The following is a 114,960-nucleotide window of genomic DNA, read 5'->3' on the forward strand; positions in this document are numbered from 1 at the left end:
GCCGTTCACTCCTTGTCGCGGTCACGTCCCGCCGCCGGTGTCACCATTCCGTTCGTGATCGACTGGGATGCCTTGGAGGCCAAGCAGTGGGAGCACCTCAACAAGCAGGTGGAACCGTTCAGCACCCGGTATCCGGACGTAAAGGTCACGCTGGTGTGCGGACCGGTCAAGGTGAGTCACGCGCTACTGCAGCACGCAGAGGATGCACAGATGGTGGTCGTGGGAAGCCGACGCCGCAATGCGCTGGCCCGCGGGTTGTTCGGCTCGACCAGCCTGAACCTTCTGCATCACGCCAAGGTACCGGTTATATTGTGCCCCTTCACTTCTGATGACTGAGCTGGCTGGTACCGCTCACGATGAGAGCCGCTGATCTCGGGTTCCTGATGCCTTCTTGTGTGTGCGCGTTATCGTGACGAGACGCTTGATCCCGTCCTCGATCCCACGGGCTATCTCATCGGCGGTCACCGAGCCGTCGAAGTCACCTAGGACGCCAAAAGAGAGCTCGTCGGCGTAGCTGGTGATTGCTATCCCCAGCCGCAGGTGGATGGCGATGGGAGGGAGCGGCAGCACGGAAAGCACGGCGCGGCCCATGACTTTGATCTGATGACTGGGCCCGGGCACATTCGTCGCAACCGTCACAACGCCGCGTTGCGGTAGGCGGGTGAGAATCCGGACCGCCCATGCCGTCAAGGGAAACGGAATACGATTCGACATTGCCACCGCGAGACTTGCCGCTGAGGACTGTCCGCCCGACTTTGACCTCGTCAGTCGACGATGCACCGTGCGTAGTCGCTCCAGCGGGTCTGCTTGTTCGACCGGGAGAAGTGGGAGCATCACCGACACTTGGTTGTCTGGGGTGTGAACGTCAGTCGACTTGCGTACCGAAACAGGAACCAGGGTGCGCAGCGAGTTCGACCGGATCGGTTGTCCATTGCGCAACATCGCTTCCCGGAAGCTGTCCGTGATCGCCGCCAGAGCAACGTCGTTGACAGTGACGTCGAAGCGCTTACAGATTGCCTTGACGTCGGGCAGTGCTACCCGCGCGGCGCTGAACCGGCGCAGGTCGCTCAACGGCCCCGTTATATCCTGCGGCGCCGGAGTCAAGATGCCCGCGGCGATCTCGGTGGCGCCTGCGACTATGCGCATAGCTGTCTGCGCTGTTTCGAGTGATGTCTGCCACGCAGTGGAAGCCAGTGATATCGGGTTGAGGTTGGGCAGTCGAAACCGATTGACCGCTGTGGCGGGTTCGTCGCGGACTGGCGAGTCGCTGTGCGCGGCGACATGGTCGTCGTCGCACAGTCCAGCGAGCATCGCACTCGCCGAGATCCCGTCGGCGAGGCTGTGGTGCACCTTGATCACCAGTGCCCAGCGGCCATCGTCGAGTCCGTCGATCAGCCAGCATTCCCATAGCGGCCGGCCTCGGTCGAGCCGACGCTCGATCAGGTCGGCGATGACTCGGAACAGGGCGCTCTCGTCACCGGGCTGCGGCACGGCAGTGCGCCGCACGTGCCTGCGGATGTCGAACCCTTCGTCATGAACCCATTCGGGCGCGGTGAGATCCAACGGGTGGCAGCGCAGCACCTGGGTGTATCGCGGAATTCGTTGCACGCGTTCGCTGATCGTTGAGATGAACTCGTCCGTGTCGGGCGCCGGCCCCTCGATTACGGCCACGCCGCCGATGGCAAGACTCGCGTGCTGGTCGGAATCCTCAGCTTCCAGGAACCCCGCGTCGAGAGCAGATAGGCGTTCAGATTTCATCGTCATAGGTGGCTGCCTCGTGGTGCGCGGGACTGCGGCGAAGGCCGCTGAGGTGACCCTAGGACGGGTCCGTGCGAAAACGCAGCACGTATTGGTCACTGATGTACAGGTACAAAGTCACTCGCCGGCCGAGGTGGATCGCCAGTCGTGAATTAGCAGCCGACTGCCCTTGATGAAGTGACTTCGTGCCCTCGTCGGAACTGCCTGCGGTCGCGCATTCTCAATGGATACGTCGAGTGAAGAGAAGGTGAATATCGGATGAGCGCGCACTTCCCGGGCACCGCAACATTGCGAACGGCGTTGGCCCTTGCTGCCAGGGCACCGTCGGTGCACAACATCCAGCCGTGGCAGTGGCGTGTCGGCACCACGAGTCTGCACCTGTATGCGGATCCGTCGCGGCAACTTGTCCACACCGACCCCGACGGCCGGGACACGATGATCAGCTGCGGTGCAGCGCTGCACCACAGCGTCGTTGCGCTTGCCGCGCTGGGCTGGCAGAGCAAAATTCATCGCTTTCCCAACCCTGCCGAGCCCCTGCATCTGGCTTCGCTCGAACTGCACCCGCACCCGGCCGCCGAAGTCGATGTCGCCCTCGCCGCAGCCATTCCACGGCGTCGGACCGACCGGCGCTTCTTCAGCAGTTGGCCGGTGGCGCACAGTGACATCTCGTTGATGGGTGTCCGGGCTGCGCGGATGGGGATCGTCATGCGGCGCGTCGAACCATCGACTGACCTTCGTGCGGCACTGGCGCAGGCGGTGTGGCAGCACGCCACCGACCCTGAGTACCTCGATGAGCTGACGGTCTGGACCGGGCGATACGCCTCCAACGCCGGGGTGCCTGCGCGTAACGCGCCGGAATCCGACCCCACGTCGCCGGTACCCGGGCGGTTCTTCGCCGGCACGGCGCTGGCCCAACCATCGGAAACGTCTCCCACCGACGATTCCGGCGTGTTGTTGGCGCTGGGCACCGCCGAAGACGACGCACTGGCCCGGTTGCGCGCGGGCGAGGCCACCAGCCTGGTGTTGCTGACCGCCACTGCGCAGGGCTTGGCAAGCTGCCCGGTCACCGAACCATTGGAGATTGCCGAGACTCGTGCGGCCATTCGGTCGGACGCGTTCGACGACGAGAGCTATCCGCAGATGCTGCTGCGGGTGGGCTGGGCGCCCATCAACGCCGATCCGTTGCCCGCGACCCCGCGGCGGCCACTGGACGAACTGGCGATCCATCTCAATGGCTCACGATTCGCCTGAGGTTCGAATGATCAACGCAGAAAGGCCATGACATGTCAGCCACGTCAACACAGCCGCGGATGGTGGTGGCAGTGGATGGCTCAGCGTCGTCGACGGCTGCTGTCCGGTGGGCAGCCAACGATGCCGCCCTGCGGGGACTGACTATCTGTCTCCTGCATGCGCATCCATCGTCGATCGCACGACTGCTGCCGACGCAGTCCCGACAAGACGCCGACGAGATCTTCCAATCGGCCGCCACGATCGTCGCCGAGGTCACCGGTGGGAATGCCGTGGCGGTTGAGTGGGAAGTGCTGACCGGGCATCCGGTCGACATCGTGGTCGAACGCTCGAAGAGCGCCGACACCGTGGTGGTGGGATTCCGAGGCCACGGCCTGTTGGGCCAACATCTGCTGGGACCGGTGAGTGAGGGGGTGCTGCATCACGCACACTGCCCGGTGGCAGTGATACGCGCGCATGAGGCCAAGGCTCCCACGGCGGCCGACGCTCCGGTACTGGTGGGAATCGATGGTACGGCTACCTCAGAGCGCGCAATTGCGTTGGCGTTTGAGGAAGCGCGGCTACGCGCCGTCCCACTTGTCGCCGCGTACGCATGCGACGACGAACTCAGCAGCCGTTCCGACGCTTCGGCGATATTGCAGGACGTGCTTTCCCCTTGGCGGAGAAGCTATCCCGGTGTCGAGGTGGAGTCAGTCGTGACATCTGAACCTCCGGCGACCGAGCTGATCAACCGGTCGGGGTCGGCGCAACTGGTTATTGTCGGAAGCCACGGGCGAGGCGGGTTCGCCGGCATGCTGCTCGGTTCGGTGAGCTCAGCGGTGGTGCGTAGCGTGGATATCCCGGTCATCGTCGCGCGGTCCTCGTGATCGATCACAACACCATTGCCACTCAATGTGAACGAGACGAACTGCAGTCGATGGTCTCTATGCTCTGCGCGCGCTCTCGCGACAGCAGCCCAGCTGATATCGAGCGATTGGTCAACGATGTCTACCGCCGCCTCTCGGACAACGCACGAATCCGTTCCCATCTGATCCCGTTGACGCTCAACCGGTGCAGGCAGCTCCTTTCCGAGGAAGCCGGCCAACCCGTCGGCCCCGCAGCCGCCGGATGACTGTTAGAGGTTCACGGCAGAGGCGCTGACCAGAGCAGCACCGTTCCGCCCTGTTGGCCTTTTCGGACGTCGAATGTCCCGCCGCTTTCCTCCGCGCGACGGCGGAGGTTGCGCAAGCCACTGGGGGTGATGTTTTCGGCGATCCCGGTTCCGTTATCGGTCACCTCGACGCTCACATCATCGTCAACCCTGACCTGTACCAGGATCTCGGTTGCGCCACCGTGGCGGACGGCATTGCTGACTGCTTCGCGAACGACAGCTTCGGCATGGTCGGCCAGACTGGGCTCGATCACCGATAGCGGCCCGCTGAACTGTGAGTTGATCCTCACACCCACCCCGGCGAACTGAGCGATTGCCTCGTCGAGTCGTTGCCTCAGCCGGGTCGGTCCCGCGGCGTTGCCGTGCAGGTCGAAGATCGCGGTTCTGATCTCCTGGATGACACCTTGGAGATCGTCGACGGTTGCGGACAACCGATGTTGGATTTCGGGGGAGCGAATCCGGGCGATCGTGCCCTGCATCCCCAGCCCGATCGCAAAAAGCCGTTGGATGACGTGGTCATGAAGGTCTCTGGCGATGCGGTCGCGGTCGGACAGAATATCCATTTCGCGCATCTGGCGCTGCGTGGTGGCCAGCTGCCAGGCCAGCGCCGTCTGATCGGCGAAAGTGGCCATCAGATCAAGTTGTTCGTCGGTGAACGGCGGTGCACCAAGCCGCTTGGCGGTGATCACCACTCCGGCGACGGTCTCGGTTGTGCGTAGCGGAATGATCGACACTGGGCCGGTGTGGCCGAGTACCTGGTCGAGAATCTTCACGTGCGGGCCTCGATACGGCGTCCGATTCCAGAAGGCGTCGCCAATAGCATTGCCGTCGAGTGGAATTGGTTCAACATCTTCGACAGGTGTGGCAGGGCCGGCCATTTCGACGACGACCAGTTCGCGCACCGCATCAGGCGGGGCGTCGGGGTCGGCTGGAACAGCAACCAGTGTGACTTCGGCTCCGATCAGTTTGTGGGCTTCGTCGGCGATGAGGGGAAACACCTCTGCTGGATCGATACCCGAGAGCAAGGCGGTGCCGATATCGCGAGTGGCCTGCATCCACGCTTGTCGGACGCGGGCCTGCTCGTACAATCGCGCATTGTCGATGGCGATGCCGGCCGCCGCGGCCAACGCCTGTACCAGTACCTCGTCATCGTCGTTGAAGGGTTGTCCGTCGGCCTTCTCGGTGAGGTAGAGGTTGCCGAACACCTCGTCGCGGATCCGCACCGGAACACCGAGGAACGTCCGCATCGGTGGGTGATTCGGGGGAAACCCCACAGATGCCGGATGATCATGAATGTTGTGCAACCTGATCGGGGTGGGCTCGTCGATGAGCACGCCGAGCACGCCCCGTCCCTCGGGCAGGTGGCCGATCTGCTCCCGGGTGGCGTCGTCGATGCCTTCGTAGATGAACTCGGTCAGTTCGTGATCGTGACCGCGAACCCCGAGCGCGCCGTAGCGGGCGTCCATCAGTTCGATGGCGGTGTGCACGATCGTCCGCAACGTGGTGTCCAGATCGAGTCCGGCGGTCACCGCAAGCATCGCGTCGACGAGTCCGTCGACGCGGTCGCGTTCCTCGATGATCTGCTCGACGCGGACTTGCACCTCGCTGAGCAGTTCACGCAATCGCAGCTCGGAGAGATCCCGCAACGGCCGGGCCCCACCTTCGGTGGGGCTACCCGACTCAGCGGTCATCGGGTGATTGTTGCATCGGCGGCGCAGTCCAGGCTTGGGTTATGGCCGTCGGGATCAGGATTCGCTGTGGCGTGGCCGGTCGAGCTTCGTCGCGAACACGGCGGCCTGCGTGCGCCGTTGCATCCCGAGTTTGGCCAAGAGCCGTGACACATAGTTCTTGACGGTCTTTTCGGCCAGGAACATCCGGTCGGCGATCTGTTTGTTGGTCAATCCCTCGCCGAGCAGATCCAGCAGGACGCGTTCCTGGTCGGTCAGGCCGGAGAGTGGATCGGAGCGTTCCGCGGCGCCGCGCAATTTGGCCATCAACGCTGCAGCGGCGCGGTTGTCGAGCAGAGAGCGACCTGCGCCGACCTCTTTGATGGCCTTGGCGAGTTCCATTCCCTTGATGTCCTTGATGACGTACCCGCTGGCACCGGCCAGGATGGCGTCGAGCATCGCCTCGTCGGAGGTGAACGACGTCAACATCAGGCACCGCAGGTCGGGGAGTCGGGAGAGCAGGTCTCGGCACAGCTCGATCCCGTTGCCGTCGGGAAGGCGCACATCCAGCACGGCCACATCGGGTCGTAACGCCGGGATCTGTGCCAGCGCCTGCGCCACCGATCCGGCTTCGCCGATCACATCGAGTTCGGGATCGACGCTGAGCAGATCGATGAGGCCGCGTCGGACGACCTCGTGGTCGTCGACGAGATACACGGTCACCATGGTCTGCACCTTAGGTTGGCTGCGGCGAACACGCCGGATTTCCTTCTGCGGAAACGATAGGCGATGTGTCCTGGACGGCGGACCATCACAGTGGATTGAGTGGATTGGCTACGAGCACCGAACAATCGGTGTCCCGTAATGCGACATTGCAGGGGGGTCCGACCATTTCGGCGACGCCATGTGCTCGCCGGCGGCCCACGACGACGAGCTGGATCGCTCGCGCGTGACGGGAGAGGTAGTCGAGCAGGCTGCCGTGGACGGCGGTCGGCGTCACGTTGAGCTCGGGGTGCCGGCGCGTGAGATGCTCCAGACGACGGGTGAGATCGGCCTCGACCAGGCGGTTGCGCTCAGCAACGACCTGCGTGTCGTGCGTATCGCTGAGTTCGGACTGCCATGCCGACAGGACGACCAGCGGTGCGTTGCGAAGCAGTGCCTCCTTTACTCCAAGGTTGAGCACGGCATCACTATCGGGCGACGAATCCACCTCTACGACGATGTAGCCGGGTTTCGCGGCCGCGTCGTAGCCGCGCACGATGGCAATGGGGCAATGCGCTCGGGTCGCCAGCGCGGCGGCGGTTGAACCCATACGCCGCGCCGCCGCATTCTTGATACCGATAGGTCCGACGCAGATCATTTCGGCTCCGCGACCGGCTTCCAGCAGCATGTCCGTCGGTCGCCCTTGAAGAATTTCCGCTTCGATCTTGACCTGGGTATTGGTCGATTCGACTGCGGTGAAAGCCATCCGGACTGCAGTCTCAGCTGCGGCTAGATCGCGTGCTGATTTTTCTGCAGACGTCGCCGCGTTCTGTGGTTCGATCGCATAGACCAGGCGCAGTGGGATGTCACGGGAGACTGCTTCACCAACCGCCCACAACGCGGCGGTCAAGCCATTGCGCGAACCGTCGATGCCGACCACCACCGAACGTGACGACGGATGTGTGTCTGGCATGGCGCACCCCAGGTCTCGGTTGATTTCAACCCCGACGCTAGTCAGGGTGTGTACGCCGGATCAGGGTCGAAGGTCCCTGGTCTGCCGTCATTGGTCCCCGGTGCCGCTGAGCGAAGGTGGAGTCTTCGGCCGTCCGGGAACGGCGGTTAACGGCCGCAAAGGGGAGGGGTAGGACACGGGATTGCCCGAATATGTTGGTGCGGTGTTGATTTGGTCGGATTGCTCTGAAGCCACGCTGTGCAGGTGCCTCGGTCGGGCGGCCGACGCGGGCTGTTGTCCGCCGGCGTTGGGAGAATGGATTCGGCGTCGCGAGTTCTGCAGCCGGCGCTGAGCGTTCTCGCGTTCGACGGATCCCACCATGGCAGAGACGAAACCGCCGATGACGACCAGGGCGCCGACGATGGCGATCTCGCCACCGCGGTGGTACCCGGGTGGCCAGAGGCAGTGAGTCATGATTCCGAGCCAGCAGACGGTGAAGATAGCCACCGTGTGACGTAGCTTCATCGAACCCCTCAATAGCCGGCCGTAATCCCTGGCCCGACCATAGTGAGAATCGGGATGCGTTCGCAGCCGGTCGAGAAGAACCGGCCCCTGCCGACCACGTCGAGGTCGAACAGTGAACTGGACATGGCGCCGGCATAACAGTTCAGCGCACCCTCCGGCGATTCGTCGCACCAGGGTGGTCGCCGCACGTTAGAAATCAACGATGAGCACCCACCACGTGAATCTGACCCCGCAGGAACACGAACTGATCGCTGAGAGTCATCCCGACGTTTTGGCGCGCATGGACGAGAAATCGCTGAAGGATCTGCAGAGCCGGCTTCGGCAGGCCCGCGACAAGAACTTCAGCCTGCTGCGGCGACAGGGCGCCGCCAGAGTGGAAGCCGAAGGTGGCCGCGGTGCCGCGCAACCCGCCAGCGAAAAGCGCGGCGAGAAGGTAGAAACCCTCGACGAGGCGCTGATTCGGGTAGATGCGCGCCTCGCGGCCGTCCGCGACGCCGAGTAGCTACCGACTCACCCCAGTTCGGGCAGGCCCGCCTCGATTGCCTTGACCTGGGCTTGGCCGACGGCTTCAGCGAAGTCCTGCGGGACGGGGTTGAGATCCCCTGGCGCGCTACCGAACACGATGATCGCGACGGTGTTCTCGACGGTGAACAGCAGCGCCGCCATCGCGCTCTTGCCGTCCGGTGATGTCCCGATGGTCAGCGACGCGTCCGGGGTGACCGACGGCACCGGCACCGGTGTCCCGGTCACCTGGGAGGGAACGCTGCTGGCCGACCCGGTGAGCGCCGTAGCGGCCATCGCGACGTCATCGGTAACCAGGATCGTTGCGTTGATCGCATTGGTTCCCGAGGTGTAGGTCTGGGAGATGTCCGGCGGCGGGGGTGTTTCGGTGACCTTCGGCGGATCGGCAACCCACGGTCCCGACTGGATCTGCGGAAGATCCGCTGCCTTCACCAGCAGCGCCTCGTAATTCGGTGCTGCCTCTGCCTCAGAGGTGGGCGCGGCGCTGCTAGCGCTGCTGGTCGCCGACGCCGAAGAGGTCGCCGACGCCGATGATGACGACGAAGCCGCCGACGACGAATCGTCCTTACTGCAACCGGTGACAACCAGCCCGAGCGCCATAGCGGCCGCACTGAGTCGGATGATCGCTCGCGTACCTACCGGGTCCATCACTGTGTGCTCCCCTCTGGCTGCACACGGCTGTACAGGCCAGGGTGCAGAATAAGTCAGCACACCCCCGATTTCGGGCTGTTCACAGATTCGTCGTCAAAAACACTGTGGCAATCAGGTGATCGCGGCGCCGACGAGGTGCCCGATCGCGTAGGTGACGACAAGCGCCAGGCCGCCACCCACGACATTGCGGATCACGGCACGATCCTTGCGAGCCCCACCCAACGCCGCCGACACCGCCCCGGTGATGACCAGGGCGAGGAGCACAACTACCACGGTGACAGGGACTCTCAGCGCCGCCGGAGGCAGGAGAATCGCAATCAACGGCAGTGCGGCACCGACCGTGAACGCCAGCGCCGAGGAAAGCGCCGCCTGCCATGGGTTGGTGAGCTCCTCGGGGTCAATTCCGAGTTCGATGTCGACATGGGCAGCGAAAGCGTCGTGGTCGGTGAGTTCCTCCGCCACCGTCCGTGCCGTCGCCACCGACAGGCCCTTGGCTTCATACAGGGCGGCGAGCTCCTCGAGCTCGGCGGCCGGGTCGTCGCGCAACTCGGCGCGCTCCTTTGTCAGCAGGGCCCGCTCGGTGTCGCGTTGGGTGCTGACCGACACATATTCTCCCAAGGCCATCGACACAGCTCCAGCGACCAAACCGGCGATGCCTGCGGTGAGGATCGGCTCGCGTGCTGCGGTCGCCGCCGCCACGCCGACGACGATGCCTGCGGTGGAAACGATTCCGTCGTTGGCGCCCAGTACTCCTGCACGCAACCAATTAAGCTTCGATGAAACCGAACCCACGTGAGGTTCGGCTGGATGGGTCGGATTGGACACGCAGGCAACGATATAGATGAAGGAGCGAAGCGGCTAGCCAACATAGCCTTGCCAAAGCACCGGCGAGAAGCCTTGTGTGTCGGCATGATGTCTCAGGGACTCTCCGCCGATACGTCTCCCCACGTTGCCTTGGCCCCGGAATCACCGATGCGGTATACCTGGGCAGCAGTGGCCAGGCTGACGATGATGATCACGGCGGCAATCGCCCACTGCGCAAAGGGTTTCAGCGACTGTTCGCGTCGCTCCCGAAGATGAACGAAGGCAAGCAACACCGCCGCCGCGACCAACGCGACGGAGAAGTAGAGCATGGTGTCCCCGAGCTCGGTGTGGACCTGCAGGGCAGCGGATCCGCCCTCCCGCGTCTCCAACCACTCGCCTGCTTCGGTGGTCAGCGGTGTGAGGATCGCCGTGATGACGGCCAACGCAAGTACCAGCCAGGTCAGGCGCCGGCGTGCGGCGGGCCACAGGGCGCAGAGCACAGCGAGAATTGCGGTCAGGGGAGCGAGCACCACGATGAAATGCACGAACAGGACGTGAGCCGGTAGCCCGTTGATCATCGACATAAATTGTTCCTCAATACCTTTCGTTGATTCCAATACGGCTGATTAGCTGGGGTCTTTATCGGCGATGAGCGACAGGGCCAGGCGCGGGCACCGGGTGACCGCGCGACGGGCGTCGGGCAGGCACTGTCGTGGCACCGTCGGTTCGCGGGCGCCGTCGAAGGCCATCGGGTATCCCCAGTCGTCGCGGGTGAGAATGCGCGGAAGTAGCTCCGTGCACAGTCCGCGACCATCGCAACGCGTCCAGTCGATATGCAACCGCGTGACGGCTGCGGTGGATGGCTTCACCCTGAAGTCCGTAGCGCGCGGCCAGTGGGGATCAGGGCTTCGCAGTACCCGAGTCGATGGTGGGCGATATCACTGGCGAAGACCGAGAGTGCGGTGCGGACAAACCGTGCCGTGCCATCGGGATGGCGACAGGAGCCCCGACCGTCCACCATGCCGAGCATCCGGTGGACATCGTCGATGAGTATGTCATCGACGTGGCCGAAGGCGAGTTCATCAAGCAATTGGGACAGGCGTGGAAGACCATTCAGGCACGGCCCGCACTGCCTAGCGCTCTGCTCGGCCAGGTAAGCGGCGATCTCCGCGGTGCGCCCGAGCCCGCACTCGTCGCGTCCGAGGCAGTGCAGGACCCCAGCACCCGGCGTGGCCGCAAACATCGCCAGCCCGTCGCGTGAAAGATGTGCCTGGCCCAGCGCCTCTGCCGAGATCCAGCTGCCGTGGTAGCCGCCGAGCAGGACCGCACGCAAGCCGTGGGCGTTGCCGGGCCTACCGCCGGAGATGATGTCGCGCAACCGAACACCGGTGGGTGTCTCAATGACCGAACGACGCCGATGCGCTCCCGACAACGTGACGAGCATGGTGCCTGGTTGGGTCGGATCACCCACGGACCGGAACCAGGTCGGTCCATAGCGGGCGATGAGCGCGAGATGGGCAAGTGTCTCAACGTTATTGACCAACGTGGGTCGGCCGCGTACCCCGGACGTCGTAGTGAGTTCGGTCCTGTCGCGGGGGAGCGCAGGGCCACCCTCGATCCGCCTGACGACCGACGACTCTTCTCCTGCGACAAAGGTGTCGGGTGCTTCGAGCACAGTGACTCGGTGGTGATCCATCGTTGCCGCCGCCCTCTCCAGCAGGGCCGTCTGGACTGCCGGGATCGCGCTGCTGGGGAGGTAGATGAACACGCTGTCGGCCGCAACGGCGGTCGAGACGATGCTGAGTCCGTCCAGGACGAGATGCGGTGCGCGGGTGACCAAGGTGGCATCTTTGGAGCTCAGCGGTTCGCCCTCCGCACCGTTGCCGATCACGACCGGTTTTCGGCCAGTGATCGAGGCGAGCTTGCGACCGGTCGGGAAGCCCGCACCGCCACGGCCTGTCAGTCCGGACTCGTTGAGCGAAGTGATGAGAGTGTCTCGGTCCGGTGCGGGGAGTTCGCCGAATCGTTGCCGGTGTTCTGCCAGGCCTGGCCCCTGGGTCTGGAGTAATCGAGGTGTCGTCATGGGCGGGCCGGGGTGCGCTCGCGGGCGTACTCGGTGTAGTTCGCACCCAGGCGCCAGATCAGGGCGCCTGCCACGGTCAGTGCGCAGACACCGGCGAATGACAGGAACCAGACCTGTCCATTGTCAGTTCCGTTGCCCAGGGCGTGCCCAAAAGCCAACGGCCACAACGCATAGGCCAGCCAGTGCACAGCGCGGAAGGCCCGCAGTCCAATTCGCCTGCGCAGCAGGCTCGTGATGACGACAACAGCCATCAGGTCGCAGGCGAGTGTGCCCAGTCCGAGCCACAGTGGGCGGTATGCCCCGAGGAACGGCACCACGAAGTCGATGAGCCGCAGTTGTGCGTAGGGATCGGCGAACAGCAGCATCAGGTGCAGCGCGATCAGAAGGGTTCCGGCCAGTGCTGCGAATCGATGGACATCGGAGACGGCGAACCGGGGCAGGATCAGTAACGGGCGACCGGACCGGGTGGCGATACCCAAGGCCAGGGAAATGGTGAGGAAGCCTAGAGCCGTGATGCCTGTGCCGCGGCCGAGCGCCCAGAGCGCTTCGCTGGTCATCGCGGACTACCGATTTTCTCGGGCGGCCATCCGCCCAGTGTGTGAACCATGCCGGCGTCATCCACCAGTCGTGCGGGCATGCCTTGTGCGCGAATCCAATTCACGGCTCGCCAGCCGCGGATGATAGCGGCGGTGCTCACCGTATTGGCGACCAAACAGCTGTCCGCGGCAACGCTGACCGTTCGCCAGACCGGATCTGCCGACCAACCGGTTCGCGGGTCCAGAATGTGGTGCAGCTGGTGCTGACCGCGTTTCCAGCGGCGATGAAGGGTGCTCGATGTCGCCAGCGCCGTCCCGGGTGCCAGCGCGATCATCGCCGCCGGTTGGTCCTCGTTGTCTTGGACGAGCACCTGCCAACCGCCCTCGGGTTCCGTTCCGGCGGTGGCGATATCGCCACCGAGGTTCACGAGCACACCGCAGCTGGTGCTGCGGTGTACCCGTGCGGCGCAGCGATCCGCGGCGATGGCCTTGGCTGTCGCGCCGAGGTCCAGCACCACCCCGCGGGGGACTGTGACCGACCGGCCGCGGACGCCGACCATGGTCCAGTTCGCCCCCACAGTAATCGAGTTCACTTGTGGTACAGCCGGATTGATCGCGCTAGTGCGGTCGTCGAGTGCCATCAGGGCGGCGCCGATTGTCGGGTCGACGTCGCCGTCGGTCTGCCGCGCTGCTGAGAGCGCCGCGGTGAGCAGCTCGGCGAGCAATGCACTGACTTCGACTGGCTGACCGCAGGACCCGGCAACCCTATTGATCTCGGAGTCGGGACGAAAACGGGAGGCAGCTGCCTCGACGGCGTCCAGCTCGGCCTCGACTTGCCTGCGCGCCTCGGCAAGGCAACGGCGGTCGGTGACGATGATCTGCATGTCCGTGGTCCAGCGCTGCCAACGGGTTTCTGCGGTCTCGACGATGCGTTGCCGGGGATGGTGTTGCGTGATAGTCATGAGCCCCGCGAGACGGTCACATGCGGTGAGTAATTCGGAGATTGCACTGTCGACGGAGTGCTCACGCGGCGTTTGGTCGTCGGGGCAGTGGTGACTTTGGTGGGGGCCTGAGTGGGGGCCTGGGTGGCATGGGTGACCGGGGCAGGAGCCGGCTCGTAGGTCTGCTCGGGGGTGTATTCGGGGATCGGCGCTTCAGTGCTCACCGGTGTTGGCACTGCTACCGGCGCAGGCGGTGGGTCAGTGGTGGCGGGCGTGGAAACCGGAGGTGGGGCGTCGGTGGGTGTCGCGCTATCGGAGACCGGAGGCGGTTCCACGATGGGCAGACCGATGTCCTCGGGTGCGGGAGCGCTCGCTTCCTCAGGGGGAACCGCGGCGGGGGGCTTGACGGTGTCGGCGTAGGCCAGCGCCGAGGCGCCCACAACGCCGGCGACACCGATACCGGCCAATGCCCACGATGCGACGGCGGCGCGTCGCAGGCCCGAACGAGGTGAATCCATACGCCGAATGTTGGCACCGCTTTCTTTGAGACTTCCCAGAACTGACATGGCACGCTCTCTGCATGACCGTTCGACGATCAGCGCCGATGCTGCTGGTCGTCGAGGACGACTCGAAGTTATGCGCACTGCTCACCGAGTTGTTCACCGAAGAGGGTTACCTCGTCGAGGTCGCCCGAGACGGCCAGCAGGGTCTGCACCGCGGTCTCACCGGCAGCTATGACGCGATGATCGTGGACCGTGGCCTGCCGGTCATGGACGGATCAGACCTGGTCGCCGTTCTGCGCTCACGCGGAATCAGCACTCCGGTGCTGTTACTTACGGCGCGGGGTGCGGTCGCCGATCGGGTCGAAGGCCTCGACAGTGGTGCCCAGGACTATCTGGTCAAGCCTTTCGAGATACCAGAGTTGCTTGCGCGGGTGCGCGCTCTGCTGAGACGTCCCGACGGCGGCGCGACGCTGCGGGCCAGGGGCGTGTCCCTGAATCGGTTGACCCGCACAGTCAGCGGTGTCACCACCGGCGACGACGTCGAACTCTCCGAACGAGAGGCAGCACTGCTGGTGACGTTGATGAGCGCACCGGACCGCATCTTCACCCGTCGCCAGTTACTGGAGTCTGCATTCGACAATGTGGACACCGAGGGCGTCGTCGACACCTATGTGCACTATCTGCGTCGCAAACTCGGCAGGGGGGTGGTCCGGACTGTGCACGGAACCGGGTATCGGTTCGGAGGCACATGACGACACCGGCTAGCGACCTCGGGATCATTCATCGCGCCGGCCGTCGCGCTGCGCTTCAGGCATCGCTCGCACTGGCGCTGGTCCTTCTCGTGGTGGGCGCCGCCGTGTTCTTTGTCGACGGCCAGATCCAGAGCAGGCAGATCGAGTCGCAATTGACCATGGTGGCCTCCACTGCTGACGATGTCGTTGATCCGCCGCCAGGAACGGAGTTGGTGCTGCGAGACCGCGACGGAAAGGTGCACACCAGCGACGATGGCCTGCCGGTTGCGGAACTGCTGTTGCGTCCAACCGGGTCCTTCACCACAGAGATCGGCAGTACGCACTACCGCGGGTTGGTCGCCGACAGGCCCGATGGCAGGGTGGTCGTGCTTCTTGACCTCAGTGACTACGACCTCGGTCGCAGCCGTCTGCTGCTCTCGCTGGTCATCGCCGAGTTGGCAGGTATTGCCGCATCGGTGGCCGTGGTGATACTGCTGACGAGGCGATCAATCCGCCCGCTGACCGAAGCCTTGGCGCTGCAGCGGAGATTTGTCGCCGACGCTTCCCACGAGCTTCGGGCTCCTCTGACGGTGCTGCACACTCGGGTCCAGATGCTCGGTCGGCGTTTCGGCGACGGAGACGCGCATGCCGCCAAAGATCAGATCGACGCGCTGGCAGCCGATACCCGGGCGCTCGGCGCGGTGATCGAGGACCTCCTGGCCTCCGCGTCCATGACAGTGAAGGGTGCCCCACGTGAGCGGGTAGACCTGGCCGAGGTGGCTGCCGATGTCCAAGCGAGTATGTCGCAGCACGCCGAGTCCGCAGGGGTGCGGCTAGAGGTGGAACGGATCGGCGATCCGACGGGGGACAGCTGCGTCGTACTTGGGTCGACATCCGCATTGCGTCGCGCCATCGCATCGTTGGTCGATAACGCGCTCGCCCACCAGCACCCCGGCGGCACGGTCACCATCGCAGTGGAGCATCAGCGCGGCCGCGTCATCACCGCCGTGAAAGACGACGGTATCGGCCTCGATCCCGATGCGATGGGAACACTGTTCGACAGATTTTCCCACGGCCACACCCACACCGTGGCAAGCGGGCACCGCCGGTATGGGATCGGCCTTGCGCTGGTTCGCGAGATCGCACATGCACATCACGGCGATATCAGCGCCGCGCAAACACCAGGTGGCGGCGCAACTTTCACGTTGACATTGCCTGCCGCGAGCTGAAGCGATGAGGCCGGCCGTCACGCCGACCGGGCGACGATCACCGGAACCTCGGCCGACTGCGCCACGGCCGAGCTCACCGACCCCAGTAACAGCCCCGCGAACCCGCCGCGGCCGTGACTGCCGAGCACGACAAGTTGCGCGGTCTTCGACAGTTCCAACAGCTGATGCGAGGGCCAGTCGCGGCTGACCACCCGACTCACCTGGACGTCGGGATACTGCTCCTGCCATCCCGCCAGCCGCTCCGCGAGGGACTCCTGCGCCTGTTCGACGACCATCGTCCAGTTTGCGTACGCAAAGCCTTCGTCGGCAACAGCATCGGTATAGGTGTGCAGTGCGGTCAACCCGACACCGCGCCGCGATGCTTCGTCGAAAGCTATTGCCACTGCAGCCTCCGAGGCATTCGATCCGTCGATCCCGACCACGACGGGCCCGCCGTGGTGGCGCTCCTCGTGCACCACGGCGACCGGACAGTGCGCATGATGTAGCAAACCGGAACTGACCGAACCAAGCAGCGTTCGCGAGATTGCGCCCAATCCGCGGCACCCAATCACGATCATGTCGGCGTCCTTGGACAGATCTACCAGCGCAGACACCGCGTTGCCCTCGACGGTGTGGGTCGAGACGGCGATCTTGTCACCCGTGGCGTCCCGTGCGATGCGCATGCCTTCGGCTGTGATCTCGTCACCCCTGACGTTTCGTGCCTCTAAGAACTCGCCAGGGACGGGGATGTCCAGCCATAACCCCGCGTCATAGGGCGGCAGGACGTAAACCACCGTCAGCGGGATGCCGCGCAGAAGCGCATCGTTGGCTGCCCACTCGATCGCAACCGTAGAGTACGGCGACCCATCGGTCCCGACGATGATCCCGTGATGTGTTGATGGGCTGGTCATTTCGGCCTCCTGCGGCAGTGCGCTCCACGATGTCATGGCTCGCCTGGACTCACGCTAGCCCGCACGGCTGTGGCGGTCTGGAGGCCTCTGTCATGGATACCTGGGTCCAAAGACCCTCAGGTGAAACGGTTCACTGCGTCACCTTGCGCTTGCGGGTATCGGTGCCCTACGGCCGCAGGGAAGTGACGAACGACCCCAGACGCACCGTGAGGCACGTCGTAGCGTCGGATGCCGAGGCGGGTAATCGACCTGGACGTATCAGCAGGAGTGGGAATGGCCACCACCGCAACACATCGCGGAATCGTTGTCGGCGTCGATGGATCCCCGGCATCACTAGTCGCGGTCGCCTGGGCGGCCAGGGCGGCCGCGCTACATCAGGTGCCCTTGACGTTGATTCATGTCCTGGCCTCACCGGTGTTGATGGCATGGCCGGAGATGCCGTTACCGCCCGAATTTCTGCAGTGGCCGGAAGCCGATGGCCGCAACCTCATTCGTGAGGCGATGCTGATCGCTGAGGCTGCAACGCGGACGGCGCCGATTGAGATCGCCAGCGAAATGGTGAGTGGGCAGCCGGTCGCGTCGCTGGTCGACGCGTCGAAGGATGCCCAGTTGGTTGCGGTGGGTGCGCACGGACGTGGCCGCCTGCGACGGATGTTGGGCTCGATCAGCTCGGGACTGGTCCAGCACGCGCTGTGTCCGGTCGCTGTCGTCCATGACGACAATCTCACCAGTTCAGATCTCGCCGGCGCCCTCGCCAGGCCCGACCTCGCGGGTTGCCCGGTGGTGGTGGGCATCGACGGTTCTCGCGCCTCGGAATCGGCGACGGCCATCGCGTTCGAGGAGGCTGCTCGTCGCGGGGTGAGCCTGGTGGCGGTTCACGCGTGCGCAGACTGGGGTGGCGGTGACTACCCCGGTCTCGAGTGGTCCGCCCTGGAGCAGCAGGGGCAAGAGGTACTGCAGGAGCGGCTCGCGGGCTGGAATGAGCGATACCCCGATGTCCGGGTGGACCGCGTAGTGGTGCCCAGTCATGCTGCGGAACACCTCGTGGAATGGTCGAAGAATGCGCAACTCGTGGTGGTCGGCAGCCACGGTCGCGGCGGGTTCGCCGGCATGCTGCTCGGCTCGGTCAGTTCTGCGGTGGTGCAGTCCGCGCGCGTCCCGGTGATCGTGGCCCGCACTTGGTGATGGTGCGTCGGGTCGAACCGGCGTTATGAGCAGTCGCGGATCCGTCACCCGCTCAGCGAGGTGACCGCCAATGCGACGACGCATAACACCACCACGGCAGTGGTGATGCTGTAAGCGGCGGTGCTGCACCAGCCAATCGTGTAGCGGCCCATCAGGTCACGGTCGCGGGCAATCCCGATCATCGCGCACAGAAGCGGCACCAGGAGCACGGCGTTGAGTACCTGAGTAGCCACCAGAATGGTGACCAACGGTACCGTCGGGGTCAGCACCGCGGTCGCGCTGGCGACGGTGACCAACCCGAAAGTCACATAAAACGTCTTCGCCTCGGCGAACGAATCATTGACTGCTGCTTCAATTCCGGCGTACTCGCAGACCGAGTACGCCGTCGACAACGGGAGGATGGACGCTGCCAGCAGTGCCGCGCCGATCAACCCGACGGCAAACAGCGTCGAGGCCGCGCCGCCGGCAAGCGGTTCCAGGGCGACCGCAGCATCTGACGCATCCTGGATCGAGCGACCGCTGCGGTGCAGAGTTGCTGCGCAAGCCACGACGACAAAGAAGCCGATGATGCCGGTAAGCGCTGCGCCTGTGACCACATCGACTCGTTCCAGGCCCAAATCCTCAGTGCGCAGTTTCTTGTCGACCGCGTAGGACTGAATGAACGACAGGCCCCACGGGGCCAACGTGGTGCCGACAGTCGCAGTCACGATGGTGATCGCCGCACTGTTGCTGGGCAGAGTCGGCACCAACAAGCCGTGAAACGCCGCCCCCCAATCCGGATGGGCCAGCACCCCGGAGACGACGTAGGCCAGAAACACCGTCGACAGAGCCAAGAGGAAGTGCTCGACACGATGGAAGCTGCTCCGCAGGACCAGCGCCGTGACGACCAGTGCCGCCAGTGGCACGCTGATGTAGCGGCTGATGCCGAAAAGCTCAGAGCCGGCAGCAATTCCGGCGAACTCGGCGCAGGTGGTGCCGACGTTGGCGATAACGAGCGCGGTCAGCGTGGCACCCCCGATACGCACCCCGTAGCGCTGTCGCACCAGACCGATAAGCCCTTGCCCTGTGACGACTCCCATTCGCGCGGCAAGGCCATGGAACAGGATCAGTGCGACGGTGGACAGCAGCAACACCCATAACAACTGATATCCGTGATCTGCACCCAGGACTGAGTACGTCGTGATGCCGGCCGGGTCATCATCGGACAATCCGGCGAGCAACCCAGGCCCGACCACTGCGAGCAGCGCCCCGATGGTGAGTCGCCTCGACCGGGTACCGCTCATGACCGATATCCAGACCTCGTGCGGTGGTGTCGGGGCCACACCCGTGAGCGCAGGAAGTGACGTCCCAGATACGCCGGTGTACGCGCCAGCCGCGCGTGCCACCGGGTGGCGTGGCCAGCGGGCATCGCGGCGAGGATCTCACTGGTATCCGCCCCGGACGATGCGCGCAAAACCCGCTCCCCGACGGCGGGGTCCGCGATGTCGATCGCGCCGGCCGCCAGGTCGGGCGCTGCCACGGCGAGAACCTCGGCAGCTGTGTCGACGTCGAGCCGGTCGACCAATGCGGCGAGTTGCACCGCATCGAGATGATGCACAGCGGATCGAGGTGTGGCCAGCTGTATCGTGTGTCCCCGCTCGGAGGTCAGGTGCAGGTCGGTCCATGCGACCACATCTCTGCGGACGCGGGCCGCAAGGTAGGGCAGCTTCAGTCTGCGCAGTATCGCGTCGAAGCCAACCTCGACACCGATTACCTCGAGCGTGCCATTCGACGCTTTCGACAACGCGATATCTGCGACTCTGGCCAGCCGCAGGCCCGCGACATCGACGATCTGGGTGTCCAGAACGTCCCGCGCCAGCAGGATTTCGTTGCGCCCGAGCTCCTCGGCGGCCGGGCCCAGCGCGGAGCTGGTCTCGACGTCACCCGCCAGCACGATGCCCGACTGCGCGAATTCTGCGACTACCGCCCATGGCAGGAGCAGATCAGGTGCGCGTCGGCGCTTGACCAGGAGTCGCTCAACGAGCGGCGGCCCCACTTGTCTGTCGAGGTCAACGGAAAGATCTGCAAGGTAACCGATGACCATGCCACCTGCGTCGAACACGCCCCGTCCGGTCTCCTGGCACAGTGACAGCAGCCCTGGGTATTGCTCGCTGGTGTGGCCGCGACGCTCACTCACCGCGCGGACGTCAGCGGCATCTGCGCGTTCACCACTGCACTCGAACCCTTGTGCCCGCGCAACCCTCGACGATGCTGGCAATGTCGGTCAGCGAGCCGATGACGGCCTCATTACCGGTGTTCCCCGCAAAGCCGCATGCCGCTTGGACTTTCGGGCCCATCGATCCGGCGGGCAGGTCCAGTCCTGCCAGCGCATCGGTCGTGACCCGGCCCAGCTTGCGCTGGCTCGCCGTTGCCCAATCGGTGTAGACACCGTCGACATCGGTGGCGATGACGAGCAGGTCGGCGTCGAGTTGCTCGGCGAGCAGGGCCGAGGCAAGGTCCTTGTCGATGACGGCTTCGACGCCGTGCAACTTGCCGTCCTCGTCGTAGGCGGTCGGAATGCCGCCTCCGCCTGCGCAGATCACGATCACGCCCTGTTCGAGCAGGCTGCGGATCGGTCGAATCTCGAAGATACGCTTCGGTTTCGGGCTGGCCACGACACGACGGAAGGTGTCACCATCGGGTGCGATGGACCAGCCGCCTGCGGCCGCGAGACGCTCCGCGGTCTGCCGGTCGTACACCGGGCCGATCGGCTTGGTGGGATGGTCGAACGCCGGGTCGTCGCGGTCCACCTCGATCATGGTCAACAGTGTGGCCAGCGGTTGCTCGCTGGGCAACAGGTTGCCGAGCTCCTGCTCGATCACGTAGCCGATCATTGCTTCTGTCTGGGCACCGAGCACGTCGAGTGGATACGGCGCCACCCCGTGTCCCAGATCGTGATAGGCGGCGGACTGCAGCGCCAACAACCCCACCTGCGGTCCGTTTCCATGCGCGACGACGATCTCGTTGCCGGGGCTCACCGAGGCGATGCGCTCGGCCGCCACGCGGATGTTGGCGCGTTGGTTCTCGGCTGTCATTGGCTGCCCGCGCTGCAGCAGCGCGTTGCCGCCCAGCGCGATGACGATCCTCATGTCGGTGTGCCGTTCAGCTGAGCGCGGCCACGAGGACCGCCTTGATGGTGTGCATCCGGTTCTCCGCCTGTTCGAAGGCGATGTTCGCGGGGCTTTCGAAGACGTCGTCGGTAACCTCGACGCCGTTGGCGAGGAACGGGTACTGCGCGGCGATCTGGGCACCGATCTTGGTCTCGGAGTTGTGAAACGCGGGCAGACAGTGCATGAACTTGACCCGCGGATTGTCCGCCGCGGCCATCAGCGCAGCGTTGACTTGGAAGGGCAGCAGCATGTCGACCCGTTCCCCCCACGCCTCCATCGGCTCGCCCATCGAGACCCACACGTCGGTGTGGATGAAGTCGACGCCGACCACCGCCTCCTTCGGGTCATCGGTGATGGTGATCCGTGCCCCGGACGCGGCCGCGAACTCCCGGCACATCGCCACGTGCTCATCGGCCGGCCATAGCGCCCGGGGGGCGCCGATGCGGACGTCCATCCCGAGCTTGGCTCCCACCAGTAGCAATGAGTTGGCCATGTTGTTGCGGCCGTCGCCGAGGAATGCATAGGCAATATCGTGCAACGGCTTTGGGCTGTGTTCTGTCATGGTGAGAACATCGGCCAGCATCTGGGTCGGGTGAAACTCATCGGTGAGTCCGTTGAAGACCGGCACCCCGGCGTACTCTGCGAGTTCCTCGACGATCTCCTGACCCGCACCTCGATACTCGATCGCGTCGTACATTCGGCCGAGAACCCGGGCGGTGTCCTTCATCGACTCCTTGTGCCCGATCTGCGACGACGTGGGATCGATATAGGTCACGTGGGCGCCCTCGTCGTGCGCGGCGACCTCGAAGGCACACCGGGTCCGGGTTGAGGTCTTCTCGAAGATCAGCGCGATGTTCTTACCCGCGAGACTGTTTCTGGTGATGCCGGAGTACTTGGCCCGCTTGAGGTCTCGGGACAGATCGAGTAGGTAATGCAGATCGCGGTCGGTGTGGTGGACCAGACTGAGCAGGCTGCGGTTGCGGTTGTTGAACGCCATGAGCGGTTCGTCCTCTATCTAGGTGTAGAGCGGATCGCGCAGAATCGGACAGGTCATACAACGACCACCACCGCGGCCCCTGCCGAGTTCGCTGGCGTCGATGGTCACCACCTCCACGCCGGCCTTGCGCAGGGCGGTGTTGGTCAGCGTGTTCCGGTCGTAGCCGATGACCACGCCCGGCTCGAGCGCGACCACGTTGTTGCCGTCGTCCCACTGCTCGCGCTGGATGCCGTAGACGTCGCCGGCTGTGGTGACCACGCGGAAGTTGACACCCACTGCGTCGCCGATGGTTTCGATCAGTCCCTTGGGCTCGCGGCGGATGTCAAGGCCGGATGGCGAGCTGTGGTCTGGCCGCAGGCTGATCGGCACGATGCCATCGACGACGGGAGCGAAGGCTGTGACGAGGTCGCGGTCACAGAAGGTGAACACCGTGTCCAGGTGCATCGCCGAACGGGTCTTCGGCAGGCTGGCGATGATCACCCGGTCCGCCGCCCCAGCCGCGAACAGGTTGCGTGCCACCTGAGTGATGGCCTGATGTGAGGACCGTTCGCCCATGCCGATGACGACCAAACCCTTGCCAATCGGCATCACATCGCCGCCCTCGAGGCTGGCCATGCCGTGATCGGTGGGATTACCTTCGGGATCGCCCAGCCAAATGTCGTACTTCTCCTCGGCGAAGGCCGGGTGAAACTTGTACACAGCGGTGGTGAGCAGGGTTTCCTGCCGCCGTGCTGGCCAGTACATCGGGTTCAGCGTCACCCCGCCGAAGATCCACGCCGAATTGTCGCGCATGAACTGCGTATTGGGCAGCGGACGGATGACGAAACCCGCTGGGTCCAACTCGTTGAACAACGACAGGAACCCGCTGTCCACCTCGTCCACCACGTCCTGATAGGCGAGACCGCCAATCAGATACTCCGCCAATCGGTCTGGAGCCAGCTCCGTCAACCACGCCCGAATCTCATGGGTGAGTCCCGGTCCCACCAGATCATCGGTGACCTTGCGGTCCAACACCCAGTCCCGGGCATCCGGCTTGGCCACCACGTCGGCGAGCAGGTCCTGGAGTTCGAGGACCTCGACGCCGCGGTCGACCATCTTGGCGACGAAGTCGAAGTGGTCGCGGCGGGCCTGCTGCAGCCAGATCACGTCGTCGAAGAGCAGTTCGTGACAGTTGTCGGGGGTCAGTCGCTGATGGGCCAGACCGGGCGCGCACACCATCACCCGCCGCAGCCGACCCGCCTCGGACCAGACACCCAACGTGGATTCGGTCGCGTTCACAGGACGGACAGGTTTCCGGTGACCATCAACACGACGGCCAGGACAGATGTCAGCGCCACCACGGCGAGGACTCCCCATTCGGGCTTCGTGAAGAACGGCAGGTGACTCTCGCGGCGCGCCCAGAGGTACAGCGCGGTGCCGACGAGGTAAAACACCGCCGCGACCAACAGGTACTGCCAGCCTCCGGCGTACACCAGCCACACCGCATAACCCAGCGCCACCACGCCGATGACAAGGTCGCGGGTGCGACCACCGCCAGAGTCGTACGTCTCGCCGCGCACGGCCAGCAGCACCTGGTACGCCGCCGACCACAGATATGGCAGCAGGATCAGTGATGTCGCCAGGTACACCAGATTCGTGTAGGTGCTCGAGTTGGCCAGCGTCCACAGCAGCAGGGCCTGGACGCACAGATTGGTCAGCCATAGCGCGTTGGCTGGTGCGCCGTGGGCGTTCTCTTTGGCCAGCGCCTTGGGCATCACGTGTTCCAGGGCGGGCAGTCGCAGGATCTCGACGCATAGCATGATCCACGCGATCAGGGCGCCAAGCAGCGAGATGACCAGGCCGATCGAGATGAAGGCCGAACCCCAGCTGCCGACAACGCTTTCCAGGACCCCCGCCATTGACGGGTCGGGAACGCCGGCAAGCTCGGCCTGGGCCATCAGGCCATACGACAAGAGGTTGACCAACAACAGCAGCGCCAGCACCCCGGCGAAGCCGAGCACCGTGGCCCGGCCGACATCCTTGCGGCTTTCGGCGCGCTTGGAGTAAACGGCTGCGCCTTCGATGCCGATGAACACCCAGACGGTCACCAGCATCATGTTCTTGACCTGCGACACAGTGTCGCCAAGGGGCGCGCCGTCGACCTGTACCGCCTTGCCCCAGAAGTCAGCCGAGAACAATCCGGCTTTGAAACCGACCGCGGCGATCGCAATGAACACCAGGATCGGAACGACCTTTGCGATGGTCACCACGACATTGACCAACGCGGCCGTCTGTACACCTCGAAGGGTCATGGCGTGCACGATCCACAACACAACCGATGCCCCGATGATGGCGGGAACCGTTGCACCGCATTCGAACTGGGGGAAGAAGTAACCCAAAGTCGAGAACAACAGAACCAGATAGGCCACATTGCCGACCCACGCCGAGACCCAGTATCCGAAGGCCGATGTGAACCCGATGTAGTTACCGAAACCTGCTCTGGCGTAACCGTAGACGCCGCCGTCGACATCGGGCTTGCGGGTGGCAAGTGTCTGGAAGACGAAGGCCAGCATCAGCATCCCGACCCCGGTGATGGCCCAACCGATGAGCAGGGGACCGGGCGCAGCGCTGGCGGCCATCTGTGAGGGCAGGGCAAAAATTCCGCTGCCGATCATCGAGCCGACGACGATGGCGGTCAGCGCCGCGAGACTCAGGCCGGCCTTGGGCCTGGTCGGTCGGGAGTTCGAGGGTGGGGAAATGAGTGTGTCGGACATCGTCGTCCTTCGGTTCATTGGTCGTGCGGGGCTCGCACATGGCTGACGGTAGGTCCTCGATCCGCCTCATCAGAGGAGGCTTTGGTCCTCTAACGGGCGCCGCAAGTCCTCACACAGCTGGCATGGCGGGGCTCTGTGCCACGGGGTTTACCGGACGACAAGCACCGACCTCGAAGGCCGGGACTCGTCTTTGTCCCGGTGGGGGCCGACGATCTTGGCCACGTGCTTTGCCTCGGCAGCTCCGATGACCACGAGCTGGACGCAGAGGTCGCGGTGCTCAGCGAGGAATCCGATGGTATCGGTGGGTGTGGTAACCGGATAGATACGCACATTCGGATGGTCCGCCCGCCAGGACGTGACCAGACGATTGAGCTCATCGTCGCCGATGCCGCTGTGGTCGCTCGGCGAAACACCAAGAGCGAGAACAGGTGCGCCTCTCAAAGATGCTTCCCCGAGTGCGTAGTCGACAAGCTTGTTGTCCACGGCGGTGTGGTCGACGACGACGACGATCCAGGGCGGTTCCGAGGCTGACTTGGAGTGGCTGGTCCGAATGACGGCAACGGGGCAATGGGCTTGCTCGGCCACGGCCACGGCGGTCGAACCGAGGGTCATCTCGCACAGCGGTGAGATGCCAACCGAACCGACGCATACCATCGTCGCCGCGTCCGATTCCTTGATCAACACCGAATCGGCGTCGCCCCAGCAGATCTCGGTGTCGATCTGGATGGGCTTGCCAGTGGCCGAGACAACCCCCGATGCGGCCCGCAGAGCGCTTCGGCCGTACTCGGTCTCCGGCCAGTCTCTGGTCACTTCCGCGAGGTCTTCGTCGAAATCGCTATCCTCGTCCTCAACTGCGACAACGTGCACCAATCGCAGCGGCACGTTGCGGAGCACGGCTTGGTCTGCGCCCCAGAGCGCCGCATCGATTGCGGCTTGTGAGCCGTCGATCCCGACCACGATCGGTGCTGCTGAATCGGGGAACTTCACGGTTGACTTCCCTTCGGCGATCGGACGCGCGTGGCCATATCAGGACGTTAAGCCGAACGCAGAGTCCCCGACGGTGCCGTTGGTCCTGGGTTCGCGCCCAAAAGTCACCACTAGTCGCCGGTACGCGAGTGGTGACCTCCGCCCGTGTCGCTTGATGCCTTTCGGCCCTCGGATTCTGCCTCGCCAACAAGGAAACTCTGGGCATGGGCCTTGCCACGTGTGGCTGAGCCGCTTCTGGAGGAGAAGTCATGGAGATGTTCACCGTCGACTGGGGCCGCAGCTGGCTTGTCCGGCTGCTCGGGCGGAACCCGCTGGTCCGCAGCACCGATCGGTGGGAAACCTTCGCCGCCACGCTTGCCGTGATTGCCGTCATCACCGCGGTGCCGATCGCCGCAGCCTTCGGGACGGCTATGAAGGATTCTCGTTCGGCGGTGTATGCGCAACAGGCGCTGAACCGCCATGAGACGCCTGCGACCGCTCTGGAGAACGCCACCTTGAATGCCCAGGTGTACACCCAGACGTTCCATGTGCGGGCGCGTTGGGCGGCTGCGGGCACTGTTCATGTCGGCACCGTCTCGGCCCCGGCGATGGTCCACCCCGGCGACCGGATCGACATCTGGACCGATGAGAGCGGCTCCCTGAGCCGGCCTCCGATCCCAGTGGGCAGCGCCGGAACCGAGGCAGTTGGCTGGGCCGTGCTGTCCTGGATGGTCGTCGCCGGTGTGGTGGCCACCGGACTCTATGGCCTGCACCGCACCTTCAACAGGGCCCGCTACGCCGGTTGGGATCACGATCTCGATTCTCTGGCCGGCAATGACGGCGGGCGCGCTGCTCACTGATCTCCCGACGTCTCAGTAAACCTAGAGCTAGGAGCGAGCAATGATTTCTTCGACAGGCCTTGACGGCATCGTGGTGGCGGTCGACGGGTCAGCACCGAGCAAAGTGGCAACCGATTGGGCCGCGCGTGAGGCGGCCATGCATCACGTCCCATTGACCGTTGTTCATGTGATACCGCCGCCCGCAATCGCCATGTGGCCTGAGGCGGCCGTGCTTGAAGGCTTCTCTGACTGGCGCCAGAAGCACGCCGCGAAGGTTCTCGACGAGGCAAAGAGCGTTGCGCACCAGGCCATCGGCGATGACCATCCGCTCGATATCCACGTGAGATCCCTGGTAGGGCCGACCATCTCAACTTTGGTCGATGTGACCAAGGATGCGGCCTTGGTGGTGGTGGGAAGCCGCGGATTGAGCGCAGTGCGCCGTCGGCTCCTGGGATCGGTCAGTTCGGGGCTGGTCCATCACGCTCATTGTCCCGTCGCGGTGATCCACGATGAGGATCCATTGATGGATAGGCCCGCCCAGGCGCCGGTGCTACTTGGCATCGACGGGTCCCCGGCGTCAGAGCTGGCCACCGCCATTGCTTTTGACGAGGCGTCTCGTCGCGGGGTGCCTCTGACCGCGATGCATTCCTGGGCCGACGACGAACTCTACGGCTGGCGAGGCGGGCTGGACTGGGACGCACAACGCGGCGAAGGCGAGCGGGCGTTGGCGGAGCGTCTCGCGGGCTGGCAGGAGCGCTATCCGGATGTGGTGGTGGAGCGCCAGTTGATCTTTGGTGATCCGGCAGAGCATTTGCTCGCGGCATCGGAGGCGGCGCAGTTGACGGTCGTGGGCAGCCATGGCCGAGGCGGGTTCGCCGGAATGTTACTGGGATCGGTGAGTGCGGCGGTGGTGGAGGCCGCTCGGATGCCGGTGATCGTCGCTCGGTCGTCATAGTTGTCCCGCTGGTCATTGATCGGGGACCAATGGCCCTGGTGTTCGCCGGACGGTTCGCGCACAGTCGATAGTGCCCCCGCATGAGGTATTACGAGGTATGAGGAGCAACATGAGCCGACACGATCGCGACAAGTCCAAGTATCGCGTGAAGATCACGGTCGACGAACATGACGACCATACCGAGGCTGTCGCCCATTTACGTTGGCGCCATACCGATTTGGTCGGCATTGGCGAGGCCGACCTCGACCCGGACGACCGATACCCCAAGCGCGTTGGCAAGGAGTTGGCGGTCGCGAGGGCGCTGACACATCTGACCAGACAGCTCTTCGTCACGACAGCCGGCGACATCGAGTCGGTCACCGGAGAAGAAGCGTCCGTGCGCTGACATGGCCGGCGTCAGCGAGAAAGCTATGCCCATCGTGGTGGGTATCGACGGTTCCGCGGCGGCCATCAATGCTGCGGTGTGGGCAGCCGCCGAGGCCGTTGCCCGCAGTGTCCCATTGCGACTTGTCCACGTCAGACCAGTCGACGGTGGACTGATGGGAACGGATGGCTCGATATTGGAGGACCGCAGGCAGGCCACGGAAGCACTGCGCGCGGCCTCCGTTTCTGTCGCGGCGGCCGCGCCGGCGGTCAAGATCGAGACCGAAGCGTGTTGTGGAGCTCCCGGCGCGACGTTGGTGGCGGAGTCACATGAGGCCGCGATGGTGTGCATCGGCTCCACCGGAATAGGTGCCGTCAGTGCCACAGTGCTGGGCTCAACCGCCGCTGACGTTGTTGCGCAGGCGTTGTGCCCGGCCGCGGTGATCCGCTCACCTCATCAGAAACCGCTGGCAAACCACGAATGGATTGTGGCAGCCATCGACGGTTCCGCACTCGACGAGACGGTGATCGAATGGGCGATCGCGGAGGCGGAGTTGCGTCAGGCTCCGATCTTGGCCGTCGGGGTGTGGTCGGAAGATTTCGGCGCTACTCCCTATGACGAACTCGACCGCAGGGTGCAAGTGTGGCGGGACGGCCATCCAGGGCTGCGCATCTCGGCGGTGACTACCCGCAACAGCATTGCCGGGTTCCTCGCGGAAAACGTAGAAGTATCGGTTGAGCTCGCCGTGATCAGTAGTCGAGACGCTCACCAGGTGGGGCACATCATCGGGCCGCATCGCCATCCCATCGTGTCCCATGGCTACTGCTCGGTCCTTGTCGCGCGCTAGCGATCTTCGGTCGGTGGCTCGCTGTCGTGCGTGGGCCGGATTTGACCTTCGCGAATCAACATATTGACTGCGGCTTCCCAGCGCCTGAGTTGGGTTGTGGTGGCGAAAGATTCGGGTAGATGCCGATCGATGTGGGAACGCAGGGTGATCGCGCCGAGTGCAAGGATCACGGGATTGAGGGCGGCCCACGTCTGATCGAGGTCGGGGCGGGTCAGCTGCTGCTCGGCGCGCTGCTTCCAGCGGGCGCTACCCATGGCTATCAGGCCGTCGAAGATGACCGCGCCAATCTGATTACCGTCGATCAACACACGCGCGACGTAGTCGACGACATCAGGGTGCTGGATGATCAGGCTCACCACCTTGTCGCCGACCTCGCCCACAGGATCTGTGGGCGTCGAAGCGAGATCCACGGCCAGCCCGGCACCCAGCACCGCAAGGACGTGGTCGTCGACAGCTTGGATCAGCCGGGCCTTGGTGCCGAAGTGGTGTTGTACCAATCCGATGGACACCCCAGCTGAGCTGGCAATTTGCCGTAGCGAGGTACTCGCGGTGCCGTGCCGGGCGAAACTCCGCAACGCCGCATCGCGGATCCGTTCCACATTCGACCGGACGTCCTTGGTGGACTCGTCGGGTGAAGGCGGCCACGGGATCACATGGCAACGCTAGCCAGCAGTGGACAATATCGGTGTATCGCGTAACAATACGTGCGTATTGGCGTCGTCCGTATCTGCGTGTCGAGCCGAGGGGTCTTGGCAGTCGGATCGGAGGGGCCAACGATGGCAACACCGGGGCTAAATGCTGATCAAATCGCGTCGCTGAACGGGCGGGCCCGGGTGGTGGGGAACCGACTCGGCTGGGAGCTGCGATTCGAGGTCGCCGAGGACCCGGCGTTTGCGGGTTTGACCGCCGGGGTGAATCACGTGTTCGTGGTGGGGCCGTGGCCGCTGGCCGACCTCACGGTCGACGACGTGGTGTCCGTATTGGAAGCCCTGCAGCTTGGCACCCGTCGCATTCTCGACGAGCACGTTCCACGCATGGTCTGACACCCCAAGCTCACCGCGCCTCGCCGTGGTCGGCTGGGGCACCTGCGGGCGTCCAGGTTCGCATCGCCGCATCCAGGCCCTCCTCGTCCAGCGCGCGTACCTCCAGTCGCGTTTGGTCATCGCGGGAGCGCATGCCGTCCAGCAGTATCGCCACGTAGCGGCGCCACAAACTCGGGTCGACGTGGCCGGCGAATTCGCTGACCGTGCCCGCCAGCAGGCTGATGATGGGCATATCGGTGAATGACACGTCCTGACGCAGGCTGCCGTCATTCTGCGCTCGCTCAACGACTTTGGTGAGGATCGGGCCGAGCCGTTCCTGGGCGGCGTCCACGCGGGCGCCTGCATACGATTTGCTGAACGCTATCTCGCGCAATCCTCGGTCGGTGGCGGTCAGCTCACACATCGTGTTCACGAACCAGGCAAAGCCGTGCCAGGGATCGTCGTGCTGTAGTGCTGTCTGCGCCAAGGCGGCGATCTGGTCGAGACCATCCTCGAAGATCGCCTCGATGAGTTCTTCCTTCGTTGCGAACCGGCGATAGACGGTCCCCACTCCGACGCCTGCGTGATGGGCGATGTCGTTCAGATTCGGTTCCACGCCTCGTTGCGCGAACAAGTCCCGGGCTGCGGCGAGGATGCGTTGCCGGTTTCGCTCGGCGTCTTTGCGCAGCGGCCGCCCTGGCGCCGGAGTACTCATCTGGCCAAGTGTAACGAAGACGACAAATAAGTGGATTGACTTCATCCGTTTTTATCGTTAGCTTGACTACTCAGTACCCCGCCGACCGCCGACTGCGGCCGCCAAGAACCGTGAAGGGCCAATCCATTGACCAAAGTCCTTGCACGCGTGTGGCTTCCCTTATTGATTGTGGTAGCGGTGGTGGCCGGGGCGGCAGTGGTCAGCAACGTCCGCTCGATCTTCGGTGCCAATCCGGTTGTCGTCACGCCCAAAGGGTCGGAGAGTGCCGCCGACTTCGATCCCAAGGTGGTGACCTATGAGGTGCTCGGACCGGCCTCGACGGCGGTGATCAACTACACAGACCTCGACGGCAAGCCACAGCGCGTCGAGAGCGCGGTGTTGCCGTGGACGTTGACGTTGACAACCACCTCGCCTTCGGCGAGCGCCAACATCCTGGCCCAAAGCGACGGGCACGCCATCACCTGCCGGGTCACCGTCGATAACGACGTCAAGGCCGAGAGGACTAGCACGGGCATGAATGCCGAAACCTTCTGCTATGTGAAGTCCGCATGAGCGCACCAGTGGACGACGCCACGACCGACGCCATTCCCGTCGCCCGGCACAGGGCCCAGGCACGCATCCCGAAGTTCATCCGCACCTTCGCCATCCCGATCATCCTGGCCTGGATCGCGATCATCGCCGTGCTCAATACCGTTGTGCCGCAACTAGAAGACGTCGGCAAGTTGCGTTCGGTGTCGATGAGCCCCAATGACGCGCCGTCGATGATCGCGACGAAGCGAGTCGGGGAGGTGTTCAAGGAGTACACCACCAGTAGCTCGGTGATGATTGTGCTCGAAGGTCAGCAGCCGTTGGGTGCCGACGCTCACGCGTTCTACGACCGGATCGTTCGAGACTTACGTGCCGACACCAAACACGTGCAGCACGTTCAGGACTTCTGGGGGGATTCCTTCACGGCGGCTGCCGCCCAAAGCGCCGATGGCAAGGCCGCCTACGTGCAGGTGTACATAGCCGGTGACCAAGGCGAGACCCTGGCCAATGAGTCGGTGCAAGCCGTTCGGAACATCGCCAGCGACAAGGATGCTCCACCAGGGGTGAAGGCCTACGTCACCGGGCCTGCCGCCACGACCGCTGATCAAAGCGTCGTGGGCGATGAGAGCATGAAGACGATCGAACTGCTCACGTTCGCCGTCATCATCGTCATGCTGTTGCTGGTCTACCGGTCTGTGGTGACGACCCTCGTGGTGCTGGTGATGGTTGTCCTCGGGCTGACCGGCGCCCGCGGCATCGTGGCCTTTCTCGGTTATCACGACGTCTTCGGGCTGACGACATTCGCCACCAACTTGGTGGTGACCTTGGCCATCGCGGCAGCCACCGACTACGCCATCTTCCTCATCGGGCGCTATCAGGAGGCGCGCCGAACCGGTGAGGACCGAGAGTCTGCGTATTACACGATGTTTCACGGTACGGCCCACGTTGTCCTGGCGTCGGGCCTCACCATTGCCGGTGCGACTCTGTGTCTTCACTTCACCCGGCTGCCCTACTTTCAGACGATGGGCATCCCCTTGGCGGTCGGCATGGCGGTGGTGGTCGCCATTGCCCTGACCTTGGGTCCCGCGTTGATCTCGGTGGTCAGCAGATTCGGCAACGTGTTGGAGCCCAAGCGCGTGTCACAGTCTCGCCTGTGGCATCGGGTCGGCACCGCGACGGTGCGCTGGCCGGGCGCGATCCTGGTATGCGCTGTCGCGACATCGTTGGTCGGACTGCTCGCGCTGCCCGGGTACCACACCATCTACAACGACCGCGTGTACCTTCCCGACGCGGTCGCGGCCAACGTCGGATACGCGGCCGCCGACCGGCATTTCTCCCAGGCCAAGATGAATCCTGACCTGATGATGATCGAGTCCGATCACGATCTGCGTAATCCGGCTGACTTTCTCGTCATCGACAAGATTGCCAAAGCCCTTGTGCGCGTTCATGGTATCGACCAGGTCCAGACCATCACCCGGCCTGAGGGAAAGCCGATCGAGCACAGCACGATTCCGTACTCGATCAGCCAAAACGGCACCGGTCAGGTGATGAACAATGACTATCAGCAGACCATCATTGCGAACACCCTCAAACAGGCCGACGCCATGCAGGTCACTATCGACCAGATGACGACAATGCAGGGCATCACCCAGCAGATGGCCGAAGTGACCGCCAGCATGGCCAAGAAGATGAATACGACGGTGACCGATGTCAAGCAACTGCGCGACAGCATGGCGAATTTCGACGACTTCCTCCGGCCGATCCGCAACTACCTGTACTGGGAGCCACACTGTTTCGATATTCCGGTTTGCTGGTCGATGCGTTCGGTTTTCGACGCCCTCGATGGCATCGCCACGATGTCCGACGACCTCCAAGACCTCGTACCCGACATTGACAAACTCGCTCAACTGATGCCGCAAATGGTCGCCGTCATGCCAGCGATGATCCAGTCGATGAAGGATCAAAAGCAGATGATGCTCAACCAGTACCAAGCGCAGAAGGCTCAGCAGGACCAGACCATGGCGATGCAGGGCAACTCCACCGCCATGGGCCAGGCATTCGATGCAGCCAGAAATGACGACTCGTTTTATCTGCCGCCGGAAGCGTTCGACAATGCCGACTTCAAGCGGGGTATCAAGCTTTTCCTCTCGCCTGACGGACATGCCGTGCGGTTCACCATCATTCATCAGGGTGACCCCTTGACCCAAGATGGCACCGCCCGCATCGAGCCGCTGAAGATCGCGGCGGCAGATGCGATCAAGGGAACGCCGCTCGAAGGTTCGTCGATCTATCTCGGTGGCAGCGCCGCGATGTATGCCGACATGCAAGAGGGTGCGAACTACGACCTGATCATCGCCGCTGTGGCAGCGCTCATCTTGATCTTCATCATCATGACAGTCCTGACCAGGGCAGTGGTCGCCGCGGCGGTCATCGTCGGCACCGTGGTTCTCAGCCTCGCCGCGTCGTTCGGCTTGTCGGTGCTGCTCTGGCAACACATCATCGGCATTCCGTTGCACTGGATGGTGCTGCCCATGTCGGTGATCGTCCTGTTGGCCGTCGGCGCGGACTACAACCTGTTGCTCGTATCGAGAATGAAAGAGGAGATCGGTGCCGGGTTGCGCACCGGTGTCATCCGCGCCATGGTCGGCACCGGTGCGGTGGTGACGTCCGCAGGGTTGGTCTTCGCGTTCACCATGGGCTCCATGGCGATCAGCCAGTTGATCATCATCGGCCAGGTCGGCACCACCATTGGTCTCGGTCTGCTCTTTGACACCCTGGTGGTTCGGTCCCTGATGACGCCGTCGCTGGCGACGTTGCTCGGGCGCTGGTTCTGGTGGCCGATGCGCGTGCGTCAACGGCCCCTTCCTCAACCCTGGCCCCAGCAGGCGCCGTCGATGAATGAGGTAACGCAATGACACGCTCCGTGAGCATTGACCGCTCCATCGCGATGCCCGCGCGAATGTTCCTCGATATGGAAACGCGCCGGGGGATGAACGTCGCAGTGTCCTACGTCTTCATCCTCGACGGAACGTTGAGCGCCGATGACGTCCGGGCGGCTGTCGAGGAGCTCAAAGCCGTCACACCGCGGTTGAGGCAACGAATCGCCCTGGACGCATCGGGTCGCGAAATGTGGTGCCCTACCGATGCCGAAGGCCAACTGGACTTTGTTGACCTGCCTCCTGGCTCAGATCCTACGGTCGTCTTCGACCAGTGCAGCAGGCTGCAGGAGCGGGTCTTTCCGTTGGATCGCCCACTGTGGCAGGTGGTTTCCTACTCCGGTATCCGCGGCGGCCGTAGCGCGCTGCTGGTGCGACTGCACCACGCGGTCGGCAACGGCGCCGAGGTGCTGGCCATGCTGGCAAGCGCGTTCGGGGTGGATGCCAAGGGCACGGTGTGGGTCGATGCGCCGCAGCAGGCTTCGGCATCGGTTGGCGGAGAAGCAGAACCGGGCGGAATTTCGTTCAACAGTCGCCGACAGCACGTGTCGGTGCTGCACCTGGGTACGCGCCGTGTCTGGGACACCGTGACGGCTCGTTACGGTGTGTCGTCAGATGTGTTGTCGGTCAGCTTGCTTGCCGACGCAATGTTGCGATACTGGCAGCGCACGGGAACGACCCGCGACGCGGTGGTCGCCACGATGCCGACGACATCGGAGAAGCTGCACGAGTTGAGCAATGGGGCGATGGGGCTACACGTGCCCAACGTCGCGGTGAGTGCAGACCTGGTAGGAGTTGACCGGCTGGATGCGTTGTCGACACTCCTGGCGGCGGAGCTCGCCGCAAGCGAGCAGAAATCGATGGAGACGATGTACGCCAGCGGGATGTCTGCACCGGCAGGGGATCCGGCCGGACCGCCCGGTGTCGCCATGACGGACCTCCTGGTGACGTCCTTCGTCACCATGCCGGTGATGGCGGTGCGGGGATGCCGGGTGGTCGACTTCAGTGGGTTCGCCCCGGTGACAGGGACTCACGTGGTGGCCTCACCGATCGACTACGACGGCCAGGTAGGGCTGTGTGTCAACGTCGACACTTCGCTCGTGTCACCGGAGGTGTTCGGTGACTGTGCTCGCGAGGTGGTGGCGACCATCCTCGGTGGACACCCGACCGCCACTACTGGCTGAGCGCTTTCGCCTTCAGCGCGTGAAATTCCTGCTCGGTGATGGCGCCCTCCGAGAGAAGCGCTTTGGCGTCGATGATGTCCTGTGCGGGAGAACGGCCCGCGGCGGCCTTGATGTAGGCGTCGGTTTCCTGTTTGGCCCGGGCTGCCGAATCCTGAGCGCGCTCCGCCATGCCTTTGCCGCGTGCTATCAGATAGACCAGGGCGGTGAGGTAGGGCAGCACGATGAGAAAGAAGACCCAGATCGCCTTGGCCCAGCCCGAGCTCTTGTGATCACGCCAGAACAGATCCGCCAGGACATTGAACAAGATGATCAGGTAGGCGATGAACGCGAAGATCACCACGGTCGACCTCAGGAAATGCCAGAACGTGTCCCACACAGAACGTACTCCTTCGCACATAATCGTCGAGGCCTTTGTGCCCCAAACACTTTGATGACGCCCTACAGCGTAGACAGGATGGGTGGACGGACCGCGGTCGCAAGCTGGCGTCGGCAAAGAATGTCCCCCGAACAGGGGTCAAATCGGTCCTCCCGGCGCATTCCTACTTCGTGATGAAACCGTCTTCGACTCCGGCTGCGTACAACTCGGACTTGGTGCGCGCCGGGTGACCCACTTGGGCGTACTTGTCGCGCACCCGGTCGATGTATTGCTTGGCTGTGCTGGGCGCGATCCCCATCCGCCGGGCAACGCTGTCCAGCTTCAGCCCGCATGCGTAAAGCCTCAGCGCTTCCAGTTCGTTGTCAGACAGTTTTGGCCGGTCGGCGTCGTGGTCGATGACCAGTGCCTTCGCGAGGACGGGACTCATCCACTTCTGCCCATTGAGTGCGGCGTCCACCGCGGCGCAGAGCTCTTTGACACTATCGCTTTTGGCGACCACGCCCGATACACCCGCGGCCAACATCCGCCGGACGTGGCGCGGGCTGCCCAGTGCCGACACGATGAGCACCGCAACGCCGCGCTCTGTCAGCGTGGCCACGATCTGCTCGTCGGCCAAGCCTCCGTTGTCAAGGTCGAGATCGAGCAGTAGTAGGTCCAGATCATGATGCAGGACAGCCTCTATGGTGCTGGCAGTGGTCACCTGATGGCCAAGGTCGCGCACCACACCGGCAAGTGCTTCTCGGACCAGCACGTGGTCATCGACCACCGCGATGTGCGTCACGGTCACCACCTGATCTCGACGAGGCCATCGGATTTTGCCAACGTAACATCTGCTTCTGCGGCCAACGGTGATGCTGCGATGACAGCACCTCCGGCCTCGATCGCACGCGGGGGTGCCACCAGAATCAGTTCGCTATGGCCACTGGAGCGGAATAGCCCCACGGACACCACGTCATCGGGATCGCATGCCGCGATGATGCCGACGATTGTCGCTGAGACCGATCGCGCGCGCGCCGCGTCGAGGGCGCCCTCCTCGAGGTTGACCTCGACGATGACTTTTGCGCGCTTCGCTGCATCCACGATCTCGACGAACGCCTCGGTGATTTCGCCAGACTCGTAGGGCAATCCGATAAGTGCACGCAAGTAAGACTCCTCCAGCGCCGCCGCTGCGCGGACGTCCTGATCGCCGACAAGTTGTGGCTGTCTGCAGACCCTGAGCAGCAAAGCGCGTGCCTCATCGATCAGATTGTCGAAACCGCCACTGCGGATGGCGATTTCGGCCGCCAGCCGCTCCTGGGCAGCACGTCGGCGCACTTCGTCGTCGAGCTGGGTCGCGACCGCATCGGACAGCCTCAATACCTGTCGGCGTAGCACCGCGAAGGCGGCGACCACCAAGGCGTCGGCGATCAGAAGAGCCACGGTTGACCCGCCGCAACGCCCGGCGTCGTGGTGGAGCACGATGAACGATCCGAGCGCGATGACCGCGAGGGCGGGCAGCACGACCCGTACTCGACCATCGAGCAGGACAAGGACGGCGCAGATGGTCGCTGCGGCATCTCCACCCCAGCCAAGATTGGGGTGAACGCCGCACGCTGACTGCGCGGGGTGCGAAAGCCCGAAAATCACCATCCCGCCCATGAGCGCAAGGTAGGCGGCCACTCGTGCGCCGATCGGCAGGCCGGCTGTGCCACCGGCATTGCGCAACACCAGCGCCAAGGCCGCAGCGACAATGAGCCAGACAGTCAGTGGTGGGGTGATCGCTCCAACTGACCAACCGGTTCGCAGTGTTGTCGTGACCAGCATGACCACTGCAAATTCGGTGAGCATCACCGCGGCGATCCCCGCTGCCATCCGAAAGGAGGCTCTCTGGAACACATCTGATCGTGTGACGGGTCGCGGTATCGGAATCTCGATAGTGGTGACCGTCCCCTGGCCGGGAGTGCTCACGACGGTGGTACGCGTGCCGGCATCCTCAGCCCGAACCGACATTGCCGACTGCAGCGGGATGATGTCGGGCATACCGGCTCCGGCATCACTGACAATGACTTGTCTTTTCGCCGAACAATATTCGGCTGCTGCCACCGCTACTTGTGTGTGCTTGGCGATGTTTGTGACCATCTCCCGAATCGTCGAGAGAATCTCTCGACGCTGCCACGCAGGCAGGTCGGCAATGCAGCGGCGGAATTCGTCGACGTTGCTCATGGTGAGCTCGACGCCCATCGCGCGCGCGTGGACGAGAACGTCATCCACCGACGCCGTGGTCCTGTTCTGGCGCATCCGCGAATCATCCACTGCCCGGACGTCGTCGGCGCATCGCTGTGCGACTACCGAGTCAGCGCTGACAATCCGGCCGGTAGCGATAGCACCCAAGGTGTTGACGATGGTGTCGTGCAGTAATCGTGCCCGCCGCCGTCCCGCCTCTGCCTCAAGCTCCCGGCGAGCCAAAGTTCGGTCGGCCGTCAACCTGGCGTGCGCCTGGTGGTCGGCTTCGGCTGCGACGGAGTGCAACTCACGGACAGCCACCACCGCCGCGAATGCGGCCCCGAGTGAGTTCACCGGCAGTAGAACCAGGTAGCTCCAGGTATACGAGGTCACATCATTCACCGTGATAAACAGCGACGTTGCGATAGCCAAGCTGATCGTCAGGCTGCTGATGACCGCCGCGCGCGGCCGCAACAGCAGGCCGGCCAAGATTGATACCGAGATGCCGACGGTCAGCGCCGCTCGCAATATCTCGGTGACAGATCCGCTCGCCTGAGCGGCGATCGCCACACCGATGAGCGCCCACGTGGCAAGCAGCGCAGGAGGGGACACCCGCCTGAATGCAGCGAGCACCCAGACGACGGCGTGGATGGCGAAGGCCACCGCCACCACCAGTGGCCGGTTCAGGTCGTGTGAATTGCCGGTGACCAGGACAAACTGTATGGACGGCGACACCGCTGCCCAGAACAGCCCCGCGTTCGTCAGCGCCCGATCGACGCCTATTCGATGGCGCTCCTCCATCTGGCTGCTCATCGTCGCACCCACATTCGGGTGAGGGTAACGGACCTGACCTGGGCGAGCGCTCAGGACGAGCGAGTGAAACCGATATCGTCGCCGATCACCGTCGCCGGCCCGATGGGCAGTTTTTCCGCGTCCCCTCCGGCGACTTTGACGAATTCGAGCTTGTCCTTCCATACCTTGCGGATCAGATCCTCGAACGCCATGGTGGTGAGCTGCTCGCCAGGGCAGCGGCGGTAGCCGAAGCCGAATGGCGCGAAGCCTGCGTAGTCGCACACGGGCATCGGACGATCGTCGACGACTCCGAACACCGTGCCGAATGCGCTGTTATGCAACGATGCCTTGCGTCCGTCCTTGACGTCGAACGTCGCTTTCGGGTCGAATGGACATTGCGCCAGGCCCATTTGGCGGATGCGTGCTTCGTCGACCTGTTGGCTGGTGGGTGCTGTGACATAGCGAGACGGGTCGAAGTCGGTTGGGTTCACCCACTGCACCGGATCGAGGCTGGTGGACGTGTGTGGACTGACGATGTACCCATGCCGCTCGAATGCCGGCGGCCGGGTTTCTTCGAGCGCGGAGATGCTTCCACCATTGGGCGAGATGACGCGGAACAGCTCCATGACGAGGCGCTCCAGCGGAGGGAAGGCGCTGCCGTCCGGGCTGTCGAACGGCCCGGACATCGTCTTCTGGAACTCGGCCTTGGCCTGCTCGTCGCCACCTTCTTGGCCGAGCTTCGCCATGACGTTGTAGAGACTGTTACCCCACTGACTGAAGGCCACGAAATTATGGAAGCACTCGAAGACCACGTCCTTGTGGTTGAAGTACTCGCTCTCTTCGCCGTTTTTGAGCCAGTACCACGCAAATGTCTTCGCGGGTTCCGGCGTCTTACCCGACTGAATGTCCTTGAGCCGGTCGTCGATCCACGTTTTCAGGAAGGCGAGGTTCTTCCGCACAATCATGTAATTGTCGTAGACGACCTTCTGGGTAGGGTCACGGTAGGCGAGCACCGTATTGAAGCTCGCACCGATCTGGCGCACCTCGGCGGGGAGATCCTTACCTTTGACGCCCAAATGCAGGTCCCAGTACAGATCCCAGAACGTATCGAGATAGATCCGCATCAACGGCTTCCCTGAATTGCCTGCGGCGAACAGTCCGTCAAAGAACTCCACAATCTTCTTCTGATACATGCCCCGATAGAGGTCAGGCGTCACCGCGGACATATAGATCCGCTTGCGCCGGTTGTCGGGTCCGCGTTTCTCCAGGCCCTGGAGGAACACTGTGACACCTTCTTCCGGGGCTGGCTCCCACGTCTCGCTCAGCAGACCCCACAGGTCATAGGGCAGGGCATTTTCCTTGGTCAGGGCGACGTCGATCATCGGTAGCACGGGGCGCTCACCGTCGGAGACGGTGTTGAGATACCACGGCAGGATCGCGTGTTGGACGTAATCGGCATCGAATTGAGCAAGGTACTGGGTGCGAAGCTTCGCTATTGCGGAAGCCATCTGGTCGTCGGAGGCGGGGGTTGAAGGAGGGGTGTCCGTCGGCGCAGAGTTCGCACACCCTGCCAGGGCGGTCAATCCTGCGACTGCACCGGCTCCACTTGCGATGAAAGCACGTCGTCTCACCTGTCTACCCCTTTGGCTAAATGAAACACAGCCCGCATGCCCTGATCAATGGAAGTCATTGTGGCCGTGCAGCTGTCGACACAGTCACCCTAGCCACGGCTTCCTGCCGATAACTGCCCGCAACAAGACTCGCGGTGTGTTTGTCCCCCGAAAAGGGGACATTACTCGTAGAGGTCGTTTGCAGACATCGGGTTTGAAACATCTGGATGTGATAGACCGAATCGTGCAACGTGCAGCGAAGGTACCGACACCGGTGCGAGAGATCCGCTAGTGCGGGTCGCGGTCCGAGGTGCGATGTGGTTTGGCCTCTACGTGGCAGTGGCGGTCTGCCCGCTGGTATTCGCGGCGATCGGTGTTGCCGAGGAACGCCGTGGCTTCTGGCGTGAGTTCGCCGTCGCTCTCGGCTTTGTCGGACTGTCGATGATGGGTTTGCAGTTGGTCCTGGTGGCAAGGATCAAAACGGTCGCTGCACCATTCGGCGAAGACGCACTGGTCGCCTTCCATCGCTACATGGGATACGCCGGAACTGCGTTCGTCTTCGCCCATCCAGTTTTGTTGATGGTGCTCGTCGACCCCAGCTATATCGAGCGGGTGATCCCGTGGACAGCACCGTGGGCGGGGCGTTTTGGCAGCTTGGCCATCCTGTGTCTGATTGTGGTGATCGTGACATCAGTGTGGAGGGCACGCCTGCGCATTTCCTATGAGGTGTGGCAGGCGATCCACCTCATCGCATCGGCAGTGGCACTCATCGCCGCGCTGGTGCATGTGGAGCTGATCAACTACTACGTTGACCGGCCGTGGAAGCGTGGGCTCTGGATCCTGATGACGGCAGCTGTCTTGGGAGTTTTCCTCTGGGTGCGGATCATCAGGCCGGCCATCCGGATGCGGCACCCGTGGACGGTCAGGTCGGTGGTCGAGGAGCGTGGCGGGATCAGCACCATCACCTTCCAGCCGCTGAATCATCAGGGCTTCACCTTTGCGCCAGGTCAATTCGGCTGGCTGTCGGTCCATCGGTCACCGTTCTCGCTGACACAGCATCCGTTTTCGTTCTCCTCCAACGGCGATGACTCGTCCGCTGTGCAGATGGGCATCAAGGCGCTTGGAGATTTCACCGAAACCGTTAGTCGACTTCAGCCCGGCACCCGCGCCTACATCGATGGCCCGCACGGCGTCTTTTCCCCGGACCGTTACCAGGGCCCCGGATTTGTCTTTATCGCAGGGGGCGTGGGCATCTCGCCGATCATGAGTATGCTTCGGACCCTCGCTGCCCGTGGAGATCGGCGGCCCTGTTACTTGTTCTACGGAGTCAACGATATCAATCAGGCGGCCTTTCGCGAGGAGATCGACCGCTTCAGTGTCAACTCGGAACTGATTGTCTCCTATGTGATTTCAGACCCGCAGAGTGATTGGACCGGCGAGCGAGGATATATCGGCGCCGAAACTCTCCGTCGCGGGCTTCCCGCTAACCGACGTTCCTTGCAGTACTTCATCTGCGGTCCCGGTGCCCTGCAGGATGCGATGGAAGATGCCCTTCGCGATATGCAGGTGCCGGGGGAGCACGTCCACACTGAGCACTTCAACTTCGTCTAGAAAGAGACAGCGATGCGACACCACCAGATCAAGTGGGCGGCAATGGCGGTCACGGTGGGAATTGTCATCGCGTGCGTGGTATTCGCGCTTGTTCGGATGTGATCTAGATCACTAAATGACCAACCGACTGAAACGGTCATTAAGGTCGTTGTGGTGAACGACGTTGAACAGCGTACGGAGCAGGAGGGGGCGCAGGTTGAGCTTCCCGAGGTCCGGTCACCAAGGGCGGCCCGCATCCTCGCAGCTGCCGACGCCCTCCTGCTCGCGCACGGCAGTCGGGGCTTCAGCGTGGCCGATGTGGCACAGAAGGCCCACGTCGGTAAAGGCACGGTGTACCTGTACTGGGCCACGAAGGAAGACCTGCTGCTCGGCTTGATCGGGCGCGATTTCCTTGCCGTGGCCGACAGCGTCAGCGACGCGCTCAGTGCTGACTCTCAGTTGGCTCGCCCGTCGCGATTTTGTCCCTATCTGTTGCGAAGCACGGGGGAACGCACCCTGGTCAAAGCGCTACAAGACAACGACGAGGGGCTACTCGGCATGCTCGCCGCTCACCCACGGACCATGATGCTCCGTGATGCGCTTGGGCCTGGCGCCCTGATGAGTACCGTCCTGCCGTCGTGGCGACGCAATGATCTGGCCAGGACAGATTGGGACGTCGGTGCTCAGATGGTGGCCCTTAATGCTGTGATCGCTGGATTTCAGCTAGCTGTACGAGAGTCCATTGCGTTGGCTGCCGGCGGTGACCCCTACTCGGTGATGGCGGCTACCGTAACCGCGGTGCTGGGGCCAGAGCGGGCGACATCGGCGCAGGCCAGGGCGGCGGCGACCGACATCGCACAATTTCTCCAACATGGCCGGAAGGATGTCCTCAATCTCATCGGACAGCCAGTTAACTCCCATGCGGACAAACCTTCACGTGGCATCGAGCGATAGTCGCTCGGGTCCAACCGCGCCCTTTTTCGTGCAATCAGACCACCGTCGCAGTAGCTTCACGAATGGAGATGATGATGCCGAACAGCCCTGTGCGTGAGGCTGATACACGCAGTGTCAAGATCTGGCGCCAGATCCTCGGAGACACAGCCGACCGGCTGGACCCGGTGGTCGACCTGTGCCGCCCATATGTCGACGGATTAGAACACCTGCCGGCTGATGGTCGATTTATGTTGGTGGGCAACCACACTGCGTTCTCGGCTGCTGAGATCCTGATGGTCCCTTTCTTCGTCCGCAGAGCGATCGGCACCCGCGTGCGTGCGCTCGCGGATCGTCAGTTCGAGAGGATCCGCGGACCACAGGCTGACCTGATGACCGCTTATGGTGCCGTGATAGGTCGACCCGAAGCCGCCGCCGACTTGATGCGGGACAACGAGACGATCCTGGTGTTTCCCGGCGGCGGCCGCGAGATCGCCAAGTTCAAGGGCGAGGAGTACAAACTGCGCTGGGACAACCGCTACGGTTTCGCCCGGTTGGCCGTCGAGCACCGCTATCCCATCGTCACCGTCGGGTTGATCGGCGGTGACGACGTCTATACGGCCATCTCCCGTCGCGATGGCCGCTGGGGCCGGTTGAGCAGTCAACTCACCACCCGTCTCACCGGTCGGTCGGATATGGCCATTCCTCTCACCAGAGGCATTGGGCCGACACTGATTCCGCGACCGCAGCGGATGTATCTGAGGTTCGGCGAGCCGATCGACACCTGGGCACGGGGACGTGCATCAGTCGACAAGTACGTGTCGAGCATCAAAGACCGAGTGCAGGCGGATTTGGAAACGACATTGGCCGACCTGCAACGTATCCGCGCCGTCGACCCCTATCGACAACTCAATCCACTGGCCTGGCGGGCCGCTGTCATGCCGGGCCCGGGCGACACCGACCGGCTCTAAGATTGGACGGGTGCCACCGGATGCGTCGAAGACCAGAGCTGCGTTGCTTGACACCGCGGCTCGGGCTTTCGCACGCGACGGCGTTTTCAACGCGTCCCTGATTGACATCACCCGCCAGGCCGGCCAGCGTAATCGCGCAGCACTGCGCTACCACTTCGGATCGCGCGACGGCATCCTCTGCGCCATCATCGACCGCCACGCGTCGTTCCTGGCCCGCCGAGAAGGTGAACTCCTCGGGATCGCGTTGCGCGACTCCGTCGATGACCTCGAACCTGTTATCGAAGCGCTCGTCCGCCCCGCCGCCGAGCTGGCCGAGAATGACTGGCGAGGGCGTTGTTGCCTTCTGGTGATCGCTGAACTGACCCGGGAAGACAGCGAGCAGTACAGCCCGGAACTGCAGCAGGTGCTGGCGCGGACCGGAGGAAACGACGTCTTCGCGACTCTCATCGACCGCACCCCATTTCTCACCGATGCCCTTCGTACCGAACGATTCTCACTGATGGTGATGTTCATCTTGCGGGCCATCGCCGACCGGGCCAGGGTGCTGGAACGCCGAGGTCGTCCCGGCCGCGCGCAATTCGAGCACGAGCCGTTCGTGACCAATCTTGTGACGATGGCGGCGGCCGCCATGGGAGCCCCGACACACCGTTGACATAAGCACCCCTGCTTATTACTGTCGACCTGCGCGCATCGGTGCGCGCATCGGCAGGAGGTCGGTCTTGAAGGCTGTTCGAGTCACGCGGCACAGCGATCCAGCGGAAGCGCTTGAAATTCAAGATATTCCGACTCCCGAGGCGGGCCCCGGCGAGGTGCGGATCGCCGTCTCTGCGGCGTCGCTCAACTTCGGCGACATCGCCCGATGTCGCGGCACGGTGGCCAGTGTGATGGGCCAGATCCCCTTCACCCTGGGCATGGATGTCTGCGGTGTCATCGACCAGGTCGGCGAAGGGGCGCACGAGTGGCTCGGGCGTCGGGTCGTGGCGATGACAAAGCAATCGTTGGGCGGGCTGGCCGAGCGCGCGATCGCACCGCTGACGGGTACCTTCGAGGCGCCACCTACCCTCGATGACGCTGCCGCTGCGGCCTTTCTGCTGCCGTTTCACATCGGATACCTCGCACTTCACCGACGTGCGAAACTCATCCCTGGTGAGACCCTGCTGGTCGTGGGCGGAGCCAGCGCCGTCGGAACGGCGGTCATTCAACTCGGCGTCGCAGCGGGCGCCAAGGTCATCGCCTTGGCCGGAGGTGCCGAAAAAGTCCGTCTCTGTGAGGAACTGGGGGCGACCGCGATCGACTACACCGGTGCGGACATCTTCGACGAGGTGAACGCGCACACCGACGGACGAGGCGCCGATGTCGCCGTAGACCTCGTCGGTGGTGAGCAGACCGAGACGATCTGGACGTGCATGGCACGCGAAGGACGCTATCTGCCAGTCGGTTTCAACGACGATCCCCAGTCAGGTCTGACGGGCCGACCACTGCGCAAGGTCTCGATGGGAAATTTCTCGGTTCTCGGCGTGATCCTGGGCTACGGCGAACTTCCCGTCGAATTCCGCAGATTCGGCCTCAACATGTTTCCCGCGGAGGTCGGTCCCGAGGTCCACACCGCGCTGGTTGACCTAGTGGCCGCCGACAAGATCCGCCCGGTGATCGGCCGGCGTATCACGATGGACGAGGTCGCCGGCGCGCTGGAGGACCACGAGCAGCGTCGAACGCAGGGGCGAACCGTCGTGACCGTGGGGGCGGGTCGATGACCGGGCTGGCTGTCGACGAGGTGATGTCCGCTGCGGTCCAACAGGCAGGAAGCGACGACTTCGGCCCCGACGATTTCCTCGAAGGCCTCACTGTCCTGTGCGCATCGGCCAACGACGAGGCACAGCTCAGTGAGCTCGGTCAGTTCGCGTTGCAACAGAACATGATCGGTGGCCTGGTGAATCGTCTGCGGGTCCACGATTGGATTCGCCAGCATCCCGCTGTCGTGGCGGAGCGCATCGAGGCTCCGATCGTCGTCATCGGCATGTTCCGGGCAGGTACGACGTTCCTGAGTCAACTGCTCGACCAGGACCTCGGTAACCGTGCACTGTTGCGGTGGGAAGCGGGGGACAGTGTTCCACCGCCGTCATCGCAGACTTACCGCAGCGGCCCACGCGTCGATGCTGCGACCGTGGCCATCGATATGCTCGAATCGCTCAACCCGCGGATGAAGATCGTCCACCACGAGGACGCGAATGGCCCCACCGAGTGCATCACCTTGCTTGGCCAGGATTTCAAGAGCCTCACCTGGGAGGCGATGGCTAACGTGCCGTCCTACAGCGACTGGCTGACCAAAGCCGACTACCGCTCGGCGTACGCCTATCACCGCACGGTGCTCCAGGTTCTCCAGAGTGGTGGCCGCCGTGGCGAATGGACGTTGAAAAGTCCCAATCATGCGTTGGCGTTGGACGCCTTGACCGCCGAGTATCCGGATGCGCACCTGATTTTGCTGCATCGCGACCCGACGGTGCTGTGCGCGTCAGCGTGCAGCCTGATCTCCACGCTGACGGGTACCTTCAGCGACGCTGATCATGGCGCCTACATCGCCGGACGCTGGACCCAGATGCTGGCCGAATCCGTCGACCGGGTTGAAGCGTTCCGGCGCGCTCACCCCGACCACAACATCATTGATGTGCGCTACGCCGACCTGGTCAGCAACCCGTTGCGCACCGTGGAGACCATCTACTGCGCCTGCGATCGCGAACTCGACGATGAGGCACGCGATGCCGTCGCGGCATGCATCGAGGCTAATCCCAAGGGTCAATTCGGGACTCACGGATACCGACTGGAGGATTTCGGGCTGCGGGCCGGCGATCTGCGTGAGCGATTCTCGGCTTACGTCGAACGATATGACATTCCGGTCGAAGAAAGCACCGCGTGATCTATCGGCCACGGTCGTCGTAGCGGATGGCCCACGACGCTGACAAGGTGTCGCCGGGCGCCAGCCAGTGCAGGCCGACGCCACTGTTGAGTGCGTCGGCTGGTGCGGTCATCGGTTCGAGTGCGACGGCGGTCACGACGCTGTCGTTGCGCGGGAAGATGCGCGTGATGAAGACGTGGATGTAGCTGAAAGTGTGATCGGCCCATAGTGATACGGTCCGACCGTCGGGAGCACGTAGGGTGTGGATGCTGCCGCCGTCTGCGGTGCGGGTCAGCCCGGACCACGCTTCGTCGAGCTCAAGATCGGCGATCACACGTCCAGAGCGTAGATCCCATGGTGTTCCGTCCACCGCGGTGACACCGCTGGGTATGAGCCGGTCGTCGACGTCGATATGGTGGCGGCCATTGACCGTCAGCGTCAGGGTTTCGGTGGGCACGTCACCGATCGACAGGAACGGGTGTGCTCCGATAGCCACTGGGGCGCAGTCCGATCCGATATTGCGCACCGTGTGCGTCGTCACCAGCCCGTCGGCCACCAGCCGGTAGGTGACGGCGGTGTCGAGATCGAAGGGATAGCCGCGCTGGTGGGAGATCGGTGCGCGCAGGGTGATCGAGGAGGCCGAGTGCTCAACACGCGCATACGGCGTATCCCGCAGCAGTCCGTGTAGTGCGCTGTGATGACTGTGGTCGGTGATATCGAGGTCGAGGGTGCGTCCGTGGTGAACCCACCGGCCATCGCGCACCCGGTTGGGCCACGGCACCAGTACGGTGCCGCAGCTGAATGGCGGCGGGTAGCGATCGTCGAAACCGGTGGTGAGCTCGACATCCCCGATGGAAAGCTGTCGCAGTGCGGCACCCACCTGGGTGATCACCCCGCGCACCCAGCGCCCGTCGGCGCGCAGGGCAAGCTCATATTGCGCCCCAAGAACACCACTCACGCGGTTAACCGCCAGCGCCGTGGCCGGCACGGGTGTGGGTGATGGTTGGCTCGCGGTAACCTGCGATTGCCACCGACGCGCGGACGGCTTCGGCGAACGCGGCTACCCGGACGGTAGGCACCAGGGCGATCACACACCCGCCGAAACCGCCGCCAGTCATCCGCGCCCCCAATGCACCCGCCCGCACCGCGGTATCGGCGATCAGATCAATGTGGGTGGTGGTGATCTCGAAGTCGTCGCGCATCGAGGCCTGTGAGGCATTCAGGAGTCGGCCGACTTCGGCGAAATCCGACGCAGTCAGCGCCTCGACAGTATCGAGAACACGTTGGTTCTCGGTGATGATGTGTCGGGCGCGGCGAGCGTCATCAGGTTGGTGGACAGCCCCTAACACCTGCGGTCCCTGACCCTGTACCTCGCGCAGCGAAGACACGCCGAGTGCGGCGGCGGCCCGCTCACATGACGCACGCCGGGCGGCGTACTCGCCGCCGGCATGCTGGTGTGCTGCATGTGAATTGATCAGCAGGAGTGCGAAGCCACCGGCGTCGGGGTCGAACGGTACCGAACGGACGGTGAGATCACGGAAGTCGATCAACTGCGCCCGCGCACGTTCGGCGAACAGAATCGACAGTTGATCCAGCAGGCCGGTTGGCGCACCGACGTACTCGTTCTCCGCACTCTGCGCGATCCGCGCCTGCTCGACCCGGTCCATCGTCTGATCGGTGGCGGTAAGTATGGCGCCCAGCGTCGCGCACTCCAACGCTGCCGACGATGCCAGGCCCGAGCCTGTCTCGACACCGCCGCTGATGGCCATGGTGCCTCCGGGAACGCGGTAACCCGCGCGCTGCAGCGCCCAGACCACACCGGCGACGTACGCCGCCCAGCCGGTGACCTCGCCACGAACCGTGTCCAGCGGCAGGCGAACCGGTGTCGACTCCCGGTCGCTGCGCACCACGAGCGAGGCACTGTCGGTGATCTGGTAGGACACCTCGGTGTTCTCGGGTAGCGCGATGGGCAATGCGTAGCCGAGGTTGTAGTCGGTGTGTTCGCCGATGAGGTTGATCCGACCCGGGGCGCGGTATGCGACGGTCTGACCGGTGGCGGCCATCATGCCAGTCCCCGTAACTGGGTGGCGACGGCCTCAGGTGTGGTGTCGTTGATGAACGCCCCCATCGCGGATTCCGAACTGGCCAGATACTTCAGCTTGGTGGCGCTGCGCCGTATCGAGATCAGTTCGACGTGAAAGTACCCCTCGCGTTGCCTGTCATCGTCGGTGTATTGATGCAGCGCCGACATGTACGGCAGCGGCGTCGCGTACATCTTGTCGAACCTACGCACGATATCGAGATAGATCTGCGCGAAGTCGTCGAGTTCGGTGTCGTCGAGCTCGGTCAGGTTGTGCACGAACCTGTTCGGATAGATGTGCACCTCTACCGGCCACCTCGAGGCGAAGGGCACAAAGGCGGTAAAGGCGTCGTTCTGCGCGACGATCCGGGCACCGTGATCGACCTCGTCAGCGAGGATGCTGGCAAAAAGATTGGTGCCGTAGCGCATTCGATGTGCGTGCGCTTCCCGCAGCATCGCCGTCGTGCGCGGGGTCAGGTACGGGTAGCCGTAGATCTGCCCGTGCGGGTGGGTCAGGGTCACACCGATCTCCTCACCCCGGTTCTCAAAGCAAAACACCTGCTCGATATCTTCTCGGGCCATCAGCTCGGCAGTGCGGTGCCCCCACGCGTCCACCACCAGGCGTGCGTGCGCCTCGTCGAGGTCGGCGAAGCAGCCGGTGTGGTCGCTGGAGAACGCAATGACCTCACAACGGCCCTGCCCGGGGGCGGACACGAAACCGTCGCTCGGGTCGGAATACGCTGAGCTTTCGCCGTTGTCGACCAGGCTGGGGAAGCGGTTCTCGAACACCACCACGTCGTATTCGGGTGCCGGTACCTCGCTGGACAACCCGGCTGGGTCCGGGCACAACGGACATTGTGCGGACGTCGGCTTGTAGGTGCGGTCCTGGCGCAGCGCGGCGATGATCACCCACTCGCCGGTCTGGCGGTCAAAGCGCAGCTGTGTTTGATCATCAGCACGGGCTGGCAACGGTCGACGGTCCACGCTCGGCGCAGGAACATGTCCCGGCAATGAGAAGAAGAGCAGTTCACGTGCGTCGGCCAACGACCACCGTAATGGTGTGGGCCCCATCATCGTCCCGTCATCGGCGGATCCGGGCGTCAGCGGCGGCTGGCCGCTGGCTGGGGGTCTGCACCCGCAGCCAGGGTTGTCGAAATTCTTGATCGCGACGGGCGTTTTCTTCTCTGATGATGAGGTCGACCCGATCAGCAAGCTGGCTCAGCGTCAGACCGAACTCCGCGAGAACCTCGTCGCTTGGCGGGCCCCCGTAGGGCGTCCAGCTGCGGACGTACTCGAGGATCTCGCGGTCGAACCGATCCATCGCGTCAGGACCCCCCCTTCTTCTTGTTGTAGACGTCGAAGCCGACCGCGGCCAGCAGCACCAGCCCCTTGATCACCTGCTGGACGTCGCTGCCGATGCCGATCAGCGACATCCCGTTGTTCAGCACACCCAGAACGAAGCCACCGATGATGGCGCCGAACACCGTTCCGACGCCGCCGTTGGCGGAGGCTCCACCGATGAACGCGGCGGCGATCGCCTCCAACTCCATTCCGATACCCGCTTGTGGGGTCGCCGAATTGAGTCGCGCCGCGAACAGCAGGCCGGCCAACGCCGAGAGCAGGCCCATGTTGACGAACACCAAGAAGGTGACGCGCTTGGTTTTCACTCCGGAGAGCCGCGCGGCGGCCACGTTGCCTCCTACCGCGTACACCTGCCGGCCGAAGACCGTGCTGCGCATGACAAACGCGTAGAGAACGAAGGCGACGGCAAGAATGATCCCGACCACGGGGACGCCCCGGTAGCTGGCGAGCAGAAGAGTGAAAGCGGCTAATGCCGCGACGATCGCCGCGCATTTGAGGATGAACCAGCCGGCCGGCAAGACGTCAAAATCGTACCGCTTCTGCGTGTTTCGCTGACGCACCTGCTGCCAAACCGCAGCGGCCATCACGATCAACCCGAGGATGACCGTTGGCCAGTGGTAAAGACTGTTACCGCCTACCTCGGGCAGGAATCCGCTGCTGACCTGGCTGAAGCTACGGGGAAAGGGGGCGATGGACTGCCCTTCCAGCAGATACTGTGTCGCGCCGCGGAAGACCAACATGCCGGCGAGGGTCACGATGAAGGACGGAATGCCGACATAGGCGATCCAGAATCCCTGCCATGCGCCGATCAACGCACCCAGCAACAGGCACAGTGCCACCGCGACCGGCCACGGCATATCGTGGCGGATCATCAAGACGGCTGACATGGCGCCGACGAACCCGGCAATGGAGCCCACTGACAGATCGATATGCCCGGAGATGATCACGATCACCATCCCGATCGCCAAGATCAGGATGTAACCGTTCTGTTGAACGATATTGGTGACGTTGAGGGGTTTGAGCAGAATCCCACTCGTCCAGATCTGGAACAGGATGACGATTAGCGCCAGGGCCACCACCATGCCGTACTGCCGAAAGTTGCCTCGCAGCAGGGTCTTCAGCCGGTCGACTGCGCCCTCTGGTGGTGGGGGAGCGGGCGCGGGCGAAGCCGCGTCCACCGCTGGACTGATGGTCATGTGGCCGGTCCCTTCATCATGTAGTGCATCAACGTCTCCTGGGCGGCGTCCGCACGGGCCACCTCACCGGTGAGTCGGCCCTCGTTGAGGGTGTAGATGCGGTCGCATAGACCGATCAGCTCGGGAAGCTCCGACGATATGACGATCACAGACTTCCCCGCAGCGGCAAGCGAATTGATAATTGTGTAAATCTCATACTTGGCGCCCACGTCAATACCGCGGGTCGGCTCGTCGAGGATCAGCACATCGGGATCGGCAAAGATCCACTTGCTGAGCACCACCTTCTGCTGGTTGCCCCCCGACAGATTGCCCGTCGTGGCCTTCACCGACGGTGCCTTGATCTGCATATCCTTGCGGAACCGCTCGGCGACGATGGTCTCTTCATGCTCGTTGATGATCGTTGCCTTGCTGACCTTCGGCAGCGACGCCAGCGTCACGCTTCGCGCGATATCGTCCATCAGGTTGAGCCCGTAGTGTTTGCGGTCCTCGGTGGCGTAGGCGATACCGTGCCCGATTGCCTCAGACACGGTCCGGGTCCGAATCTCTTTGCCGTCTTTGAAGACCGCGCCGCCACCCTTCTTGCCGTAGCTGCGTCCGAAGACGCTCATCGCGAGTTCGGTGCGGCCGGCGCCCATCAGCCCTGCGAGCCCCACGACCTCACCGCGTCGCACGCTGATGGACACCCCGTCGACGACCTTGCGCTGCTGATCGAGCGGATGGAACACGGTCCAGTCCTCGATCGCGAAGGTGACCTCGCCGATGGGATGGTCCGATCGTGGGGGAAAGCGGTCGACCATATCGCGCCCCACCATGCCGCGGATGATGTGTTCCTCGGTCAGTCCTGGCTCGATCACCTTGGTTTCGATGGTCTGCCCGTCGCGCAGGATCGTGATGGTGTCGGCGACCCGCATCACCTCATTGAGCTTGTGGGAGATGATGATACAAGTCAGACCCTGGCCGGCGAGTTCGACGATGAGGTCGAGAAGGTGCCTGCTGTCCTCGTCGTTCAGCGCCGCTGTCGGCTCATCGAGAATCAGCAGTTTCACCTTCTTCGACAGCGCCTTGGCGATCTCGACGAGCTGCTGCTTGCCGACTCCGATATCGGAGATCCGGGTCTGGGGACTCTCACGCAGGCCGACCCGGTCGAGCAATTGCTGCGCGTGGGTCGTGGTTTCGTGCCAGCTGATGATCCCTGCCGACGCGTGCTCATTGCCGAGAAAGATGTTCTCGGCAATGGACAACACGGGCACCAGTGCGAGTTCCTGATGGATGATGCCGATACCGCGGCGCTCGCTGGAGCGGATGTCCTTGAATTCGACAGCCTCCCCGTCGAACACGATGTCGCCTTGGTAACTGCCGTGCGGATAGATACCGCTGAGCACCTTCATCAGCGTCGACTTACCGGCGCCGTTCTCACCGCAGATGGCATGGATCTCGCCACGGCGCACCGTGAGGTTGACGTCCTTGAGTGCCGTGACGTTGCCGAATCGCTTCGTGATGTCGCGCATCTCGAGCAACGAGCCGGCCGCCGTTTCGGTCACGCGAGCTGTGCCGCGGTGTAGTACCCGGAGTCGACCAGAACCTTCTGGTAGTTGGTCTTGTCGACGCTGACGGGATTGAGGAGGAATGCCGGAACCACCTTCACCCCGTTGTCGTACGTGGTGGTGTCGTTGACCTCGGGCTTACCGCCGGTGAGAAGTGAATCGGCCATCTGCACAGCAGCTTTGGCCAGTTCGCGGGTGTCCTTGAACACGGTCTGGGTCTGCTCGCCCGCGATGATCGACTTCACCGATGCCAGTTCCGCATCTTGGCCGGTAACGATCGGGAGCGGGTTGGCCGGTGTTCCGTAGCCGGCGCTCTTCAATGCCGAGATGATCCCCAGGGACATACCGTCGTAGGGGGAGAGCACCGCGTCCACCCGACCGCTGGTGTAGGCCTTGCTCAGCAGGTTGTCCATCCGCGACTGCGCGAGTCCGCCGTCCCAGCGCAGCGTCGCCACCTGATCGAACGAGGTCTGACCGCTCTTGACGACGAGTTTGCCGCTGTCGATATAGGGCTGCAGGACGCTCATGGCGCCGTTGAAGAAGAACGTTGCGTTGTTGTCGTCGGGCGATCCGGCGAAGAGCTCGATATTGAAGGGGCCCTTGCCTTCTGCGAGACCGAGGTGGTCGGTGATGTACGTCGCCTGCAACACACCGACTTTGAAGTTGTCGAAGGTTGCGTAGTAGTCGACATTGGCGGTGCCGCGGATCAGTCGGTCGTAGCTGACGACGGGGATCTTCGCGTCCGCCGCGCGCTGCAGAATATCGGTCAGCGATGAGCTGTCGATCGGGGCGATCACCAACGCTTTGACGCCCTTGGTGATCATGTTCTCGATCTGAGACACCTGGTTCTGAACGACGTCGTCGCCGTACTGCAGGTCGGTCTGGTACCCGAGCTTTTGGAACTGCTCGGCCATGTTGTTTCCGTCGGCGACCCAGCGTTCGGACGACTTGGTGGGCATCGCGATACCGACTGTGCCGGTGCGTTCACCGCCACCACCACCGCCGCTGGTGGCCTCCGTGGTTGTCGATCGGCCACAACCAGCGCTGGCCAGTGCGGCCACCACGGCAAGGGAGCCGACGACACGAGCAAAGCTCTTACGCATGAAATCCTCCGGACGAAGTTCTGCCATGAACGCGGACGCAAGCGAGGCGATCCACGGGGATATGTGAGCGCTAACATTCTCGAGTTTGTGACGCGGCTCACGGCTTTGTCAAGTGCCAACGTCAAGCAATGTGAACGCTAACAACGCGTTGACAACCGCAGAATGTGAGCGTTAACATCCGAGCTGTGTAATGCCGGTCACATTCAACGACCATCCTTGGGCGACCAGCCGATATTCCCGTGATCGGGGGGCTGACCTCGGCAAACAGCGACACTGGAGGAGTTATCGTGAAGAAAATTCGTGCAGCGGCTGCGGCCTTGGCGTCGGTGGCCCTGTTGGCCGGCTGCGGGAGTGGACCGGCACCGGGCGGCGGCTCGGACTCGGGCGGCAAGGATGGCCAGATCACCATGGGCTTCTCGCAGGTCGGCGCCGAGAGTGGATGGCGGACGGCGAACACGAAATCCATTCAGGAAGCGGCCAAGGCGGCGGGTATCGACCTGAAGTTCTCCGACGCCAACGGCGAGCAGGAGAATCAGATCTCAGCGATCCGTTCGTTCGTGCAACAGCGCGTTGACGTGATCGCATTCAGTCCGGTCGTGCGGACCGGCTGGGACGCGGTGCTCCTTGAGGCGAAGAACGCCGGCATCCCGGTCATTCTCACCGACCGCGCGGTGGACACCCAGGAGACCGACGTCTACAAGACCTTCCTCGGTGCGGACTTCGTCCAAGAGGGCCAGCGCGCAGGCGACTGGGTGGCCCAGCAGTACGCATCAGCTACCGGGCCGGTCAATATCGTCCAGCTGGAGGGCACGACCGGTGCCGACCCGGCTATCGATCGCAGTTCTGGCTTCGCCAAGGCGATCTCCGTGAATCCGAACCTGAAGGTCATCGCTTCGCAGAGCGGCGACTTCACCCGCTCCGGCGGCAAACAGGTGATGGAGGCCTTCCTGAAGGCAAACCCGAAGATCGACTTGGTGTTCTCGCAGAATGACGATATGGGCCTGGGTGCCATGGAAGCCATTGAAGCTGCTGGCCTGAAACCGGGACAGGACATCAAGATCGTCGCCGTCGATGCGACTCACGACGGTATGCAGGCGCTGGCCGACGGCAAGTTCAACTACATCGTCGAGTGCAACCCGCTGCTCGGGCCGCAACTGATGGACCTGGCCAAGAAGGTCGTCGCCGGTGATCCGGTCCCGGCCCGCGTGGTCACGCCGGACGAGGCTTTCGACCAGCAGCAGGCTGCCGCCGCGTTGCCGGACCGCAAGTACTGATGACAGCGTCGATCGTGGAACCGCCGCGGGAACCCACCGCGAAAACTGTTGCGGCACCGGTAGTTCAGTTGCAGGATGTCAGCGTCGAGTTTCCGGGTGTGAAGGCGCTCGACGGCGTCGACTTCCGGCTGCTGCCGGGCGAGATCCACGCACTGATGGGCGAGAACGGTGCCGGGAAGTCGACGTTGATCAAGGCGCTCACCGGTGTCTACGACATTGCGTCGGGCAGTATCACGATCGACGGCACTGATCGGCGGTTCACCAGCCCGCGTCAGGCACAGGACGCGGGCATCAGCACGGTCTACCAAGAGGTCAACCTCTGCCCGAATCTGACGGTGGCAGAGAACATTCTGCTCGGCCGTGAGCCGCGTCGGTTCGGGCGGATCGACTACCGTGCGATGAACCGCCGCGCCCAGGAGCTACTCGGCGAGCTCGATCTGACTATCGATCCCAGCTCGACGTTGGGTGCCCACCCGATCGCCCTGCAGCAGTTGGTCGCCATCGCCCGGGCGACAGCGGTCTCGGCACGCGTGCTGATACTCGATGAGCCGACATCGAGTCTGGACGCGGACGAGGTTGCCGAACTGTTCCGGGTGATGCGCCGACTACGCGACGGTGGCGTGGCCATTCTGTTCGTTTCGCACTTTCTTGACCAGGTCTATGACATCTCCGACCGAATGACAGTGCTGCGCAACGGACGGCTGGTCGGGGAGTATCCGACAGCTGAACTGGACAAGGTGGCGTTGGTCGCAGCAATGCTCGGACATGAGCTCGACCTCTTGGAGGACATCGGGGAAACCGTCGCGGCCAGTGGCAGCTCCGATACCGAAGAGGTCGTGCTCAGTGCCCAGCAGATTGGTCGCGCACCGGGTGTGTTTCCGCTGGACCTCGATATCCGCCGCGGGAACGTGATCGGCCTGGCCGGGCTGTTGGGCTCGGGCCGAACGGAGTTGGCCCGGCTACTCTTTGGGGCCGACCGTGCGACCAGCGGCCGGATGTTGATCAACGGCAAGGCTGTCACGCTCCGTTCGCCGCGCGCCGCGATCGCCAAGGGTTTCGCCTTCTCCTCGGAGGACCGCAAGGGCGAAGGCATCATCGGCGAGCTCTCGGTCCGCGACAACCTGGTGTTGGCGCTGCAGGCTCGCCGCGGGTTCGCCCGCCCGCTGGCCAAGAAGACCAAGGACGATCTGGTGACCCGCTATCTTGAGGCCCTCGACATCCGGCCCCGGGATCCCGGCGCGCTGGTCAAAAATCTCAGCGGCGGCAATCAGCAGAAGGTCCTGCTGGCGCGATGGCTGATCACATCGCCGCAGCTGTTCATCCTCGACGAGCCCACCAGGGGTATCGACGTGGGGGCAAAAGCGCAGATTCAGAAACTCGTCACCGACCTGGCGGCGGACGGGATGGCGGTGGTGTTCATCTCCGCAGAGCTTGAGGAGGTCGCGCGGATCAGTGACCACATCGTGGTGCTGCGGGACGGGAAGTGCATCGAACAGGTCGGTACGGGGTGCACCGTACCGGCACTGACTGCGCTGATCGCCGGGGGGAGCGCGCCATGAGGAACAAACTGCTGGCCTCCCCGCTGCTGTGGCCCGCGCTGGCGCTGATCGCCCTATTGCTCGTCAATCTTGTTCTGACACCGAGCTTTCTGAGCATCAGGATGCAGGATGGCCACCTCTTCGGCAGCCTGATCGATATCCTGCGCAACGGCGCGCCCACCATGCTGATCGCCCTCGGCATGACGTTGGTGATTGCCTCCCGCGGTATCGATCTGTCGGTGGGATCAGTGGTCGCCATCAGCGGCGCCCTGGCCTGTGCCCACATCGCAGCATCTGCCGATCCAGCAGGCACCGGCACCGTCCTGACAGCCATGGGGATCGCCCTTGGCGTCGCCGTTGCGCTGGGGCTGTGGAACGGAATGCTGGTCTCGGTGTTCGGCGTGCAGCCGATCATCGCGACGCTGGTGCTGATGACAGCCGGTCGCGGTATCGCACTGCTGATCACCGACGGCCAAATCGTGACGGTGACCAGCGCACCATTTAAGATCCTCGGCGCCGGCTACGCGTTCGGGTTACCGGTGGCGATCCTGGTCAGCCTCACGGTTTTCGCCCTGGTGGGCCTGCTGACCCGGCGCACCGCGCTGGGCATGCTGCTCGAATCGGTCGGTATCAACCCGGAGGCGAGCAGGTTGGCCGGCGTCCGTCACCGCTCCATAGTGTTTGCGGTGTATGTCTTCTGCGCACTGTGCGCCGGTGTTGCCGGCCTGATGATCGCCTCGAATATCTCCGCGGCCGACGCCAACAACGCCGGGCTGTGGATCGAGATGGATGCGATCCTGGCTGTGGTGATCGGTGGCACCTCGCTTCTGGGTGGGCGGTTCAGCCTGACCGGAACCATCCTCGGCGCTTTGATCATCCAAACCCTGACCACCACCGTCTACACCGCCGGTATCACCCCGGAGACGACCCTGGTGTTCAAGGCGCTGGTGGTGATCGCGGTCTGCCTGTTGCAGGCACCCAAGTTCCGGGCACTGGTGTCTCGGCGCCGGTCGCGGCGTACTCCAACGGGCACGGGCGCGGCACCGGCGATGCTGAATTCTGCTGGCCTACCGTCGGTTCCGATCACCGAGTCCTTAGCGACGAAAGTGAGCAGCCTGTGAGCATCCAAGCCGCAACCCGACCGCGCACCGTCAGCACTGAGCTGCTTCGGCGCGCCCGCGGTCGCTATCTGTCACCGCTGGCCTCGCTGGTGTTGTTCATCGTGATGTTCGTCGGCGTCGTCGCTCGCTACGATTTCGCCAGCCCCACCCAGGTCTTTCTCAATCTGCTGGTCGACAACGCCTACCTGATCGTGCTGGCGGTCGGCATGACCTTCGTCATCATCACCGGCGGTATCGATCTCAGTGTTGGTGCGGTGGTCGCACTGTCCACGGTGATCCTGGCCACCACCCTGCGGGCAGGTTGGCCGATGCCGGTGGCCGTCGGCGTCGTGCTGGCGATCGGACCATTGCTAGGGCTGCTGATGGGTTTGGTCATCGAGTACTTCGACGTCCAGCCGTTCATCGTCACCCTCGCTGGAATGTTCCTGGCCCGTGGGATGTGCTACGTGCTCAGTGTCGACTCCTTGCCCATCAAGGATCCCACTCTGCGCGCATTCGGGCTCAACTATGTCTATCTCTACGAGGACAAGTTCATTCGCTGGACCGTGGTGGTCGCGATCGTTGTCGCGGTGGTTGCCGCATATGTTCTGCACCTGACCCGATTTGGCCGGACCGTGTACGCCGTCGGAGGTAACCGGCAGTCAGCACAGTTGATGGGGCTGGGCGCCGCACGGGCGCGGGTATCGGTGTATGCGATCAGCGGGCTCTGCGCAGCACTGGCCGGTCTCCTGCTCGCCGTGCAGAAACTGTCCGGTTACAGCCTCAACGGCATCGGGCTGGAACTCGATGCCATCGCGGCTGCAGTCATCGGCGGCGTACTGCTCTCTGGCGGTGTGGGTTTCGTGCTCGGATCGGTGATCGGCGTGTTGGTGCTCGGTACCATCCAGACATTTGTCACAGCCGCCAACCTCGACTCGTACTGGACCCGCATCATGACCGGCGTTCTGCTACTGGTCTTCGTTCTCGTTCAGCGTGTAGTGGTGAGGAAGCCAGGATGACCGTTCAGCCCAGCCAATCCGGTACCCCGAAGCCGGTGATGGCCGATGTCGCGCGTCTGGCAGGAGTGAGCCACCAGACGGTGTCACGAGTGATCAACGGCTCCTCCAGCATTCGCCCCGCCACCAAGGCGCGGGTCGAGGAGGCGATCGCCGAACTCGGATACCGACCGAACACTGCGGCACGTGCCTTGGTGACCCGACGGTCCGGAATCATCGGGATCGTCGGCACCAACAGCGCGCTGTACGGGCCGTCGAGCATTCAGCGTTCCGTGGAAGAAGCAGCCCGCACCGCTGGTTACTTTTCCAGCATGGTGCCGCTGGCCGACGTGACCCGGGCGGCGCTCAGCGACGCCCTCGATCATCTCGGCAGACAATCGGTGGAAGCCGTCGTGATGATCGCAGCGCAGGAAGAGGCGCTGGCGGTGGCGCATTCGGCTGATGCCGGGCTGCCGCTCATCGTCGTCGAAGGTGACCTGACCGGACGTGGACTCAGTGTCGGCGTCGACCAGATTGCCGGTGCGCGCCAAGCCACCCAGCACCTGATCGATCTCGGCCACCGGGTCATCGACCATATTGCGGGGCCGCTGACGTGGACCGAGGCCAAAGGCCGGCGGATCGGCTACGAGGACGCGATGCGCGCTGCCGGCCTGGAGCCCCGGGAGTCGCTGGTGGGGGATTGGACACCGGCCTGCGGCTACGCGATCGGGTGCGAGTTGGCGCGGCGCGGCGAGGCGACGGCGGTGTTCGTGGCCAATGACCAGATGGCGATCGGCGTGCTGCATGCGCTCGCGCAGAACGGGATACGGGTTCCCGACGATGTGAGCGTCGTCGGATTCGACGATATCCCCGAAGCCGGCTATCTCAATCCCGCCCTGACGACGATCCGTCAGGACTTCAAGGCCGTCGGCCAACGCGCGATCGAACTGGTGATCGCGACGTTGGACGGCTTGCCGATCAGCGTTCCGCTGCTATCCCCAGAACTGATCATCCGCCAGAGCACGGCAACCTGCGAGGAGACCCGATGAGTGCCGAAAAGTACACGGTTGGTGTCGATTTCGGCACTCTGTCCGGACGGGCGCTGGTGGTGCGGGTCAGCGACGGACATCAGCTCGCCAGCGCCGAACATGCCTACGAGCACGGCGTCGTCACCGATACGTTGCCGGGCAGCTCCATTCGGCTGCCCTCGCAGTGGGCTCTGCAGATTCCCGAGGACTATCTGAACGTGCTGCGCACCGCGGTTCCCGAGGCGGTCGCGAAGTCCGGAGTCGACGCGGGTGACATCATCGGAATCGGTACCGACTTCACCGCCTGCACCATGGTGCCGGTGCGCAGCGATGGAACCCCGCTCGCCCAACTCGACGGTTTCGGTGATCGCCCGCACGCGTATTGCAAGCTGTGGCGCCACCATTCCCCTCAACCGCAGGCCGATCGCATCAATGCGGTTGCCGCCCAGCGGGATGAACCATGGTTGCCGCGCTACGGGGGGCTGATCTCGAGCGAGTGGGAATTCGCGAAGGGTTTGGAGATATTCGACGAGGATCCGCAGGTCTATCAGGCGATGGATCTGTTTGTCGAGGCGGCGGACTGGATCGTGTGGCAACTGTGCGGTACCTATGTCCGCAACGCGTGCAGTGCGGGGTACAAGGGTATCCGGCAGGACGGCGGCTACCCGTCGAAGGACTTCCTCGACGAGGTGCGTCAGGGATTCGCCGGCTTCGTCACCGATAAGTTGGCCGGCCCGATCGGACAGCTCGGCGACCGGGCCGGTTCGCTGAGCGCGCAGGCGGCCCAATGGACCGGCCTACCGGAAGGGATCGCCGTCGCAGTCGGCAATGTCGACGCGCATGTGACGGTGGCCGCGGCGGATGCGCTGGAGCCGGGACATCTGGTGGCGATCATGGGTACCTCGACCTGTCACGTGATGAACTCCGATGTGCTGCGGGAGGTTCCGGGCATGTGCGGCGTGGTCGACGGTGGAATCTCAGCGGGCAGCTGGGGCTACGAGGCTGGGCAATCCGGTGTCGGTGACATCTTCGGTTGGTTCGTCGAGAACTGCGTGCCTGAGAATTATCACGTCGAAGCCCGCCGGCGCGGTATTTCACTGCATGCGTACCTCACCGAACTGGCAAGCACCCAAGAGGTCGGCCAGCATGGCCTGGTGGCGTTGGACTGGCACAGCGGAAACCGATCCGTGCTGGTCGACCACGAACTCTCCGGCGTGATGATCGGACAGACACTGCAGACCACCTGTGTGGACATGTATCGAGCACTGTTGGAGGCCACGGCGTTCGGTACCCGGATGATCGTGGAGACATTCATCAACAGCGGTGTCGCAGTGGAGGAGTTGGTGGTGGCCGGGGGGCTGCTGAAAAACGAACTGCTGATGCAGATCTACGCCGACGCGGTGGGGTTGCCACTGTCCACCGTGCCGTCGACCCAGGCCCCCGCATTGGGTTCGGCGATTCACGCGGCTGTCGCCGCCGGGGCCTTCAGCGATGTCCGCGCTGCCGCCGAACACATGGGCGTCCGAACCCACCACGCGTATCTGCCCATCGCCCATAACGTCGCCGCGTATGACCGGCTGTACCGCGAGTACGTCGCGGCCTACGACTGGTTCGGCCGCGGCAACGACATGATGCGCCGGCTGCGGCGTATCGGAGCACCCGAACCAGTTGGAGCCATGCAATGACGATCACATCCGATATCGACCACGTTGTTGCGCAACTGCGCCAACAGGTATGCGATCTGCACGCTGTGCTCACCCAGTATGAGCTGGTGATCTGGACGGCGGGCAACGTCTCGGCCCGGGTTCCCGACCGCGACCTGATGGTGATCAAGCCTTCGGGAGCCGAATACGCGTCGTTGACCGCCCAAGACATGGTGGTCTGCGATCTGCACGGCAACTTGGTGGATGGGGCGCTGGCTCCGTCATCGGATACCGCCGCGCACGCCTACGTGTACCGGCACATGCCTGAGGTGGGTGGGGTGGTGCATACCCATTCCACCTACGCCACGGCATGGGCCGCCCGTGGCGAGCCGATCCCGTGCGTGCTGACGATGATCGCCGACGAGTTCGGGGGTGACGTCCCGGTGGGGCCGTTCGCGCTCATCGGTGACGACTCCATCGGTCGTGGCATCGTCGAGGTGTTGCGGGACAGTCGATCTCCAGCGGTGCTGATGCGCAACCACGGTCCGTTCACCATCGGCAAGACCGCCCGTGACGCCGTCAAGGCCGCAGTCATGGTCGAGGATGTGGCCCGGACTGTGCACATCAGCCGGCAGCTCGGCTCCCCGCCGTCTATCGACGCGGCCGACGTGACCGCCTTATTCGACCGCTACCAGAACGTGTATGGCCAGACGGGCCAGCACCCCGACATTCTTCAGGAGACTCAGCGATGATCGCGTCCCGACTCGTCACCAGCCAGGTGTGGTTGATCACCGGCAGCCAATCGATGTATGGGCCCGACATTCTGGATCAGGTCGCCGATCAGTCCCGTCAGATCGCCGAAAGACTCGACGGCAGCAGCGAAATCCCGGTCGAGGTGCGTTGGATGCCCGTGGTCACCGATGCCGACCAGATCGCTCGGGTGCTCAGTGAGGCGAACACATCCGAGGAGTGCATCGGTGTCATCGCGTGGATGCATACGTTCTCACCGGCGAAGATGTGGATTCGCGGACTCAAAACCTTACGCAAGCCCCTGCTGCATCTGCACACCCAGTTCGGTGTCGAATTGCCTTGGCACAGTATCGACATGGACTTCATGAACCTCAACCAAGCAGCGCATGGCGACCGCGAATTCGGCTATATCCAGACGCGGCTGTCCACGTCACGTAAGACGATCGCCGGGCACGTCAGCGACCCGCACACCCGCACGCGGATCGGGTCCTGGGTGCGCGCGGCGTTGGGCACCGCAGAGTTGTCGACACTCAAGGTCGCGCGGTTTGGCGACAATATGCGCGGTGTGGCGGTCACCGAGGGTGACAAGGTCGAGGCAGAGGCACATTTCGGTGCATCGATCGATGCCTACGGCGTCAATGATCTGGTCGAGGTCGTCGAACGGGTGCGCCCGGCCGATATCGACAAGTTGGTCAGGGAGTACGAGCACACCTACCGCGTCGATCCGCAACTGCTTCCTGGCGGTGACCGCCATTCGTCTTTGCGGCACGGTGCCCAGATCGAACTCGGTCTGCGGAAGTTCCTGACCGACGGTGGATTTCACGCTTTCACCACCAACTTCGAAGACCTCGGCGGCCTGCGCCAATTACCGGGCCTGGCCGTGCAGAGGCTGATGGCCGACGGGTATGGGTTTGGCGGCGAAGGCGACTGGAAGACCGCCCTGATGTTGCGCACCGTGAAGGTGATGGCCGAGGGGCTTCCCGGCGGCACCTCGTTCATGGAGGACTACACCTACGACTTGACGCCCGGTCACGAGCGGATTCTCGGTGCGCACATGCTCGAGGTCTGCCCGAGCATCGCTGCCGACACCCCGACCCTGGAGGTGCATCCACTGTCCATCGGCGACCGCGACGATCCCGTGCGGTTGCGCTTCACCGCCGCGCCCGCCGACGCCGTCATACTCGGCATCTGCGATATGGGCAGTCGATTCCGGTTGGTGGCCAACGAGGTTCGTGTGGTGGAACCGGCAGCGGAACTGCCGAATCTGCCCGTCGCATGTGCGGTGTGGGAACCGCTGCCGTCGTGGTCGACCTCGGCAGAAGCGTGGCTGATGGCCGGTGCCCCGCACCATACGGTCATGACCACGGCCGTGGGTACCGAGGTGATCGACGACTTTGCCGCCATGACCGATACCGAACTGCTCATCATCGACGAGACCACCACGGTGCGCGGTTTTCAGCACGAACTGAAATGGAACGACGTGTACCACCATGTCGCCGCCGGACTCTGATCGAGAGACGACCTGATGATCGCCGCACGACTGCACGCAGTAGGAGACCTGCGGGTTGCCGATGAACCCGATCCTGGCGCAGCACCCCCTGGCTGGTCACTGCTCGCCATCACCTCGGTGGGCATCTGCGGATCGGACCTGCACTGGTTCACCGACGGTGGGATCGGCGAGAACCGCATCGAGCACCCCGTCGTACCGGGACACGAATTCGCCGCACTGGCCGTCACCGGTCCGCACGCCGGCCGGCGGGTGGCCGTTGACCCTGCCATACCGTGCGGTACGTGCGAAATGTGTCGGCTCGGTCACCACAATCTCTGCCCAACCGTGCAATTCGCCGGGCACGGGACGTTGGACGGGGCGCTTGCCCAGTACCTGGTGTGGCCGGATCACCTCTTGCACCCATTACCTGACGAACTCAGCGACGACGCCGGCGCGATGTTGGAACCTCTGGGCGTCGCCATTCACGCGGTCGGAGTCAGTCATCTACAGCCGGGTGCCGACGTGCTGGTGGTCGGTGCGGGGCCGATCGGGCTGCTCGCGGTTCAAGTGGCCATCCGCAGCGGGGCATCGCGGGTGTTCGTGACCGAGCCACTCGCACATCGGCGGGCCAGTGCGCTCCGCAGTGGCGCAAATGCGGTGTGGTCACCTGAGCAGGGCGCTGACGAGGTGATCGAGGTAACCAACGGACGGGGCGTCGATGTTGTCATCGAGCTGGCCGGAACCGACGCCGGAATCGCTACCGCCGTGGCGGCCATCAAGCCCGGGGGACGGGTGGCCCTGGCCGGCATCCCCTCGGAGGACACCTCGGCGTTCCCGGCCGCCGCAGCTCGGCGCAAGGGCCTGACATTTGCGATGGTGCGCCGCATGAAGGACACCTACCCGCGGGCGATCGAGTTGGCCACCGGCGGTATCGATCTCGATCTGCTGGTGACCGAGCGGTATCCACTTGTCGAGGTGGCCAAGGCTTTCAGTGCCGCGGCACAGCGTCAGGGGGATAAAGTCGTCGTGGCCGTGTCGGGCAGTTGAGCGCCTTTAGTTGATGGTCACTGAGCCGGTGCGGCCGTCCACGGTGACTTCGGCTCGGTCTTCGATCGTCGTGGTGGCACCGGTGATCCCGCCGATGGCGGGGATGCCGTATTCGCGGGACAGGATCGCGCCGTGGCTCAGCTTGCCGCCGGTCTCTACGACGAGCCCGGACAGCAGCGGGAAGACGCTGGTCCACCCTGGGTCGATGTTGGGGGCGACCAAGATATCACCGGCTTCGACCTTCCCGAGGTCTGACAATGTGTGCACGACCCGGGCTGGGCCACGGGCATGCCCATGGCAGAACGTCGTTCCGACGATCGTGCCCTCGGGCAGATCGGTGTGATTGTCTGAGGATCCGGTGTCCGCCTCGGTTTCGACGTCGTCGAAAAGATACGTCGCCGGTAGCCGGCCGGCGTTGCGGGCGAACTCGTCGCGTCTGGCGGCGAGGGTGCCTGCCAGACTTGCGCTGCCGGAACCGCCGGCAATCAGTGCGAAGAACTCCTCACCGCGCAACAGGAAAACATCGTCGGGGTCGGTCAGCACGCCGCGTCGGGTGAGACGCTCCGCCTGTTCGAGGACCAGCGATCGCAGATGGGTGAGTAGATAGTCCAGGTGGTAACGCTGGTTTTCCCGATACCGGGTGTAGTCCTGAACCAGGGCCATCAGGCGGGTCAGGATCGGTTTACGCACCCACTTCGCCGGGCGTCTGCCAAGATTGGCCAGCGCGGCGATCTCGGCTGCTTGACGGCGGTGACGCGACGAATTCGGCTGCGGGCCAGTAGCTGTGGCGTCTGTAACGCGGAGTTGCGCGCGAACGAGTTCGAGGATCAGGTGCGGTTGCTCTCGCCAGCGGGGGCGCCCGATATCGCGGCTGTCGGATCGGTGCCCGTGGCGAGCCAGGAACTCGTCGTAGCGCACCCAGAATGCTGAGCCTGTGGTGTGGGCGCGGACATCCGGGTAGGGCGCGCCATCCCGCATCATGGCGGTGAACGCGGGATCCGTGAGCGCTACGTGGGCCAGGTCGGTGATCTCGGTGTTGATGGTGGCGGTCTTGGTGTCGTCCAGTCCGCTGATGACGTTGTGATAGAGCTCGCCGGATTCATCACCGCACCAACTGATCAGTAGCCGCTCCAGCAGCGCATGCAGGAAGCTGTTGTAGATGGTCATTCCCCAGCGGACGATCCGGAAGTGTTCTTCACCAAAAGCGTTGACCTGATCAAGCTGTCGGCGCCATTCGTCGTCGCTGAGCGCGCAGTAGTCTTGGGTCAGTTTCGGCGTGATGTTCTCTTCGATGGCAGTGCAATGGTTTTGCAGCGCGATGAGATTGCGCTTGAGGCCACTACGTCCGCGATCGCGCCAGGGAGCGAGCGCGAATCCGAGGAGCAGACGGGGGTCCCAGTGTGCGTCTCGAACCCGGGACAGGACCAGCGGCGGGAACCACTGGTCGGCGCCATTGGACCGCATTGACGGCGGCAGCATCCGTAAACCTTCGGCGAAATATGCGCCGCTGAAGTAGGCGTAACCCTGGTGCAGGCGGACCGGGGCCATTCCAGCCATATCGCGACGTCCCTGCAGGGCCGCCATCTCCTTCATGCTCATCTCGATAATCCAGGGCACCATCAGATCTTCGGGCAGCGGCAACGTGCAATCGGAGAGGTACTCGTCACCGAACCGCCGCGACCACACGTCGCCGGGGTCCTCGCTGGGAAGGTTGGTGATCGGTCGATCCTGAAGCGCGAACAGCGCTCCGTCCGCGAAGGCCCATTCGAGGTCACGGCGCGCACCGATCCGATCGGCCACGGTCACCGACATTGCGTGTAGAGCGCGCAATTGCGTTGCAGTCAAACAGAACGCATTGCGCCTTTCGGCGCCGACATCGCGGTGATGGACTTCAGCGTCCCAAACGGCTTCTACTGCTTTGGCGCCCAGGCGCTGACTGCGGACGCTACCGTCGCAGCGGTCGAGCACGAAGTTGTCCGGATCGACGTGGCCCGATACCACGGTTTCACCGAGTCCCCACGCCGCGTCGATGACGAGCTCAGGAGCGAACGGGCGCAACGGGTTTGCCGTCAGTAGCACTCCTGCGACGTCGGGGGTGATCATGCGTTGCAGGATCAGTGCTATGCCCACGGATGTCGATTTTCCGTGAGCTTCCCGATAGGTCTTGGCGCGTTGATCGTCGTAGGACGCCCAGCACTCACGGACCGCGTCACGCAGGCCAGCCAATGAATCCACACCAAGGACGGTTTCGTATACACCGGCGAACGACGCGTCGGCGAGATCTTCGGCGACGGCCGAGCTGCGTACCGCCCACGGCACGCTGGGGAGCAGCTCGTCGACCTCCTTCCACCAGTTCGACAACCCCTGGTCGAGGCAGGCCTCGCGGGCCGACGGCTCCAACGAGGTGTGGGCTGGGATGCACCATGCCTGCGGCACCTGCAGTCCCGCGGCGAGCAGCCGAACCAGGCCTTGGCCCTTCCCGCCGATCGTCTCGATGGGGGCGTCGGTATCGGGAGCCAATGCAATGATCACCGGAACCTCGAAACCACAGCGTCTTTGACCACGGGAAGCAGAGTTGGTAGGCGTTTTATCAGATCGCGTGACCCGGCGTGCCAGGTGTGCTCGATGACGCCGGCACCGGACAGGCGTGAACCGTCCTGGAGGGTCGCGACGAATCGGGCGTGCGTCTCGTGCAGCATCAGACCGCTTTTGAACAGTGGAACCTGACTGGTCCCTCGCGCACTGACGTAGGTCATCACGCCCTCGTCGTCGACGATGGACAGCTCGGCATCGCGGGCGCTGTGCTCTCCGCTGGAGACGTACCGCAGATCGAAACCGGTGACCGCGCGCGAGTGCCCGCGGCGGCTGATGAAACCCGACTGGACGAGTTGGCCGTCGGTGGTCGTTTGCGTCACGGTGAAGGCCAAGTCGTTCCCGAACTGCGCCGAGATCCAATCCCAGCCGCAGATATTGGCCCAATCCCTGGGCCCCCACGATTTGTCGCGGGTACCGAAGCCGGCAATCGGTCGTTCCCTGCCGCGGATCCGGGAACGACCGGACACCGCACCTGGATGTTCGAAGTGTCGATGGGCGATCACCTCGGTGCCGTTATGGCCGAAGTCGTAGGCCGGGGCAAGGGCCGTCCAGGTCAGGTCGATATCGTCGCGTCCCGACAAGGTGATTCGCCACCGCCGCAACGGTTCGTCGCAGCGAAAGGTCAGTCGGCCGATCGTCAGTCCATCGGCGCAACGCAACGCGAGCGGGTCACCGTCGATCGGCTGGTTGACCGCACCGTAGACGAGCTCCCGCCGACCGCCGCGCATGGTGACGACCACCGCGTCAGCCCGCTGCTGGGCGAACCGGTAGCCCAAGCGGGCGAAGCCCAACGCATCGGTGTCGACGTCGACCCAGTTGAAGTAGTAACTCTCCTGCCAGTGCGCCGCGGCACCGGGTGCGTGCAGCTCTTCGTCGGCCGCTGCGATGAGGTAGACCATGCCATCAGTAGAACGTGAGTGATAGCTCGCTTTCAATTCGTGTTCTGTGCCACACTGCGATGATGTCCGTCGTCCGTCCCGGCCCGCGCAAACTGCCGCGGCAGGAGCGCTCGCGGGCGACGGTGGAACGCATCTTGGAGGCTGGTGCTCGCGTACTGATCGCGTACGGATACGACGGTGCCTCCACCAATCGGATCGCCCGGGCGGCCGGGGTCAGCCCCGGTTCGCTCTACCAATACTTCACCGACAAGGACGCCATCATCACGGCCGTCGTGGACCGCTTCGTCGCAGATGTCAGCACGAAAATCTCTACCGTCTTCCGCAGCATGGCCGGGCGCTCACCCGAAGACGGCACGCAGGCCGCGCTCACCACCCTGGTGAATGCCCTGGCCACTCAAGCGGATCTGCTGCGGATCGCCGTGGAAGAGGTCCCTCGCTTCGGTGACACGGATATGTTGGCTGCGCTGCTGGCGCGCGGACGGGACCTCGTCTATCACCAACTGCTCGCCAACCGCAGCCGGCTTCGACACGAAGACCTCGACACCACCTCGTGGTTCGTCGTGCACACCACCACACAGCTGACCATCCGCTACACCGTCGATCGACCACCGATTCCTATCGACCAATTCGTCGACGAACTGAGTCAGCTTCTGCTGCGCTACGTCTACTGCGACTGATCCCGCTCGACTTGTCAGCTCTTCGTTTGACACGAGCCTCGCGTGGCCGCCCCTCTTCCGTCCCCAGGTGCGCTAGCTTCGCGCAGTAAGCGCTAGAAGCTCAGCGCTCCAGGCGATGTCGGTCCGCTTTCCGGGCAACTTCAGCGCCGTGGATACGGTGATCACCAGACCGGTCGCGAAGAAGGTTCGCACCTGGCGCTCATCGGCCCCTGTGAGATCAGAGACCGTACGTTGCAGTTGCAGGTAGCGGCGGGATACGGCGTCCCTGACGATATCGTCCCCGGCCGCCGCGTAGCTCTGCAGCATTACCAGGGCGACGGTGCGGTCGCGTTGCAATAATCGTCGGTAGGCGTCTCCCAGTGTCACCAGCCTGGGACCGTTGCCGTGCGCAGACGTCAGCGTCTCGCTGAAGACTCTGGCGACCCGATCGAAAACTGCATCGACAACCTCGATGAACAGTGCGCGTTTAGAGCCGAACATCTGCACTATGCGCGGATGCGACACCTCGCAGCGGGCTGCGATCGCCTCCAATCGTGCTCCGGCCAGACCCCCTTCGGCGAATTCGATGCTCGCTGCCGCCAGTATTTCCGCGCGCCGTACCGACGCCGGCTTTCGGGTGCCGCGTGTGACGCCGTTGGTCACGTCGCGTCGCCACGCAGCACGCGTCGCACCAGCTTGTGGTCGTAGAGACAGCGGTAGGCACGGATGAGTCCGTCTTCGCCGAACTCCAACCGATCGTCTCCATGCATGAGCAGTGTGCGAGAGGTGTCGGCGAGGGTGCCAGTCATGGTCCACGCCACCACGAGCGCGGGCCGACGAACCTCGATGTAGAGGCCCACCCGGGTGAAGCGGTAGTCCGGAAAGGCTGTGGCCATACCGGTGACGAAATCGCGGATCGAATCACGGCCGTAAACCGTGTCACCAAGTGCGGGCTCGTCATAGATCAAGTCTTCCGCGCACAACGCTGCGACGGCATCGCCGTCGTGGTCGTTCCAGGCGGTCGTCCAACGTGCCAGGAACGCTTCGGCAGCAGTCGGATCGGTGATGGTGGCAGCACTGGTTTGAGTCATCGAACTAACTTACCAGTTTGTAAGGAGGAGCGGTGCCCGTGTCATGTGCGACGCCGCCCGCCCGCCCGGCTGAAGGCCACGCCGATGGTTCCAGGCTGTCCGCGGCGGACGGGTCGGAGGTCGACCTGCAGTGTGGGATCGGCGGCGTGTGCCAAGGCGCGGAAGGCAGCAGGACTGTATGCCCGTAACCCGCTGATGGTCGAGTCGTGCCACACCGCGAGGGTGGCGGCCCACGGGTGAACCATCACCGACATGACTGCCAACCCCACCAACGGGCTCAGGATCAACCTCAGTGGTGACATCCGCTTGAGGTCGACAACTAAGAAGGTGCGCCCGACGCGGGTGGCCTCGGCGATCGCCCTGGCCGCCGTCTCCGGCGGCAGATGGTGAAATGCATTGGCAAGCAACACAACGTCGAAGGAGTTGTCGGGCTCGTCGATGGCGGTAGCGTCGAGGACCTTGGTGGTAACTCTGGCTATCCGACCTAGCGGCTTGCCGGCCACGTTGGCGACAGATTTCGGGTCGAGGTCGCTGATGGTCACCCGCGCCTTCGGGTGCAAGTCCAAAATATGCTCACTCAGGCGGCCGTGGCCCGCGCCCAGCTCCAAGACTCGGGGCTCGTCGATTCCGGCGACACAATCCAGTGCCATCTGCGCAATTGTTCGATGTGCGCCTGTCCTGGTTCCCAATCGGTCCAGCGCAGTGATGACGTACTGCTTGGTCTCGTCCGAAACGTCGTAGCGGTCGGTGTACTCCGGCCGGTTGGTGCTCAGGTGGCGATCGATCCACGAGGCGTCTGGGCCGCCGCGGGGCATAGTCGCAACGTCTGTGGTGGCGAGTGTGCTGGTGTGCACCATGGCTGACCTGCCTTTTGTGTTGATTGCTTAGCACTGCTTTGTTCTTTCGCCATAGTAGGCCGCGATTTGAAGAAACGCAACGTATCTTAAGTTGGTGGGTCAGAATGTCATGGTGAACCGTAGGCGTGGGCCAGTCCTAGAAGATGCAATTCGGGTGGCTGTCATCGAGCAGCTGGACGCGCATGGATACACCGGCCTGACATTCGAAGGTGTCGCTGCGGCGGCAAGTACCGGCAAGACGGTGTTGTACCGGAGGTGGCCGACCAAAGCGCAGATGGTCGTCAGCGCGATCAGTGGAGAATTAGCCTCTGTTGTTGCCGACGTACCCGACACGGGTTCACTCGCGGGCGATCTCACCTCCCTGTTGTCCCAGATGAGGGACGACCTCAGTGATCACAAGCGCAACGCCATCCTGGGCTTGCTCGCCGATCTGGACGACGAGGCGGCTCAGCAGATGCAGAGCCAACTATTCGCCTCCGCGACGCAGATGTTGGCACCGCTTCTGGACGGCGCACGAAGACGCCACGAACTCGGCGGCGCAGAGCTACCTGCGCGGGCTCTGCAATTACCGTTCGACCTCTTAATGCATGACGTGCTGATTCGAGGACGGCTCAGCGACAACGACATTCGCGATATTGTCAGTCAGTGCATCGTGCCGCTGTATTCATCGCTGACTCGCCACCACGCCGACGCCTTGGCAGGCCGATGACGCAAGGTCAGATCGTTGCGGACTGCAGAGCGCGCAGAGTGTCGAACAGGGGGTCCTGGGGGCCGACGTCCATCGTGCATTCGGTGGGCCGCGGATCCGGCACGTAGTTCCACAGCATGACCCCCGCCGACCCCGCTTCACGCTGAGCTTGCACCTTCTGCGCCACGAAGTTCGCCCGGTCGGTCAGCGATCCGCATGAGCCGGCCGGCTGTCCCAGTTCGCCGACCACCAATGGCTTTCCGACCGACTTGGCCTGTTCCAGGCGGCGCTGCACGCCGTTGTGCTCGTCGCCGGACAGCAGAACACCCGTCGGGCCGTAATCGTGGAAGTCGAGAACATTGATCGACGGTGAGTCGGCAACCAGCGTGTAGTCATCGCCCGCCGTTCCACATTGACCGCCACCGGCGAGGCCCGCCCAGATCGGGGTGTGCGAATCCAGTGCGCGGAGCCGGCCACCGGCAGCGTCGAAGAACGAGCGAAGGGTAGCGGCCGCGTCGTCGGGACAGGAGCGCTGCTGCCACTGGCATGCGCTGTCGGAGCAGAAGCTGGTCTCGGGCTCGCCGACGAGTTCCCAGCCCGCCAGGGCGGGCGAGTTCTTCCATCGGGTGACCGCGGTGTCGAGCCAGCGTGCATACGACGCCCCGGTGCTGGCTCGCCACCCGCCGGTGAACCAGTCGTGGTCTTTGAAGACCCCGTCCTCGCAGGCGCCTTCGCCGGAGGCGAGCACCGCGATGAGGAGCTGGCCGTGGCGGCTCGCGGCGGCGAACACTGCGTCGAGCGCCTGAAAATCCTGCATACCGGTGCGCTTGTTGGTGGCCTGTGATTTGAAAGCGTTGAAGCGGGTGACCGAACGGGGCGGCAGTGATCCGAAGTAGTCATCCAGATCGACCTGGGCTCCGCAGCCCTGGTTGACATCCCAATTGGTGCCGAGTTCGTAGGCGTTGAAGCCGGCCGGCCACCACGGGCTGCCATCCAGGGTGAGTGCTCCGTTAGCCGTGCCGACCCGCGCATGCCCCGGCGGTGCCAGCGCCGATGGGGCTGAGCCCGTGTCGTGCACAGGTACTGCTGCAGTAGGGATGGGGCCGGAGTCCGCAGCGTTTGCGTCGGCAAGGATCGAGCCCGAGCCATAGGCATACGCCACAGTCGCGACCAGTACCGCGACCAGAGCGGCGATACTTCCCCGAGCCTTCATAGCCCCCACCCAATTGGAAAGAGTTCGACAAGACCGTGCACTGCAACGTCGCGTCTATACCCACAGCCGGCCTGCAAAAAACCTGGAGACCGGTATCCAATTTTGCTGCGCCCCCGATGGCGAAAATCTATGTCAGCAAAAGCAGGTTTTTTCTACCACGCCTCGGAAGGAACTCGCGACTTTTCGATGGTGATTGCTACAGGTCGAGGCCATATATTGCCCGTTGTCATCGGCCGGACGTCCAATCGTCACGGCGATGACTTATAACTCCGCTTCTCGGCGATGGCGGCACGCGCCGCTAGGCGCCGAGACCGCTCGTATCTGGCGCCGCGATTGCACTGACCCGTGTGCGTTTGACCGGACAAGGTTCTGCGGATAGAAACAGCACGCACACCGTGTGGCAGGAGGATCCTTGACGGTCGCGAAGCAGCTCGCGCCGCTGACGATGAACGGCTCCATACTGCCGGTATCGGCGGGCCTGATCGGTCGATTGCCGCTGAGCATGATGAGCCTTGTCCAGGTTTTTCTGCTCCGCGACAGCGGCTTCGACTATCTCGCGGTGGGTGCCGTCATCGCGGTGAACTCGGCAGGGTCGGCGATATTCGGCCCGCTGATGGGTCGCGTCATCGACCGAGTCGGCCAGACACGAGTCCTGCTACCGCTCGCCGCGTGCTGGCCGCTGTCAGTACTGGCGATGGTGCATTTCGCCACCCAGCATCAGCTCACCGCAACCGTGATATGTGCAGGGTTGGCCGGCATGCTCCTGCCGCCGATGCCCGCCTGCGTGCGTACGGCGTGGCCGGCGCTGCTGCCCACCGCGGAGCTCAGAGAACGCGCCCTGACCCTCGATGCTGTGCTGCAAGAGGTCGTCTTCTTCGCTGGCCCAATTTTGGTCGTATACGCCAATTCGTTTGGCTCACCGACGATATCGGCCTACCTTGCGGCCGGAGCAGGGGCTGTTGGCACCGCGGTATTCGCGAGCTCACAGGCATCGCGCCGACAACGCGGGTCGGGCCGGGACGTGTACGCGACGGCGGAGAAGAAACGTCCACTGCGGGTGCCTGGGGTGCGGACTCTGACCGCGACATTCTTGTTCATCGGTGCCGGCTGGAGCGGTCTGACGTTGGTGATCACGGCGATCACGGCCCACTATGACTACGCGCCCGCCTTCTCGGGCTGGGCGCTGGCACTGTTGTCGGTCGGCTCGGTGATCGGCGGGGTCTGGGCGTCATCAGTCCCGACCAAGGGACGGACGCGACGACGACTTGGCGGGGCACTGATCCTGCACACCGCTCTGCTGGCGCTCATCTTGGTCATTCACGGCGAAGTGCCACTGGCAATACTCATGCTGATCGCGGGGGTGCCGGTCGCGCCCGCTCTCGGCAGTGCGTACACGCTGGTCGGCGACCTCAGCCCGAAAGGCGCTGCCACCGAGGCGTTCACCTGGTTGAGTTCGGCGCTGCTGATCGGTGGGGCGATCGGTGCGGCGACCGTCGGATACGTCGTGGACAGGTCTGGTGTCCCGGCCGGAGTAGCAGTGACCGTGGTATTCACCGGCCTGTCGGCGGTGGTGGTCGCCTGTGGCTGGCGTGGGCTGGTCGCGCAACCGGTGCCCGATGTCATCGACGAAGCTCTCGTCTAACGCTGTCGTGTAGAACTTGTCCCATGTCCGACAACGGCCCAGAACCGACCCGGCTCGACGAATACCAGGCGCTGTACCAGTCGTATCTTCAGCTGTGCAATGCGCACGATTTCGACGGAATGGCGTCGTTCTATACCCCGACGATCACGGTCAACGACGCCCCCATGGACCCGACCGCAGTGAAGGCGCAGTTCGCGCCTTTGATCTCCGCCTTTCCCGACTGGCATTGGGAAATACGGCACATCGTTGTCGACGACGACAACATCGTGGTGCACTTCGCGGTCACCGGCACCCATCGGGGCACATTCCAGGGCATCGAGGCGACGGGCCGTCGGGTGAGCGTTTCGGAGTTCACCCACTATCACCTCGAGAACGGCAAATTCGCAGCGGTATGGGACCTGCTTGATCTGCACGCGTTGGTGAAACAGATCAGCTAGTCAGTTTCTTCATCGTTAGTTTTTCATCGACCCGAGATAGTAGGTCTCGCGCCCGGTCGGATACCCGCCTCCATCGGTGGCGATGTGGACATGGTCGAAATGGTTGGCGGTTTCGTTGCCGTAGTCAGCCGTCCAGCTCGGCGCGCCGATGCCGGGGTAGAAGCCCTGTCGCCAGATCACGTGCAGCACACCCCACCGTTTGGCATTCGCCAGCGCCAACCCGGCGATCTGGTTGCCGAGGTCGATGCCCTCCTGTGAGCTGTGGTTCGGGATCATCACATCGATCGCCAACCCGTTCGGATGCCACTTCAACGGGTCTTGGCGGTACCCGCCGATGGTGGTGATCTCGGGGAACATCACGCTCATGGCGCGGGCCACCCAGATGGTTTTGACCTGTAACCCGCCCTCGGGTGCTACGCCGGCAGGCAGCGAAAACTGGAAATCTTGAGCAGCCACAGGTGCGCTCGCCGCCAACAGTTCGGCTTCGCCAGGCGTAGGCGCATTCGTGGCAGCTTCCGGTGCGGGTGCCAGGGCCGGCGGGCCGGCGGCCACCGTCTTGGCGTCGCTTCTGACCAGCGGATGCGACTCCGTGCTCTGGACGTAGATCATGCCGCTGGCCAGCACCAGCGATGAGGCGAGCGCCAACCAGCGGCCACGGCCGCCAGCTAACACGCCTCTTCTCACGAAGAGCACCCTAATGTCACGGTTGACCTAGCGTGGTGAACTTCGCAAACCCTGTGTGTCGGTCAATCCGCGTCGGCGGTGAACACCTCGATGGGCCGCACCACCTTGAGCATCACCACCGGGATATGCCGAGTCGTGGACAGCTGGTAGGTCAGGTAGGGCGGGTACAGATGGGTCATGTAGGACCACACCTGATGCCGTTCTTCGTACTCGGGTTCGCGCCACGTCGCTTCGAAGGCCTGGGTGGCGATCTGGACGCCGATCTTCTCGCTGTCGCGGATGTTGAGGTACCACGACGGATGCTCGTCGGCGCCACCCTTGGACGCGACGATGACGATCTCGCCGCCGACGTTGCCGTAGATCAGCGGTTTGACGTGCACCTTGCCGGACTTGCGGCCCACGCACTTGATCAGGCAGTGGGTGGTCACCGCGTGACCGCCAACCGAGCTGAGGTCCAGGATGTGGCCCTGGGTACCACCGGAGCTGAGATATGTCTGCAGGTGTTCGTCTGCCCAATCGCCACGGGCGGCCCGAATTGCTGCGGCGTCTGCGTCTGCCATGGGTATTTACTACCAGGTCACTGTGCGAGGGCTGCGAGGGTTTCCGCGCATTGCGGGCACGCCTTCGCAATCTCGGGGTCAAATGGCTCGGGCAATATCAACTGCACGTACTGACCGCATACCGCGCGGAACTCGCGACGGCCGAAGAGGAAGACCGGCTCAGTGGCCCCGGCGATGGTCGCCTGCACCCCGGTCCACGGTTGCGGTCCGAGCACACCGGCGTGCAGGGCATCGATGACTCGCGGCACAGCTGGATCGACGCGACGGTCGACCTCGTCGGCGATCAGCTCGTAGTGCTTGATGGCCGCATACGTACCGACGATCTTCGCCATATCGCCAACCGTACGGGCCCTCGTTCAGAATTATTCGGGTACCCCAACATTTTTTGGATAGGTCCCAAAAAGGCTGCGCCCATGGGCATTTCGATCCGGTCGAGTTGCGCGTCGAGGACCCCTACGCGTAAAGTAGCGACAAGCGAAGGGGAGTAGCCCCCAATCGGATAATCGACATACTGGCCGCGTTGACGAAATCATGTGGCCCGGTTGTCCGAACCGGCGAATGTGCCGGTGGGCGAGACCTTCGGTCGTACAGCCATTTTGGTTGCCGGCCGGAGGCGTCTGAAGACCTCTCCCAAGGCAGCCACCCGAACAGGGAGTGTGTGGGTGCTTTCCGCCTTACTGCTGAGCTTCGCCGTCATCTTCGTCGCCGAGATGGGCGATAAGACCCAGCTCGTCGCAATGATGTTTGCGCTGCGTTACCGCTGGTGGGTGGTGCTCGGCGCCATCACCGCGGCCACCACCGCGGTACACGTGCTTTCGGTTGCGATCGGCCACTATCTCGGCGCGGCGCTACCGACACACCTTCTCGGCATCATCGCCGGTGCCATGTTCGTGTTCTTCGGACTGTGGACCCTGCGCGGCGACAAGCTCAGCGATGAAGAGGCCAGCAAGGCTCAAAAGGCCACTGCGCCCGCCTTTTTCGTGGTGATGTCCGCATTCGTCCTTGCAGAGCTCGGCGATAAGACGATGCTCGCCACCATTACCCTTGCCGCTGAACATGATTGGGTGGGAGTCTGGATCGGTTCCACCATCGGCATGGTCGTCGCCGACGGGCTGGCCATCCTGGTTGGCGCCGTCGCGGGCAAGCACCTGCCGGAGAAGTTGATCCAGGTGGTCGCGGCCGCGCTGTTCTTGATCTTCGGCGCCTACATGCTCATCGAGGGATTCTTCCCGGCCATGTCCGCAGTGACCGCGGGCATCTGCGTTGCCGCCGTGCTCATCATCTGCGGCGGGGTCCTGTTCGCTCTGCCGGAGCGGTTGCGGCCGGCCGCTCTGCGCCCCGACCCTGTACCAGCACCGGAACCAGCCGCCGTCAGCGCCGAAGCCGCGAAACCGACCGACTAGGACCGATCACTGCGGGGGGTCGGAGGTCGACACCTTGTGGAGCTCATGAAGCATTTCCCGGAAACGGTCGAGTTGGGCATCCAGATTGTTCAGCTCGCTACCGCCGAGGGTCACGGCGCGAAACACCAGACCGTCGAGCGCGGAGAAGATGACGTCGACGGTGTGGATGTCATAGGGCAGACCCATCCGTTGCAGCGAGTCACGCGTAGCCGCCCGGTAGTTCTCGTAGTAGCGGTCGATATGTGGACGCAGCTCGGGACGCCGCCGAGATTCCAGCACCAGCTCGAACTGGAAGACCTGCTCGTCGAGCGTCGCCCGGACCGACTCGCCGAGGGTCGCGACGTAGTCGTCGATCAGACCACTCTGGGGCGGCTGGGATGAGCCGTCGAGGCTGACGTGGACGCAATGCTCCAGCGCCGCTTCGAGGAGTTCATCGAGGTTGGCGAAGTGGTGCTGCACGGTGCCGTGGGTGACCCCAGCCTCGGTGGCCACCGCGCGGTAGGTCAGCCCGCGCACGCCCTGGGCCGCCACGACACGAATGGTCGCGGCAACCAGAGCATCGCGGCCTCGACCGTAACCGGGGCGTTCAGCGTCGACGTGCACGTACCTCCCCCTCCCAGATTGCGTTAACTTCCCCTGAACATAGGCGATGCCTCCCGAAACATTACAAACGTAAGGCTGAAACATTACAGACGTAATGTTGCCCTCGTTCGTCGTGTATCGCCTCCTGAGAAAGATACTTCGTTGCCAGACACCGCTATTGACTTCCTCTACCTGTCCGAGCCAGACATGATCGCCGCGGGCGTCACCGATATGGGGGCGTGCGTCGACGCGATGCAGGAAACCTTCGCGCTACTGCACAGCGGCGACTATCGGATGGCAGGGCCCAACAACGACTCCCACGGCGCGTTGCTCAACTTTCCCGACGAGTCACCGTTTCCGGCGATGCCGAAGAACACCTCCGATCGTCGTTTCATGGCGATGCCGGCCTACCTGGGCGGAGATTTCGGCACGACCGGAGTGAAGTGGTACGGCTCCAATCTGGCCAACCAGGACAAGGGTCTGCCCCGTTCGATTCTGATGTTCATGCTCAACGACACCGATACCGGCGCGCCGCTGGCGCTGATGTCGGCGAATCTGCTGTCGGCTTACCGCACCGGTGCCGTCCCCGGTGTGGGCGCACGCTATCTGGCCCAACCGGATTCGCGCGTGGTCGGCATCGTCGGGCCGGGGGTGATCGGCCGCAGCTCATTGGCGGCATTCCTGGCCGAATGTCCGAAGATCGACACGGTGAAATTCAAGGGCCGCGAACGTGCGAGCATCGAGACGTTCACCGCCTGGGTTGCCGAAGAGTGCCCGCAGATCACCACCGTCACCGAGGTCGACACCATCGAAGAAGCGGTGCGCGACAGCGATATCGTGACGTTCTGCACGACAGGCAAGGGCGGTGATCCCGCGACATATCCGACACTCGAGCGGGACTGGGTCAAACCCGGCGCGTATGTGAGCATGCCGTCGATCTGCAATATCGACGAGGGGCTGCAAACACCTGACGTGCGCAAGGTGGCCGATAACACCCGGATGTACGAGGCGTGGGCGGCGGAGCTGGGATACCCGGCGCACAACAAGGTTTCGCTGCTGGGCGCGAAGTTCCTCGACATGATCCGCGACGGTGTCATGGACAAGTCGGACCTGGTCGATCTCGGGGCCATCGTCGCCGGTGACGCGATCGGCCGCCGCAGCGATGACGAGATCATCCTGCTGTCGATCGGCGGGATGCCCGTCGAGGATGTGGCATGGGGAACCACGCTGTACCGCAACGCCATCGCCAAGGGCATCGGTACCACCCTCAATCTCTGGGAAAGGCCGGAACTGGCATGAGCGTCACCCGTAGAGATGTCATCGTTGTCGGCTTGGGCTCGATGGGGTCAATGGCGTTGTGGCAGTTGGCAAAACGCGGAGTTGATGTCTTGGGCATCGAGCAGTTCGGTCGCGTACACACCAACGGCGCCTACGCCGGCGAGTCCCGATTGTTCCGGGTCGCAGCCAAAGAAGGCCAGGTATTCACCCCGGCACTGCTGCGCTCGCGCGAACTGTGGCAGGAACTCGGCGCCGCCTACGGCCAGGACATCCTGCTACCGGTCGGCGCCCTGCACCTGGCCCCGGAGGACCACCCGGATCTCCAGTCGACGCTGCGCTCGATCAACCAATTCGACCTGCCACACGAGATTCTCGACCCCGCTGCGATGCGCCAGCGCTACCCGCAGTTCTACGTCGAGGACGGCGATATCGGCGTCATGGATACCCTCGGTGGGGCGATGCGCTCCGAGTTGGGGGTCATCGCGGCCACCGATCAGGCGATCGCGCACGGTGCCGAAGTACGTTACGAGACAACGGTATTAGCGATCGAACCCGATGGCGACGGCGCCCGGGTGGTGACCGCCGACGGCGACGTGCTGGCCAGACGGGTGGTGGTCGGTGCGGGCCCGTTCACCACCCGCCTGCTGCCCGAGTTGGCCGATCTGGTGAAGGTGGTCACCTACAACCTCACCTGGTTCATGCCCCGTCATATCGAGATGTTCACCCCGGACCGGTTCCCCGGCTTCATGCGCGATCTGCACGACGTGCACGCCTTCGGCGTCCCCAGTTTGGATGGCTACAGCGTCAAGGTGGTGCCCAATATGGACCACCCGATGGTCGACGATTGGGACGATAAGGCCACCAGCATCACCCGCGAGCAGTTGGTCTGGGCCGGTGAGCAGGTGCAGAAAATGGTGCCGGATCTGATCCCGCACGCGTCGCGCTGGTCGGTGCACGGCGAATCGTTCACCGAAAACAAGATGCCGATCATCGATACGCTCGCCGACGGCGCGATCGTGGTGGCCACCGCGCTCAGCGGGAACGGGTTCAAGTTCGCGCCGGTGTGGGGGGAGATGCTGGCCGATCTCGCGACTACGGGCCAAGCCAAATTCGCCGAGCACGCCTTCACGGTGGAGGGCCATCGGTAGCCGGATCAGCCGAGATACAGTTCCTGGCCCGTCGGGTAGCCGCCACCCTCGGTGGCGATATGCACGTGGGTGTAGTGATTGGAGTTGGCGTCACCCAGGTCGGACATCAGGTGCGGCGAGCCGCCACGGGGGTAATAGACCTGGCGCCAGATGACGTGGTTCAACTTGAACCGGTCGGCGTTGGCCAGGGCGTAGCGCACGATCAGATCACCGAGTGCCTTGCCTGAGGCCGAGCTGTAGTCGGGGATCATCACGTCGATCGCCAGCCCGTTGGGATGCCACTTCAGGTAGTCCGGGCGTACCCCGCCGATATCGTGGATCTCCGGGAACACCGCACTGACCGCTCGGGCTGCCAAAATGGTGTCGATCTGCAGACCTCGCTCGGGTGCCACGCCTGCGGGCAGTGCCCTGCGCTGAGCGCGACTGGCGGATTCAGTGCCGGCCACCGACGACGCGAGGACGTACTGTGATCCCGTCGCCGCCGGGCCCAGCGGGGCCGTCGCGATCACGATCTCGGGGCAGCATGGGCCGTCGATAGCTTCTGCCACGGGGATCGGCGCCGCGCCGGCGGTCAGGAAGGCGGTCGCGGGGACCACAACGGCAGCCAGGGCGGCCGCCATGCGGTGCCGAGGCTTGGGTTTGGCTAACTCATGCCGTCCCACCCCGAGCATGTTACCGGTTCGTTACCAAACGTATGGCAACCTTTGTTGTTCAGGATCGCGGCCGGCTGCGACACACCATCGGGCCCACATCGGGTCTGCGCCGCCTTGTCGGCGGTCTTGGGTAGGGTTCCTCGCGTGACTCCGAGCCCCACCGTTCAAACCGTAAATGCCCGTCTCGCTGCGGAACTCGCTGTTGACGAAGCTCGAGTGGCCGCCGCTGTGCGACTGCTCGACGAGGGGTCGACGGTGCCGTTCATCGCGCGTTACCGCAAGGAAGTCACCGGCAGTCTCGACGACGGTCAACTGCGCACATTGGAGGAGCGGCTGGCGTATTTGCGTGAACTCGACGCGCGCCGCACCGCCGTGCTGGCTTCCATCGAGGAGCAGGGCAAACTCACCGACGAATTATGCAATGCCCTGCTGGCCGCCGACACCAAGTCTCGTGTCGAGGACATCTACCTGCCCTACAAACCCAAACGGCGGACCAAGGCGCAGATCGCCAGGGAGGCGGGCCTGGAGCCGCTGGCCGACCGGCTGCTGGCTGATCCGACGCTGGTCCCCGAGGAGGTGGCCGCCGGATTCCTGGGGGAGGACGTCGCCGACGCCGCCGCCGCGCTCGACGGTGCACGCCACATCATCATCGAACGCGCAGGTGAGGACGCCGAACTGGTCGGCGCCGTGCGCAGCAAGTTCTGGGCTGAAGGCGCCGTCCGCACCGCGCCCTGGTCAGAGGACGTGGCCAAGTCGCAGGCCGCGCAGAAGTTCCGTGATTACTTCGATTTCTCCGAACCGTTGGAGACCATGCCGTCGCATCGCGTCCTTGCCGTCATGCGAGGCGAGAAAGAGCAGGTCCTGGCTCTGACCATGGATGGTGGCGAGGACGAGCCGTACCAGGCGATGGTCGCTGCGACGCTCGGCATCAACCTGACCGCCAAGGCCCCGGCCACTGCCTGGCTGGCCACCACCGTGCGCTTGGCATGGCGGGTTCGGCTGATGAGCACGGCGGCTGTCGACGCCCGGATCCGGCTGCGGCAACGCGCCGAGGCCGACGCTGTGGAGGTATTCGCCAGGAACCTCAAGGACCTTCTGCTCGCCGCCCCGGCCGGCACCAGGACCACGCTCGGACTCGACCCCGGGTTCCGGACCGGGGTGAAGGTGGCCGTCGTCGACGACACCGGCAAGGTCGTCGACTTCTGCGCCATCTTCCCGCATCAGCCCCAGCAGAAATGGAACGAGGCCAAGGCGATCCTCGGCGCTCTGGTCGCCCGCCACGGCATCCAGCTGATCGCCATCGGCAACGGCACGGCGTCCCGGGAGACCGACGCGTTGGCCGCCGAACTGATCAGCGATATCAAGGCCTCGGGTGCCCAGGCCCCGGTCAAGGCCATGGTCAGCGAGGCCGGTGCTTCGGTGTACTCGGCCTCGGAGTACGCCGCCCACGAGCTGCCTGATCTCGATGTGACGATCCGCGGGGCGGTATCGATTGCGCGACGGCTGCAGGACCCGCTGGCCGAGCTGGTCAAGATCGAACCCAAATCGATCGGTGTCGGCCAGTACCAGCACGATGTCACGCCCGGAACGCTGGCCCGCAGCCTCAATGCCGTGGTCGAAGACGCCGTGAACGCGGTGGGTGTCGACCTCAACACCGCGTCGGTCCCGCTGCTCGCCCGGGTCTCCGGGGTCACCGATTCGCTGGCCGAGGCGATCGTGGCCCACCGCGAATCGACCGGGCCGTACCGCAACCGCAAGGCGCTGCTGAAGGTGCCCCGGCTGGGGCCGAAGGCGTTCGAACAGTGCGCCGGCTTCCTGCGCATCAACGGTGGCGAAGATCCGCTGGACTCCTCCGGTGTGCACCCCGAGGCGTACCCGGTGGTGCGGCGCATCTTGGATCGTGCCGGGGTCACGCTGGCCGAGCTCATCGGCGACGAGCGGTCGCTGCGGTCCCTGCGGCCAGGCGACTTCGCCGACGACCGATTCGGCATCCCGACAGTCACCGATATCCTCGCCGAACTGGAGAAACCCGGACGCGATCCCCGGCCCGCATTCTCGACGGCGACGTTCGCTGCCGGGGTGGAAAAAGTGGGCGATCTGAAGCCCGGGATGGTGCTCGAAGGGGTGGTGACCAACGTCGCCGCGTTCGGCGCCTTCGTCGATGTCGGCGTGCATCAGGACGGGCTGGTCCACGTTTCGGCGATGGCCGATCACTTCGTCTCCGACCCGCACACCGTGGTGAAGTCCGGGCAGGTGGTCAAGGTCAAGGTCCTCGAGGTCGATGTGGACCGTCAGCGGATCGGGCTGAGTCTGCGACTGAAGGACGAAGCCAAGAGCGGACAGGGCAAGCGCCCCGCCAATACCGGTAGCCAGGGGCCGAAGCAGGGGCAGCCGAAACGGTCCGCCAAGCCCGCGAAGCAGCCCAGCGCGCCCAGCGGATCGATGGCCGAGGCGCTGCGCAACGCCGGCTTCGGTAAGTAAAACCGCCATGTAGGTCGGGTAGTCCTACTCATCCGCCTGGCGCAGAAGCTCGGCAGGCTGCAGTCATGCCGCTTACCAAGCCCCTGCCCGCAACCAGCGCCCACCCCACGGCGCCAACCCGAGACCGCGCCATCGACGTCGCCCGCCTCGGCGCGCTGGTGATGGTGATGTTCGGGCACTGTGCACTACTGCTGGCCACCATCGACGCTTCCGGTGTCCGGATCGGCAACCTGCTCGGTGAGATCCCCGCGATCCAGCCGCTGACGTGGGTCGTGCAGGTCATGCCGTTGTTCTTCCTGGCCGGGGGTGCTGCGGGCGCCTACGGTTGGCACGCCGGAACACCCTGGGGAACATGGCTATTCACCCGGGCGCAACGCCTGTGCCGACCGGTGTTCTGGTATCTGGCGGCCTGGTCGGTCGGGCTACTGGTGGTGCGAATGACTCTCGGCGCGGAATCTGCGGACCGGCTCGGCGGCGAATGCGTTGCGCTGCTGTGGTTCCTGGGCGTGTACCTGGTGGTGCTCGCCTTCGTGCCGGGGTTGACGCGGCTGCGGTCTGGACGTGCCGTTGCCGTCCTGCTGGCGGTGCTGCTGGCGGCCGCAGCCGTCGTCGACCACGTCCGGTTCGCGGTCGGTGCACCGGAGGCGGGTGGCCTGAACTTCATCATTGTCTGGCTGATCCCTGTGCTGATCGGCGTGGCGTACGCCCGCAAGCTGATCAGCCCGCGGGCGGCGCTGGCCGTCGCTGCGGTCGCGTTCACGGCGGCAGTCGCACTGGTGCTGGTCGGTACCTACGAGGTCTCCCTGGTGGTCACCGGGGTGGAACGGATCTCGAATACGGCGCCGCCGACGCTGCTTCTGGCGCTGCACTGCACGTGGATGTCGGGCCTGTTCGTGGCCGCCGCGGGCCCGATCGGGCGCTGGGCGCAACGGCCGGGTGTCTGGCGCGTCGTCGCGGTCGGCAACGGGGGAGCGATGACGCTCTACCTCTGGCATATCCCGGCCATCGCAATTGCCGCGTTCTTGTTGCACGCCATCGGTTTTGACGCCTACGACGTGCACGCGCCCGGCTTTTGGGGCGTACTGGCTGTGCGCGCAGTGGTATTCGCGGTGGTGATGGCCGCCGCGTTCCGGCTGCTGTCCCCGCTGGAGCATCGTCGGTTGCCGTGGTGGGATGCACCGGTGCGGGGCACCGGAGCCCGCTCCACTCTGGCCGGGGCCGCAGTAGGTGTTGGCGGGGTGGCGCTACTGCTGTTGGCCAAGAATGGTCTCGGCGATATCGCGGGGTGGTGGTCGCTGTCCGCCTTCATCGTCACTGCGGCCGGTGCACGTAAACTCCTATCGCACTGAAGGATTCACAGATAGTCGAACGACGTGGAACCGGTGCCGGCGAAGTCGATATAGATAGGCCCCTGCTGGAACGGGTAGTAGCCGGTATTGAGCTGGCTACCGTCGGAGACGATCGACGGCGTGTACGGGGACGTCGTCGTGTAGGAGTACAGCAGCGTGGCACCGTCGGCGGTGTAGACCGCGATCTTCGTGCCGACCGGAACAAAACCCGATAGTTGACCGGCGATCGAGGCGGGCACCGTCCCGTACACGCCGCCCGAATCGATAATCGCCCCAACAGATGTCAGCGGGCCGTTGCCGATCTTCACCATCAGCTCGGTGTTCGGTGCATCGGGAACCGACACCCGTACCGGCAGCGGGTTGGGTCCGAGAACCAGGTACCCCATGGACTTGTTCAGCAGCAGACCGGTGCCGAGCAGACCTGGCAGGGACACCGTCACGATGCTCGGACCGGGCCCGATGGCATTCGGTCCGATACCGAGCACACCGACCACCCCGGCGCTGTCGAAGTAGTCCGCGAAATCCTGGGCGTCGGCGGCGCTGACGATATTGACATTCGTGGGTGAGGTGACCACGCCGTAGCCGAAATCGACTGTTGTCGTGTAGGTGCTGTAGTCATACATCAAGCCGCCGCTGTAACCGCTCGACCCCGTCGCCGTCGCGGCGCCGAGGGACTGTTGCGTCCCCACGTACCGAGGATCGATGACCAGACCTTGGGATCCGCTGTCGATCAGCACCGGCACGCTCGGGCCACCGTTGACCGAGATGTACACCACCGGTTCGGTCGTGGCGATCGTCTTGACCGGGATGATGGCGTACACCCGCCCGTTTTGAGCGGCCTGTGAGACCAAGGTCAAGGCCGCGGTAGCGGCGTCCGTCGCGCCGAGCACGCCGACCAGCGGGATGAGCAATGACGCGCCGGTCATCTGTGCCTGCGCAATTGAGGGTTGCAGTTCGTTGGCGGCCAACCCGAGCAGCGCCAGTTCGTGGATGATCGGTGTGCCCACCGTCTGGGCCACCAGCACCTGGGCTGCGGCGTTGCCGTCCTGCCAGGATGTCAGCGATGTCTTGGCATCGCCGATGGCGCCCTGCGCGAAGACGGCCGCCACCGCCGCCAGCGGGTTGGCGCTGGTTCCGCCGGCCAGCGCGGTTTGCGCGGCCGAGAGCTGCTGTACGGCAAGCGAGACCGACGTGCTCGTCGTCGTGGTCGTCACGGCGGAGGTGACGGTGGTCGCGGCTGCGGCGCGCGCTGTCACGATGGCGCGGGTGGTGAGTTTCTGCGTGTTCGACGTCTTGTGCGCCGGCGCAGCCTGTGCCGACTTCGCTGTCCGCGCACCGGAGGAGTGGGATGCAGGCTTTCCGGTGTCTGCCTGGGCCGTCGCGGCGCTGCACAGACACATCCCGGCGGCAACCGCTGACCCCGCGAAAACCGTCCCGACCCACACTCGCATTCCCGACACGCCAGAAGATTAGGACATCGCCGGAGTAAATTGCCCGCATGAACCGCGTCCGTGCGCGTCTGGCGTCGCGTGTTGTTGCCGTGCTCGCTGTCGTGGGCACCTGCGTCGTGGGGCCGTCATCAACTGTTGACGCCGCGCCGAACGCTTCCGGGGACTTCGCCGGATTGGTCGATATCGGCGGCCGATCGCTGTATCTGGAATGCCACGGCGAGGGCGGCCCGACGGTGATCCTGGAATCCGGCCTGGACGGTCGGGGCGACGTGTGGAGCCGCGATAACGAGCGGCCCGCCGGCGAACGCACCATGGTGCAACCGGGCGTCGCCGCCTTCACCCGGGTGTGTGCCTATGACCGGCCTGGCACCCTCGGCGAGGTCAACCCCGAGCTGGAGCCGGATGGGCCGCTGTTCTATCCCAGCCGTAGTGACCCGGTCCCTCAGCCGCGCACCTCCCGCGAGGTGATGCTCGACCTGCGCGCGCTGCTCGACGCCGCCGAGATCCCGGGGCCGTACGTCTTGGCCGCACATTCGGCGGGCGGCCTGGTTGCCCGACTTTTCGCCAGCACTTACCCCGACGACGTGGCCGGGATGGTGCTGGTGGATTCGACCGGCGAAAACATCTGGCGCGACTTCAAGGCGAACCTGACCCCGGCGCAGTACGCCTCGTTCGAGGCATCCAATCTCGACCACGCCGAGCTGGAAGCGGCCTATCCAGAAGCCGAGGAATTGTTCACCGCACCCCTGGCGGACACGCCGAGTGTCACCCAGGTCCGCGAGGCGCGTGCGCAGGCGCCGTTGCATCCGATGCCGTTAGTCGTTCTGGCCCATGGCATTCCGTTCGCAGCACCGTTTCCGGGTTGGCCGGCGGAGGCGATGGAGAACATCATGCTCGACTCCCAACGCGATCTTGCCACCCTGGTTCCCGACGCCCGGCTGGTGATCGCCACCAACAGTGGGCACAACATTCACCAGGATCAGCCGGAGTTGGTGATCGATGCCATTGCTCAGGTGGTGACGGCGGTTCGCGACCCAGGGACGTGGGGGCCCTGACCCTCCCGAACACGATGCCGTCACGACAATGCGGGCCGGTTCGGTAAAGACACGATCTGATAACCGTCTGCCGACACGGGATGAGGGTCCGCCGATCTGGGGTTGCAGGGCGGACAGTCTTGTTATGCCTGTAGAGGAAACTGATTGGGACGTCCGCGTGTCGCGTGAGGTCGAACTGCGTCACGGTGACTGCCTGCGAGCCACTTTCGAAGAAATCCTGGCCAAGAAGTTGCCCGCCGACAAGCGGTTACGCCGTGTCGTTGGCTGGTCCGCGAACGGCGGCACCCTGTATCGGGCGGCGCGGCTTGGGCCCCGGCAGTTCGCGGTGTCCTACGAAGTAGAGATGGCCGTTTAGCGCAGCTGACCAATGGCTGGGCGGGTACCTGATACCACCTACGACGCTATGGCCGAGTTGATCACCATGGCTGTTGATGGTTGTGGATCTGACGAATACCGCAGCCATGAGCGACCATGGTGGTGAACTCGGTCATAGCACCGGCCAAAGGTTAGTGGCAGTCGCCGTGCCTGCCGAGTGTCTCTACGGCCGTCGCGCCGGGGCGACTCCATTGCGCCACAGGACGACTGGTCTCGCCCCAGGTGGGGTTGCCGTCGGCATCTGAGCGCCAATACCAGCACGCGTGGCGCCCTTCTGGCCAGCCCTCGGGTTTGTCCTCCCAGGTTTCGCCGCGGCCGTACGGCGTGAGGTCGAGGATGGCCATCGCGCTGTTCACCCACTCGTTGCCCCGGCCCGTCGTGGAGTACGTCAGGAACACGCGGTCGCCGTCGCGCAGGTAGCTGGTCAGATAGCCCATCTCACCGCCGGCCGGCCCGTCGATATCGCGCACCGAGTACCAGGGCTGGGTGTACCCCATGAACTCGACGAAGGGGGCGACCTCGTCCCACGCGCCGGCGGTCAGGATGGCCAACGAGACGCCACGGGCGTTGAGGTAGACGGCATCGTTGAGGTACCACGCGGTGGTGGTGCAGCCCTCGCACTGGCCCTGGTGCGGTGCGCCGTCCCACCACATGTGTTTGTAGGCCACGAGTTCGTTGCGGCCTTGGAACAGGTCGATGAACGGGACGGGGCCGTCGGGGCCGACCACCTCGACGGTTCCGTCGAACTCCACCATCGGCAGCCGCCGTCGCGCCGCGGCAATCGCGTCACCCTCGCGGGTGTGGGCCTTCTCGCGGACCAGCAGCTCGTCGCGGGCGGTCTGCCACGTTGCGTGATCCACGATGGGCGGGCGGCCTGGCAGGTTCGTTGTCATGGTGTGTACCGACTTCCGATATGAATGGAACTCATCGCGGGGCCCTACTGAGCTCCTTCACGTGTGCGCTGTCCTGCGCAGTCAGCGGTCCAGCAGGCTGGGCCAAATCGCCGGTCGGGCACCTGACCGTGGTAGGCGAGGACGCTTTCGACGCGCAGGGTGATGGGCTTGCCGCAAACGTCGCAACTCTGGCCGGTCGGCTCGAAAGATTCAGACATACCGTCAAGGGTAGAGCTGTTCACCGATCCTTCGAGCCGAACGCCCGTAGCACGGCACGGGTGGATTCCGCCCCGCCGACGGTAATCCGCATCGCGCCGTCGGGGTAGCAGCGGACACGGGGTAGGACACCGCGGAGGGTCTCCGGCCAGTGCGCCGCACCGTCGGGCAGGTACACGAAGTTGGCATGCCCGTCGGTGGTGTAGAGGCCCATCGATCGCAGTCGGCGGGTCAGAATGCGACGCTGGTCGACGACCATTCGGACACGTTGGCGCAGCTGAGGTTCCGCACCGTAGGAAGCGGCGACCGCGACTGAGCTGGTAATGCTGATGCCGAACGGCAACTGCATCGACCACAGCGCTTCGATGAGATCCGGTGACCCGAAGCCGTAACCGATCCGCAGCCCGGCCAACCCGTAAGCCTTCGAGAACGTCCGCAAAACAACGACATTGGGGAAGCGCCGGACCAGGGCCACCGCGTCGAGACGATGCTCGGGCGCAACGAACTCGATATAGGCCTCATCCAGCAGTACAACGGTTTCCGGTGGCACGCACAGCAGAAATCGCTCGATATCGTCGGCGGATTCGATGGTCCCCGTGGGGTTGTGCGGCCGGCACAGCACCACGACTTTTGCGTCGGCCGCAGCATCGGCGATCGCCCGCAGGTCTTGGTGTCCGTGCTCGTCCAACGGTACCGTCACCTGCTGCAGTCGCGCCATCTGCGCCATGATGGGGAAACCATCGAAGGTGGGCTGAGTCAGCACGATTCGGTCACCGGGGTGGGTCACCGCGTGCAGGATCTGCAGCACCACACCGGTTGACCCTGCGCCGAGAATGACCTGGTTATCTCCGACCCCGATGTGGCCGGCGATCAGGTTGCGTAGCCGCTCGGGCAAGAACTCCGGATACCGGTTGGCGGCGCTGACAGATTCGACAAGTGCGGAGCGCACCGCAGGCAGCGGCGGCAGGGGGCTCTCGTTGAGCGAGAGCGCCAACGGGTCGACGCCGCTGGGCAGGGAGGCGATGAACCCGGCGGCGTCGGGCGCGGGGCGCAGGAGATTCCTCATCAGTTGCGACCGCCCCACCGAATTGCGGCGGCTCCGGCGAAGTCGCCGGCATGCGCGAAGGCGGCCATCAGCACCAGATCCCCGGCCTGGAGTTGGCCATCCGATATGGCGCGGTCGAGGTTGACCGGTATTCCGGCGGCGAACAGGTTGCCGCACTCGTCGAACGTGTCGCGGTGACGTTCCTTGGGTAATTCGAGTGCCTCGCGCCAGTTGCGCAGAAAGACCCGGTTTGGCTGGTTGGTGACGAGAAGGTCGATATCGCTGGGCGACAGCCCAATTCGCTCACACACCGTAAACGCCATCTCGGGCACCTGACGGTTGCCTCGAGCCAACACCTTGGTGATCTTGGATTCGGTGAATCCAATGTAGGCCTCGCCGGGACCCGGCTGCCACCACTTGCGGTGCGGTTCGATGGACAGCGTCATGTCCCCGGCGAATTCGGGATACGTCCGGCACTGCACGTCGAGGATCGGCGACGAGTCCGACAGGGTGACCAGCCCGACGGCCGCGCCGTCACCGGGCACCGCAGCCTGGGCCTTGCGTCGCACACCGTCCTGATCGAAGACCTGACCGGCCGCGTTCTGCGCGATGGCGATCAGTGCGGAGCGGCCCTCACCTGCCAGTAACTGCTGACGCGCGAGTTTCAAGCCCAACAGGAATGCGGCGCAACCGCCGTTGTGCAGATCGATCACGGTGCCCGGCCGCATATCCAGGCGGCGGGCCATCTCGCCACCACCCCCGTAGAAGGGCATGTCCGGCATCTGGGTATGGGTGATCAACACGTCGACACCGGCGATCGCGTCATGGCCGTGTCGCTCGACCAGTCCAGCAGCGGCCCGTTCGATCATGTCGACGGCAGTCTCATCTGGTGCCACATGGTGCCGGAACCGTGGTGCGCGGAACATCAGGTTGTCGCGGAGTGCGTCGGAATCGGCGAACGCTGCGTAATAGTCGGCGCTGATCGGTTTGCCTGGGAGATAGGTCGATACGTCGACGAGGCTGACAGCCGGAGTGCTTGGCATATTCATCGCGTTCTCATCCCATCCAGCTCGGCGTCACCGGCAACCCGTGACGATGTCGGTGTTCGGCGATTGCCTTGAGATTCTTGAGCTCCAGCAGATGCCCGGCGCCGAACATGTCCCAGAAATCACCGACCCACACCGGACGCTGCGGCGGAGCGGTGTCCGGGTAGGGGTTGTGGTCATAGAACGGGTGATGGCAGTTGGTCCACAACACCACTGAGCCGGGTTTGTCGAGGACGAGTTGGGCGTCGACCACCCGCATCAGGTACACCATCCATAGGTGCTTGCCTTGGTCCCAGGCGCAGTGATAGTCGATCGTGCGGGCATGCCGGTTCGACTCGGTGCGGGTATAGATCTCTGTCTGGTCGCCAAGTCGGTCGTGCGCCACCCATAACCCTGGCTCTTCGGTCGTCGTGAATCCCCGCAAACTGTAGGTCCACTCTTCGAGACTTCGCGTGTCAGAGAGGTATTCGAAGAGTTCGTCGGGCGGACAATCGATGTAGTCGTTGACCGTGATGTATTCGCCGAAGACCTGATCGTGCGGGTAGACCGACCGCATCATGTCCATGATGATGGGGGTGGCGACCTCCCGGGGCGAGGTCTCGATCCGGATCACCCCGTCGATATCTTCAAGCGCAGGCAGTGACATCGGCACACATCTCCTCAGAATTTGGCGTTAAAAAGGGTGCAAAGGGTGGGATTTCGTCAGCGGAGCATTCGATGCTGACCACCGAAGGCCCATCGACGGCCAGGGCGTGCCGCAGCGCGTTCGGCAGTTCGGCGATGGCGTCGACGTCGACCGAAGGCAGGCCAGGGAACATCGCCGCGAGACCGGCTCCGAGAGAGCTGGCCGAGAACCGGTTGTAGCTGTATAGCGCTTCGTAGAAGAGCTTTTCGCGGGTAACGCACATGGCGTGGGCATTGTTGTTGAAGAGCACGAAAGTGACGGGTAGCCGGTACTGGACCGCGGTGTGGATTTCCATACCGTGCATGAAGAATGCACCGTCTCCGGCGATCACCACCGTGCGCCGTCCGCGAGCGAGGGCCATCCCAATTCCGGCGCCAAAGCTGTAGCCCATACCGCCCATGCCCAGTGCCACCACAAACCGGCCGTCGCGGCGCACTGGCAGATGGTGGACGGCAGCGGCGCCCGTGTTGCCGGCGTCGACGACGATGTCCGTACCGTCTGGCAGTGCCCCGTTGAGGGCCGCCATGGCCGAGCGATAGCCGATTCCGTTGCCGCGGAGGGTCGGTGGCATCAGCTCGGTGCGGGCGGCGGAGTCAGGAGTATGACGTTCCGCCGGCCCGCCTTCGCCGGTGAATGCGCGGACCAGTTCGGACAGCGACGTACGAAGGTTATCCGTATGCAGATGGGTGCTTTGCACGAACGGTGGCGCCGAGCCGATCGAGAGGGTCCTCGCGTGCTGTAGCGCGCCCTCTAAGCCCGAACGGGAGGTGACCGGCAGTCGAGTCCCCACCAGCAGGCAGACGTCGCTCTGTGCGATTGCCGCTGCTACCCCGGGGTGACCCATCACGCCCGTGACACCGATTGCCGACCCGCTGGCGTCTTTGGCGTCGGGTACGGTCGCCACTCGGGCGCGAAGCGTGGAACGGAGTTCCTCGAGCTGGTCGCGGGCGTCGTCGCGGGCCACCTGCTCGCCGGCAATGATGGTGACCTGCCCGCGGACGGCACGCAGGGCGCGCACGATGAGTTGGACGTCATCGGGCTGTGCGCTGTTGGCCGCATCGGTGGGTACCGATGCGTGACAGGGGGCGAGCGCACTCTGCTGGATATCCTTGGGTATCAGCAACACTGCCGGACCACCGGTTCGGGCGGCCGCGACAGCCTGCGGTAATGCGGTCACGATGTCGGTCGGTTCGGTGACCCGCCGGCAGAACACCGACACTGCGGAGAACAGCTGTGCCGCATCAGGGGATCCGTTGCGGCCGCTGGTGTCCTGGAAGCTGCCGGTGCCATCCAGCGTGCTCGGTGGCTGTCCCACCAGGGCCAGCACCGGGATGCGGCTGGCAAGCGATTCGCCCAGTCCAGGAACGAGATTCAGCGAGCCCCCACCCGAGGTGGCGCACACGACGCCAAACCCCGCGGGCGTACCAGCCCTGGCGTAACCGTCCGCCATGGTGGCGGCGGAGAACTCGTGCTTGGCCAGTACTGCGGTGACCCGGGTATTGAAATGTGCTGCGTCATAAAGATCTTCGATATTCGCGCCGTCAACACCGAAGATGTGTCGGGCCCCGGTATCCGCGAGATAGTCGACGAGGTAATCCACCACCCGATGTGGCCTTGTCATCAGTCGTTGTCGATCTTGGCTCCAGCAGGGGTCAGCACATACCACTTCGCCCCAAAGCTGTCCTCGCCTTGACCTTCAGTGGTGCCGGGGCCCTTGTCGTCGTCGTAGTAGTACAGCGGGTGACCGTTGTAGGTGATCTGCGCCGAACCATCGGAGCGGGTGGTGGTTGACATCAGATCCGAATTCACTCCGGCGCCTGCGGCTGCGGCGCCACTCGTGATCACGGGCGGCCAGGTGCGCGCGCAGGCCCCGATACAGGTGGAGTTGGAGGTCTTATCGGCCACGAAGAGGTACACCGCGCGGCCCTTCGCGTCAGTCAGGATGGTGCCCAGCGGGGTCTGCGCGGTGGCAATGCCAGCCGGGCCAGCGGGATTCGCGGCACTGTCTGCTGCCTTGGTGACGGTATCGGCGGGTTTTGCCGGGTTCTGATAGCCGCTGGTGCCGCTCGGTGAACTGCACGCGCTGGCGGCGAGTACTCCCAGTGCACAAACAACGAGTTGTAGTTGTCGCTTCATGGCCGGTGTCCTTACGATCGAAAGATGTGAGGGTCTCGCCCACGACGGGCCCATCAATGACACGATCCGATCGCGGCGTTGGTTCACACCTTCGAATGTCTTTGTTGTTCAGTCGCTTTACGGTGGGGCTGGCCGGTTGTTTTCTTCATCGCGCTGGCCGGTTTCGTCTTCGAAGCCGATTGGATGGGTGCGCGCACTGCGGACTTCGCCGATGGTGTTGCAGTGGGCGGTGTTTGGTGCTGGTCGATGGCGGTACGGATATCCGTCACCGCCGTGTCGACCGAGTTCGCGATGACGGTGCCGGCGTCGTGCGCCACCGTCGCCACCGTGGCGGCTCCTGCGCCAAGCGCCCGCAGTGGGTCACCTGTCTGCGCGAGTGTCCTGGCGACGGCGTCGGGCACCTGGAATGCGCCGAGCAGGACGTCGTTGAGGGCCGGAATAATGACGGCCGCGCCCACATTGATCGCGCCGATGACGGCAACCTGCACTACACCGTGCGGCATGACGGTCGGTGTCGGGTTGGGCACGATGGGGCGGTTGAGGGCGATGAAGGTGTCGTCGCGTGCGGTTTGGATGGCCGTGATGATGCCGGGAAGGCCACCGGCGGCGGCAGGAACGATGTTGAGTAGGCCGACGACGCCAACCTCAAAGGCGTTGAGCGCTCGTGGCGCCACCTCCATGCCGTCCTTGAAGATGACGTCCGCGGCAGCGGCCTCCGCGGCTCCGGTCACGGATGCGGCGGTGACGCCGATCGCTTTCAACAGATCACCGGATTGGATTGCCAGAAAGAAGGTTTCCGGCGTCTGGAGCGCTACGCCGGCGACCGTGACAGCGCCCTGGATGGCCGAGGTGCAGATCAGCGAGCAGTACAGGAGCTGATTGCCGAGGAAGCTGGTGATCAGCCCGCCGGGGGGAGTGGTTGCCGCCGCGAGGCGAATAATCTCTGACACGGTCGGCAGCTGCAGTCGGGTTGGCAGTGCAGGGGGCGGCGCGGTCACGGCGGCGAACGCCAAGGCCGTCGCGGTGATGGTGGCTGCGATAGCGGTGGACGTGCGGACCAGCGCGCTCATGGTGCCTCCTTCGGCGACAGGTGCTAGCAAGTGCACGGGCTGCAGGCCTGTGAGGTTCAACCGCAACTATCATCGAGTCGCTTCGTACCGCCCACTGCGTTCGGAAATCGCACGACCGACGCTGAGTCAGGAGTTCGCCGTGGAATCGAAGTCTCCAGCTCGCTCGTCCCATGCCCCCAAGCTGCGGTTGGCGGTCGTTATCGGCGCCCTGGGCGTCGTCTTCGGCGATATCGGGACCAGTCCGATCTATACGATCCAGACGGTTTTCAACCCCGCCGACCCCCATCCCGTCCCGATCAGCGTCAATAACGTCTACGGCATCGTGTCGCTGATCTTCTGGTCGGTGATGATCATCATCACGCTGACCTACATCACGCTGGTGATGCGTGCCGACAACGACGGCGAGGGCGGCATCATGGCGCTCATCACGATGCTCCGGCGGTGGAACGTTGCCCGCGGCCGCAAGTCGGCCATGATGCTCGCGGCGCTGGGACTGTTCGGTGCCTCCCTGTTCTTCGGTGACAGCATGATCACCCCAGCGATCTCCGTGCTGTCCGCTGTCGAGGGTCTTAAGACCGTCGAACCGAGCCTGGACCAATGGATCATCCCGATCACCGCGGTGATCATCGTGGTGTTGTTCGCCGTGCAGCGCCGCGGAACCGCGGCCGTCGGCCGGCTGTTCGGTCCGATCATGATTCTGTGGTTCAGCGCCATCGGGGCCTGCGGCATCAGCGGCATCGTCGGCCATCCGGAAATTCTCAAGGCGCTTTCGCCGACCTATGCCTTGGCGTTCATGTTCGGGCACTTCCACATTGCCTTCTTCGCGCTGGCGGCCGTCGTGCTGGCTGTCACCGGCGCCGAGGCGATCTATGCAGATATGGGCCACTTCAGTAGACGGCCGATCATGCTGGGCTGGCTGTTCCTGGTACTGCCAGCCTGCGTGCTCAATTATTTCGGCCAGGGTGCACTGGTCCTGGGCGATGAAAGCAAGGTCAGCGCACCGTTCTTCTTGCTTACTCCCGAATGGGCGCGGCTACCAATGGTGTTGCTGGCCACCGCCGCCACCGTCATCGCCTCCCAAGCGGTGATCACCGGAGCGTTCTCGGTGGCGTCGCAGGCCGCCCAGTTGGGTTACCTACCGAGGTTGCGGGTGGTACATACGTCGGCGAAGGCCTACGGACAGGTCTACGTGCCGTCGATCAATGGCATCCTGATGGTCGCGGTGCTGATCCTCGTCTTCGCGTTCGAAAGCTCCGCGGCGCTGGCGTATGCCTACGGGATGACGGTGACCGGCACGATCACCATCACCACAATTCTGTTCCTTTACATCGCGCACACCCGCTGGCACACCCCGCTATGGGTGGTGCTGATCGGCGGGGGCGCTTTGGTGCTGGTCGATCTGCTGTTCCTGGCGGCGAATCTGACGAAAATTGTTCATGGGGCGTGGCTGCCGCTGCTGATCGCTCTGGTGGCGTTCACGGTGATGCGAACCTGGGAACGGGGACGCATCATCACCACTCGTGCGCGCGAAGAGGCCGAAGGGTCACTGCGCGAGTTCATCGACCAGATCGCAGACTGTCAGCCGCCGCTGGCGCAGGTTCCCGGCACCGCGGTATTCCTGAACCGCGGCAACGAAACCACTCCGCTGGCGATGCGGGCGAACGTCGAGCACAATCATGTTCGCCACGAACATGTGGTCATCCTCGCGATCGAAACACTGCCCGTCCCAAGGGTTCCGGACGCCGAGCGGCTGAAAGTGGATGCCCTCGGCTACGCGCAGGACGGCATCATCCACGTCACCGCAGCCATCGGGTACATGGAATCGCCGGACGTCGCCGCGCTGCTGCGCCTGCTCGACTCCACCGAGACCGAAGGGCCTATCGGTGTCGACGAGGCGTCCTACTTCCTGTCGAAAGTCGACCTGGCCCGGGGAAAAGCGAAAACCATGCCGGGATGGCGCAAACGGCTGTTCATCGCCACCTCGAAGTTCAGCGCCGACGCCAGCGTGTACTTCGGACTGCCCCAGGAACGCACGGTGATCATGGGGGAGCGGATCGAAGTCTAGGGACTTCGGGGGACGTTTGAAATTGCCAGTGCCACAGGCGTTTGCGGTGCCTCCCGGCCGAATCGTCCTCAGAGGAGTGACCGCCCACAATCCTTTAGGATCTGGGGGTTCGATCGATAACCGCTCGGTTGGCAACGTAGCGTTCCCGATGCGGGAGTAGATGCCCATTTGCCCGCCTTTGAGTGACTCGAGAATCGCTCAACGGCAAGCACTCCCGTTGGCACCCAGCGTTCGGGATCCGCGTCCTAGGAGCTATTGGTTTGGTAACCGGCAGGATCGAGGGCGCTGTCGGGGTCATCGCTGACGCCGGAGGTCGCCGAGATCGTGCCCGGGCCAAAACTGGTAGGTGGCATACAACCCTTGTGAGGTCTGTTGTAGCAGGCATCGCTGATGATGTCGTGGCCGTCGGTCGCCTGGGTGGTCAGCGCGCGCTGATCTCCGTTAAGTGCCGGGACCATGCATGTACGACGTCATGATCGTCGATGATCGCTACGGTGACAGGTCCGGAACTACTTTCCGGGCACGCCACGTCCACCCCTCGTTCAATAGCCGACGCCCACTTGCCGAAGCGATGTCACAATTTTAAGTATCCAACCTCCATTTTGGCGAATGTTTGTGATGACGTCATAAGCGCTGTTCCGTTGATCTCATCCGGATGGCCGCTCGCCAGCAACACTTGCAACCTTCACAACGAGACGAATAGCTGTGTTTCGGAACCCTCCCCAAGGCAGGGTCGCTGGTAGGTGCAGGCGACGGCGGTCGTCCATTTACAGTTCGGTCACAAAGTCACGCCGGGGGTCGTTTATCGCTGATACGGGGTATCAGTGGGTCGCGGGAGCCCCGCGGCCAGATTCCTGCTGCCGACAATGACAAACCATTCACGGCGGAGGGAGTGCGTCGGCAGCCAGAAGGCCCGTCTGATGCCTCGGTTCGTCATTTCAGCACCAGGGCGGCGTGGCCGGGCTTCCATTAAGTTGGGCGTGATTCATATCGGCATTGCTGATCTGGGATCCGATGCGACGCTTCCGGGATACGCGGTGCTTGCGGGTTTGGCCTGTTGGTCATCGTGGCGTTTTGGCGACCCGAGTCTGAGAAAGCCCGCTGGATGGTCGTGGACCTGATCTGGGTGGTGACGGTCTGCCTGCTGCTGACGGACTTGCTGACGGACCCGGCGTTCAGCTCGTCCAACAGCGTGCCTCAGGCGATCGCAGGCCACGGCGGTCGTTAGTCTTTCGGTTTCGGTCGCGGCTCGAGTGTCAGCGTGGTAAGCCGGGGCGGCCGGGGTCAGGTCGCAGACGATATCGCGCTTGATGGCCGATTTGAAGTGGTGACCTCTGACGGCGAGGTGTGGTTCGTAATTGGGACCCCAATGCCAATCACTTCGGACCTGATCTCTCCGGCATGAGTGGACAGGGGTGGAGCAGACCACGAATACGGGAACCCCTCTAGCCCGTACTCCCGACCGGGCCCTTTGCGCCCGAGTGCTTTTCGTACTTCCACTTGTCCATGCCAAGGTTATCGAGAGGGAGGGGGCAGCCGGTATCGACCGAACAGCCGACATGGCGGGAGGCTCAAGCCGGTGCGATACGTGGGCCGAGGCGGGAAGCGCGGTTGACGTACCGATATTGCGGCAGCTCGCCCAAGAAGCGACGAACTTATCTGTTACTTACGAAACTGGATACTCGGAACGAGCAGTCTGGCGGCAGTGTCCGGTAATCGAATTCAACCCGCCACTGCGGTAGAACAATTCGTCATGTGTGACCACTCGACCGTGACCGAAGACTGTCCGCGCAAGGGGATGACAGAAAACATGCCTGTTTCGACGACAGGGGCCCCCACCATCAGGTGACGGGAACTGCACCGAGATGAAGTAACTTCGCTGGAATCATCACGTGAACACAGGGTGGCCTTGGCTTCAGAGGTGTGATGTCACTTCCGTCTCCAAGCGGGGCGGGTATTTTGGTCATCGCTGGGCGCGTCTCAACGGCCTGGCGATGCAGGCCGTTGAGCGCGAGGTTGTCGGCAGCGAGTGCAGGTTTCAGGCCGCAGTAGTTACGCGGCGCGATCCCGCGAACTGCGGTGGCCGGTGCTGGGGGCTTTGTGATCGTCGCCCGCAGTGGCTGAGCTGCTCCCGGCCTGACGCTTACCCGTTGAAGCGGCGCCGCTATGACTGCTGTCCTTGGCTGCGGTGGTGCCGTGGTCGTTATCGTCGGTGCTCTTGAGGGTAGCGGCAACCTCGTCAGCGAGGTCAGCCTCTTCGGCCGGCGTCGTCGCCGCTACAGTGCCGGTCTCGGGCGCCGCATCTTGTTCGAGGGGTGTTTCGACGCCGACCTCGAGCGCTCCCGTGGGCTCGGCCGATGCTGCGACAGCACTCTTTGCTTCCGGCACTGCATCTGCGGAACCTTCGGGCACTTCAGCCGTTACGGAGACTCCCTTCGAGTGGGACGCATGCTCTGCACCGGGAAGCGATGTATCGCCGCCTGCAGGCGAAACTTCGGCGGAACCGCCCCCGCCGAGAGGCTTGGCGCCTGCTGTTGCCGATGTTAACGTTGCTGCTGGCGCAGCGAACGGGATCCAGCCCCCGCCCAAGAAGAAGTTAGCCTCCGCCTGAACGAAGTCTGCAAGCGACAATGCCTGGACCGAGATCCAATGCTCCAGATAACCGAAGTCCAGGGTCGCGGCGAACAGTACGCCGCAGCTCGTTGGCAGCCACAAGATCGGCCAAAGCAAGTAGTTGTAGACGATATATACCTGTCGCGCTACGACATTGACGACGGGGACATAGCTAGCGACCGATGCCGCAAAATTGACCGTGTTGGTGACCAGGGGCTCGGCAACGTTGGATAGCGTAGCGATCGCATTCATGGCGTCAGACCATCCCGGTATCCAAATCGACGTCAACTCGACGTCCTGTTGGGAGACGCGGAGGGGTGCCGCGACGCTAGCCGCCGCCACGGTTCGAACCTCCGGCCGGGTGGAGACCGGCCCGTTGGGTAGCGCAGCGGCGATCCCGAGCGCGGTAACCCCGGCGATCAATGCGGTGCGCACCGATACCCTGGGCAGCGCCCGCGCAACTTTGGCGACTGCGCTCTCGTGTGCGTCAACAGTTTCGACAGTCATTCCCCGACCCCTTTGCTGAAAATGTGTTTACCTGCGCCTGATTTACAGCCGGCAGGCCTCTTATAACGGTCGATACCCCAGTGAACTGTGATGACCGTGTGCCATGACGGTAACGACTTTGTGACCTCGACGGTGTCACCCAAACGTATGAAAATTGCCAGTTCTGAAATCTGGTGCCGAAAACCAACAGCGCTGTTTGCCAGGGTTCAGCAGTTTGCGGAGCGGGTGTCTTTCTGCTCGGCTCCGCGCGAGACGAAATTCATGAAGCCGAGCACTAAAAATGGGGCCATCCAAGCGGCCCTGCCAGTGCTGGAACTTGCGGAATCAGCTCCCGTGCGGGAGCACGTTAATCGTTCTTGTGGCTGTGACGGGCGCACCGCCATCAGGCGAGGTGACTGAAATATCGATGGTGTACGCACCAGCCACATGTTTTATGTAGACGGCATCGTCGTATCCCCGGGCACCACCGGTGCAGTCACCGCTACGACGCCGTTCATCGAGGCCATTCGGGCCAGTGATCTCGATGACCACTGTGCAATCCTCGGATTCAACATCGTCGTTATCGCCCAGCGAATGCCATTCCAGCTCAAAGTTTGCGCCACGTGAGCAGCTGCTTTCAGGCTCGAGCTGGTAGAGGTCGGCGCCTACTTTGTCCAAGCAGAAGATACCGGTTGGTTCGACAACAACTGACCGAATTGCGGTCTTGGAAACGAAGGTCGTTGTGGTCGTCGGTGCTGTCGTTGTCGTCGTTTCCGTGGTGGTGGTGGTGGTGCTGGTGGTGCTGGTGGTGTTCGTAGCAGTGGTGTTCGTCGTCGTTCTTTGCGACGTTGTCGATATCGGCGTGCCAGCCGCCGAAGTGATTTCGTTGGCGGGTTGGTCGTTTCCGGAGCAGCCTGAAACTGCCAATGCCATCGCTATGCCGGTCAGTGCGAAACGGGTCAATCCCACTTACAGCTCCTAAGTAATAACCTCAGGGTGACCGGCACCACCAGTTCACCGAAATGCGGCAAAACTATCAGGCTGTGCCTTGATGAGTACAACTATTGCGCTGCGGGCCTAAGGCCTCACTCAGGTGGAGTGTTGTCGCGATTTCGCCTGCAGTCAATCAGGAAGTAGTGAAGCAATCACATTGCGATGCAGACTGATTCGTGGCTGTTTGTCTGTTTGAAAGGCAGTAATTCGAAAATCTCTCACCGGCGGTGGGCCGTTCCCAAGCCACAAATGGTCGCCAGATTCCTCCGTTCGTATGACAGAGGTCCATCGACAGGCAGAGTACGTCTAACCGGGACCGGTGACGAGCCAGCGGCGCGTGTGGCCTTCTGCCCCGCCTTGGAGCGACAATCCGAGCGAAAGTGTCAGGCGTTGCCGCGCAGGTGGTCGACAGCGAGGCGGGCGGCGTGCCCGATGGCATTGTCGATGCGGGGCTGGATCGTCGCTGCTCGTGCGGACTGAGTGAAAACAGCTACTGCATAGGGTCTTTCGCCGTCGTAGTGCACAACGCCGACTTCATGTCGAAGGGCGCCGAGCGTTCCGGTCTTCCCGGCGACGAGCACTCCGGGGAACGCGAAGCCGCTGGCGAGGCGATTGGGACGTACCTGGCCAGCCATCAACGTCCTGATGAAGCCGCAACTGACGGCACTGGCAGCGTGGTCGGTCCACACCGCGGACAGCAGGGTGGTCATCTCGCGGGCGGTGGCGGAGCTGGCATGCACGGGATCGTAGGCTCGCGGGTCGATCGGCATGTCCGCGTCCGACAATGCCCGCAGCGCCGCAGCCAAGTCGGTTGTCCCGGTGTCGATATGAAGAAGCCGATAGGCATCTGCGGTGCCACCGACGATGCGGCTGTGCGTCAAACCCAGCTGCTGCAGCGACTCGCCGACGGTCTCGATACCGACCCGCTGCAGAATGGCGTCAGCGGCAGCGTTGTCCGAGACGCTCATCATCATCGCCGCCAGATCGCGCCATGACATGGTCACGTCGTCCATCAGCGTCGAGATGCCCGTCGGGCCCACGGTGCGATCGCCAGGAGTGAGCGTCACCCGTTCGGTGGGATCGAGGTCACCGCTGTCCACCAGGCGCATCATCGCGACCAGCAATGGCACCTTGTAGACCGATGCGATCGCCACGGGTCGATCGCCGTCGACATTCACTTCCTCGCCGGGCAAACCGTCGGCGGCGATGGCATGGAGCCACCCGGTGGCCCCGGCGTCGGCGAAGACCGCAGCGATACGTTCGGCGATACCGCTCATGCTGGGTTGCCGGTGGTCAACGACTCCAGCGCACTCTGCATGGCGTCCAGGGCATCGGCGTGCGGTGACGTGTCGTCGCCAACCGGGCGCACTATGCGCAGCCGCAGCGGGAAGGGGTCACCGTCGATCGCCAGGTTGGCCACACTCGGCGACGACAGGTCGGCATCGGCAGTCAGTGCCGCGGCCGCACCGGAGGCGGCGGCCAACGTTGCTGCCCGGTCATCGTCGGCTGGGCGGGGGTTGACCCGAATACCATGGCGGGCAACGATATCCATCAGATGATCGTGTGCGGCGGGATGGTGCTGGCGCGGCGGCAGGGCCAACGGTGTCGAGCGCGCTATGTCCTGCAGTGTCACCGTCGCCTGCTGGGCCAGCGGATGGTCCGCGGCAACCAGCAGGCGCCCGGGTAGTCGCACCACAGGACCGGCGGCCAACCCGGCCACAGGAGCTGGATGCACGATGACGGCCGCGTCGAGGTCGCCTCGGGTGGTTGACGGCAGCAGGGTCGCCGTCGGTGCGGTGGTGAGTTCCACTCGCCGGCCCGCCAGAGCTTGGCGTGCATTGGCGACCAGGGCGGCGACGGCGTGCACCGGCATCTGCGGCGGGATGCCGATACCGATACCGATCCCGATCGGCTCGGCGCGGGCGTCGTCGGCTGCGGATAACAGCAGGTGCACGTCGGCCAGGACGCGGCGGGCGTGCGGAAGCAGTGCGACACCCGCCGGTGTCAGGGTGGCGCCGCGGCTGCCGCGCTCGAACAACACCGAGCCCAGCCTGCGCTCGAGGCGTTTCAGACCCTGCGACAGCGGCGGCTGACTGACTCCGACGACGTCGGCGGCGTGGCCGAAATGCCGTTCGTCGGCCACTGCCACGAAAAATTCGAGCAATCGAACGAGGTCAACACGCTGTGGAACAGCAGTCATATCTCAATGATATGAGATTGCACGCGAGTCGCTCTTGGACATGACCGGTATCTGGGTGTTCTGGTTGCGGTCATGACCACACCTCCGTTGAGCCGACGCGCCGCACTCCAAGCCGGGCTGGTAGCCCTAACCGCCGTTGCGGCGGGGTGCGCCAGGAATCAGTCACCGCCGGCATTGGCAGCGACCGACACGGATGCCGCGCTGGCCGCGGTGGAACAAAAGATGCGCGGGCGGCTGGGGGTGTACGCGCTCGATACGGCGTCGGGGACCACCGTGGGTTACCGCGCAGGGGAGCGTTTCCTATTGTGTTCCACGGGAAAGGCTTTGACGGTCGCGGCCATCCTGCGGCAGAGCGCCGCGCATCCAGAGTTGCTGGATCAGGTGATCACCTACGGCCCCGCGGATGTACTCGAATGGGCGCCGGTGACATCGCTGCACGTCGACCAGGGCATGACCGTTGCCGCATTGTGCGACGCGGCGATGACCGTCAGCGATAACACCGCGGCCAACCTGTTGGTGCAACAACTGGGCGGGCCTGCGGCGGTGACCGCCTTCGCACGATCGCTGGGCGATGACGTCACACGGATCGATCGGATCGAACCTGATCTGAACATCACCTCACCCGGCGATCTGCGCGATACGTCGACGCCGGAGCAGATGGTCGACGACCTGCAGGCGCTGGTACTGGGTGACGGGCTATCCGTGGTGTCCCGCGACAGATTCACCGCACTGCTCAAGGCGAATACGACTGGCGATAAAGCGATTCGGGCCGGGGTGCCCCGCGATTGGGTGGTCGGGGACAAGACCGGTACGGGCGCGCAAGGCGAGAGCAATGACATCGCGGTGGTGTGGCCGCCGAACCGTGCGCCCTTGGTCGTCGCCGTGTACACCGCGCCGGCTGATCCCGAGACACCAAAGGAGCAGGCGCAGGCGATCATCGCTGAGGCTACGGGGATCGCGGTGACGGCGTTGGTGCCTGCTGCGCGGTGAAAGGTGGCGGGTGTCGACTTGCCCGCATCTGAGCGAATCGAGTTAGGGGTGTGGCAAAGAGCAGTCAGGCCGGGGAGTCGGAGCTCACCTTCGGCCACGGCGCAGGCACCGGCCGGGGGCGCACTCGCTGCGGCCACCAGAACCACTTACCCATCAGTGCGGCGATGGCCGGCGTCATGAAGGCCCGGACCACCAAGGTGTCGAACAGCAGGCCCAACCCGATGGTGCTGCCGACCTGGGCGACCACGGTCAGCTCGCTGACCGCCATGGCCATCATGGTGAACGCGAACACCAAACCTGCTGCGGTGACCACAGATCCGGTACCGCCCATGGCGCGGATGATGCCGGTGTTGACCCCTGCATGGATCTCCTCTTTGAGGCGCGCCACCAGGAGCAGGTTGTAGTCGGCGCCGACGGCCAACAGGATGATGACCGCCATCGCCATCACCATGAAGTGCAGCTCGATACCGAGGATGTGCTGCCACACCAGGACCGATATGCCGAAGGATGCGCCGAGCGATAACACCACGGTGCCGACGATGGTGGCCGCGGCGACGACGCTGCGGGTAATCAGCAACATGATGATGAAGATCAGGATCAGTGCGGAAATCCCGGCGATCATCAGGTCGTAGCTGTTGCCCTCCTGCATGTCCTTGAACACCGAGGCGGTGCCGCCGATGAAGATCTTGGAGCCCTGCAGCGGAGTGCCCTTCATGGCCTCCTTCGCCGCCTGCTTGATGGCATCGATGCGTTCGATTCCGGCCGCAGACAGCGGGTCACCGTCGTGGGAGATGATGAACCGCACCGCGTGGCCGTCGGGGGAGATGAAGCTCTTCATCCCGCGTTTGAAGTCCGGGTTGTTGAACGTTTCCGGCGGTAGATAGAACGAGTCGTCGTTCTTGGCGTCGTTGAATGCCTTACCCATGGCTTCGGAGTTGTCGGACATCGCCGCGCCACGGTCGAGCTGACCCTTCTGGGTGGCGTACATCTTGAGCATCGACTCTTTGGAGTTCTTCATCGTCTGGTTCATCTGCGGCATCAGCGTCAGCAGCTGCGGCATCAGCGCGTCGAGTTTCTGCAACTGGGGCACCAGCAGCTGGATGTCGTCAGTGGTGGTGTCGATGCCATCGAGCGTGTCGAAGGTGGCGCGGATCGACCAGCACATCGGGATGTCGAAGCAGTGCGGTTCCCAGTAGAGGTAATTGCGGAGCGGGCGGATGAAATCGTCGAAATCGGCGATGTGGTCGCGTAACTGGGCGATATCGACGGCCATGTTCTGGGTCTGCGTGACCATCGCGTGGGTGACCGCGCTCATCTCGGTCATGATCTGGACCATGCGATCGGTGGTATCGATCGACTTCTGCATCTCGTCGGCCTGCGCGAGCATGTTGTCGATCATGTTCTCGTTGTAGCGCAGATTCATTTTCTGGTTCATTCCGCCCATGCTCATTTGGGCGGGAATGGTGCTGAACGCCAACGGTTTACCGTCCGGGCGGGTGATGGCCTGCACGCTGCCGATGCCCGGGACGCGGAAGATGGCCTTGGCGATTTTGTCGATCACCAGGAAGTCCGCCGAATTGCGCAGATCGTGATCGGTCTCGATGAGCAGCAGTTCGGGATTCATCCGCGAGGCCGAGAAGTGACGTTCGGCCGCGGCGAAGCCCTCATTGGCGGGCAGGTCCTGGGGCAGGTAGTTCCGGTCGTTGTAGTTGGGTTGGTAGCCGGGCAACGTGATCAGCCCGACCAGGGAGATCGCGACCGTCGCCACCAGGATCGGGACGGGCCAGCGGACGATGAGGGCACCGATGCGGCGCCAGCCGCGGATACGCATGGCGCGCTTGGGTTCGAGCAGGCCGAACCGGCTGGCGATGGTGATCACCGCGGGCCCCAGCGTCAGCGACACCAGCACTGCCACGGCCATACCGCAGGCCAGCGGAATGCCCAAACTGGTGAAGTACGGCAGGTTGGTGAAGTGCAGGCAGAAGGTGGCGCCGGCGATCGTCATACCGGAGGCCAGCACCACATGGGCGGTGCCGTGGAACATCGTGTAGTACGCCTGTTCGCGGTCCTCGCCGACGCTGCGCGCCTCTTGATATCGCCCGATCAGGAAGATGGCGTAGTCGGTCGATGCGGCGATGGCGAGGGTGACCAGTAGGTTCGTCGCGAACGTCGAGAGCCCGATGACGTCGTGATAGCCCAGGAACGCCACAATCCCTCGCGATGCGGAGAGCGTCAGGACCACCATGGCCAGCTGAATCAGCACCGTGACGATCGAGCGGTAGACCAGCAGCAGCATGATGATGATGACGCCGAACGTGGCGTATTCGATCATCTTGACGCTGCGGTCACCGGCGATCTGCTGATCCGCAGCCAGCGCCGAGCCGCCGGTGACATAGACCTTGAGCCCGGGCGGGGGAGTCAGGCTCTTGACGATGTCCTGGGCGGCCTTCACCGAGTCGTTGGCCAGTGCCTCGCCCTGGTTGCCGGCGAGATAGACCTGGACATAGGTCGCCCGCCCGTCGGGGCTTTGGGCGCCCTGGCTGGTCAACGGATCGCCCCAGAAGTCCTGCACATGCTCGACGTGGACTGTGTCGGCTTCGAGCTTGGCGATCATCTGGTCGTAGAACGCGTGGTCGGCGTCGCCGAGAGGGTGCTCGCTTTCCAGCACTATCATGGCCGAGCTGTCGGACTTGAACTCCTCGAACACCGTGCCGACGCGCTTCATGGCGATCACCGACGGCGCGAAGTCCGGGCTCATCGACACCGAACGCATCTGGCCGACGGTTTCGAGCTGCGGGACGGCGACGTTCGATATCCCGACGATCACGATCCAGCCGATGATGATCGGGATCGCCAGCCGGCGGATCCACATGGCCAGGCCGGTGCGCTTTTCGTGCAGCGCTGGCGGGGAGTCGGTGGTGGGAGCAGTCACCGCGGCATCTCGCAAAGTGCGTCGTCAACGAACCAACTGGGCACTTCGGCGAAGCCTCTTTTCTAGCGTGGCGGGTCGAATTTATGTCCGACTCTTGATACCAGACAGGTCCGCTAAGTTGTACGGGCCGGTCGCCTGACAATACGGGGGCTGTCCTACAAATTCAGCAGCTGCTCGGACTCACCGGCCACGTAGTACTTGAGTGCGACGCTGCAGGCTAGCTAATGCCTGGTGGTGCGGGCGATGGCGCCGGCGGTTACTAACAAGACGTCGGCGAGCGTAAGCGCGTGGAAGCTCGACACCGCTGCGCGGATGGATTCACCGGCGCCGGTCTGGGCGTCGCGGACGCGCCGGCGCCGCGTTCGAGGATGACTAGGAGCTTCTCGCATTCGTCGGCATGGATCGCGAAGGCTGTGATGTAGCCCGAGCGCACCGCGGGAGAGGCAGCAAGGGTGACCGGCCCGGTCCGTTGAACAGGACGGCCACATTGGGTCCTCGCTAATAGCTGATCTAAACGAATCGTCGGATGGCGGCGGTGTCGTGATGGACACTCTTGCGGCGCCGATATAATTTACACCGCCGTCAACAAAGAGGTCTGCGATGTCGAACGCGAGGAATTGGTGATAGACGGTCCGCTCGCGGCATCGGCACCAGCATGGCGCGAGTTCCCCGATCACCGTGGCAGTCGGAGACAGAATCGCATCTTCGAAGGTGCGTTTATGTTCGTGTAGAGCGCCAGTTCGACGGTATAGCTAGTCACAGGGATGCGGCTACATCACCCGCCGGTCACATCGAACCGCAACTCGCGCCCGTTGACGTGGATCACCAGTTCAGCGGTAGCGCCGACGGCGCCGCAATACGCTGCAATAGTGGACTTTAGCCAATCCGACCGCGCTTCGATCTTCGCGACAGCGCCGCGCCTGGTATTGCCCACAAATCCCATGCCGGTAGCGACCTCTTTCTGTGTCGCCCCGGCGGCCTCACGAATCTCTTTAAGCCTGATAGACATTCGTCAATCATCCTTCGGAATGGCAATACGTATGGCATCGCGGTTACTCGGGTGCGCTATCGGGAATGGTGATGCCGTCAGCACCTCGCACATGAGGTGCAGCGTCACGAGCATTGGCCGCCGTGATGGGTCCATGCCCATTCACAATCAGGATTGGTGCACAGCGTTGGTTCGAATGTCAGTTCACGAGTATGCGAATCCTGAGCGCCTTGGGCTCTCGCCGCCTTCATCGGGATATCGGGGTTGACGGTTCGGAATTTCGCTATCACCGTTTCCACATATTGCCGGGTTTCACGTGTGAGGTCCTCGTCCAACACGTACCGGTAATGGTGAGCCTGGATACTCGCCGTCTCGCGACCGTCGCTCTTCTTACTCACCAAGACACGGATAATCCCGCTCTTCATCTTCCGAGCGTGAGTCAGAAGCCATGCGGCATAGTCAACCTTGATATCCAATCGCTCCGCGAGGAGCTTCGGGTCCACACCGCCGTCTTGTAAGAATTGCACAGCCTTGCCGAACTGGTGATCACCTGCCATCTCATACTGGGCTAACTCAGCCCACACTTCCGGCGTCGGCGGGAAGACTTCATCGAGACCCGTATTCATCATCCGCTTTCTGCTAGTTCGTGCAGAGCCGCTGCACCACAACGTGATTTAAGAATCGAGGCAGTGGCCGAGAGCGTGCCGAAGCGTGTTGGCTTGGTCGGTCGACATCCGCACTTCATTGAGCCAGCTGGGGAAAAGAACGCCCTTGAAGCAGCATTCCCAATGAATGACCTGACTCTCTGATTCGGTTTGGCGCCGTTAGATTGATAGCAGTCAGTCACCGGCGGGTCGATCCAAACATGCTGTGAGATAAGCGGACACCGAAGGTCCGGCAATCGGTTGAGACTTGCCATCCTCAGTTCTAAGCGCCCACTGGTGTTTCGTGGACTGGACCACTACTTCGTGGTGACGGTCGACGCCAATGAGCATGTTTCGCGTCGAGAGGAGTCGACCGTGACGTCGAGCCTGACTTCGGTTCGGTCGCCGCACCGAGCTGCATGCCTGACAAAGCCACAGACTGGCCTGAGGTTCACGGATGCATCGCTTACACACCAATACTTGGCAGCAATCGCAGTGCACAAGCGTATCGACGCATAGTGGACAGATTCGCTCCTCGCAGTTCTTGCACGTCAGGGTGCCGGGTGCGAAGTGTCCCTCACGGTCGATGAAGCCCTCTGAGATCCGCGAGTGTGTGTTGCTGTCGATTCGACGCGCATCAACCTCGCCAGGTTTCAGAGTGACTTGATGGCTCCACGTATGGCCACCTTCGACAGTAACGACGTCCTCAGTCCGTGCCCCGATCTCGATTAGTGCGCGAGGCACGGCGCCGCCGAAGCGGCTCTCCATACGCTTTCGAAGGTTCTGCTCGATCGGATCAAGTTGTGGGGCTTTGGGTTCAAGTTTTGGCCGCCAGGCTCGCAGGGCGTCGTGAGTGACATCGTTTCTAGCGCGGAATGCGGTATGGGGATACGCGACCGGCTCAGTACTTGTCTGGACGTTGATGGCGTTCGACACGTCCGACCGCACGATCTTCGAGGGGTCGGTAAACGCGGAAATCTCATCGGCTGTGTCCGCTATTGCTAAGGACCGCGCCAAAAGCGTCGCAGCTGGAGCAAGTGGAGACGCGGTGATGGTGAACCATGCCGTCCGGTGTCTCACCCGTACACCCACTGCCACGAGCGACGCGATCTTTACGACGATGACTTCCGTGGATGAGAAACTCGCATGGGCTAAGGGGGCAGGCTGCGGGTCCCAGGCATCGGAGGCCCACTGCGGCAGTGTGTCCGGGATGGACCAAGAGTGGATTTCATCCCAAGTCCGGTCGTCTTCAAAGCTGCGGACGAGCAATCCAGCCTCGACTATGTGGCAAGCATTCCCCTCGCTTGCCCAGCCTGTCAGCAGTTGGACTGTCTGAGGACGACGTGCAACGCGTGTCAGACTCAGAACCTCCCGCGGTTCGGGGCCGCCGGCCTCTGGCAATCGAGCGGTTGACGAGATTTCATCGGTGACCAATGCGAATACGTTGTCACTTCGGGATTCGAAAGATTCAGTGCTCCGGCCCACTATGCTGGTCGATTCAGCCATCCACTTCATGAAATGGCTTTGTGTGGAATCGATTTCAAAGTGTGGTTCGGTTACGTTGAGGTCAGCGTGGGTATCACGTCGAACCGGCACGACCTGGACTTTGAACCGCCGACTAGCGACCAGGCCTAATCGATAGGTGTCATCGATGGTGTCCCTCCCAAAGGCCACCCATCGGTCAACCGCGCCGTGGCGAATGGTTGCGTGTTCGACCCCGTCGCCGCGGACGATGAGCGCAGTTGTTGCATCGGCGTCCGATGTGATGAGAACCGTGGCGCCGAACGGTGCGAGTTCGTCAGGAAGGGCGGCAACAAGTTCCGGTGCTGGAGCGAGCCGGCTGCATGAGCCGCACGTCGTGTCCACCCGGCAAGAGAGACACACTTGCCGCGCGCATATAGCGCAAGCGTTGACCTCGGGATTACGACCGCAATCTGCGCAGGCATGGTCGCCGCACAACAGGCACCCGACGTTTGGCACGTCGTGCTCGGCTGTCAGGCACCGTCGACACACCTGGTGAGAGCAGCCGTCGCATTCGACCGACGCCATCGCTCCAACGCTGTCGCACGCACGGCATGCCATGGTTTTGCACGAACTGCAGCGGGCGGTCGTGCCTGGTTCGTAGAAATGTCCGGCGCGGCAGACTCCGAAATCGCTTGCAGTCGCGCCGATATCGTCGAGGGTAGGCGCTAGAGGAATCCCGTCGAAAACGCGATAGGTGTGATGTCCAGTGCCGTGTCCCTGCCAGTTCTCGCCGACGTCAAAGCCATTGCGAACCAACGCTGTGAACGGCTGTTGCGTTCTGGCGAGCAATCCAGTCGCCAGTTCAATCGGCAACGGGTGCGGTTCGGTTGCAGATTCGCTTGCTTTCAGCCCGACCAAGGCGGTCAACGTCGCGCGATCCGGTACTTCGAGCGCAACATCGGAGTCGATGTCTATGTTGGCAATCTCGGCGATACGATCAACACTGCGATTCAGCAGTCTGGCCTGCACCGGAGACGGGTAAGCTGCGGTGATCTCCATCGGCTCGTTCATAGCCCGACCTACTCGCCCGCCAGGAGTTCCGAGAGTGTCGAGGACCGAAAACCACGCCACTTGATCGGAGAAGTGTTCCCCTTCCGGTACTGCGGCCCACTTATGCAAAACCGTCGGGCTATCTGAGAAGCAGGCCTCCACAAGAAGTCCTTCGTTTCTCCGCCTTATGGTCACGTGCGCACCTAGGAATTTGACCTCAGCCAGGAGGGGTTTCTGCCGGGAGAAGTGGTTCCATTCGAGCAGTGCGAAGCGCTCTTCCAGAACTGGTGTCGCGCCGTCGTCGGCCACGACCGACTGGCGTTCGACAAGCCGGTCCACTTCGAGTTCGAGGTCGGTGAAGGTCGAGCGACGAGTCACCATCAGCGCTGGCGGTGTGGGCGGCGCTGCCGCGGTGCGGAGTTTGGTCAACAACTTCGCAACGCCCGATTCGGTTTCGCCTCGGACTGCAATCTGTTCTTGCTGCGGAACGCCGTCAAGGGCTTCGATCGCGACGGACGAAACTTGCGCTGCCACAACTGATAGCTCAACTTCCGACACTTGCTTGGCGCGAATTCGCAGGTTATCGGTGCTCGTCTTCAACGGACGGCTAGTCAAATCACGGAGCGCTAGGCCGGTATCGAGCGGTAGCCCGTTGTGCGCGGCGTAAGCACGTATTCTTTTGCGAGCCAGATCGTCAACGTCGTGATCGGCGACGACGATTTTCGATTCGGCTTGGCCAGGCACGACTATTTCGGCGGTCCGTTCACCGACGAACAGCAGCGCGCCGCGGTTGAGCCGCCAGGCTACTGCGTATTCGCGGTCGAGATCAGGGGCGCGCTCGGGGTCTCCACATTGGTGGCAGAGCCCACCCGTTGTTGCCCGGCATCTCCCGCAACAGGCGCCTCCACACACGGGGCAGTTCTCGAATACGGCGTCTTCCCCGCAAGCGCTACACAGATGCGACTGGCAGGAGTCGCACCGGGTTACCTCGTACTCGTCGACCCAATGGCCTTTGGAGCACAGCGCTAGCGTCTTGATGACGTTCGGCGATGCGTCGCTTTCGACTTCGTGCGCCTCAGAGAAGCCCCACTCGTACAACAACCGTGCTTCAACACCGCCAGGGCCAGCCCAATTTTCCTCGACGAGCCAGTCGTCCTCATCGAGCGTGACTGCCAACAATTTGGCACGTGCGCGAACGTCGGGAGCGCGGTCGAGGCGACGCTCCTCCGAGGCTAATGCCCGGCGCAGACGGGACCGATCATCACTGCTGACCGCTTCAGCGATCTGCGCGGTGTAGCCGGTACGGATTCGCTTGAGTTCTGTTGCCTGATCGGTCTGAATCTGCTTTGAGCGCTCCCGCCGAAGGCGTTCAAGTTGGCTGGTGGCCTGCTTCTCGAATTTGCCGATGATCTCAGCGGTGTCACCGAACGCAACCGGAAGCGACTCGCCGTCTGCCAACGGTCGACGTTCCAGTCGCACTTCTTTGTGCCCATCGAGTTCTCCGGTGATGATGTGTTCGGTTGTCTCCGCTTCACCGATGGTCGCGCGGAATGTGGCCTGACCGCTCCACGACCCCGAGGGGATGAGGCGACGGCTGACTAGCTGAGTGGACTCGGCGTGGCGGTAGGGGCTGGGGCCGATGTCCTCGGGTATCACCGGGACAGTTGCGTGCAGGTCGCCACGCATGCGCAGTAAGCCGAGAAGCTCGTCGAACACGGGTGAGCCGACAGCACATAACTCAGCGTCAGGGTGGTGCTCCATTCCGATGCGGTCGAACGCCAAATGCATGACCGTGCGCCCGCCGAGTTCGTCGGAGACCTCTTCGTCGAATTGCACAGTGATAAAGGCTCCGTCGCCCTCACCGGTGTCGTGGAGTACTTGACTATCGAGTGCGGCCAGGACTTTCCGGACCCAGGTCTGTACGCGGCGTTGACGCATACGAGCCTTCTCGATGGCTTCGGGTCGAAGTTCGGCTGCTCCTTCCTTGGTCAGCCCTTCGCGGTGCTCGTGCGCTGTGGCCATCCAGTTGCTCATACCGCTGTCAGCGGCGATGAGCGTTGAGGCGCGTTCGCGTGCGTCGACCAGTTCGGTACCCAACTGGCCAAGCAAGCTGTTCATTTTGTGGTCGTTCTCAGCGAAAAGCGCATCCATGACTCTTGTTTCGAACGATGCGGCCTTCGAGTCGTCGAGTTCGCCGAGGATCGTGGTGACCTGGCCAAAGAGCAGCTCGAACATACGAAGCTTGAGCGCGAGCAGGTGGTAGACGTGCTCGTCGACGGTGTTGCGGGCGTAGAGATTAGCGACGAAGACCTCGTCACGAGGCTGCGTAAGGCGGTCTACACGGCCAATGCGCTGCTCGATGCGCATGGGGTTCCACGGCAGGTCGTAGTTCAGCACGCAGTTGCAGAACTGCAGGTTCTGTCCCTCGGCGCCGGCGTCTGTCGAGATCATCACTGGGGCTTCGCCTGAGCGGAATGCGGCGATAGTTTTGGCGCGTTCGGTCGCGGACATTGAGCCGTGGAATGACCGCGCGTGCAGGCCTTCTCGCTCCATGCGACGGAGGAGCCCGGTCACAGTGTCGGTGTGCTGGGTGAAAATGAGTACGCGACCGTGCTCCTTCGCCCAGTTGTGTGTCAGTTCGAGCGCGGTGTCTTCACGAGCCGAATGTTGGATGTCCATCGCGCGATGGGCAATTTCCTTCAGAACGCGGCGAACACGCTCCTCTGGATGTCGTTCGGACATCCGAAGTGCAGTGGTGCCCATAGAGAACGGGCTGGCCGTGAGTCGGAGAGCGAGGCTTCGCCGACGCATGGCGTCGCCGGGACTGTTCATCACACCGCGCAGCAGGTCGACACTCATCGCATAAAGTTCGTGCTCTCGCGGGCCCAACGTGACGGGAAAATCCTTGGCTCGCCGCTGGACTCGATCAACACCTGCTTGCGCGCGGGTGGTGCGGATCATCACGCTACTGATAAGTCGCCGCAGGGCAGCTGGGTCATTCGGAGTTCGGGGATCGTCGCGGGTGACGTACTTCCGCTTGAATTCGGCTTCCGAGGTGAAGGTGCCCGGCCGAAGTAGCTCGACAAGTCGATACAACTCGGACAGGTCGTTTTGGACGGGTGTTGCTGTCAGAAAGAACGCATAGCGGCATGCCGTTGTCAGCGAGGTAATGAGGTCACGGGTCTTGCGAGCACCAGATCCGGCGGCGCGATGCGCCTCGTCAACGATGACGATGTCCCACGGTTCTTTGGTGAGGGCTTCGATGTTGCCCCTTGCCAGCGTGAGACTGAGGATGAGTTTGTCTTGCTTACGGATCTCGGACCGCCCAGCGGCGACCTCGAACGTCAGATCGAATTTCTGGCTCATTTCCTCGCGCCACTGGTCGCGAAGCGGTGCGGGGCACAGGATCAGGACTCGTTTGGCCAGTCCGCGAAGTGTCAGCTCTTTGATGGCAAGGCCCGCCTCAATGGTCTTGCCGAGACCAACTTCGTCTGCGAGTACC

At 63.6% G+C, this 114,960-nt stretch carries 107 protein-coding genes (2 of these 107 running past the window's edge); 47 read left to right on the forward strand and 60 right to left on the reverse strand.

The window, feature by feature from the left end:
* On the forward strand, positions 1–336 hold the end of the coding sequence (locus ADBZ9O_RS17060) for a universal stress protein (RefSeq protein ID WP_526523840.1). Its footprint begins 555 nt before the window's first position; the window shows 336 of its 891 coding nt (coding positions 556–891); its start codon lies off the left edge, out of view; the stop codon is at positions 334–336.
* A gap of 15 nt (positions 337–351) precedes the next feature.
* Here ADBZ9O_RS17060 and ADBZ9O_RS17065 read toward each other — a convergent pair whose 3' ends face one another.
* A complete protein-coding gene (locus ADBZ9O_RS17065; protein ID WP_526533236.1) occupies positions 352–1,758 on the reverse strand; it encodes a WS/DGAT/MGAT family O-acyltransferase in 1,407 nt (468 codons plus the stop codon).
* A gap of 258 nt (positions 1,759–2,016) precedes the next feature.
* Here ADBZ9O_RS17065 and ADBZ9O_RS17070 point away from each other — a divergent pair, with 258 nt between their 5' ends.
* Genes ADBZ9O_RS17070 through ADBZ9O_RS17080 form a run of 3 tightly spaced genes read left to right on the forward strand, consistent with a single transcriptional unit; the run spans position 2,017 to position 4,117 of the window.
* On the forward strand, positions 2,017–3,009 hold the full coding sequence (locus tag ADBZ9O_RS17070; RefSeq protein WP_526523842.1) for an Acg family FMN-binding oxidoreductase: 993 nt from the start codon (positions 2,017–2,019) through the stop codon (positions 3,007–3,009).
* 32 nt (positions 3,010–3,041) lie between these two features.
* Positions 3,042–3,872, forward strand: coding sequence for a universal stress protein (locus ADBZ9O_RS17075; RefSeq protein WP_526523844.1), 831 nt, complete (start codon positions 3,042–3,044; stop codon positions 3,870–3,872).
* A gap of 59 nt (positions 3,873–3,931) precedes the next feature.
* Positions 3,932–4,117 (forward strand): hypothetical protein, encoded by a 186-nt coding sequence (locus ADBZ9O_RS17080; protein WP_526533238.1) that lies wholly within the window; start codon positions 3,932–3,934, stop codon positions 4,115–4,117.
* 11 nt (positions 4,118–4,128) lie between these two features.
* On the opposite strand, the gene ADBZ9O_RS17085 is transcribed toward ADBZ9O_RS17080, so the two are convergent.
* The 3 genes from ADBZ9O_RS17085 to ADBZ9O_RS17095 all read right to left on the reverse strand — a co-directional run bounded on the left by ADBZ9O_RS17085 (position 4,129) and on the right by ADBZ9O_RS17095 (position 7,465).
* Positions 4,129–5,847: a sensor histidine kinase gene (locus tag ADBZ9O_RS17085; RefSeq protein WP_526523846.1), complete on the reverse strand. Its 1,719-nt coding sequence runs from the start codon at positions 5,845–5,847 to the stop codon at positions 4,129–4,131.
* Positions 5,848–5,901: 54 nt separating this feature from the next.
* Entirely contained in the window at positions 5,902–6,549 is a 648-nt protein-coding gene (gene dosR, locus ADBZ9O_RS17090; RefSeq protein WP_526523848.1) for a hypoxia response regulator transcription factor DosR/DevR, read from the reverse strand.
* Positions 6,550–6,634: 85 nt separating this feature from the next.
* Positions 6,635–7,465 carry a universal stress protein gene (locus ADBZ9O_RS17095; protein WP_526523850.1) on the reverse strand — a complete coding sequence of 277 codons (831 nt, stop codon included), beginning with the start codon at positions 7,463–7,465 and terminating at the stop codon, positions 6,635–6,637.
* A gap of 739 nt (positions 7,466–8,204) precedes the next feature.
* Between ADBZ9O_RS17095 and ADBZ9O_RS17100 the strand changes: the two genes are divergently transcribed.
* On the forward strand, positions 8,205–8,504 hold the full coding sequence (locus ADBZ9O_RS17100; protein WP_526523852.1) for a hypothetical protein: 300 nt from the start codon (positions 8,205–8,207) through the stop codon (positions 8,502–8,504).
* A gap of 8 nt (positions 8,505–8,512) precedes the next feature.
* On the opposite strand, the gene ADBZ9O_RS17105 is transcribed toward ADBZ9O_RS17100, so the two are convergent.
* The 8 genes from ADBZ9O_RS17105 to ADBZ9O_RS17140 form a co-directional block, all read right to left on the reverse strand.
* On the reverse strand, positions 8,513–9,175 hold the full coding sequence (locus ADBZ9O_RS17105) for a hypothetical protein (RefSeq protein WP_526523854.1): 663 nt from the start codon (positions 9,173–9,175) through the stop codon (positions 8,513–8,515).
* A 111-nt stretch (positions 9,176–9,286) separates the two neighbouring features.
* Positions 9,287–10,000 carry a VIT1/CCC1 transporter family protein gene (locus tag ADBZ9O_RS17110; protein ID WP_526523856.1) on the reverse strand — a complete coding sequence of 238 codons (714 nt, stop codon included), beginning with the start codon at positions 9,998–10,000 and terminating at the stop codon, positions 9,287–9,289.
* 92 nt (positions 10,001–10,092) lie between these two features.
* A complete protein-coding gene (locus ADBZ9O_RS17115) occupies positions 10,093–10,563 on the reverse strand; it encodes a DUF2231 domain-containing protein (RefSeq protein WP_526523858.1) in 471 nt (156 codons plus the stop codon).
* Between the two features lie 42 nt (positions 10,564–10,605).
* Positions 10,606–10,848 (reverse strand): ferredoxin, encoded by a 243-nt coding sequence (locus tag ADBZ9O_RS17120; RefSeq protein ID WP_526523860.1) that lies wholly within the window; start codon positions 10,846–10,848, stop codon positions 10,606–10,608.
* Positions 10,845–12,062 (reverse strand): NADH-ubiquinone oxidoreductase-F iron-sulfur binding region domain-containing protein, encoded by a 1,218-nt coding sequence (locus ADBZ9O_RS17125; RefSeq protein ID WP_526523862.1) that lies wholly within the window; start codon positions 12,060–12,062, stop codon positions 10,845–10,847. Before ADBZ9O_RS17125 ends, ADBZ9O_RS17120 begins: the two co-directional genes overlap by 4 nt.
* Complete coding sequence (locus ADBZ9O_RS17130; protein WP_526523864.1) at positions 12,059–12,619, reverse strand: ferric reductase-like transmembrane domain-containing protein; 561 nt, start codon at positions 12,617–12,619, stop codon at positions 12,059–12,061. The genes ADBZ9O_RS17125 and ADBZ9O_RS17130 overlap by 4 nt, the downstream gene beginning before the upstream one ends.
* On the reverse strand, positions 12,616–13,560 hold the full coding sequence (locus tag ADBZ9O_RS17135) for an FAD:protein FMN transferase (protein WP_526523866.1): 945 nt from the start codon (positions 13,558–13,560) through the stop codon (positions 12,616–12,618). The genes ADBZ9O_RS17130 and ADBZ9O_RS17135 overlap by 4 nt, the downstream gene beginning before the upstream one ends.
* Complete coding sequence (locus ADBZ9O_RS17140) at positions 13,557–14,057, reverse strand: hypothetical protein (protein WP_526523868.1); 501 nt, start codon at positions 14,055–14,057, stop codon at positions 13,557–13,559. The genes ADBZ9O_RS17135 and ADBZ9O_RS17140 overlap by 4 nt, the downstream gene beginning before the upstream one ends.
* A gap of 62 nt (positions 14,058–14,119) precedes the next feature.
* On the opposite strand from ADBZ9O_RS17140, the gene ADBZ9O_RS17145 reads away from it, so the two are divergent.
* Together ADBZ9O_RS17145 and ADBZ9O_RS17150 are read left to right on the forward strand one after the other, a co-directional pair.
* Positions 14,120–14,794 (forward strand): response regulator transcription factor, encoded by a 675-nt coding sequence (locus ADBZ9O_RS17145; RefSeq protein WP_526523869.1) that lies wholly within the window; start codon positions 14,120–14,122, stop codon positions 14,792–14,794.
* Complete coding sequence (locus ADBZ9O_RS17150; protein WP_526523871.1) at positions 14,791–16,002, forward strand: sensor histidine kinase; 1,212 nt, start codon at positions 14,791–14,793, stop codon at positions 16,000–16,002. Before ADBZ9O_RS17145 ends, ADBZ9O_RS17150 begins: the two co-directional genes overlap by 4 nt.
* Positions 16,003–16,019: 17 nt before the next feature.
* On the opposite strand, the gene ADBZ9O_RS17155 is transcribed toward ADBZ9O_RS17150, so the two are convergent.
* Positions 16,020–16,892: a universal stress protein gene (locus ADBZ9O_RS17155; protein WP_526523873.1), complete on the reverse strand. Its 873-nt coding sequence runs from the start codon at positions 16,890–16,892 to the stop codon at positions 16,020–16,022.
* Between the two features lie 273 nt (positions 16,893–17,165).
* On the opposite strand from ADBZ9O_RS17155, the gene ADBZ9O_RS17160 reads away from it, so the two are divergent.
* Positions 17,166–18,077 (forward strand): universal stress protein, encoded by a 912-nt coding sequence (locus ADBZ9O_RS17160; RefSeq protein WP_526523875.1) that lies wholly within the window; start codon positions 17,166–17,168, stop codon positions 18,075–18,077.
* A gap of 44 nt (positions 18,078–18,121) precedes the next feature.
* On the opposite strand, the gene ADBZ9O_RS17165 is transcribed toward ADBZ9O_RS17160, so the two are convergent.
* The 7 genes from ADBZ9O_RS17165 to ADBZ9O_RS17195 form a co-directional block, all read right to left on the reverse strand.
* Positions 18,122–19,360, reverse strand: coding sequence for an NRAMP family divalent metal transporter (locus ADBZ9O_RS17165; protein WP_526523877.1), 1,239 nt, complete (start codon positions 19,358–19,360; stop codon positions 18,122–18,124).
* Positions 19,357–20,253 (reverse strand): magnesium transporter, encoded by an 897-nt coding sequence (locus ADBZ9O_RS17170; RefSeq protein WP_526523879.1) that lies wholly within the window; start codon positions 20,251–20,253, stop codon positions 19,357–19,359. Before ADBZ9O_RS17170 ends, ADBZ9O_RS17165 begins: the two co-directional genes overlap by 4 nt.
* A 28-nt stretch (positions 20,254–20,281) precedes the next feature.
* Positions 20,282–21,205, reverse strand: a complete 924-nt coding sequence (gene arcC / locus ADBZ9O_RS17175) for a carbamate kinase (protein ID WP_526523881.1) — start codon at positions 21,203–21,205, stop codon at positions 20,282–20,284.
* A gap of 13 nt (positions 21,206–21,218) precedes the next feature.
* Complete coding sequence (locus ADBZ9O_RS17180) at positions 21,219–22,223, reverse strand: ornithine carbamoyltransferase (protein WP_526523883.1); 1,005 nt, start codon at positions 22,221–22,223, stop codon at positions 21,219–21,221.
* An 18-nt stretch (positions 22,224–22,241) separates the two neighbouring features.
* Positions 22,242–23,441, reverse strand: a complete 1,200-nt coding sequence (locus ADBZ9O_RS17185) for an arginine deiminase (protein WP_526533240.1) — start codon at positions 23,439–23,441, stop codon at positions 22,242–22,244.
* A 56-nt stretch (positions 23,442–23,497) separates the two neighbouring features.
* Entirely contained in the window at positions 23,498–24,976 is a 1,479-nt protein-coding gene (gene arcD / locus ADBZ9O_RS17190; RefSeq protein WP_526523885.1) for an arginine-ornithine antiporter, read from the reverse strand.
* A 147-nt stretch (positions 24,977–25,123) separates the two neighbouring features.
* The gene (locus ADBZ9O_RS17195; protein WP_526523887.1) at positions 25,124–25,963 is read right to left on the reverse strand and encodes a universal stress protein; all 840 of its coding nucleotides are present in this window, start codon (positions 25,961–25,963) and stop codon (positions 25,124–25,126) included.
* Positions 25,964–26,211: 248 nt separating this feature from the next.
* Here ADBZ9O_RS17195 and ADBZ9O_RS17200 point away from each other — a divergent pair, with 248 nt between their 5' ends.
* The 4 genes from ADBZ9O_RS17200 to ADBZ9O_RS17215 all read left to right on the forward strand — a co-directional run bounded on the left by ADBZ9O_RS17200 (position 26,212) and on the right by ADBZ9O_RS17215 (position 28,947).
* On the forward strand, positions 26,212–26,802 hold the full coding sequence (locus ADBZ9O_RS17200) for an Rv1733c family protein (RefSeq protein WP_526523889.1): 591 nt from the start codon (positions 26,212–26,214) through the stop codon (positions 26,800–26,802).
* 40 nt (positions 26,803–26,842) lie between these two features.
* On the forward strand, positions 26,843–27,736 hold the full coding sequence (locus ADBZ9O_RS17205; protein ID WP_526523891.1) for a universal stress protein: 894 nt from the start codon (positions 26,843–26,845) through the stop codon (positions 27,734–27,736).
* 109 nt (positions 27,737–27,845) lie between these two features.
* Positions 27,846–28,121, forward strand: coding sequence for a dsRBD fold-containing protein (locus ADBZ9O_RS17210; RefSeq protein WP_526523893.1), 276 nt, complete (start codon positions 27,846–27,848; stop codon positions 28,119–28,121).
* Positions 28,122–28,146: 25 nt separating this feature from the next.
* Complete coding sequence (locus ADBZ9O_RS17215; protein ID WP_526523894.1) at positions 28,147–28,947, forward strand: universal stress protein; 801 nt, start codon at positions 28,147–28,149, stop codon at positions 28,945–28,947.
* On the opposite strand, the gene ADBZ9O_RS17220 is transcribed toward ADBZ9O_RS17215, so the two are convergent.
* The gene (locus ADBZ9O_RS17220; RefSeq protein ID WP_526523896.1) at positions 28,944–29,600 is read right to left on the reverse strand and encodes a TetR/AcrR family transcriptional regulator; all 657 of its coding nucleotides are present in this window, start codon (positions 29,598–29,600) and stop codon (positions 28,944–28,946) included. The genes ADBZ9O_RS17215 and ADBZ9O_RS17220 overlap by 4 nt on opposite strands.
* A 123-nt stretch (positions 29,601–29,723) precedes the next feature.
* Between ADBZ9O_RS17220 and ADBZ9O_RS17225 the strand changes: the two genes are divergently transcribed.
* The gene (locus ADBZ9O_RS17225; RefSeq protein WP_526523898.1) at positions 29,724–29,990 is read left to right on the forward strand and encodes a hypothetical protein; all 267 of its coding nucleotides are present in this window, start codon (positions 29,724–29,726) and stop codon (positions 29,988–29,990) included.
* A 10-nt stretch (positions 29,991–30,000) separates the two neighbouring features.
* On the opposite strand, the gene ADBZ9O_RS17230 is transcribed toward ADBZ9O_RS17225, so the two are convergent.
* Positions 30,001–30,684 (reverse strand): TetR/AcrR family transcriptional regulator, encoded by a 684-nt coding sequence (locus tag ADBZ9O_RS17230; protein WP_526523900.1) that lies wholly within the window; start codon positions 30,682–30,684, stop codon positions 30,001–30,003.
* 126 nt (positions 30,685–30,810) lie between these two features.
* Here ADBZ9O_RS17230 and ADBZ9O_RS17235 point away from each other — a divergent pair, with 126 nt between their 5' ends.
* The 3 genes from ADBZ9O_RS17235 to ADBZ9O_RS17245 are packed head-to-tail and all read left to right on the forward strand — an operon-like array spanning position 30,811 to position 35,332.
* Positions 30,811–31,236 carry an MmpS family transport accessory protein gene (locus ADBZ9O_RS17235; RefSeq protein WP_526523902.1) on the forward strand — a complete coding sequence of 142 codons (426 nt, stop codon included), beginning with the start codon at positions 30,811–30,813 and terminating at the stop codon, positions 31,234–31,236.
* Positions 31,233–34,127 carry an MMPL/RND family transporter gene (locus ADBZ9O_RS17240; RefSeq protein WP_526523904.1) on the forward strand — a complete coding sequence of 965 codons (2,895 nt, stop codon included), beginning with the start codon at positions 31,233–31,235 and terminating at the stop codon, positions 34,125–34,127. Before ADBZ9O_RS17235 ends, ADBZ9O_RS17240 begins: the two co-directional genes overlap by 4 nt.
* A complete protein-coding gene (locus tag ADBZ9O_RS17245; protein ID WP_526523906.1) occupies positions 34,124–35,332 on the forward strand; it encodes a wax ester/triacylglycerol synthase domain-containing protein in 1,209 nt (402 codons plus the stop codon). Before ADBZ9O_RS17240 ends, ADBZ9O_RS17245 begins: the two co-directional genes overlap by 4 nt.
* Here ADBZ9O_RS17245 and ADBZ9O_RS17250 read toward each other — a convergent pair.
* The 4 genes from ADBZ9O_RS17250 to ADBZ9O_RS17265 form a co-directional block, all read right to left on the reverse strand.
* Complete coding sequence (locus ADBZ9O_RS17250) at positions 35,322–35,708, reverse strand: hypothetical protein (RefSeq protein WP_526523908.1); 387 nt, start codon at positions 35,706–35,708, stop codon at positions 35,322–35,324. The two genes, ADBZ9O_RS17245 and ADBZ9O_RS17250, sit on opposite strands and share 11 nt — an antisense overlap.
* A gap of 163 nt (positions 35,709–35,871) precedes the next feature.
* Positions 35,872–36,489, reverse strand: a complete 618-nt coding sequence (locus tag ADBZ9O_RS17255; protein WP_526523910.1) for a helix-turn-helix transcriptional regulator — start codon at positions 36,487–36,489, stop codon at positions 35,872–35,874.
* Positions 36,490–36,491: 2 nt separating this feature from the next.
* Positions 36,492–38,723 carry a hypothetical protein gene (locus tag ADBZ9O_RS17260; protein ID WP_526523912.1) on the reverse strand — a complete coding sequence of 744 codons (2,232 nt, stop codon included), beginning with the start codon at positions 38,721–38,723 and terminating at the stop codon, positions 36,492–36,494.
* A gap of 50 nt (positions 38,724–38,773) precedes the next feature.
* The gene (locus tag ADBZ9O_RS17265) at positions 38,774–40,210 is read right to left on the reverse strand and encodes a hypothetical protein (protein ID WP_526523914.1); all 1,437 of its coding nucleotides are present in this window, start codon (positions 40,208–40,210) and stop codon (positions 38,774–38,776) included.
* 417 nt (positions 40,211–40,627) lie between these two features.
* On the opposite strand from ADBZ9O_RS17265, the gene ADBZ9O_RS17270 reads away from it, so the two are divergent.
* The 6 genes from ADBZ9O_RS17270 to ADBZ9O_RS17295 all read left to right on the forward strand — a co-directional run bounded on the left by ADBZ9O_RS17270 (position 40,628) and on the right by ADBZ9O_RS17295 (position 46,717).
* Positions 40,628–41,923 carry a ferredoxin reductase family protein gene (locus ADBZ9O_RS17270; protein ID WP_526523916.1) on the forward strand — a complete coding sequence of 432 codons (1,296 nt, stop codon included), beginning with the start codon at positions 40,628–40,630 and terminating at the stop codon, positions 41,921–41,923.
* A 153-nt stretch (positions 41,924–42,076) separates the two neighbouring features.
* Positions 42,077–42,856 (forward strand): TetR/AcrR family transcriptional regulator, encoded by a 780-nt coding sequence (locus tag ADBZ9O_RS17275; protein WP_526523918.1) that lies wholly within the window; start codon positions 42,077–42,079, stop codon positions 42,854–42,856.
* Between the two features lie 68 nt (positions 42,857–42,924).
* A complete protein-coding gene (locus ADBZ9O_RS17280) occupies positions 42,925–43,803 on the forward strand; it encodes a lysophospholipid acyltransferase family protein (protein ID WP_526523920.1) in 879 nt (292 codons plus the stop codon).
* Between the two features lie 10 nt (positions 43,804–43,813).
* Entirely contained in the window at positions 43,814–44,455 is a 642-nt protein-coding gene (locus tag ADBZ9O_RS17285; protein WP_526523922.1) for a TetR/AcrR family transcriptional regulator, read from the forward strand.
* Between the two features lie 67 nt (positions 44,456–44,522).
* Entirely contained in the window at positions 44,523–45,557 is a 1,035-nt protein-coding gene (locus ADBZ9O_RS17290) for a zinc-binding dehydrogenase (protein ID WP_526523924.1), read from the forward strand.
* Positions 45,554–46,717, forward strand: a complete 1,164-nt coding sequence (locus tag ADBZ9O_RS17295) for a sulfotransferase (RefSeq protein ID WP_526523926.1) — start codon at positions 45,554–45,556, stop codon at positions 46,715–46,717. The genes ADBZ9O_RS17290 and ADBZ9O_RS17295 overlap by 4 nt, the downstream gene beginning before the upstream one ends.
* A 1-nt stretch (position 46,718) precedes the next feature.
* Here the strand turns inward: ADBZ9O_RS17295 and ADBZ9O_RS17300 are convergent, their stop codons facing one another.
* The 7 genes from ADBZ9O_RS17300 to chvE are packed head-to-tail and all read right to left on the reverse strand — an operon-like array spanning position 46,719 to position 53,981.
* Positions 46,719–47,654: an aldose 1-epimerase family protein gene (locus ADBZ9O_RS17300; protein ID WP_526523928.1), complete on the reverse strand. Its 936-nt coding sequence runs from the start codon at positions 47,652–47,654 to the stop codon at positions 46,719–46,721.
* A gap of 4 nt (positions 47,655–47,658) precedes the next feature.
* Entirely contained in the window at positions 47,659–48,762 is a 1,104-nt protein-coding gene (locus ADBZ9O_RS17305) for a galactokinase (RefSeq protein WP_526523930.1), read from the reverse strand.
* Complete coding sequence (gene galT, locus ADBZ9O_RS17310; protein WP_526523932.1) at positions 48,759–49,850, reverse strand: galactose-1-phosphate uridylyltransferase; 1,092 nt, start codon at positions 49,848–49,850, stop codon at positions 48,759–48,761. The genes ADBZ9O_RS17305 and galT overlap by 4 nt, the downstream gene beginning before the upstream one ends.
* 7 nt (positions 49,851–49,857) lie before the next feature.
* On the reverse strand, positions 49,858–50,097 hold the full coding sequence (locus ADBZ9O_RS17315) for a hypothetical protein (RefSeq protein WP_526523934.1): 240 nt from the start codon (positions 50,095–50,097) through the stop codon (positions 49,858–49,860).
* A gap of 4 nt (positions 50,098–50,101) precedes the next feature.
* Positions 50,102–51,334, reverse strand: coding sequence for a multiple monosaccharide ABC transporter permease (gene mmsB, locus ADBZ9O_RS17320; RefSeq protein WP_526523935.1), 1,233 nt, complete (start codon positions 51,332–51,334; stop codon positions 50,102–50,104).
* Entirely contained in the window at positions 51,331–52,842 is a 1,512-nt protein-coding gene (gene mmsA / locus ADBZ9O_RS17325) for a multiple monosaccharide ABC transporter ATP-binding protein (protein ID WP_526533242.1), read from the reverse strand. The genes mmsB and mmsA overlap by 4 nt, the downstream gene beginning before the upstream one ends.
* Positions 52,843–52,871: 29 nt before the next feature.
* Complete coding sequence (gene chvE / locus ADBZ9O_RS17330; RefSeq protein ID WP_526523937.1) at positions 52,872–53,981, reverse strand: multiple monosaccharide ABC transporter substrate-binding protein; 1,110 nt, start codon at positions 53,979–53,981, stop codon at positions 52,872–52,874.
* A gap of 287 nt (positions 53,982–54,268) precedes the next feature.
* Between chvE and ADBZ9O_RS17335 the strand changes: the two genes are divergently transcribed.
* The 9 genes from ADBZ9O_RS17335 to ADBZ9O_RS17375 are packed head-to-tail and all read left to right on the forward strand — an operon-like array spanning position 54,269 to position 64,845.
* Positions 54,269–55,255 (forward strand): ABC transporter substrate-binding protein, encoded by a 987-nt coding sequence (locus ADBZ9O_RS17335; protein ID WP_526523939.1) that lies wholly within the window; start codon positions 54,269–54,271, stop codon positions 55,253–55,255.
* Entirely contained in the window at positions 55,255–56,814 is a 1,560-nt protein-coding gene (locus ADBZ9O_RS17340) for a sugar ABC transporter ATP-binding protein (RefSeq protein WP_526523941.1), read from the forward strand. The genes ADBZ9O_RS17335 and ADBZ9O_RS17340 overlap by 1 nt, the downstream gene beginning before the upstream one ends.
* Positions 56,811–57,914 (forward strand): ABC transporter permease, encoded by a 1,104-nt coding sequence (locus ADBZ9O_RS17345; RefSeq protein WP_526523943.1) that lies wholly within the window; start codon positions 56,811–56,813, stop codon positions 57,912–57,914. The genes ADBZ9O_RS17340 and ADBZ9O_RS17345 overlap by 4 nt, the downstream gene beginning before the upstream one ends.
* Positions 57,911–58,912 carry an ABC transporter permease gene (locus ADBZ9O_RS17350; protein WP_526523945.1) on the forward strand — a complete coding sequence of 334 codons (1,002 nt, stop codon included), beginning with the start codon at positions 57,911–57,913 and terminating at the stop codon, positions 58,910–58,912. Before ADBZ9O_RS17345 ends, ADBZ9O_RS17350 begins: the two co-directional genes overlap by 4 nt.
* Entirely contained in the window at positions 58,909–59,937 is a 1,029-nt protein-coding gene (locus ADBZ9O_RS17355) for a LacI family DNA-binding transcriptional regulator (RefSeq protein ID WP_526523947.1), read from the forward strand. The genes ADBZ9O_RS17350 and ADBZ9O_RS17355 overlap by 4 nt, the downstream gene beginning before the upstream one ends.
* Positions 59,934–61,601: a ribulokinase gene (gene araB / locus ADBZ9O_RS17360; protein WP_526523949.1), complete on the forward strand. Its 1,668-nt coding sequence runs from the start codon at positions 59,934–59,936 to the stop codon at positions 61,599–61,601. Before ADBZ9O_RS17355 ends, araB begins: the two co-directional genes overlap by 4 nt.
* Positions 61,598–62,311, forward strand: a complete 714-nt coding sequence (locus tag ADBZ9O_RS17365) for a class II aldolase/adducin family protein (RefSeq protein WP_526523951.1) — start codon at positions 61,598–61,600, stop codon at positions 62,309–62,311. The genes araB and ADBZ9O_RS17365 overlap by 4 nt, the downstream gene beginning before the upstream one ends.
* A complete protein-coding gene (araA, locus tag ADBZ9O_RS17370) occupies positions 62,308–63,819 on the forward strand; it encodes an L-arabinose isomerase (protein ID WP_526523953.1) in 1,512 nt (503 codons plus the stop codon). Before ADBZ9O_RS17365 ends, araA begins: the two co-directional genes overlap by 4 nt.
* A gap of 15 nt (positions 63,820–63,834) precedes the next feature.
* Positions 63,835–64,845, forward strand: coding sequence for a zinc-dependent alcohol dehydrogenase (locus tag ADBZ9O_RS17375; protein WP_526523955.1), 1,011 nt, complete (start codon positions 63,835–63,837; stop codon positions 64,843–64,845).
* Positions 64,846–64,851: 6 nt separating this feature from the next.
* On the opposite strand, the gene ADBZ9O_RS17380 is transcribed toward ADBZ9O_RS17375, so the two are convergent.
* Positions 64,852–67,377, reverse strand: a complete 2,526-nt coding sequence (locus tag ADBZ9O_RS17380) for a PEP/pyruvate-binding domain-containing protein (protein WP_526523957.1) — start codon at positions 67,375–67,377, stop codon at positions 64,852–64,854.
* Positions 67,374–68,339, reverse strand: coding sequence for a DUF7064 domain-containing protein (locus ADBZ9O_RS17385; RefSeq protein ID WP_526523959.1), 966 nt, complete (start codon positions 68,337–68,339; stop codon positions 67,374–67,376). The genes ADBZ9O_RS17380 and ADBZ9O_RS17385 overlap by 4 nt, the downstream gene beginning before the upstream one ends.
* A 59-nt stretch (positions 68,340–68,398) precedes the next feature.
* On the opposite strand from ADBZ9O_RS17385, the gene ADBZ9O_RS17390 reads away from it, so the two are divergent.
* Positions 68,399–69,016, forward strand: coding sequence for a TetR/AcrR family transcriptional regulator (locus ADBZ9O_RS17390; RefSeq protein WP_526523961.1), 618 nt, complete (start codon positions 68,399–68,401; stop codon positions 69,014–69,016).
* Positions 69,017–69,088: 72 nt separating this feature from the next.
* On the opposite strand, the gene ADBZ9O_RS17395 is transcribed toward ADBZ9O_RS17390, so the two are convergent.
* From ADBZ9O_RS17395 to ADBZ9O_RS17405, 3 genes are read right to left on the reverse strand one after another with little or no spacing between them, the layout of a single operon-like run.
* A complete protein-coding gene (locus ADBZ9O_RS17395; RefSeq protein ID WP_526523963.1) occupies positions 69,089–69,658 on the reverse strand; it encodes a TetR/AcrR family transcriptional regulator in 570 nt (189 codons plus the stop codon).
* Positions 69,655–70,086: a nuclear transport factor 2 family protein gene (locus ADBZ9O_RS17400; RefSeq protein ID WP_526523965.1), complete on the reverse strand. Its 432-nt coding sequence runs from the start codon at positions 70,084–70,086 to the stop codon at positions 69,655–69,657. Before ADBZ9O_RS17400 ends, ADBZ9O_RS17395 begins: the two co-directional genes overlap by 4 nt.
* 41 nt (positions 70,087–70,127) lie before the next feature.
* Positions 70,128–70,943: a class I SAM-dependent methyltransferase gene (locus ADBZ9O_RS17405; protein ID WP_526523967.1), complete on the reverse strand. Its 816-nt coding sequence runs from the start codon at positions 70,941–70,943 to the stop codon at positions 70,128–70,130.
* Between the two features lie 154 nt (positions 70,944–71,097).
* Here ADBZ9O_RS17405 and ADBZ9O_RS17410 point away from each other — a divergent pair, with 154 nt between their 5' ends.
* The gene (locus ADBZ9O_RS17410; RefSeq protein ID WP_526523969.1) at positions 71,098–71,652 is read left to right on the forward strand and encodes a TetR/AcrR family transcriptional regulator; all 555 of its coding nucleotides are present in this window, start codon (positions 71,098–71,100) and stop codon (positions 71,650–71,652) included.
* 7 nt (positions 71,653–71,659) lie between these two features.
* On the opposite strand, the gene ADBZ9O_RS17415 is transcribed toward ADBZ9O_RS17410, so the two are convergent.
* A complete protein-coding gene (locus ADBZ9O_RS17415) occupies positions 71,660–72,844 on the reverse strand; it encodes a glycoside hydrolase family 5 protein (protein WP_526523971.1) in 1,185 nt (394 codons plus the stop codon).
* Positions 72,845–73,256: 412 nt separating this feature from the next.
* Here ADBZ9O_RS17415 and ADBZ9O_RS17420 point away from each other — a divergent pair, with 412 nt between their 5' ends.
* Together ADBZ9O_RS17420 and ADBZ9O_RS17425 are read left to right on the forward strand one after the other, a co-directional pair.
* Positions 73,257–74,486 carry an MFS transporter gene (locus tag ADBZ9O_RS17420; protein WP_526523973.1) on the forward strand — a complete coding sequence of 410 codons (1,230 nt, stop codon included), beginning with the start codon at positions 73,257–73,259 and terminating at the stop codon, positions 74,484–74,486.
* Positions 74,487–74,509: 23 nt separating this feature from the next.
* A complete protein-coding gene (locus tag ADBZ9O_RS17425) occupies positions 74,510–74,923 on the forward strand; it encodes an ester cyclase (RefSeq protein WP_526523975.1) in 414 nt (137 codons plus the stop codon).
* A 15-nt stretch (positions 74,924–74,938) separates the two neighbouring features.
* On the opposite strand, the gene ADBZ9O_RS17430 is transcribed toward ADBZ9O_RS17425, so the two are convergent.
* The 3 genes from ADBZ9O_RS17430 to ADBZ9O_RS17440 are packed head-to-tail and all read right to left on the reverse strand — an operon-like array spanning position 74,939 to position 76,499.
* The gene (locus ADBZ9O_RS17430) at positions 74,939–75,622 is read right to left on the reverse strand and encodes a VldE C-terminal domain-containing protein (RefSeq protein WP_526533244.1); all 684 of its coding nucleotides are present in this window, start codon (positions 75,620–75,622) and stop codon (positions 74,939–74,941) included.
* Between the two features lie 47 nt (positions 75,623–75,669).
* Positions 75,670–76,167: a nitroreductase/quinone reductase family protein gene (locus ADBZ9O_RS17435; RefSeq protein WP_526523977.1), complete on the reverse strand. Its 498-nt coding sequence runs from the start codon at positions 76,165–76,167 to the stop codon at positions 75,670–75,672.
* 17 nt (positions 76,168–76,184) lie between these two features.
* On the reverse strand, positions 76,185–76,499 hold the full coding sequence (locus tag ADBZ9O_RS17440) for a hypothetical protein (RefSeq protein WP_526523979.1): 315 nt from the start codon (positions 76,497–76,499) through the stop codon (positions 76,185–76,187).
* A gap of 330 nt (positions 76,500–76,829) precedes the next feature.
* On the opposite strand from ADBZ9O_RS17440, the gene ADBZ9O_RS17445 reads away from it, so the two are divergent.
* Complete coding sequence (locus ADBZ9O_RS17445) at positions 76,830–77,570, forward strand: TMEM165/GDT1 family protein (protein ID WP_526523981.1); 741 nt, start codon at positions 76,830–76,832, stop codon at positions 77,568–77,570.
* Between the two features lie 6 nt (positions 77,571–77,576).
* Here the strand turns inward: ADBZ9O_RS17445 and ADBZ9O_RS17450 are convergent, their stop codons facing one another.
* Positions 77,577–78,173: a TetR/AcrR family transcriptional regulator gene (locus tag ADBZ9O_RS17450; protein ID WP_526523983.1), complete on the reverse strand. Its 597-nt coding sequence runs from the start codon at positions 78,171–78,173 to the stop codon at positions 77,577–77,579.
* 186 nt (positions 78,174–78,359) lie between these two features.
* Between ADBZ9O_RS17450 and ADBZ9O_RS17455 the strand changes: the two genes are divergently transcribed.
* Together ADBZ9O_RS17455 and solA are read left to right on the forward strand one after the other, a co-directional pair.
* Positions 78,360–79,451: a tyramine oxidase subunit B gene (locus tag ADBZ9O_RS17455; RefSeq protein WP_526533246.1), complete on the forward strand. Its 1,092-nt coding sequence runs from the start codon at positions 78,360–78,362 to the stop codon at positions 79,449–79,451.
* Positions 79,448–80,578, forward strand: a complete 1,131-nt coding sequence (solA, locus tag ADBZ9O_RS17460) for an N-methyl-L-tryptophan oxidase (RefSeq protein WP_526523985.1) — start codon at positions 79,448–79,450, stop codon at positions 80,576–80,578. The genes ADBZ9O_RS17455 and solA overlap by 4 nt, the downstream gene beginning before the upstream one ends.
* 5 nt (positions 80,579–80,583) lie before the next feature.
* On the opposite strand, the gene ADBZ9O_RS17465 is transcribed toward solA, so the two are convergent.
* Positions 80,584–81,240 carry a VldE C-terminal domain-containing protein gene (locus tag ADBZ9O_RS17465; protein ID WP_526523987.1) on the reverse strand — a complete coding sequence of 219 codons (657 nt, stop codon included), beginning with the start codon at positions 81,238–81,240 and terminating at the stop codon, positions 80,584–80,586.
* 135 nt (positions 81,241–81,375) lie between these two features.
* Here ADBZ9O_RS17465 and ADBZ9O_RS17470 point away from each other — a divergent pair, with 135 nt between their 5' ends.
* Positions 81,376–83,712: a Tex family protein gene (locus ADBZ9O_RS17470; protein WP_526523989.1), complete on the forward strand. Its 2,337-nt coding sequence runs from the start codon at positions 81,376–81,378 to the stop codon at positions 83,710–83,712.
* 65 nt (positions 83,713–83,777) lie between these two features.
* On the forward strand, positions 83,778–85,061 hold the full coding sequence (locus tag ADBZ9O_RS17475; protein ID WP_526523991.1) for an acyltransferase family protein: 1,284 nt from the start codon (positions 83,778–83,780) through the stop codon (positions 85,059–85,061).
* A 5-nt stretch (positions 85,062–85,066) separates the two neighbouring features.
* Here the strand turns inward: ADBZ9O_RS17475 and ADBZ9O_RS17480 are convergent, their stop codons facing one another.
* Complete coding sequence (locus ADBZ9O_RS17480) at positions 85,067–86,512, reverse strand: PecA family PE domain-processing aspartic protease (RefSeq protein ID WP_526533248.1); 1,446 nt, start codon at positions 86,510–86,512, stop codon at positions 85,067–85,069.
* Between the two features lie 47 nt (positions 86,513–86,559).
* Here ADBZ9O_RS17480 and ADBZ9O_RS17485 point away from each other — a divergent pair, with 47 nt between their 5' ends.
* On the forward strand, positions 86,560–87,567 hold the full coding sequence (locus ADBZ9O_RS17485; protein ID WP_526523993.1) for an alpha/beta fold hydrolase: 1,008 nt from the start codon (positions 86,560–86,562) through the stop codon (positions 87,565–87,567).
* Positions 87,568–87,691: 124 nt separating this feature from the next.
* Positions 87,692–87,922, forward strand: a complete 231-nt coding sequence (locus ADBZ9O_RS17490) for a hypothetical protein (RefSeq protein WP_526523995.1) — start codon at positions 87,692–87,694, stop codon at positions 87,920–87,922.
* 151 nt (positions 87,923–88,073) lie between these two features.
* Here the strand turns inward: ADBZ9O_RS17490 and ADBZ9O_RS17495 are convergent, their stop codons facing one another.
* From ADBZ9O_RS17495 to ADBZ9O_RS17525, 7 genes are all read right to left on the reverse strand, one after another.
* Positions 88,074–88,835 carry a DUF899 family protein gene (locus ADBZ9O_RS17495; protein WP_526523997.1) on the reverse strand — a complete coding sequence of 254 codons (762 nt, stop codon included), beginning with the start codon at positions 88,833–88,835 and terminating at the stop codon, positions 88,074–88,076.
* Between the two features lie 238 nt (positions 88,836–89,073).
* Entirely contained in the window at positions 89,074–90,117 is a 1,044-nt protein-coding gene (locus tag ADBZ9O_RS17500; protein WP_526523999.1) for a pyridoxal phosphate-dependent aminotransferase, read from the reverse strand.
* The gene (locus tag ADBZ9O_RS17505) at positions 90,117–91,139 is read right to left on the reverse strand and encodes a 3-oxoacyl-ACP synthase III family protein (RefSeq protein WP_526533250.1); all 1,023 of its coding nucleotides are present in this window, start codon (positions 91,137–91,139) and stop codon (positions 90,117–90,119) included. Before ADBZ9O_RS17505 ends, ADBZ9O_RS17500 begins: the two co-directional genes overlap by 1 nt.
* A gap of 13 nt (positions 91,140–91,152) precedes the next feature.
* Positions 91,153–91,788: a DUF8713 domain-containing protein gene (locus tag ADBZ9O_RS17510; RefSeq protein WP_526524001.1), complete on the reverse strand. Its 636-nt coding sequence runs from the start codon at positions 91,786–91,788 to the stop codon at positions 91,153–91,155.
* Positions 91,769–93,448, reverse strand: a complete 1,680-nt coding sequence (locus ADBZ9O_RS17515) for a thiamine pyrophosphate-binding protein (RefSeq protein WP_526524003.1) — start codon at positions 93,446–93,448, stop codon at positions 91,769–91,771. Before ADBZ9O_RS17515 ends, ADBZ9O_RS17510 begins: the two co-directional genes overlap by 20 nt.
* Positions 93,448–93,963, reverse strand: a complete 516-nt coding sequence (locus tag ADBZ9O_RS17520) for a COG4315 family predicted lipoprotein (protein WP_526524005.1) — start codon at positions 93,961–93,963, stop codon at positions 93,448–93,450. The genes ADBZ9O_RS17515 and ADBZ9O_RS17520 overlap by 1 nt, the downstream gene beginning before the upstream one ends.
* Before the next feature lie 83 nt (positions 93,964–94,046).
* Entirely contained in the window at positions 94,047–95,033 is a 987-nt protein-coding gene (locus ADBZ9O_RS17525; protein ID WP_526524007.1) for a hypothetical protein, read from the reverse strand.
* 139 nt (positions 95,034–95,172) lie between these two features.
* Here ADBZ9O_RS17525 and ADBZ9O_RS17530 point away from each other — a divergent pair, with 139 nt between their 5' ends.
* On the forward strand, positions 95,173–97,098 hold the full coding sequence (locus tag ADBZ9O_RS17530) for a potassium transporter Kup (protein ID WP_526524009.1): 1,926 nt from the start codon (positions 95,173–95,175) through the stop codon (positions 97,096–97,098).
* A gap of 245 nt (positions 97,099–97,343) precedes the next feature.
* Here ADBZ9O_RS17530 and ADBZ9O_RS17535 read toward each other — a convergent pair whose 3' ends face one another.
* Positions 97,344–97,556, reverse strand: coding sequence for a hypothetical protein (locus tag ADBZ9O_RS17535; RefSeq protein ID WP_526524011.1), 213 nt, complete (start codon positions 97,554–97,556; stop codon positions 97,344–97,346).
* A 647-nt stretch (positions 97,557–98,203) separates the two neighbouring features.
* Here ADBZ9O_RS17535 and ADBZ9O_RS17540 point away from each other — a divergent pair.
* Entirely contained in the window at positions 98,204–98,326 is a 123-nt protein-coding gene (locus tag ADBZ9O_RS17540) for a hypothetical protein (RefSeq protein WP_526524013.1), read from the forward strand.
* A gap of 824 nt (positions 98,327–99,150) precedes the next feature.
* On the opposite strand, the gene ADBZ9O_RS17545 is transcribed toward ADBZ9O_RS17540, so the two are convergent.
* Positions 99,151–100,218, reverse strand: coding sequence for a hypothetical protein (locus ADBZ9O_RS17545; protein ID WP_526524015.1), 1,068 nt, complete (start codon positions 100,216–100,218; stop codon positions 99,151–99,153).
* 426 nt (positions 100,219–100,644) lie between these two features.
* On the opposite strand from ADBZ9O_RS17545, the gene ADBZ9O_RS17550 reads away from it, so the two are divergent.
* Positions 100,645–100,824: a hypothetical protein gene (locus ADBZ9O_RS17550; RefSeq protein ID WP_526524017.1), complete on the forward strand. Its 180-nt coding sequence runs from the start codon at positions 100,645–100,647 to the stop codon at positions 100,822–100,824.
* A 43-nt stretch (positions 100,825–100,867) separates the two neighbouring features.
* Positions 100,868–101,179 carry a hypothetical protein gene (locus ADBZ9O_RS17555; protein WP_526524019.1) on the forward strand — a complete coding sequence of 104 codons (312 nt, stop codon included), beginning with the start codon at positions 100,868–100,870 and terminating at the stop codon, positions 101,177–101,179.
* 394 nt (positions 101,180–101,573) lie between these two features.
* Here the strand turns inward: ADBZ9O_RS17555 and ADBZ9O_RS17560 are convergent, their stop codons facing one another.
* Both ADBZ9O_RS17560 and ADBZ9O_RS17565 read right to left on the reverse strand, forming a co-directional pair.
* Positions 101,574–102,467 (reverse strand): serine hydrolase, encoded by an 894-nt coding sequence (locus ADBZ9O_RS17560; RefSeq protein WP_526524021.1) that lies wholly within the window; start codon positions 102,465–102,467, stop codon positions 101,574–101,576.
* On the reverse strand, positions 102,464–103,390 hold the full coding sequence (locus tag ADBZ9O_RS17565; protein ID WP_526524023.1) for a LysR family transcriptional regulator: 927 nt from the start codon (positions 103,388–103,390) through the stop codon (positions 102,464–102,466). The genes ADBZ9O_RS17560 and ADBZ9O_RS17565 overlap by 4 nt, the downstream gene beginning before the upstream one ends.
* 72 nt (positions 103,391–103,462) lie before the next feature.
* Between ADBZ9O_RS17565 and bla the strand changes: the two genes are divergently transcribed.
* Positions 103,463–104,380 (forward strand): class A beta-lactamase, encoded by a 918-nt coding sequence (bla, locus tag ADBZ9O_RS17570; protein WP_526524024.1) that lies wholly within the window; start codon positions 103,463–103,465, stop codon positions 104,378–104,380.
* 64 nt (positions 104,381–104,444) lie between these two features.
* Here the strand turns inward: bla and ADBZ9O_RS17575 are convergent, their stop codons facing one another.
* The 4 genes from ADBZ9O_RS17575 to ADBZ9O_RS17590 form a co-directional block, all read right to left on the reverse strand.
* The gene (locus ADBZ9O_RS17575; protein ID WP_526533252.1) at positions 104,445–107,252 is read right to left on the reverse strand and encodes an MMPL/RND family transporter; all 2,808 of its coding nucleotides are present in this window, start codon (positions 107,250–107,252) and stop codon (positions 104,445–104,447) included.
* 835 nt (positions 107,253–108,087) lie between these two features.
* Positions 108,088–108,321, reverse strand: a complete 234-nt coding sequence (gene relB / locus ADBZ9O_RS17580) for a type II toxin-antitoxin system RelB family anti-toxin (protein ID WP_526524026.1) — start codon at positions 108,319–108,321, stop codon at positions 108,088–108,090.
* Positions 108,322–108,425: 104 nt separating this feature from the next.
* Entirely contained in the window at positions 108,426–108,929 is a 504-nt protein-coding gene (locus tag ADBZ9O_RS17585) for a hypothetical protein (RefSeq protein WP_526524028.1), read from the reverse strand.
* A gap of 210 nt (positions 108,930–109,139) precedes the next feature.
* Positions 109,140–114,960: the 3' portion of a helicase-related protein gene (locus tag ADBZ9O_RS17590; RefSeq protein WP_526524030.1), read on the reverse strand. 641 nt of this gene lie beyond the right edge of the window; only the last 5,821 of its 6,462 coding nucleotides appear in the window; its start codon lies off the right edge, out of view — the gene reads right to left on this strand; it ends in the stop codon at positions 109,140–109,142.

Origin of the sequence: Mycobacterium sp. (assembly GCF_965229105.1) — a bacterium.
Classification (GTDB): Bacteria; Actinomycetota; Actinomycetes; order Mycobacteriales; family Mycobacteriaceae; genus Mycobacterium.

Coding starts and splice junctions, on each gene's coding strand:
- ADBZ9O_RS17065 (WP_526533236.1), bottom strand. CDS start 1,758: ATGAAATCTGAACGCCTATCTGCTCTCGACGCGGGGTTCCTGGAAGCT.
- ADBZ9O_RS17070 (WP_526523842.1), top strand. CDS start 2,017: ATGAGCGCGCACTTCCCGGGCACCGCAACATTGCGAACGGCGTTGGCC.
- ADBZ9O_RS17075 (WP_526523844.1), top strand. CDS start 3,042: ATGTCAGCCACGTCAACACAGCCGCGGATGGTGGTGGCAGTGGATGGC.
- ADBZ9O_RS17080 (WP_526533238.1), top strand. CDS start 3,932: ATGCTCTGCGCGCGCTCTCGCGACAGCAGCCCAGCTGATATCGAGCGA.
- ADBZ9O_RS17085 (WP_526523846.1), bottom strand. CDS start 5,847: ATGACCGCTGAGTCGGGTAGCCCCACCGAAGGTGGGGCCCGGCCGTTG.
- dosR (WP_526523848.1), bottom strand. CDS start 6,549: ATGGTGACCGTGTATCTCGTCGACGACCACGAGGTCGTCCGACGCGGC.
- ADBZ9O_RS17100 (WP_526523852.1), top strand. CDS start 8,205: ATGAGCACCCACCACGTGAATCTGACCCCGCAGGAACACGAACTGATC.
- ADBZ9O_RS17115 (WP_526523858.1), bottom strand. CDS start 10,563: ATGTCGATGATCAACGGGCTACCGGCTCACGTCCTGTTCGTGCATTTC.
- ADBZ9O_RS17125 (WP_526523862.1), bottom strand. CDS start 12,062: ATGACGACACCTCGATTACTCCAGACCCAGGGGCCAGGCCTGGCAGAA.
- ADBZ9O_RS17130 (WP_526523864.1), bottom strand. CDS start 12,619: ATGACCAGCGAAGCGCTCTGGGCGCTCGGCCGCGGCACAGGCATCACG.
- ADBZ9O_RS17135 (WP_526523866.1), bottom strand. CDS start 13,560: ATGACTATCACGCAACACCATCCCCGGCAACGCATCGTCGAGACCGCA.
- ADBZ9O_RS17140 (WP_526523868.1), bottom strand. CDS start 14,057: ATGGATTCACCTCGTTCGGGCCTGCGACGCGCCGCCGTCGCATCGTGG.
- ADBZ9O_RS17145 (WP_526523869.1), top strand. CDS start 14,120: ATGACCGTTCGACGATCAGCGCCGATGCTGCTGGTCGTCGAGGACGAC.
- ADBZ9O_RS17150 (WP_526523871.1), top strand. CDS start 14,791: ATGACGACACCGGCTAGCGACCTCGGGATCATTCATCGCGCCGGCCGT.
- ADBZ9O_RS17155 (WP_526523873.1), bottom strand. CDS start 16,892: ATGACCAGCCCATCAACACATCACGGGATCATCGTCGGGACCGATGGG.
- ADBZ9O_RS17160 (WP_526523875.1), top strand. CDS start 17,166: ATGGCCACCACCGCAACACATCGCGGAATCGTTGTCGGCGTCGATGGA.
- ADBZ9O_RS17165 (WP_526523877.1), bottom strand. CDS start 19,360: ATGAGCGGTACCCGGTCGAGGCGACTCACCATCGGGGCGCTGCTCGCA.
- arcC (WP_526523881.1), bottom strand. CDS start 21,205: ATGAGGATCGTCATCGCGCTGGGCGGCAACGCGCTGCTGCAGCGCGGG.
- ADBZ9O_RS17180 (WP_526523883.1), bottom strand. CDS start 22,223: ATGGCGTTCAACAACCGCAACCGCAGCCTGCTCAGTCTGGTCCACCAC.
- ADBZ9O_RS17185 (WP_526533240.1), bottom strand. CDS start 23,441: ATGGTGTGCGCGCCCGGTCTGGCCCATCAGCGACTGACCCCCGACAAC.
- arcD (WP_526523885.1), bottom strand. CDS start 24,976: ATGTCCGACACACTCATTTCCCCACCCTCGAACTCCCGACCGACCAGG.
- ADBZ9O_RS17200 (WP_526523889.1), top strand. CDS start 26,212: ATGGAGATGTTCACCGTCGACTGGGGCCGCAGCTGGCTTGTCCGGCTG.
- ADBZ9O_RS17205 (WP_526523891.1), top strand. CDS start 26,843: ATGATTTCTTCGACAGGCCTTGACGGCATCGTGGTGGCGGTCGACGGG.
- ADBZ9O_RS17210 (WP_526523893.1), top strand. CDS start 27,846: ATGAGCCGACACGATCGCGACAAGTCCAAGTATCGCGTGAAGATCACG.
- ADBZ9O_RS17215 (WP_526523894.1), top strand. CDS start 28,147: ATGCCCATCGTGGTGGGTATCGACGGTTCCGCGGCGGCCATCAATGCT.
- ADBZ9O_RS17225 (WP_526523898.1), top strand. CDS start 29,724: ATGGCAACACCGGGGCTAAATGCTGATCAAATCGCGTCGCTGAACGGG.
- ADBZ9O_RS17230 (WP_526523900.1), bottom strand. CDS start 30,684: ATGAGTACTCCGGCGCCAGGGCGGCCGCTGCGCAAAGACGCCGAGCGA.
- ADBZ9O_RS17240 (WP_526523904.1), top strand. CDS start 31,233: ATGAGCGCACCAGTGGACGACGCCACGACCGACGCCATTCCCGTCGCC.
- ADBZ9O_RS17245 (WP_526523906.1), top strand. CDS start 34,124: ATGACACGCTCCGTGAGCATTGACCGCTCCATCGCGATGCCCGCGCGA.
- ADBZ9O_RS17260 (WP_526523912.1), bottom strand. CDS start 38,723: ATGAGCAGCCAGATGGAGGAGCGCCATCGAATAGGCGTCGATCGGGCG.
- ADBZ9O_RS17265 (WP_526523914.1), bottom strand. CDS start 40,210: ATGGCTTCCGCAATAGCGAAGCTTCGCACCCAGTACCTTGCTCAATTC.
- ADBZ9O_RS17270 (WP_526523916.1), top strand. CDS start 40,628: ATGTGGTTTGGCCTCTACGTGGCAGTGGCGGTCTGCCCGCTGGTATTC.
- ADBZ9O_RS17280 (WP_526523920.1), top strand. CDS start 42,925: ATGATGATGCCGAACAGCCCTGTGCGTGAGGCTGATACACGCAGTGTC.
- ADBZ9O_RS17295 (WP_526523926.1), top strand. CDS start 45,554: ATGACCGGGCTGGCTGTCGACGAGGTGATGTCCGCTGCGGTCCAACAG.
- ADBZ9O_RS17305 (WP_526523930.1), bottom strand. CDS start 48,762: ATGATGGCCGCCACCGGTCAGACCGTCGCATACCGCGCCCCGGGTCGG.
- galT (WP_526523932.1), bottom strand. CDS start 49,850: ATGATGGGGCCCACACCATTACGGTGGTCGTTGGCCGACGCACGTGAA.
- ADBZ9O_RS17315 (WP_526523934.1), bottom strand. CDS start 50,097: ATGGATCGGTTCGACCGCGAGATCCTCGAGTACGTCCGCAGCTGGACG.
- mmsB (WP_526523935.1), bottom strand. CDS start 51,334: ATGACCATCAGTCCAGCGGTGGACGCGGCTTCGCCCGCGCCCGCTCCC.
- mmsA (WP_526533242.1), bottom strand. CDS start 52,842: ATGCGCGACATCACGAAGCGATTCGGCAACGTCACGGCACTCAAGGAC.
- chvE (WP_526523937.1), bottom strand. CDS start 53,981: ATGCGTAAGAGCTTTGCTCGTGTCGTCGGCTCCCTTGCCGTGGTGGCC.
- ADBZ9O_RS17340 (WP_526523941.1), top strand. CDS start 55,255: ATGACAGCGTCGATCGTGGAACCGCCGCGGGAACCCACCGCGAAAACT.
- ADBZ9O_RS17345 (WP_526523943.1), top strand. CDS start 56,811: ATGAGGAACAAACTGCTGGCCTCCCCGCTGCTGTGGCCCGCGCTGGCG.
- ADBZ9O_RS17355 (WP_526523947.1), top strand. CDS start 58,909: ATGACCGTTCAGCCCAGCCAATCCGGTACCCCGAAGCCGGTGATGGCC.
- araB (WP_526523949.1), top strand. CDS start 59,934: ATGAGTGCCGAAAAGTACACGGTTGGTGTCGATTTCGGCACTCTGTCC.
- ADBZ9O_RS17365 (WP_526523951.1), top strand. CDS start 61,598: ATGACGATCACATCCGATATCGACCACGTTGTTGCGCAACTGCGCCAA.
- araA (WP_526523953.1), top strand. CDS start 62,308: ATGATCGCGTCCCGACTCGTCACCAGCCAGGTGTGGTTGATCACCGGC.
- ADBZ9O_RS17375 (WP_526523955.1), top strand. CDS start 63,835: ATGATCGCCGCACGACTGCACGCAGTAGGAGACCTGCGGGTTGCCGAT.
- ADBZ9O_RS17385 (WP_526523959.1), bottom strand. CDS start 68,339: ATGGTCTACCTCATCGCAGCGGCCGACGAAGAGCTGCACGCACCCGGT.
- ADBZ9O_RS17390 (WP_526523961.1), top strand. CDS start 68,399: ATGATGTCCGTCGTCCGTCCCGGCCCGCGCAAACTGCCGCGGCAGGAG.
- ADBZ9O_RS17400 (WP_526523965.1), bottom strand. CDS start 70,086: ATGACTCAAACCAGTGCTGCCACCATCACCGATCCGACTGCTGCCGAA.
- ADBZ9O_RS17405 (WP_526523967.1), bottom strand. CDS start 70,943: ATGGTGCACACCAGCACACTCGCCACCACAGACGTTGCGACTATGCCC.
- ADBZ9O_RS17415 (WP_526523971.1), bottom strand. CDS start 72,844: ATGAAGGCTCGGGGAAGTATCGCCGCTCTGGTCGCGGTACTGGTCGCG.
- ADBZ9O_RS17425 (WP_526523975.1), top strand. CDS start 74,510: ATGTCCGACAACGGCCCAGAACCGACCCGGCTCGACGAATACCAGGCG.
- ADBZ9O_RS17435 (WP_526523977.1), bottom strand. CDS start 76,167: ATGGCAGACGCAGACGCCGCAGCAATTCGGGCCGCCCGTGGCGATTGG.
- ADBZ9O_RS17440 (WP_526523979.1), bottom strand. CDS start 76,499: ATGGCGAAGATCGTCGGTACGTATGCGGCCATCAAGCACTACGAGCTG.
- ADBZ9O_RS17455 (WP_526533246.1), top strand. CDS start 78,360: ATGATCGCCGCGGGCGTCACCGATATGGGGGCGTGCGTCGACGCGATG.
- solA (WP_526523985.1), top strand. CDS start 79,448: ATGAGCGTCACCCGTAGAGATGTCATCGTTGTCGGCTTGGGCTCGATG.
- ADBZ9O_RS17475 (WP_526523991.1), top strand. CDS start 83,778: ATGCCGCTTACCAAGCCCCTGCCCGCAACCAGCGCCCACCCCACGGCG.
- ADBZ9O_RS17480 (WP_526533248.1), bottom strand. CDS start 86,512: ATGCGAGTGTGGGTCGGGACGGTTTTCGCGGGGTCAGCGGTTGCCGCC.
- ADBZ9O_RS17485 (WP_526523993.1), top strand. CDS start 86,560: ATGAACCGCGTCCGTGCGCGTCTGGCGTCGCGTGTTGTTGCCGTGCTC.
- ADBZ9O_RS17490 (WP_526523995.1), top strand. CDS start 87,692: ATGCCTGTAGAGGAAACTGATTGGGACGTCCGCGTGTCGCGTGAGGTC.
- ADBZ9O_RS17495 (WP_526523997.1), bottom strand. CDS start 88,835: ATGACAACGAACCTGCCAGGCCGCCCGCCCATCGTGGATCACGCAACG.
- ADBZ9O_RS17500 (WP_526523999.1), bottom strand. CDS start 90,117: ATGAGGAATCTCCTGCGCCCCGCGCCCGACGCCGCCGGGTTCATCGCC.
- ADBZ9O_RS17505 (WP_526533250.1), bottom strand. CDS start 91,139: ATGCCAAGCACTCCGGCTGTCAGCCTCGTCGACGTATCGACCTATCTC.
- ADBZ9O_RS17510 (WP_526524001.1), bottom strand. CDS start 91,788: ATGTCACTGCCTGCGCTTGAAGATATCGACGGGGTGATCCGGATCGAG.
- ADBZ9O_RS17515 (WP_526524003.1), bottom strand. CDS start 93,448: ATGACAAGGCCACATCGGGTGGTGGATTACCTCGTCGACTATCTCGCG.
- ADBZ9O_RS17520 (WP_526524005.1), bottom strand. CDS start 93,963: ATGAAGCGACAACTACAACTCGTTGTTTGTGCACTGGGAGTACTCGCC.
- ADBZ9O_RS17525 (WP_526524007.1), bottom strand. CDS start 95,033: ATGAGCGCGCTGGTCCGCACGTCCACCGCTATCGCAGCCACCATCACC.
- ADBZ9O_RS17535 (WP_526524011.1), bottom strand. CDS start 97,556: ATGGTCCCGGCACTTAACGGAGATCAGCGCGCGCTGACCACCCAGGCG.
- ADBZ9O_RS17540 (WP_526524013.1), top strand. CDS start 98,204: ATGGTCGTGGACCTGATCTGGGTGGTGACGGTCTGCCTGCTGCTGACG.
- ADBZ9O_RS17545 (WP_526524015.1), bottom strand. CDS start 100,218: ATGACTGTCGAAACTGTTGACGCACACGAGAGCGCAGTCGCCAAAGTT.
- ADBZ9O_RS17550 (WP_526524017.1), top strand. CDS start 100,645: ATGTTTTATGTAGACGGCATCGTCGTATCCCCGGGCACCACCGGTGCA.
- ADBZ9O_RS17560 (WP_526524021.1), bottom strand. CDS start 102,467: ATGAGCGGTATCGCCGAACGTATCGCTGCGGTCTTCGCCGACGCCGGG.
- ADBZ9O_RS17565 (WP_526524023.1), bottom strand. CDS start 103,390: ATGACTGCTGTTCCACAGCGTGTTGACCTCGTTCGATTGCTCGAATTT.
- bla (WP_526524024.1), top strand. CDS start 103,463: ATGACCACACCTCCGTTGAGCCGACGCGCCGCACTCCAAGCCGGGCTG.
- ADBZ9O_RS17575 (WP_526533252.1), bottom strand. CDS start 107,252: ATGTGGATCCGCCGGCTGGCGATCCCGATCATCATCGGCTGGATCGTG.
- relB (WP_526524026.1), bottom strand. CDS start 108,321: ATGTCTATCAGGCTTAAAGAGATTCGTGAGGCCGCCGGGGCGACACAG.
- ADBZ9O_RS17585 (WP_526524028.1), bottom strand. CDS start 108,929: ATGATGAATACGGGTCTCGATGAAGTCTTCCCGCCGACGCCGGAAGTG.